The sequence below is a fragment of the Pseudomonas iranensis genome, assembly GCF_014268585.2.
Classification (GTDB): domain Bacteria; phylum Pseudomonadota; class Gammaproteobacteria; order Pseudomonadales; family Pseudomonadaceae; genus Aquipseudomonas; species Aquipseudomonas iranensis.
The window spans coordinates 1,716,780-1,830,955 of sequence record NZ_CP077092.1; the positions used below are offsets into that span (position 1 = coordinate 1,716,780).

Below are 114,176 nucleotides of genomic sequence, written 5' to 3' on the forward strand. Positions count from 1 at the left end.
CGGTGTTGAACGTCGGTACCGATCTGGACCGCGCCTGGTCGAGCGTCGGCCGTGCGCTGGAACAGGGCGAATGGCGCGTTGAAGACATCAACCGCAGTCTGGGCCTGTACTACATCAACCTGGCCGAAAAAGCCGAGAAGAAAGACGACAAGCCTGGCTTCTTCAGCAGCCTGTTCGGCAGTGCGCCGAGCAAGGAAGAAGTCGAAGCCCGCGCCGAGCGTTATCAGGTTCGCCTGAGCAAGGTGGGCGAGAACATCCAGGTCACCGTCGAAAAGAACATCAACACCGTCGCGCCGGCCGATGTCGCGCGTAAAGTGTTGAGCGTGATTCAGGACAACCTGGGCTGATCCGATATGCGTTTTGCCGTTCTCGGCAGCGGTAGCCAAGGGAACGGCACGCTGATCGCCAGTGCTGATACATATGTGCTGGTGGATTGTGGTTTTTCCCTGCGGGAAACCGAAAGACGTCTTTTGCGCCTGGGTGTGCACCCGGCGCAACTGAGCGCGATACTCGTGACCCACGAACATGCCGACCACGTGCATGGCGTGGGTTTGCTATCTCGGCGCTACAATCTGCCGGTCTACCTCAGTCGCGGCACATTGCGCGGGATGCGCAAACCGCTTGAACCCGCAGGCTTTCTGGCCGGCGGCGAGCAACTGCAGATCGGCGCACTGAACGTCGGGGTCATTGCCGTGGCCCATGACGCGCAGGAGCCGACCCAGTACGTCTTCAGCGATCAGGAACAGCGGCGCTTCGGCCTGCTGACCGACCTGGGGTCGTTCTGCGAGCGGGTGCTGGACGGCTATCGGGATCTCGATGCGTTGATAATCGAGTCCAACCATTGCCGCGACATGCTGGCCCGTGGCCACTACCCGTACTTTCTCAAGCAGCGGGTGGGCGGCGAACGCGGACATCTGAACAACCATCAGGCGGCATTCCTGGTGGCCGAGTTGGGCTGGCAGGGTTTGCAACACCTGGTTCTGGCCCATCTGAGCAGCAAGAACAACCTGCCGCAGCTGGCCCGGCAATGTTTTGTCGACACCCTCGGGTGCGACCCGGACTGGCTGCAACTGGCCGATCAAGATTCAGGGCTCGACTGGCGCCACATCGCCTAGCCCACCTACTTAGCAAGCGGAGCCCATCATGGAAAAACGTGAAGAACTCTACCGCGGCAAAGCCAAATCGGTTTACAAGACCGACGACGCTGACCGCTTGATCCTGCTGTTTCGCAACGACACCTCGGCGTTCGACGGCAAGCGCATCGAACAGCTCGATCGCAAAGGTATGGTGAACAACAAGTTCAACGCTTTCATCATGCAGAAGCTCGAAGCGGCCGGCGTGCCGACCCAGTTCGACAAACTGCTGGGCGACAATGAATGCCTGGTGAAGAAGCTCGACATGATCCCGGTCGAATGCGTCGTGCGTAACTACGCCGCGGGCAGCCTGGTCAAGCGTCTGGGCGTCGAGGAGGGCATGAAGCTCAACCCGTACACCTTCGAACTGTTCTTGAAGGACGACGCCAAGGGCGACCCGTTCATCAACGAATCCCACGTTGTGGCGTTCGGTTGGGGTACCGCCGAGCAACTGGCGCGCATGAAGGAACTGTCGCTCAAGGTCAACGAAGTCCTGAGCAAACTGTTCGACGACGCCGGCCTGCTGCTGGTCGACTTCAAGCTTGAATTCGGCGTGTTCAGCGACGGCTCGATCGTCCTCGGCGACGAGTTCAGCCCGGACGGCTGCCGTCTGTGGGACAAGGACACCAAGAAGAAGATGGATAAGGACCGCTTCCGCCAGGGCCTCGGTGACGTCATCGAAGCCTACGAAGAAGTCGCCGCTCGTCTGGGCGTACCGCTTTAATCGACGCAAGCATCTGATAGCACGGAAAAAATTTCGTTTGGGGGGTTCGCAACCAACGAAAGTGTTGTTATGATGCGCGCCGTTGGAGAGATGCCAGAGTGGCCGAATGGGACGGATTCGAAATCCGTTGTACCTTCACCGGTACCTAGGGTTCGAATCCCTATCTCTCCGCCATTATTGAACAAGACGAAGCCCCCGTAATCATTGCTGATTACGGGGGCTTTTTCGTTTCTGGCGTTTTGTTCGTTACGCTTTTCGGGTACAACCTGCCGACTGCATAAAAGGAACAGCTCGATGAGTGAAGTTCAGCCGTTGGCGGGGGATGACGATGTGAAGCCGCAGGCCGTGAGCCTGCGCGAGGCTTTCTGGTTCTGGTTGAAGCTGGGCTTTATCAGTTTCGGCGGGCCGGCCGGGCAGATTTCGATCATGCACCAGGAGTTGGTCGAGCGGCGGCGCTGGATTTCCGAGCGGCGTTTTCTGCATGCCTTGAACTATTGCATGTTGCTGCCCGGGCCTGAGGCGCAGCAGTTGGCGACTTATATTGGCTGGCTGATGCATCGGAGCTGGGGCGGGATTGTGGCCGGGGCGTTGTTCGTGTTGCCGTCGCTGTTCATCCTGATTTTCCTGTCGTGGCTCTATATCGCCTTCGGTGAAGTGCCGGTGGTGGCGGGGCTGTTTTACGGGATCAAGCCTGCGGTGACGGCCATTGTCGTGCAAGCGGCGCATCGCATCGGTTCGCGGGCGCTGAAGAACAATTGGCTGTGGGCGATTGCGGCGGCGTCGTTTACCGCAATCTTTGCGTTTAATGTGCCGTTCCCGTTGATCGTGCTGGGTGCGGCGGTGATTGGCTATTTCGGCGGTCGACTGGCACCGGAGAAATTCAGGGCCGGCGGGCATAGCGCAGCGAAGAAGTCTTTCGGCGCGGCGTTGATTGACGACGACACGCCAACCCCGGCCCATGCCCGTTTCAGCTGGACGAAACTGGCCACGCTCGCCGTGATCGGTGCCGCGCTTTGGGCGTTGCCGATGGGAGTATTGACCGCGCTATTCGGCTGGCAGGGCACGTTGACGCAAATGAGCTGGTTCTTCACCAAGGCAGCGCTGCTCACCTTCGGTGGAGCTTATGCGGTGCTGCCCTATGTCTATCAAGGTGCGGTCGGTCACTACGGCTGGCTGACCCCGACGCAGATGATCGACGGCCTGGCGCTGGGCGAAACGACGCCGGGGCCGCTGATCATGGTGGTGGCGTTTGTCGGTTTTGTCGGCGCTTATGTGACGCAGGTGTTCGGCGCCGATCAGGTGTTTTTCGCCGGAGCGGTCGCCGCCGCGCTGGTGACGTGGTTCACCTTTCTGCCTTCCTTCCTGTTCATCCTCGCCGGCGGCCCGCTGGTGGAGTCAACGCACGACGAACTCAAATTCACCGCCCCACTGACCGCGATCACCGCTGCGGTGGTTGGGGTGATTCTCAATCTGGCGTGTTTCTTCGGCTACCACGTGCTCTGGCCGCAAGGGTTCAGCGGCAGCCTGGATTGGCCCTCGGCGTTGATCGCCATTGCGGCGGCCATTGCGCTGTTTCGCTTCAAGCGCGGAGTGATTCAGGTGTTGCTGGGCTGTGCGTTGGTTGGGTTGGTGGTGCATTTGCTGCGTTAGTGATCGCGGCGCTGGAAATCGAATCGCGCGCTGGAGACTCGATTCCGGCAATAAGTTCCGGTCATTCCAGTGCGAATATCCCCAGCGGTATAGCCCCGTTTCGCTTGTTGGCGCGGTTCAAACCATTTGTCCTGTCGCCGCAAATTTTTTGAAATTTCCGCAACGACAATGCTTCACAAAAGGGTAGGCAAACTTTTACCCAGAACTTGCCACGCTTACCCGACTGAGGAGATTTGTCATGTTTCTACATAACAAGCGACTTCAATACACCGTTCGTGTCGCCGAGCCCAATCCGGGGCTGGCCAATCTGTTGCTCGAGCAGTTTGGCGGCGCACAAGGTGAACTGGCGGCGGCTTCGCGCTATTTCACTCAAGCCCTGGCCGAGGACGATCCGGGACGCAAGGACTTGCTGATGGATATCGCCACTGAAGAACTCAGCCATTTGGAAATCATTGGCTCGATCATCGTCATGCTCAACAAGGGCGCCAAAGGCCGGATGGCCGAAGGCGTCGAACAGGAGGGCGAGCTGTATCGCTCGCTCAATGGCAACGGCAATGACTCGCACATCACCAGCCTGCTCTACGGTGCCGGTTCGCCGCTGACCAACTCGGCCGGCGTACCCTGGACGGCGGCATACATCGATACGATCGGCGAGCCCACTGCCGACATGCGCTCCAACATCGCTGCAGAAGCGCGGGCCAAGATTGTTTACGAGCGCTTGATGAACGTGACCGATGACCCCGGCGTGAAAGAGGCACTGGGTTTTCTCATGACCCGTGAGATCGCCCACCAGTTGTCGTTCGAAAAAGCCCTGCATTCGATTCAGCCCAACTTCCCGCAAGGCAAGCTGCCCGGCATGCCTGAGTTCACCAACGTCTACTTCAACATGTCGCAAGGAACCGAAAGCATGCGCGGGCCGTGGAATCAGGGCGACGATTGGGAGTTTGTCGAAAGCCCGACGCCGGCGGTCGACGGCGGCGACGGCCTGGCCACCGTGCAACTGGACAGCGCCGACGAAGCGCTGCTGGAAAACATGAAAATGCGCACCATGTCCGACCCCAACAGCGAGCCGGTCACCGGTGCGGATCTGGGCTCCGGCGCGCAGGCCAAGCCTGGTTTGTAAGGCACGTGGGGCGCGCCGGACATCAGGCGGCGCGCCCCGGTTGATCACTGTGAAATCATCAAGAAGAGGACTCGACAATGGCTACTCCACAGGAAAACCTGCTCGACTGGCTGCGTGACGCCCATGCCATGGAGCAACAGGCCGAGCAGATGCTCAAGGCGCAATCCAAGCGTCTGGAACATTACCCGCAGCTCAAGGCGCGCATCGATCAGCACATCGAAGAAACCCTCGGCCAGCAGAAGCTCATCGACGAATGCCTGCAACGATTGGGGGGCGATTCTTCGACGATCAAGGACCTGGGCGGCAAATTGATGGCGTTCGGTCAGGCTGTTGGCGGCTCCTTGATGAGCGATGAAGTCATCAAGGGCGCTATGGCCGGCTACGTTTTCGAGAACATGGAAGTCGCCAGCTACACCGTGCTTATTGCAGCGGCGAAAGCGGCGGGGGACACGCAAACTCAGAAGGCCTGCGAACAGATTCTGCCGCAGGAAGTGGCCATGGCTGAATGGCTGCTCAAGCATTTGCCGCAACTGACCGACGCGTTTCTCGAACGCTCGGCGGATCCGGACAAGGAAGCCAAGAAATAACCGCACCTACCAGCGTCCGCCCACCATCCGGGCGGACGCGGTATCGAATTACGGCGCGACCTGCAGCGGTTTGCGCTCGATTGCCACGGGCTGTAAATGCCCAAAGCGGTCGAGGTGATAACGCTGCAGATCCCGCGCCAGAATCAGTTGGCCGTTATACAGCGCCGCCGCTTCACTGCGCACATCTTCGATCGACGGACTCACCGCCGGGTTGGTCTGATAGCGTGCGCTGAAGTGCGTCAGCACCAGATTGCGCACCCCAGCGGATTCGGCGAAACCGGCGACAGCGGCGGCGCTACTGTGGCCGTAACTGGCACGAGCGCGGTCGATTGCTGCCTGCACGAATGTCGCTTCATGCACCAGCACATCCGCCGATTGCGCCACTTCTGCCAGCAGTGCCGGCCGATCGTTATCGCCGCAGACGATGATGCGCCGATCAGGTCGCGCGCTCAGCAGATAGTCGCGAGCGTGCAGCATCCGCCCGTCAACCTCCACGTCCTGACCATGGGCCAACTGACCCCAGAGCGGGCCGCGTTCGATGCCTTCAGCGTCGAGTCGCTGCACGTCGAGACGCGGTTCCGGATCGGACTCGGTAAATACATAACCGTGACACGGCACACGGTGGGACAACTCGACGGTCTGCACCTGAACGTTGAGGTTGCGCCATTCGGTAAGCGTTTCCACAGCGTGCAGGTTGATCTCGAAGGGCAGATGCGATTGCGTCACCTCCAGGCTCATTCTCAGCCACGGATGCAGCGCCGCCGGCAGAATAATGTCCAGCGGCCGCGTGCGTCCGGACATGCCGGTGCTCGCCAGCAGACCCGGCAAGCCCAGGCAGTGATCGGCGTGCACATGAGTGATGAAAATCGCCCGCAATTCACTCAGTGACAGCGGCGTGCGCAGCACCTGATGCTGGGTGCCTTCACCGCAATCGATCAGGTACCAGCCCTTGCCGGCAGAGGCGATCAATGCTGTTGCGCTGACGTTGCGCTGGCGGGTCGGCACGCCGGCAGACGTGCCCAGAAACAACAAATCCACGGTGGTTCTCCCTGGCGGATCGGATTTCAGATCTTGCGTGCAGTTCTCGGTGAGCTTTCGACAATCAGCGAGGCGATTCGGATCCATCGAAGTACCGGGACAATTCATCGGACACCCGCCGTTGCGGTGTGCGGCCTTGGCACTTCGCTCGCTGATGATGGTCACAGCGAAACGGAGTCACTTAGCGGAGGTCAACTTGCCCAGAAAATCCAGGCCGATCGTCGACCGCGCCGATGCGGCGACCCTTTCGCAAGAACGCAAAGATGTGTTTTTCGCGGCGGTGCAGGTCAGCCGCATGGCCATGATTGTCACCGATCCAGCGCAGCCCGACGATCCCATCATTTTTGCCAACAATGCGTTTCTTGAACTCAGCGGCTACGAGCTGGAAGAAGTGCTCGGGCGCAACTGCAGGTTTCTGCAAGGCGAGCAGACTGATCGTTCCGTCTTGCAACAGGTCAAGCAAGCGCTGAAACATCAACACGAAACCTGCGTGGAGGTACTCAACTATCGCAAGGATGGCTCGTCGTTCTGGAACGAGCTGTTTATCGCGCCACTATTCAACGAGCGCGGGCAACTGGTGTATTTCTTCGCCTCGCAAATGGACGTCAGCCGCCGACGCGACGCCGAGGACGGCCTGCGCTACAGCGAGAACATGGAAGCGCTGGGCCAGTTGACCGGTGGCATCGCCCACGATTTCAACAATCTGCTGCAAGTGATGATCGGCTACATCGAGCTGATCCAGCATACCGCCAAGCGGCCGAGCATCGATCCGCAGCGTATCGTGGTAGGCGCCGGTCACGCCCGTGCGGCGGCGGAAAAAGCGCGCCTGCTGACTCAGCATCTGCTGGCGTTCTCCCGCCGACAACGGCTCGAAGGCCGGGTGATCAATCTCAATGCCTTGCTTGAGCGCTCTGCGCTGCCGTCGCATGAATCCGCCGATCTGGAACCGCGATTCGAACTGGCCGAGGACTTGTGGAACTGCCGGCTCGACCCGGCGCAGGCCGAGATGGCACTGAATCATCTGCTGTCCAATGCCCGCGATGCGTTGGGGCAGCAGCAACAGCCGGTGATCACCGTGCAGACCCGCAACGTCGTTGTCCCGGACGCGACCGATCCGCATCAGAGCGGAGTGGCGGCGGGGCGTTACGTCTGCATCGCGATCGCCGATAACGGCGTGGGCATTGCCGCCGACGATCTCGACAAGGTCATGGAGCCGTTCTACACCACGAAAGAGGAAGGTAGCGGCGCTGGCCTCGGGCTATCGATGGTCTATGGCTTCGTCAAGCAATCCGGCGGTGTGGTCAAAATCGAATCGACGCCGGGGCTCGGCACCACGGTGCGCCTGTTCTTCCCGGCGGATGACAGTCAGCTATCGGCACCTGGCTCCACTGAAACCGCAGAAAACCTCAAGGGCACGGAGCGCATCCTGATCGTCGAGGATCGCGCCGAAGTCGCTGAACTGGCGCGCTTCGTACTGTCCGAACAGGGTTACCGGACCACCATCGCTGCAGACGCGAGCGAGGCGCTGGCGATGTTGCAGAGTAGCGAATTTGAGCTGGTCTTCACCGATCTGGTCATGCCCGGTGAGATGAACGGGCTGGCACTGGCGCGAGAAATCAGCCAGCGCTATCCGGCCATGAAAATCCTGCTGACGACCGGCTACTGCGCGGACAAGTCGACGCCCAATGAGCTGGCTGACAATGAGTTCGAATTGATCGCCAAGCCCTACGCGCCGGTGGATCTGCTGCGCAAGCTGCGCTCGATGCTCGGCTGAAAAAACGAACTGTCAGCGAACGTTCGGCGTCCATCCTTAAGACCACATTGAACAACCAGTGAGGGGACGATCCCCGAGGAGATGTTGGCGATGAGCGATTATCCGATGGACGAAACCGATTCCGATCACCGCAACCGCCAGTTCGGCCAGGCGCTGGGGCTGGATGCTGACGAGGTGGAGTCGTGGGTCAGTGCAATCGAAGATGACGGCAGCGGCATGGGCTATGTCGTGCATTTTTCCAGCGAGACGCCGGTGGACGTACTGGCCAAGGTGCAAGGACTGGGCGAAGACCTGATGATCAATATCGGACCGATTGACTGAGGTCAGGGAGGGCGATCCATGCAGGAGCAACCTTTGGTGGTGATAAGTGGCGCCAGTGCCGGCGTCGGGCGTGCGGTGGCTCACCGGTTTGCCGCTGGCGGCTACCGTATCGGCCTGTTGGCGCGTGATCCGGCGGGACTGGCCGCCACGCAAGAGGAGCTGCAAGCGTATGGCGTTCAGGTTGAAACCGTTAGCGTCGATGTCGCCGATGCGCTCGCCGTGCAGCAGGCCGCCCAGCAACTGGAAACCGCACTTGGGCCGTTGGCGGTCTGGGTCAACGCGGCGATGGTCACGGTGCTTGCGCCGATAGAACAATTGTCCGCCGCCGAGATCGAGCGCGTCACTCAGGTGACCTATCTCGGCACGGTTCATGGCACCTTGGCGGCGCTGTCGTTGATGCGTCCGCGCAACAAGGGCCTGATCATCCAGGTCGGCTCGGCACTGGCCTATCGCGCCATTCCGTTGCAGGCCGCCTATTGCGGGGCGAAGTTCGCTGTGCGCGGTTTTACTGATTCATTGCGCTGTGAGTTGCTGCATGAGCGCAGCCATATTCGCGTGTGCATGGTGCAATTGCCGGCGATCAATACCCCGCAGTTCGATTGGGCCCGCAACAAATTGCCCAAGCGTCCCCAACCGGTGCCACCGATTCACGACCCCGACGTGGCAGCACGGGCAATTTTCAGTGTGGTAAAGCATCCGCCGCGAGAGTTGTGGCTAGGGTGGTCGACGATCAAAGCGATTGTCGGCCAGTCGGTCATGCCGGGTTTGCTCGACCGCCTGATGGCGCGCGCCGCCTGGTCCGGTCAGCAGACCAATGAGCCTGAAGACAACGAGCACCCGGACAACCTGTTCGAAGCGCAGCCGGATCGGCATCAGATTCGCGGCCGCTTCGTCGGCCGTTCCAGGGATGCGGCGCTGGCCTTGACCTCGACGCAAGTGCTTGCGGTGTCTGCGCTGATCGCCGGCCTCGTGGCCGTGGTGCTTCTACAGCTCTGACGGTTGCCGGCGAAACCAGCGATAGCCGAAGCCGGCCAGGGTCAGACTCTCGTGCTCGGCGGCGGCATGATTGCGGTCTGCGAGTATCGGTTCATAGCCTTTCAACGTGGCATTGAGCTCGTCGCCGAGGCGCACCGGTTTACCGCTGAGATTGCAGATCATGACCGAGGACGATTGCGCGCGGTGCACGATTGCGAATACTGCCGGATGACCGCTGTCGAGAATTTGCCATTGGCCTTCGCCGACTTCAGCAAGGTTCGCGCGCGCTTGCAGAATGCGCCGGCAGCGACTCAGCAGCGATAGATCATCCGCTTGCTGCGCGACGACGTTGAGTTGCGCAAAAGCGAACGGCCCTTGGTCGATTATCGGTGCGGCCAGCCTGGCTGACGCGGCGGTTGAAAACCCGGCGTTGCGCTCGGCTGACCACTGCATCGGCGTACGCACCGAGAGTCTTTCCGGGCGTCGCAAGTCATCGCCCATGCCGATTTCTTCGCCGTAACGCAGAATCGGCGTGCCGGGCAGCGACGCCAGCAATGCCTGGGCCAGGGCCTGATGAGCAACGTCGCCGCGCAGCATCGGCGCCAGGCGACGCCGGATCCCGCGACCGTAAGCGCGCATGTGCGGATCCGGTGCGAACACTTCCATGACTTCCTTGCGCTCGCGCTCGGTCAAACGTTCCAGATCCAGCTCATCATGGTTGCGCAGCCACACGGCATAACTGGCGCCATCGGGCGGTGTCGGGCGCCGGTGCAGGGCACGGATCAGCGGTTCGGCCTGACCGCGAGCCAAGGCCAGGAACAGGTGATTATTGACCCAGAAATCCAGCGCCAAAGCCAGGCGGTTGCCGTCACCGAAGTAATGGACGAAGCGCTCCGGCTCGACATCGACTTCGCCCATCAGCACGCATTCGGGATTGATCCGCCGCGCCAGCGTCGACAAGCGCTCCAGCAGCCAGACACCTTGTTCCTCGTCGCCACCACCAGCCTGTTCCACCGCATGGGACGCTGCGTCCAGGCGAAAACCTGCCACACCCAGGTCGAGCCAATAGCCCATGATCTGCTCGATTTCCGCGACCACCGCCGGATTGGCCAGATTCAAGTCAGGTTCATGGCGATAGAACAAATGGCGGTAAAACTGCCCGGCCTGTTCATCCCACTGCCAGATGCTGTCCTCCACCGACGGGAAAATAGGCTGGTTACCATCGTCCACTGGCTGATCCGACCAGATGTAGTAATCACGATAGCGACTATGCCGATCACGCCGTGCTTGAACAAACCACGGGTGCTGATTGCTGGTGTTTTGCAAAACCAGTTCCAGCACTATACGTATGCCGCGCTTGCCCGCCTCCCTGAGCAACAGGCGCCAATCCTCTTCGCTGCCGAAGCGCGGCTCGAGCTGTCGATGATCACTGATGTCATACCCGGCATCGCGAAATGGCGAAGCGAAAATCGGTAACAGCCACAGCGTGCCGACGCCCATTGTCTGCAGGTAGTCGAGTCGGTCGATGACTCCGCGCAAGTCACCGCAGCCGTCGCCGTTGCTGTCGAGGAACAGTGATGGATCAATCTGATAGATCAGGGTTCTGCGATACCAGTCGGCGCTCATGTTGAGCCCTCGGCCGGGCGCAGGATCAGCGCTTGTTCCGGTGCCAGCATTCCGTTGAAGGGCTGGTCTGCGGCAACGGTGTCACTGGCGACGTCGACCCGCCAACGACCGGACATTGGAAAGCTGTGTTCGCGCTGGTCGAAATTGATGCAGACAATCCGTTCGTCTCCCGTGCAGTGACGCCGATACGCCAGCACTTGCGGGTGTGACGGCAATTCCTGCCAGTCGCCCAGACGCAACGCTTCACTCTTGCGGCGGCAATCGAGCAATTGGCGATACAGCGTGAGCGTTGATTTGGTTGAGCCTTGTTGCACCTGCACCGCCAGATCGGCGGCGTCCGGCGGGAAGGGCAGCCACGGCGCGGACCCGCTCCAGCCGTGTGGCGGATCGGCAGCCCAGGGAATCGGCCCGCGACTGCCATCGCGGCCGCCGGGGTCCACGCGAGTTTGCGCTTCGACCACGGTGTCCTCCAAGGCCAGCTCGTCGCCCTGAAAAATGAACGGCGTGCCACGCAGGGTCAGCAGCATCACCGCGGCCGCCCGCGCCCTGCGCAGAGAGCCACCGTAACGACTGCGGATGCGTCGGTTGTCATGGTTGGACAAGGCCCACGTCGGCCACGCTGACTGCGCCCCAAGAAGGTTTTCCACGTCGCGAATGCACAGGCGAAACACCACTGGATCCCAAGGTGCATCCAGGGGCGGAAAATTGAACGACATATGCAGTTCATCGCTGGCGCCGTAGTACGCGGCCACCCGAGCGGTGGAACGGATGTTCACTTCGCCGATCAGCACGCGGTCGCCGGGGTAGCCGTCGACCAGACGGCGCAACCCACGCAGCACTTCATGGCTGTACGGCTGATCATTGATCTGCACCATGGTTTCGCCGGCCAGGCAGCGCGGATCATCGGCGAACGTCGGATCCTTGCCGACGCAATGCACCACATCGATCCGGAAGCCATCGACGCCGCGATCCAGCCAGAACCGCAGCACCTCGTGCATGGCCTGCACGACTTCGGGGTTATGCCAGTTGAGATCCGGCTGTTGCGGCAAAAAGAAGTGCAAATAGTATTGCTGGCTGCCTTCGTCCCAGCTCCAGGCACTGCCGCCATCGATCGAGGCGCGCCAGTTGTTCGGTTGATCTCGCCAGATGTACCAGTCGCGCTTGCGACTGTCGCGGCTGGCGCGGGATTCGATGAACCACGGATGCTGATCGGAAGTGTGATTGGGCACGAAATCCATCAGCACCTTGATGCCACGGTTGTGCGCTTGTGAAATCAGGTTGTCGAGATCGGCGAGATGGCCGAACAGCGGATCGATGTCGGTGTAATCGCTAATGTCATAGCCGGCATCGACCATCGGCGATCGGTACACCGGCGACAGCCACAATGCGTCGATGCCCAGCGCCTTGAGGTAATCGAGCCGAGCGATCAGGCCGGGCAGATCACCAATGCCGTCACCGTTGGCGTCGGCGAAGGAGCGCGGGTAAACCTGATAGATGACTGCGTGTTTCCACCAGGGCGATGTCGACATGGTTTCTCCTTGAACCGTGCTGTGCGGACTCGATCTAGGGCTTGGGCGGCGTCAGTGCACCGGCGGAGGGTTTGAGCTTTTCCTGTAGACCGCGGGCGGTTTTCGCCTGTTCTTCAATGCTTGGCAAAGCGGATTGAGCGAAGGCTTTGAGCTGCGGATTTTGCGATGACATGGCTTCTTTCTTGAACAGCATCAGCTTTTGCTCGAGGGTTTCGGCCTGGCTGTCGATGTAGATGCGGTCGAAGGCGTCGTCCCTTGATTCAAGGCGTAGCTGCTTGGCTTTGGATGCCATCGAGGGCTCGGCGGGAACCGCCATATGCTGGCTTTGCCCCAGTTGCCGGATTTGCTTATCGAAACGCTCGTTGTCGGCGATCATTTGGCTGGCGAACGCTTTGACCTCGGGCAGGCTGGCCTTTTCCAGCGCGATGCGCGAACTGTTGCTCTGGAACAGGCTTTGCTGCGCCGCCTCTTCGATGAAGGCATCAATAGTGTCCGCATGGCCAGGCTGAATACTCATAGCCAGCATCGCCAAGCAGATCGCGACGAATGATTTCATGGTGCATAACCTCCGCAGCCTCTAAGAAATAGTGGCGGGCCCGGCACGGCTCATGGCTGCTGATAGTGGCCAGGGACATTGTCGCCTTCATCGGGCCTGGTGCGTTTCTGTACCTGCACGTCGCTCAGTGAAGCGGTTTTCAATTCAGGGAAAGCGGTCTTGACCAGGGTTTCCGCGAGACCGGGATCAAGGGTGTCGCCATCGTGGATCAGCGTGCGGCTTTGCGGCTGGTTGTCGACGATGAAACTGATGAGGTAGCGGTGCTCATGGGACATGGCTGAAATCCTTGGGTGCATGGCAGCAAAAATTGCAGTACATGCACCTTTGATGAACACCGCTGACAAGCATTCAAATAAACGCTTTGAAGAGCGACAGACGGTGCCGCGTCGCCGATGAAAAGGGTCTCGCTCAAATTTCCTTGATTGGCGTCTCGCCCTGTACGGCTTTGATCACGTTGATCACGTGCAGGCAATCGGCCTTGTTCACATACGACTCGCCGCTGGCCACCGTCTCGTGGTTGCGCGCGCGCAGACGCCAGCGCCATTGACCTTTGCCAGAGCTCGGGGTGCCGCGGGTTTGTCGGTAGATTTCGAAATACATGGGTTCGCTCCCTGCGATTGATAGGCGCGCCAACCTCTGTGGCGCATCGACGCAAGCCTAGCGCAGCGGTTTTTTTTGGCTATCGCGGATTTGTTTCCAATCGTTCGCGGATGTTTCTGCAAAAGCCGCCGCATAAACGTTTATGGACGGCATCCCCAAGGCCTTTCTACACTGCCGCTATTCCGGGAGCAGGGGCAATGGATGAACCGCAATGAACTACGCAAGGCCGACATCAACCTGATGGTGGTGTTCGAGACCCTGATGCTGGAACGCAATGTGACCCGCGCAGCGGAGAAGCTGTTTCTTGGCCAGCCGACCATCAGTTCGGCACTCAACCGTTTGCGCACGATGCTCAATGATCCGCTGTTCATCCGCGTCGGCCATCGCATGGAACCGACGGCCCGCGCCGAAGACATTTACCGCCATCTCAAACCGGCACTGGATTCACTGTCGGCGGCGCTGAGCCTGACCCGCGATTTCGATCCCGCCACCAGCACCATGACCTTTCGCATCGGCCTGTCCGATGACGTCGAATTCGGCCTGCTGCCGCCGCTGTTGCGCGCATTGCGTCAAGAGGCGCCGAACGTGGTGTTCGTGGTGCAGCATGTCGATTACTGGCGCATTCCCGACCTGCTCGCTGCCGGCGATATCACCGTCGGCATCAGCCAGACCCGGGGCCTGCCGGCCAACGCCAAACGCAAACTGCTGCGGCACATCCAGCCGAGCATCCTGCGCGCCGATGCCTCTGCTACACCACTGACCCTCGACGAATATTGCGCTCGTCCGCATGTGCTGGTGTCGCACACCGCCAATGTCAGTGGCTACGCCGATGAGTGGCTGGCGGAGCTGGGCCGCACGCGGCAGGTGGTGTTGTCGGTGCCGCAATACAGCGCACTGCCGGCGTTGCTGGCCGGCACCGACCTGATCGCCAGCCTGCCGGATTACACCGCAGCGGCGATGGCGGCGTCCGGGGCGCTGTTCCAGGAACCGTTTCCGTTCAAGACGCCGACACTGGACCTGTCGATGGTCTGGCTCAGCCACGTCGACAGCGACCCGGCCGAACGCTGGCTGCGCTCGCGGCTCGAAGCGTTCATGAGTGAACGGCCGCTGATTCCGTCCTGACAAGCACCACGCAACCCTGTGGGAGCGAGCCTGCTCGCGAAGCGGTTCGGCAGGCGCAGATGTGCAACCTGAAAGGACGCTTTCGCGAGCAGGCTCGCTCCCACAAATGACGCTGTGTGATTGTGGTATATGTACGCCCCCCGCACCCACCGACTGGAGATCCGCAATGCCACACCTGCACATGGAATACACCGCCAACCTGACGCAGTTGAACGCTGACATCGCCCTGATTCGGCTCAACAACACGCTGGTCGGTTCCGGTCAGTTCGGCGCAGAGTTCGATATCAAGAGCCGCGCGATCAAGATCGACAACTTCAAGGTCGGCACGGCGCAAGGCGAGCGTGCCTTCGTCCATGTGAAGCTGGCCTTGCTCAGCGGGCGCTCGGCGGAGATCAAGAAGCAGCTCTCGCAAAGTCTGCTGGCAGTGTTGCAGGAACTCTGCGAATGGCCGGCCGGGCTCGAAGTGCAACTGTGTGTCGAACTGCTCGACATCGATCGCGAGTCCTACAGCAAAGCTGCGATCGGCGTCTGACGCTCAGGCGTTTTCCAGCTCGCTGCACACTTGAATCACCTGTTCGCGCAGCCAGACGTTGGCGCTGTCCTGATCGGCGTTCTGGCTCCACTGCATGTCGAGGGTGAAACCCGGCAAGCCATTGGGCGCCTCGCAGTGGTTGAACACCGCGTCGTTGGTCAGCAAACGCTGGATACGCCGGGGCAGGGTGAGGATGAAATCGGTGCCGGTGATCATCTTCAACGCGGCGCTGTAGCTGTTCGAGCGCGCGACGATCTGGCGTTTCTGCGCCTGCCGCGCCAGCCAGCCGTCGACCATGTTGGTGCTTGAAGTCCACGGCGTCGGGAACACATGCCGACGTTCGGTGAATGCTTGCAGGCTCAACCGCGGTTCGAGTGGCGTGGCGCGTTTGTCGAAGACGCAGACCAGGTCATCTTCAAGCAACATCCGTGATTTCAGATCCGCATGCTGGCGGTGAAAGTGCGGGCCGAAACTGATCACCAGATCGAGGCTGCCGTCGCGCAACTCTTCGGCCGGAACGTCGGTTTCAAACTTGTGCATGTTGACCATCACCGGCAAATCGTCGAAGTCGAAGCGCTTCAACAGTCGCGGCAGAATCAGTTGTTCGAAGTATTCCGGTGCGCAAATGTTGAAAGTCACCGCCTGCCGGCTCGGGTCGAAGGCCGGGGCACCGGCGTGGCAGAGATTGATGCTTTCGATGATCTTCTGCACGTGGCCGTACATGCTGCAAGCCTTGTAGGTCGGGCGCATGCCGGTGCGGGTGTTGATGAACAGTTCGTCTTCGAAACTGGTGCGCAGTTTCTTCAGGCAATAACTGACGGTGGACTGGCTGACGAACAGGGTTTCCGAGACATCGGTGACACTGCTCTGCTCGTACACGGCGACGAATACCATCAAGTCCTGCATGTCGAGCTTGCGAAGCAAATTACTGTTCAGCATGAGTTCCGTCTCGCTGTGCCCCCTTGCGCAGAATTCGCGCAAACGTGTGCGTACGATCCTAACGGAACGATGGTGCCAGGAGAAACCCTTGTAGGACATTTCACGGACACATGTGGGACAGAAACTTTTAGCAACACGACGTTGCCAATCTCGTGCGCAAAAGATGGCCAGAGGCCTCTAGCCCGGGCGAGGCAAGTGGCGCGCGTAGTGGCGAGGGTCGAAGCGCATCACCATCAGCAGCATGATCACCATCATCGCCGTCAACGCCCACCACGCGCCTTCGAAATTGCCCAGCCGATCGCGAATCATCCCTGCCAACAGCGGCGAGAGGCCGGCGATCAGATAACCGATCCCCTGTACAAACGCGGTCAGGCCACCGGCACGCTGCGGCTCTTCGTAATGATCCAGCGCGACGATCAGGCTCATCGGAAACAGACCGCCAATCCCCAGGCCCAACAGACAGGGCCACAGCAGGGCCAAATATTGCGGGACGAGTATCAGCCCGCAGAAACCGCCGATGATCAGCGACAGCAGAACCGCCAATATCCCGCGTCGATCACGGCTGCGATTGGCGATCGCCGGCACTGCCAGGCCGGAAATGACCTCCATCGCTGTAAGAAAACCCAACAGCAGCCCGGCGTTCTGTTCACTCCAGCCTTTTTCCACGTAATACGGGGCAAGCCAGGCGAGGACGCAGGTGTAGGACGCCGTACCGAGGCCAAAGAACATCGCCAGCAACCAGGCGCGCGGGCGGGTGATGAAGGACTCCCGCCGGGTCCCCCTTGATATGGCTTGCGCGGGCTGCAAACACCAGACCAGCAACGCGACCAATGCCAACACCGCCCAGATGGCCAGCCCCACGCGCCAGCTGCCGGCCTGCACCATCACCAGTGGCGCGAACGAGGCGGCAATCGCCGCGCCGCCCATGATTGACGTGACGTAGACGCCCATGCATAACGCCACGTTGTCAGCAAAGCGCGATTTGATCAGCGCCGGCATCAATGCCTGAATCAGGGCTATGCCAATGCCGGCCAGCATCGCGCTGAAGATCAGCTCGATCGCCGAATCGATAAACAGCCGTGACACGCTCGCCAGCCCGATGATCAACAGCGACAGCAGCACCGTGCGTCGGTCGCCCAGGCGCTGGCCGATGCTCAGGCCGAAAAACATCGCCAGTCCCATGGCCATCACCGGCAGCATCGTCAGCAGAGAGGCAAGCGTGAAGCTCAACGGTATATCGCCACGGATCGCCGACAGCAGCGGCCCGATGGCTGCCATTGAGGGGCGCAGATTAAGTGCGACAAGGATGATCGCGAGCATCAGCCAAGCGGCGGGGCGGGTGTGATTCATCAGCAGGCCTTTGAGTCGGGAGGCTGATGATTAGGCGTCGCGTCGCGCGCATCGGCAAATCAGAAAACCCCGGGCCAGACCTAAAAACTCGATAACACCCCTGTCCCGATGTAGGAGTGAGCCTGCTCGCGAATGCGTTCCTCCAGACAAACATTCATTTGCTGACATTGCGCTTTCGCGAGCAGGCTCGCTCCCACAGAGGACATTGCGAAGTGCCTGAAACTGAATAAAACCTGAACCATTCTCAAATACTCGCAAACTTTCACGTTCGTACTCCGAGGCAACTAATCATTAGCATCTTTTTCACGAAAAATTGATCCATGGCTGCCTAAAGTTTGGCATGCCTCGGTGAATGAAATTTTCACACTTGACGAGGCTCTTCTTTCAGGAACAGTCACTCATCATGTTGAAGTTAAAAGCCGTGCGCCCGGAATGGGTGACGTTGTTTGCCAGCGCCTTTTTATTGCTCGGTTTCAATCTGGTGCTTTGGCAACATCTGTTCGAGATCACCGCCGCCGATGGCAAGGGCATCGCCATGCGCGTGGCGTTTGGCGTGATGATCTTTGCCGCGTTCAATATCGTGCTGACGTTATTCGCTTTCCGGCCACTGCTTAAACCACTGTTGACCCTGTTGTTTTTAGTCAGCGCCGGCGTGGCTTACTTCATGAGCCAATATGGCGTGATGATCGATGCCGGCATGTTGCGCAACTTTGCCGAGACCAACGTGACGGAAGTGCGTGATCTGCTCTCATTGAAGTTGTTTGCTTATATTCTTTTGCTGGGTGTCCTGCCTTGTTTGTTGTTGTGGAAAGTTCCGGTCAGTTATCGGCGCTGGCATCGCGAGTTGTTCAGCAAAGTTGTTGTCAATGTTGCCTCGGCGGCGGTGATCGGTATTGTCGCATTGGCCAACTATCAAGGCTTGTCGTCGCTGTTTCGCAATCACCACGAAATTCGCCTGATGCTGGTGCCGAGCAATTACATCGGCGCATCCATTGGTTATCTGCAAGAGCAAGTGGTCTCGGCACAGCAGCCGTTCATCAAGATCGGCGAAGATGCCCAGCGCAATCCCGACCTGCAGCTACAGCCACGCAAATCCCTCACGGTGCTGGTGGTGGGGGAGAGTGCGCGGGCGCAGAACTTCGGCATTCTCGGTTATGACCGCGACACCACCCCGCAACTGGACAAAGAGGCTGGCCTGATCGCTTTTACTGACGTGCATTCCTGCGGCACGGAAACCGCAGTTTCGGTACCGTGCATGTTCTCCAATATGGGTCGCAAGGATTACAACGCCAGCAAGGCCAAGAATGAAGAAGGCTTGCTCGATGTGCTCAAGCGTGCCGGCATCGATGTGATCTGGCGCGATAACCAGTCCGGCTGCAAAGGCACTTGCGACCGCGTCACGGTGCAGGATGTCAGCAAGTTGCAGGACCCTGCGTTATGCGCCAACAGCGAATGTCGCGATGAAATTCTCCTGCAAGGCCTGCAAAGTTTCATCGATCATCTGGACAAGGACACCGTGCTGGTTCTGCACCAGATGGGCAGTCATGGCCCGGACTACTTCAAGCGTTATCCCAAGGAGTACGAACACTTCACTCCGGTCTGTGAAAGTAACGCGCTGAACAATTGCAGCCGCGAAAGTATCGTCAACGGTTACGACAACACCTTGGTCTACACCGACCATGTGCTGGCGAGCCTGATCGATGTGCTGCGCAGCAATCAGGACAAAGTCGACACCGCCATGCTCTATCTGTCGGACCACGGCGAATCGCTGGGCGAGTACAACCTGTTTCTGCACGGCACGCCTTATATGCTGGCGCCCGAGCAACAGAAGCATGTAGCGATGCTGGCGTGGTTCTCTGACAGCTATCAGAAAGCCTACTCGGTCGACACCCATTGCCTGCAACTGAGCCGGGACAAACCGCTGAGCCAGGACAATCTGTTTCACTCGATGCTCGGCCTGCTGGAAGTGCGCAGCAGCGTGTATCAGCCGGCGCTGGACATGTTTGCCGGTTGTCGCGGCGCGGTGATCGACGGCGTGTTGGCCAAGCAGTGAAGTGTTTCCTGCCCGTCGCGCCAATGCGACGGGCCTTTCTGTTTCTGCTGTCAGACTATTCTTGCTGACAGGCAAGACATTTCCTTACAGCTCTTGCCCTTCAAAGGCGCGTAAATCGTCGGTGGCGATATATACTGCGCGCCATTCTTCAAGGGAGAGCCGTGTGGCTATCGATATTCACTGGATTCGCGACAACGAAAGCCTCGCGCAGTTTTGCGCCGAGTGGCAGCAGCTGCCGTTCGTTGCCCTCGACACCGAATTCATGCGGGTCGACACCTTCTACCCGATTGCCGGCCTGTTGCAGATCGGCGACGGCAAACGCGCCTACCTGATCGACCCGCTTACCATCAACGCCTGGCAACCGCTGGCCGCGTTGCTGGAGAACCCGGCGGTGCTGAAAGTCCTGCACGCCTGCAGCGAAGACCTCGAAGTGCTGTTGCGCCTGACCGGCAGCCTGCCGGCGCCGTTGTTCGACACGCAACTGGCCGCCGCTTACCTGAACCTCGGCTTCTCGATGGGCTATTCGCGTCTGGTGCAGGAAGTGCTCGGCATCGACCTGCCCAAGGGCGAAACCCGCTCCGACTGGTTGCAGCGCCCGCTGTCCGATACCCAGATCAGCTATGCCGCCGAAGACGCCGTGCATCTGGCTGAGGTGTTCGTCGAGTTGCGGCCCAAGCTGTCCGCCGACAAGTTCGCCTGGGTGCTGGAGGATGGCGCCGAACTGGTTGCCAACCTGCGCCGCGAGACCGATCCGTACGAGGTCTATCGCGAGGCGAAACTGGCGTGGAAGCTGTCCCGAGCGCAACTCGCCGTGCTGCGTGAACTGTGCGCCTGGCGCGAAAAAGAAGCCCGCGCCCGCGACCTGCCGCGCAACCGCATCGTCCGGGAACACTCGCTGTGGCCCCTGGCCCGCACGCAGCCGGATAACCTCGCGGCGCTGGGCAAGATCGAAGACATGCACCCGCGTACCGTACGTCAGGACGGGCAGTTTCTGCTTGATCTGATCAAGCGCTCTGGCAGTGTGGGGCCGGATCAATGGCCGCCGGCAGTGCCCGAGCCGTTGCCGATCGAAGCCGCTGCGTTGATCAAACAACTGCGCGCGCTGGGTCAGGCCGAGGCCGAACGCCTGGGTATTGCCCCGGAACTGATGCTGCGCAAGAAAACCCTCGAAGCCCTGGTCAAAAGCGGCTTCCCCGAGGGTCCTTACCAATTGCCCGATTCGCTGCGTGGCTGGCGCCGCGAATTGCTCGGCCAGAAGCTGCTCGACAGCCTGGCCACCGCCGGAGAACAGCCTTGAAACGTATTTGCTCCATCTACCAAAGCTCCAAGCGCAGCGGCATGTATCTCTACGTGCTCAAGAGCGATGCGCTCGAGCGCGTGCCGGATGCGCTGATGACGGCTTTCGGCAAAGCGAAGCATTCCTTCGATCTGGTGCTGTCGCCCGAGCGCAAGCTGGCCAGCGAAGACATCACCGTGGTTCTGGAAAACCTCGACAAGCAGGGCTATCACCTGCAGATGCCACCGGCCGAGGACGAGTACATCGAGCACTTGCCCGAAGAGTTGCTGCGACGCAACGACCCGGTCTGACCCGCGAGGCCCTGTCCTGGGCCTCGGTTAACCCTGGAACTGTTTTTACCGCGATGGCCGGCCCCAACCCGGCGGCTGTCTGCACGGTTTGCGAAAGGTTTGAAGATGCGCGTTCTGATTGCTGAACACGACCACGCGATATACGCCCGCCTGCTGCGTCAGGCACTGCCCGAGCTTGAAATCCTGACCAGCGGCGACTCCGCTGAACTGGCGCGGCAGGCCGCCGATTGCCCGGTGTGGCTGGGCCAGCCGGATCTGCTCGCGACCCTGCTGCGCCAGGGCCATCAACCGCAATGGCTGCAATCGACCTGGGCCGGCATCACGCCGCTGCTCGCCGACGGCCTGCGCCGCGATTATCGCCTGACCCGCGCCGTGGGGATTTTCGGTCAGGTCATGGCCGAATACGTGCTGACCTACATCCTCGGCCATGAACGCGAAGTGCTGGCGCGGCTGGTCAGCCAGGTCGAGCGCAAATGGGACAACCGCAGCGGCCAGAGTCTGGTCGGGCGCAAGGTGCTGATCGTCGGCACCGGTGACATCGGCCAGAGTGTCGCGCAATTTCTGCGGCCGTTCGGCGTCGAGCTGTACGGCATCGCCAGCAGCGCTCGCGCACAGGCGCCGTTTGTCGAAGTCGGCGCGCTGGCGGATCTGCCGCGACTGGTGGGCGAGGTGGACTACGTGGTCAATCTGCTGCCGAACACCGAACACACCCACGATATCTACGACGCGGCGCTGTTCAAGCAATTCAAACCGACCGGACTGTTCATCAACGCTGGACGCGGTGTGGCAGTGGTCGATGCTGATCTGGTTGAAGCTTTGAAGGAAGGGCATCTGGCCGGCGCGGTGATCGACGTCTGCCGTCAGGAACCATTGCCGCAACGCCATCCATTCTGGACCGCGTGGGGCTTGCTTCTGACCGGGCACAGCTCGGCACCGACCTCGCCGGCGCTGATGGTGGATTTGTTTGTGCAGAACCTGAAGGCGTATGAGGCGGGTGAAGCGTTGCGTGGCGAGGTAGATTTCACCCGCGGATATTGATCCAGCGCCGATCATCGTGGAGCGAGCCCGCTCGCGAAGAGGGCGTGTCAGTGGACAACAGCGTGTCTGACACAGCGCTTTCGCGAGCAGGCTCGCTCCCACACTGGTTTCAAAGGGTAGCCACCAGTTTGCTCAGTGGGCGGCGCTGGCGCTGACAAGCGGATTTACCGACAGTCGCCAGCGCTTGGCCCTTGCGTCCGCTGGCACTAGACTGGCGGCCTTTTCACAACCTTGATGTTGATGCTTGAGCCATGGCCGCCATAGTCGAACCGTTCTGGAAACGCAAAACCCTCGATCAGCTCGATCACGAGGAGTGGGAATCGCTGTGTGACGGCTGCGGTCTGTGCTGCCTGCAAAAGCTCGAGGATGAAGAAGACAACAGCGTCTATTACACGCGCATCGCCTGCAAACTGCTGGATCTGAAAACCTGTCAGTGCAGCGATTATCCGAACCGGATCAAGTTTGTCCCTGACTGCATCCAGCTCACGCCGGGTCAGGCGGAAGAGTTCAAATGGCTACCGCCGACCTGCGGTTATCGTCTGGTCAGCGAAGGCAAGGATCTGCCGTTATGGCATCACCTGGTGTGTGGCGACCGCGACGCGGTGCACCATGAGCGGATTTCCCAGTCCGGGCGCATGCTCGCCGAAGGCAGCGTGCCGGAGGATGACTGGGAAGATCATCTGATCTTTCGCGCGGGCTGAGGTGGTGGGTTGTTGAACCCGTAAAGATCAAAAGATCGCAGCCTTCGGCAGCTCCTACAATGGAAAACGTGATTCCGTGTAGGAGCTGCCGAAGGCTGCGATCTTTTGCTTTAAAGCCTCAGACGCCGGCTTTCGGCGAGGTCAGCGAATCGTTGCCGGTAACGGTTGCCGTTTCGGTGGCCACTTCGGCATTGGTCTTCAGCTTGCTCAGTTCTTCCCCGGCGCGTTCGATCTTCGCCCGCACGTTGCTCATGTCCTGACGGCCTTTTTCCAGCAGACTTTTCGCCGAGCAGTGCCCGGTAATGCCACGGGCCACGGCCATGCCGCCGAGCGCCACTTGAATCAGGCCGAACACGCCGCCACGGCGCAGGCCCTTGCCGACCATCAGCACGCCGCCGGTCAACGAGCCGACGCGCTCCCAGCCATGCACATTCTTGTGCGAAGGCGACTGGAACGGGGTGGATTCGATGCGTTCTACGCGTTTGAGCTCGCTCATGGTCTATCTCCAGGCAGGGTGCGATTGATAGATAAGCTGACTGCCATGGCGGTCAGCTTGTTCCATCGAATGTGCGACGCTTCAGCGGAATTTCGGCCCGGAGCGGGTGTTCAGGCCTTTGGCCATGCGGTCGTAGAGCACGACGTTGACCGTGGCGGCGAGGTTCATGCAGCCGGTGGTCGGGATGTACACGACGTCTTCGCACCAGTCGCGAATCTCCTTATCCAGCGAACCGTCTTCCGGGCCGAAGATGTACAGGGCGCGGTCGGGGTGGGTGTATTCCGGTAGCGGCCGGGCGCCATCGACCAGTTCCACCGCCACGGGTACGCAGTTGAGCGGAAGGATTTTTTTCAGGTCGTCGATGCCGATCAGCGGGATGTCGTAGTGCACGCGTTTGGTGTCGGTGACGAAGTCGGCGGCGCGTTCATAACGCTTGCCGGTGTAGAACACCGACGCCACGCCGTAACAGCCTGCGGCGCGCATCACCGAACCGACGTTCTCCGGTGATTTGGGGTTATACAAACCAATGCAGCTGTACCGTTTGTCTGCCACGAGCGGGGTGCCTTCGGGAAAAAGAGGGCGATTATACGGGGATTGGGGGAGGGCGGGCAGATTCAAGACTTGTGGTGTCTGGCCGGCCGCTTTCGCGAGCAGGCTCGCTCCCACAGGGGAACGCGTTTCAACTGTGGGAGCGAGCCTGCTCGCGAAAGGGCCAGCTCAGGCGATGAAGATCTTCAATCTTCTTTTTTCATCAGGCCAGCCAGGGCCGCAAACGGGTTATGCGTGGCCTTGGCGATTTTTGGTGTGCTCAGCGAGCCGTCGCCGAAATACTGCTGATCGGTGTAACGCGAATGTTCGTTGTCGTGGCAATACAGGCACAACAGCTCCCAGTTGGAGCCGTCCTGCGGGTTGTTGTCGTGGTTGTGGTCGCGGTGGTGCACGGTCAGTTCGCTCAGGCGCTTGCCGGAAAACTCGCGGGCGCAGCGGCCGCAGACGTGCGGGTACATTTTCAGGGCCTTGTCGCGGTAGCCCATTTCCTTGTCGCGCTGGTTGTCGGCGAGGATGCGGTCCAGCTTCGACGTGTTGGTGGGGGTGGACGAACTCATGGGTTCACCTTTGCAGAAAGACTGATGACGGTTATGCGCAGAGTTTAGCTCAGCCCTTGAGCTTCTCGGCAATCCAGATCGTGTGGCGGGTGCCCTTGTTGCCGTGGGCGAAGACCTGGACTTCTTCGGCCTTGAAGCCGGCCTTCTTCAATTTGTCGGAAAACTGCCGGTCGGCGCTGGCCGACCACACCGCGAGCACGCCTTTGGGGCGCAGGGCCTTGGCGCAGGCATTCAGACCAGCGGCGGAGTACAGCCAGCTGTTGGCCTTCTGAGTCAGGCCTTCGGGGCCGTTGTCGACGTCGAGCATGATCGCGTCGAAACCGTTCGGCTCGCTTTGCAGCACCTTGGCCACGTCTTCCATGCGGATCACCGTGCGCGGATCGAGCAATGGCCGACCGGACTTCTCCCCGAGCGGGCCGCGATTCCACTCGACTACGCCGGGCACCAGCTCAGCGACCACCACTTCGGCGGATTTGCCCAAGTGCTTGAGTGCCGAGGCGAGGGTGAAACCCATGCCCAGGCCGCCAATCAACACCCGCGAATTCGGCCGGCCGGCGACCTTGCGGCAGGGGATCTCGGCCAGTGCGTCCTCGGAACCGTGCATGCGCGTGTTCATCAACTGCCCGCCGTCGCCGCCCTGGATCTTGATGACGAAGTCCTCGCCATACTCGAACAGGCACAAGGCACCGCCGTTTTCAGGGATCGGGGTGGTGTCGAGCAGAACGAAACGTTTCATGGAAATCTCTACAAGGGGGAAGGCAAGCAGGCGCGTTGGGAGTAGCCTGAGCACAGACTAGAGGCCAAACGGAGCCCTTGATGAAGCGCACCATTCTAACGGTCATTACACTGGCCGCGCTCGCGATTACTGCAGTGCAGGCCCAGCAGAGCGTTCCGGTCAGCCCGACGCCGCAACCCGGTTCGCCTGGCACCGCGACGCCGACACCGTATCCGCAGATCACGCCGATCACCCTGCCCAAGTCGGGCGCCGGCAGCGGCAGCCCGCCGCTGGTGCCGATCGAAATGCCCAGCCCGCCGAGCAAGGATCAACCGGTGCCGGGCATCGAGCCGAACGGCAACAAGGTCAAGTCCCCCGGTGGTTAAACCTGTTGTGCGGCGAGTTGGCCGTCGGCCATGCGCAGGCGTTTGGACAGCGAGACGGCGAGGGCGCGGATGATTTTTGCGGCGATTTTCGGTGCGTCGTTGAGCATTTTCTCCAGCGAGTCCTTGCCCAGGTTGAGCAACTGACAATTGCTCGCCGCGATGCATGTGGCCGAACGGCGTTCGCCATCAAGCACGGCCATTTCACCGAAGGCCCGGCCGCTGCGCAGGGTGGCCATGGTGATCACCTGGCCGTCAGCGCCGGTTTTCTGCACAGCGACCTGGCCGGTGTGGATGATGCACATGAAACTGCCGGCATCACCCTCGCGAAAAATCGCCTCGCCCTCAGCTACGGTGCTGATGCTGAAGTAACCGGAAGCGGCCGCAAAGTCGGCCAGTTGCAATTGATCGAACAGGCCACAGTCCATCAGCCAGTCGCGGATTTCGTTGTTCAGAAAGGTCGGTTCGGACATGTCGATGCGGTCTTTTTGTTATCACATTTCAAGGCTATACACGGATCCCGTAGGAATGGGCTTTTGTGGCGAGGGGATTTATCCCCGCTCGGCTGCGCAGCAGTCGCAAATCCTGCCAACTCGGTGCTTCAGGAATACTGAGTTTGCAGGTTTTGGGGCCGCTTCGCAGCCCAACGGGGATAAATCCCCTCGCCACAAGGGTCTGCAGTTAAGACCCAAGCCACCCACAGAGTTCCTCAGGCAATCTGCAAAACCTTGAACACAAATGCATATTCGAGCGCTACGTCACGTAATCCCTGATAGCGCCCGCTCATGCCGCCATGCCCGGCGCCCAGTTCGGTCTTGAGCAGCAGCACGTTGTCGTCGGTCTTGGTTGCGCGCAATTTCGCCACCCACTTGGCCGCTTCCCAATACTGCACACGGCTGTCGTTGTAACCGGCAATCACCAGCAGTGGCGGATAAGCCTGCGCGGTGACGTTTTCGTACGGCGCGTAAGCCTTGATCCGATCATAGACGTCCGGTTCTTCCGGGTTGCCCCATTCGTCGTATTCGGTGACGGTCAGGGGCAGCTCGGGGTCGAGCATGGTGTTGAGTACGTCGACGAACGGCACTTCGGCAATCGCCACGCCGAACAGGTCCGGGCGCTGGTTGAGCACCGCGCCGATCAGCAAACCACCGGCGCTGCCGCCACTGATCGCCAGTTTCTCCGCCGTGGTGATGCCGTTGAGGATCAGAAACTCGGCGCAGGCGATAAAGTCGCTGAAGGTGTTGTGTTTGTGTTCCTGCTTGCCGGCGCGATACCAGGCTTCGCCCAATTCACCACCACCGCGTACGTGAGCGATGGCGAATGCCATGCCGCGATCGAGCAGGCTCAGTCGTGCGTGGGAAAACCATGGATCGAGGCTGGAACCGTAGGCGCCGTAACCGTACAGATACAGCGGCACCGGTTTACCGACCATCTCGCGCTTCATCACCAGACTGATCGGCACCTGCGTGCCGTCGGGGGCGGTGGCCCATAGACGCTGGCTGACATAGGCGTCGGCATCAAATTGGCCGAGTACCGGAGTTTCCTTGAGCACCGTTTGCTCGCCGCTGGCGAGGATCAACTGGCGCACCTGGGCCGGGCGATTCAACGCTTCGTAGCGCAAGCGAATGCGATCGCTCTCGAATTCCAGGCTGTTTTGCACATGCAGACTGTAGGCCGCATCGGGCAACTGCACGCGATACGACGCCTGGCCCTGCGGGTGAACCTCGATGATCGGCAGGCCACCTTCGCGCAGGCTCAAGGTCATCGCCTCTTCGTTGAGGCTGACGCCGTCGAGCATCACTTCTTCGTTGTGCGGGATAAGGTTCTGCCAGTCGGCTTCGCTCGGCGGCACGCCAGTGTCCGGGGCCTGATACAGGGCGAAGTTGATGCCGTCGCGGTTGGTGCGGATAAACCAGGTCCAGACGCCATCGAGCAGGCCGTGGTCGACGTCGTATTCGTGATCTTCGACCCGTGGCGCCAGGCAGCTGAATGGCAGATGTGGCTGATTGGCGTCCAGCGCCCAGACTTCACTGGTGGTCTTGCTGCCCAGCGACAGCAGCAATTGCTGTTCGGAGCTGGCGCGGTAGCAATGGAGGAAGAACCGCCCGTCCGGCTCGTGAAAAACCTCTTCGGCGGCAGTGCCATCGAGGCGATAGCGGAACAGTTTATGCGGGCGATGGGTGTCGTCGAGTACACCGAAAAACAGGGTCAGGCTGTCGTTGGCCCAGGTCATGCTGCCGTCGCAGTCCTCGAATTCCAGTTCGCTGACCCTGTCGTTGGACAGCTCCTTGACGAACAGCGTGTAGACCTCGTCGCCGGAAGCATCGACGCTGTAGGCCAGGCGCTGGTGATCGGGGCTGATGCTGAAAGCACCGAGCGAGAAGAAGCCGCCATTGGCCAGCGCATTCGGATCGAGCAGCAATTGTTCGCGGCTTTCGTCGAGGGTCAGGCTGTCGTCGGCAGAACGCGGGCAGCGGTAGTGCCGGGCGTATTCGTCACCGGCGGTGGTGCGCGTGTAATACAGATACGGGCCCCAAGGCGAGGGCAGGGACAGATCAGTCTCGAGAATCCGCCCCTTGATCTCATTGAACAGGCTTTCGCGCAGTTCGGCCTGATCGGCGGTTTGCGCTTCCTGATAAGCGTTTTCAGCCTTGAGGTAGTCGAGCACCGCTTCGGTGTCGCGCTCCTGCAGCCAGGCATACGGGTCGGCGCCGGGCGCCCGGTGGGCAATCGGGGCAGTCATGACATTGGCGGATTCGGGCATGGAAGGCTCTCGGACAATATTCGGAATTGGGTTGTTCGCAGGTCTTGAAAGCGCCGCAGCCCTTGTGGGAGCGAGCCTGCTCGCGAAAGCGGTGTGTCAGGCAACGCTGTTGCAACTGACAGTCCGTATTCGCGAGCAGGCTCGCTCCCACAGGGGCGGCTGCTGGCCGTCTGGTATTGGGACAAGCCGCATGGGCGAAAAGTCGTTACTATAAGCGCCTATTTGCCTGCCTTGCCATGGACACCATGACCGAGAACGACTATCTGATCGCCTGGGGCCTTTACGCCTTTGCCGCCGTGGGCTGCCTGCTGGTATGGATGCGCCTGACCACCTGGATGTGGCGCTGGCTGCGCGAGCCGCTGCGTGTGCTGATGGCGGTGTTGCTGTTCAGCCCGACCATCGTCGATCCGGTGAAAGCCAAAGTTGCACCGGCCATCGCCATCACCGCCCTGGACATGCTGTTCAAGGTCGGCAACAACGCCTGGCGCGCGGTTTCCGATCTGTTCATGTACGGCATGATCGCCTTCGGGGTGTATCTGGTTTTTGTCTTGATCCGCCTGCCGATCGAGCGTGCCTCGACAGCGCGGCGTGAACGCGCCGAGGCCGCCAAGGCCGCGGCCCGTGCCGAAGAGCGCGACGATGATCAACCGTTCGGTGGCGCCGGTGACGACCGCTACGGCCGCCCGCCAGTACCGAACAATCCGCAGCGCATGCGGGTCGAGCCGCGTCTGTAACCCGAGAGTCCGCACATGTGTGAATTACTGGGCATGAGTGCCAACGTGCCGACCGACATCGTGTTCAGCTTCACCGGCCTGATGCAGCGCGGCGGCCGCACCGGCCCGCACCGCGACGGCTGGGGCATCGCCTTCTACGAGGGGCGCGGCTTGCGTCTGTTTCAGGACCCGGCGGCGAGCAGCGAGTCGGAAGTGGCCAACCTGGTGCAGCGCTATCCGATCAAGAGCGAAGTGGTCATCGGCCACATCCGCCAGGCCAACGTCGGCAAGGTCTGCCTGTCCAACACCCACCCGTTCGTCCGCGAATTGTGGGGGCGCAACTGGTGCTTCGCGCACAACGGCCAGCTCGCCGATTTCACTGCGATCAAGAGTTTCTACCGCCCGGTCGGCGATACCGACAGCGAAGCGGCATTCTGCGACCTGCTCAACCGGGTACGCGCAGCCTTCCCCGAGCCGGTCGATATCGAAGTGCTGCTGCCGGATCTGGTCGCCGCGTGCGCTGAATATCGCAGTAAGGGCGTGTTCAATTGCCTGCTCAGCGACGGCGACTGGCTGTTCTGTTACTGCTCGACCAAACTGGCTCAGATCACCCGCCGCGCACCGTTCGGCCCGGCGCGGCTCAAGGATGTCGATGTGATTGTCGACTTCCAGGCCGAAACCACGCCCAACGATGTGGTCACGGTGATTGCCACCGAGCCTCTGACCGAAAACGAAACCTGGACCCGCTACGAACCGGGCCAATGGAGCCTGTGGCGACGCGGCGAATGCGTCAGCCAGGGCAAGACCGAATAAGGATTTGCATCCATGTTGCTCAGTTATCTACGGCTGGTGTTGTTTGCGGCGGGTCTGTTGATCGGTGTCCAGGTGCCGGGGTTCATCAACGATTACGCCCAGCGTGTCGAAGCGCATCTGATCGAAGCGCAGACCGGCCTGCGTGGCTTTCAGGGTACGGCTGATCAGTTTTTCAAAGGCGACATGCAGGCGCTGGTCGCGCATTACCGGGCCAGCGAAGACCCGATTTTTCGCAGCGATGCCGACAGCCTGAACACCTTGCTCACCCGCCAGGTCGCGCTGGACAAGCAATTCCAGGCGATGCAAGGGCCGTGGTATGTGCGCTTCCTGCAAGTGGTCCTGGCCGCCGATCCGGATATTCGCAAGGAAACCTGGAACGGTTACAGCTATCAGATCCTGCTGACGCCCGAGGCGATGATCTGGGGCATGAGCGGCGCATTGCTGCTGTCGTTCGGCATCGAATGCCTGTTCCGCCTGATCGACTGGGTCGTTCTCGGCGGCCGCCGCCTGCGCCAGAGCCGACCGATCGAAGATCGCGACGTGCGCGGTTTGTAAGACCTGCTCAATCCGCTGGCAAGAGAGGCTTTATGGCATGGGGATTCTTTGGTGAGTGGGTCCTGTGGTGAATGGGCTATGGGGGGAGTGGGTTCTGTGGCGAATGAGTTCCGTGGCGAGGGGATTCTGTGGCGAGGGGATTTATCCCCGTTGGGCTGCGCAGCAGCCCCAAAACCTGCACTGAAAGACCGCGTTGGCCGCAATCACGACTGCTGCGCAGCCCGACGGGGATAAATCCCCTCGCCACTAATCATTCAGTGAGGGTGATGCAGTCCTTGCCCACCTTTTGCGCATATCCCGCCAAGACCTGCTGACACAACGTCACAATCTCCTCGACCCACTCAACCCCGACCCGCCACGACACCACCACCGGCAAATCCCCTGGTCGCTGCTCGATGTCGAGCAAGATCAATTCGCCGCGCGCCAGTTCTTCGGCCACCAGCACCGGCGGCAGCGCGCCGATACCAAAGCCGTCACGCAACAAACGGGTAATCGCCGACACCGAATTCACGCAATTCAACCGTGGCGCCAGCACGCCGTTGGCCTGCATCAGGGCGACGATATCCTGATGCGGTCGCGAGTTTTTCGAGTAAGTGATGATCCGCTCCTGCGCCAGTTCGGCGAGGTCGGCGTAGTTGCGGTTGTAGATCGAATTGCTGGCGACGATCCAGCCCAGCGGATGACTGGCCAACTCCAGGCTGCGCACGCTTTCGTGGCGGATCAGATCGGTTTGCAACACCAGATCGAGAAAACCTTTTTGCAGCTGATCGCAGAGGTTCAGCGCGGTATCTGCGACCAACTCGATCTCCACCCGTGGATACAGATCGGTCATCTGTGCCACCAGCGGGCTCAGCCACGTATGAATCACCGTGTCCATCACGCCGATCCGCACCCGCCCGACCTTGCTCGAACGGGTCTCGATCGATTGTTTCAGCGCCGCCATGGTGTCGAGCATCTGCTCGGCATAGTCGAGTACTTTCAAGCCTTCCGGGGTCAGGCTGACGCCGCGTGAATCGCGCAGAAACAGCTTCACGCCCAGTTCGCCTTCGAGCACAGCAATGCGGCTGGAAATGGACGCCTGGGTGGTGAACAGCTTGTCAGCGGTCAGGCGAAAACTCTTCAGGCGCGCGACCCAGACAAAGGTCTCGAGAAACTTCAGATTCATGGACAAGGCTCGGCTGACAAATTTTTCTTATGCCTAAGGCGGGTTTTTATTCGTTGGACGGCGCAGGGCAGGGCGACGAAAAATCGGCGCATCCGGTTCCCACGATAGGCGTCGTCGGAGCTTCGAACAAGACCAATAAAAGCCCTGCGGAGATTTGCCATGAGTGCTCCCGACACCCTCCCGTTATCCAAGCCTGCGGCGCGCCCCGGGCCGTTCGACTGGTACCGCAACATCAACCAGCAGGAGCGCCGCACGTTCTGGAGCTGCAAGATCGGTTACGGTCTGGACGGCATGGACACGCAGATGCTCAGCTTCGTTGTGCCGACGCTGATTGCGATGTGGGGCATCACCACTGGCGAAGCGGGGCTGATTCACACCAGCACCCTCATTGCCTCGGCCATCGGCGGTTGGGTCGCCGGGATTCTCTCCGACCGCATCGGCCGCGTGCGCACCCTGCAACTGACGGTGCTGTGGTTTGCCTTCTTCACCTTCCTCTGCGGCTTCGCGCAAAACTACGAACAATTACTGATCGCGCGCACCCTGATGGGCTTCGGTTTCGGCGGTGAATGGACCGCCGGCGCGGTGCTGATCGGTGAAGTGATCCGCGCCAAGGACCGCGGCAAAGCGGTGGGCATGGTGCAATCCGGCTGGGCGCTGGGCTGGGGCCTGACGGCGATTCTGTACGCGTTGCTGTTCTCCGTGTTGCCAGCGGAAGATGCCTGGCGCGCGCTGTTCATCCTTGGCATCGTGCCGGCGATATTCGTGATTTTCGTCCGTCGCCTCGTGAAAGATCCTGAGATCTATCGCGAAGCCAAAGCCGCGCAAACCCCGCAGAACCCGGCGAAGTTCTACGAGATCTTTGCCCCTGGCATGCTCTTCACCACGTTTCGCGCGTCGTTGCTGACCACCGGTGCGCTGGGCGGTTATTACGCGATCACCTCCTGGCTGCCGACCTTCCTCAAGAATGAACGCGGGTTGAGCGTGCTCGGCACCGGTGGTTATCTTGCGATGGTAATCGTCGGTTCCTACGTCGGCTATGTGATCAGCGCTTATCTGACCGACCTGCTCGGACGGAAAAAGAATTTCATCTTGTTCGCGGTCGGCTCATTCACCATCGTTCTGCTCTACACGCAGATGCCGGTCAGTAACGGCGTGATGCTGTGGCTGGGCTTTCCGCTGGGCTTCTTCGCCTCGGGGATTTTCAGCGGCATGGGCGCGTTTCTCACCGAATTGTTCCCCACACGGATTCGCGGCTCGGGCCAGGGTTTCTGCTACAACATCGGCCGCGCACTGGCGGCGTTGTTCCCGCTGTTGATCGGCCTGCTCAGCCAGAAAGTGCCGCTGAGCATGGGCATCGGCGCCTTCGCGGCGGTTTCTTACGGCGTGGTGATTCTCGCGGCGCTGAGCCTGCCGGAAACCCGTGGCAAGCAACTCGACGCGCAGTAACTGATACCCTGCGCAGAAGTCTCCTACAGATAAAAAGACCAGCAGCTACAGGAGTGTTCACCGTGAGCCGCCTGCTATTGAATTGCGACATTGGCGAGAGCTTCGGCAGCTGGACCATGGGTCTGGACGCCGAAGTCATGCCCTTCATCGATTGCGCCAACGTTGCCTGTGGTTTCCATGCCGGCGACCCGAGCATCATGCGCAAAACCGTGGCGCTGGCCCTCGAACACGGCGTGCAGATTGGCGCGCACCCGGCCTATCAGGATCTGGTCGGATTCGGCCGGCGCTCCATGGCGTATTCCGCGCAAGAGCTGCAGGACATCCTGCATTACCAGATCGGCGCCCTCGACGGCATCTGCAAGGCGCAAGGCGGGCGGGTCAGCTACGTCAAACCCCACGGTGCGATGTACAACGACATGATGGCCAACCCGGCGCAGTTGCGCGCAGTGGTGCAGGCCGTCGCCGCGTATGACCGCAGCCTGCCGCTGATGCTGATGGCGACCCGAGACAACGCTGGCGCGCAGCAGATCGGCGATGAATACGGCGTATCCCTGTGGTTCGAAGCTTTTGCCGACCGCGCCTATGACAGTGGCGGCCGGCTGGTCTCACGGCAACTGCCGGGCGCCGTGCATCACGATGCCGAAAAAATCGTCGGGCAAGCACTGACCATCGCCCGTGGCCGGGAACTCACCGCCAGCGACGGCAGCGCCTTGATCCTGCGCGCCAATACCTTGTGCGTCCACGGCGACAACGCCAGTTCCGTCGCCGCCGTGCAGCGCATTCGCCAGGCCTTGCAGCAGTCGAGTGCGTCATGAATCCACGGGTTGAAGTGGTGGCGCTGGATTGCCTGATGCTGCGTCTGTTCGATGAAATTGCCGAAGCCAACATGCCGTGGATGCTCGCCGCCAGCGAGCGCTTGCGCGCGGCATTCGGCGCGCAGCTGATCGATCTGGTGCCGTCCTATACGACGCTGATGGTGCATTACGATCTGACGCTGTTGAGTCCGGCGCAGGCGCGCGAATTGATCGCCGAGGCGTTGGTCGACCTGTCGCCAAATGCGCGAAGCGCTGGGCAGTGTCATGTCTTGCCGGTCTGGTATGACTTGAGTGTCGGCCCGGAACTGAGCCTGTTGGCCGAACGCAGCGGGCTGGCGGTGAAGGAGGTGATTCGTCGCCACAGCGCACGGGAATATCAGGTGTTCGCCCTTGGCTTTGCGCCGGGTTTTGCCTTCATGGGCCTGGTCGAAGAAATGCTCGCCGCGCCACGCTTGAGCACACCGCGCAAGAAAGTCGCCGCCGGCAGCGTCGGTATCGCCGAGCGGCAGACCGCAGCGTATCCGGTGGTCTCACCCGGTGGCTGGAACCTGATCGGGCGCACCCCGGCAAAACTCTTCGATCGCCATCGCGACGGCTACAGCCTGATGCAACCCGGCGACACGGTGCGCTTCGAAGCGGTCGACCACGCCGAATTCATTCGTCTGGGCGGCGATGACACACCACTGGAGGCGCCGGCATGAGTCGATTGATGATCGAAGCCAGCACGCCGCTGTGCCTGTTGCAGGACGCCGGGCGGTTTGGCGTGCGACATCTGGGCGTGACCCAGGGCGGCGCGGCGGACTGGTGTTCGATGAGCTGGGCCAATTGGCTGTTGGGTAATGAACTGGATGCGGCGGTGGTTGAAATCACCCTCGGCGGTTTTGCTGTGGTGGCTGAAGAGGATTGCCTGCTGGCGCTGGCGGGAGCGGACCTCGGCGCGCAGATCGACGGCCAACCGCTGGCGCCGTGGCGCAGCTTCCGGTTGGCGAAAGGGCAGACATTGCGCTTCACCCAGCCGTTGCTCGGCGCCCGGGCTTATTTGGCCGCACCCGGTGGTTTCACTGCGCCGAAGGTATTGGGCAGCAGTGCCACGGTGCTGCGCGAAGAATTGGGCGGGCTTGATGGCATGGGCTTTCCGCTCGCCAAAGGGGCGGTGCTCGGTTACAGCGGCGAAGCGTTGGCAGTACGGGAAATGCCTTCGGCGCTGCGGCCGGATTTCAAAACGCATGCGCCTTTGGACTTGGTGCTCGGCGCACAGATCGGCCAGTTCAGCGGGCAGAGCCTGTTCGATGTCTTCAACAGCGCCTGGACCATCGACAGTCGCGCCGACCGCATGGGCATCCGCCTGCTCGGCGCGGCGTTGCAATATCAGGGCGCGCCGATGATCTCCGAGGGCATTCCCTTGGGCGCTGTGCAGGTACCGCCGGACGGACAGCCGATTGTGTTGCTCAACGATCGCCAGACCATTGGCGGCTATCCGCGCCTGGGTGCGTTCACACCGCTGGCGCTGGCGCGATTGGCGCAGTGCCTGCCGGGAGCGAAGGTGAGGTTAAGGCCGGTGGTGCAGGACGTCGCGCACCGCGAGCATGTCGAGTATTTGCAGCGCTTTGAAGATCGCTAAAAGCTTCGCGAGCAGGCTCGCTCCCACAACTAAAAGCATTCCAAGGTGGGAGCGAGCCTGCTCGCGAAGGCGTTCGTCGGGTTAACGATTATTTGGAAAGAAACCGCATCCCTTCTTCAAGCCCGCGCAGCGTTAGCGGATACATCTGATCCTCGATCAGATCGCGGACGATGTTGGTCGACGAGGTATAGCCCCACGTGTCCTTCGGATACGGATTGATCCAGATGAGCTTCTTGTATTTCTCCATGAAGCGCTGCATCCACACGTAACCCGGCTCTTCGTTCCAGTGCTCGACACTGCCGCCAGCCTGGGTGATTTCGTAGGGCGCCATGGCGGCGTCGCCGATGAAGATCACTTTGTAGTCGGCGCCGTACTTGTGCAGCAGATCCTGGGTCGAAGTGCGTTCGGAAGTGCGGCGCATGTTGTTCTTCCACACTGATTCATAAATGAAGTTGTGAAAGTAGAAGTACTCCAAGTGCTTGAACTCGGTCTTGCAGGCCGAGAACAATTCCTCACAGATCTTCACGTGCGCGTCCATCGAGCCGCCGATGTCGAACAACAGCAACAGCTTCACCGTGTTGCGCCGTTCCGGGCGCATCTGGATATTCAGCAGGCCGGCGTCCTTGGCGGTGTGGTCGATGGTGCCGTCGATGTCGAGTTCTTCTGCGGCACCTTGGCGGGCGAACTTGCGCAAACGACGCAGGGCGACCTTGATGTTGCGCGTGCCCAGTTCCACCGAATCGTCGAGGTTCTTGTACTCGCGCTGATCCCAGACCTTGACCGCTTTGCCCTGACGCTTGCCGGCGTCGCCAACCCGGATGCCTTCAGGGTTGAAACCGCCGGAGCCGAACGGGCTGGTGCCGCCGGTGCCAATCCACTTGTTGCCGCCGGCGTGGCGTTCTTTCTGTTCTTCCAGACGCTTCTTGAATTCCTCGATGAGTTTGTCCAGCCCGCCAAGGGACTGGATCTGCGCGCGTTCTTCGTCGCTCAGCGAGCGCTCGAATTCCTTGCGTAGCCAGTCCTCGGGAATCAGCGCCTGCAAGTGGTCGTCGAGTTTCTCCAGGCCATTGAAGTAGGCGCCAAACGCGCGGTCGAACTTGTCGAAATGGCGTTCGTCCTTCACCAGAATCGCCCGCGACAAGTAATAGAACTCGTCCATGTCGGCGAAGGTCACGCGCTGTTTCAGCGCGTTGATCAGGTCGAGCAGCTCGCGCACCGATACCGGTACCTTGGCTGCACGCATTTCGTTGAACAGGTTGAGCAACATGGCAGCGGCCTCTTAGCGGGTGCCGCGCCGGCTCATGAACGCCAGGCGCTCAAGCAGTTGCACGTCCTGTTCGTTCTTCACCAGTGCACCTGCCAGTGGCGGGATGGCTTTGGTCGGATCGCGCTCGCGCAGCACCGCTTCGCCGATGTTGTCGGCCATCAGCAGTTTCAGCCAGTCGACCAGTTCCGAGGTTGAAGGCTTTTTCTTCAGGCCCGGTACCTTGCGCACGTCGAAGAACACGTCGAGCGCTTCGCTGACCAAGTCCTTCTTGATGTCCGGGTAATGCACATCGACGATTTTCTGCAGGGTAGTGCGGTCGGGGAAAGCGATGTAGTGGAAGAAGCAGCGGCGCAGGAAGGCGTCCGGCAGCTCTTTCTCGTTGTTGGAAGTAATGATGATGATCGGGCGTTTCTTGGCCTTGATGGTCTCGTCGATCTCGTAAACGTAGAACTCCATCTTGTCGAGTTCTTGCAACAGGTCGTTGGGGAATTCGATGTCGGCCTTGTCGATTTCGTCGATCAGCAGAATCACCCGCTCCTCGGACTCGAAGGCTTCCCAGAGCTTGCCTTTCTTCAAGTAGTTACGCACGTCGTGGACTTTTTCATTGCCCAGCTGCGAGTCGCGCAAACGGCTGACCGCGTCGTACTCGTACAGACCCTGATGGGCCTTGGTGGTGGATTTGATGTGCCAGGTGATCAGCTTGGCACCGAACGACTCGGCCAGTTGCTCGGCGAGCATGGTCTTGCCGGTGCCCGGCTCACCCTTGACCAGCAGCGGCCGTTCCAGAGTGATGGCGGCATTGACCGCCAGCTTCAGGTCATCGGTGGCGACGTAGGCCTGGGTGCCTTCGAACTTCATCTGCAAATCCTCGAACGGTAACGCTGACCTTACGGGCAGGGCGGGGCGAAATAATCGGATACCCGACTATAACGCGCACGCCGGTCGACTGTGAACGCAGACGGCTTATTCAGTCTCTGAATGGAGCGTCACATGTTGACTCAGTCTCGGCGGATGGCCAGTATTCCGGTATCGCCGATTTGGCGATAGCTTTCGATCCATGTCTACTAAATACCGATTTCGCGATAAATACCGCATACAGCTGCGTGAGAAAGATCACCCACCGCCCCATGTCCACCTGACCGGTGGCGGCGTTGACGTGATGCTCAGCCTGGAAACGATTGAAGTCTTGATGGGCAAGGCACCGCCGCTGATCGTTAAAGAAGCGTTGGCTTGGGTGGGTGCACATCATGCGCAACTACTGGAGGACTGGAAACGATGTTACCCATGAAACGGCCGCGTCTGCGATCTGCGCACGTTCTGTCGGATTTCAGGTTGGCACTGACATTTATCAATGGTCAGGAACTGACAGTTGATTTGGGGATGGATATTCATACTTATCCAGGTCTGCGGACACTGCTTGATCGCGAAGTCTTTGCGACTGCCGCAGTCGGAGACGAGGGTTGGATCGTTGAATGGATTGAACCCGACGTACAGATCGGTGCAGACACCTTGTATATGGATGCGCTAGCGCAAAATGCCCAGGATGAGAACACGCGCATTTTTATCGATTGGCGCGCCCGTACCGGACTTTCTCTCAATGATGCGGCCGAAGCGCTCGGTGTGAGCGCTCGCAGCATCAGCCGTTACAGCAATGGGCGTGAAGCAGTGCCACGTTCTTTGGCGTTGGCCTGTCTGGGCTGGGATTCGCTGCAACAGCGTTCATCGATAGCGGCCGAAGACACAGGTCGATATGTCGTCAACCGCAAAACTTAATCCTCATCCGGCTTCGGCCGTTCGTACCGCGCATTGAATGCCTGGATGAAGCCATTGCGCAAAATCTGCAAAAACGCTTCGAAGGCGTTGACGTTCTGCTGGTGAACATTGCCGCTGAGTTCAACACGGGTGGCGAACTGGTTTTTGTTCTGGTTCTTCAGCACGGTCTCGGTGCCGCCGACCAGTGCTTCCCAGATTGAGCGGAACAGGCCTTTGTTCTTGTTTTCGACGTCTTGCTGCCAGTTGAATACGTCGACGTCGCGCAGCAGGGGTTTGATGTAGCCGGTGAGTCGGGCTTTCTCTGCCTTGGCTTCGATAACCACATCGCCGTGGCCGGCGTTGAAGTCGAATTTGCCGTAGGCGGCGGCGAAGTCGTTCATGCGTTTGAGCTCGATGTCACGGGCGCGCAGGCGGAATTCGAAGTCTTCGAAGTTGCTCAATGGATCGAAGGTGGCGGTGGTTTCCAATGGCGCGTGGCCCAGCAGCAACGCCTTGCCTTCAAAGCGCGCGTCGCGCTTGCCTTCCTTGTCGACCACATTGGTCAGGTTATAGATGCTGGCGTTGACGTTGCTGGCGTTCATGTTCACCGGCGGCTTGGAATTGAAGTTGCGGAACGTGATACGGCCATCGTTGATCTGCACTTCATCGAGGGTGATCGGCAGCAGCTTGCCCAACTGCTCACGCCAGTCGGTGCCCTGACCGGTCTGCGAGTTCTGCTTGTTGGGGCCACCGTCGACGAAGTTGATTTCGGGATTGAGGAATTGCACCTGCGCGACCACGGCATGGTCGTACCACAGCGAATGCCAGCTTACCGACAGGTCGATCAACGGCGCATCGACGAACGGCACCGGTACTTTGCCGTCGACCTTGACGATCTTCAGGCCGTTGATTTTATAGGCGCCACGCCACAGCGCGAGATCAACATCGGTGATCTGGCCACGGTAATCACCCATGTCCGCGAGTTTGTCATTGAGGTAGTCGCGTACCAGATAGGGCAGGGCGAAATGCAGGGCGACCAGCAGCACCACGACACCCGTCAGGGTCCAGAGCGGCCAGCTGTAACGACGTTTCATGCCATTGTTCCTTCAAGAGTGTGGCTTGACGATTCAAAGCGATTGACTCCGCGCGTTTGCAGACGTTCGACCCGACTGGACTGTGATCGGCAACGGGCTTACCTTGGAAGGCTGAATTCAACGCTGCATAAGGACCCAGCCATGAGCCGTATTTACGCTGACAACGCCCATTCCATCGGTAATACGCCGCTGGTCCAGATCAACCGCATCGCGCCGCGCGGGGTCACGATCCTGGCCAAGATCGAGGGGCGCAACCCCGGTTACTCGGTCAAATGCCGAATCGGCGCCAACATGATCTGGGACGCCGAAAGCAGCGGCAGACTCAAGCCGGGCATGACCATTGTCGAGCCGACTTCCGGTAATACCGGTATCGGTCTGGCCTTCGTTGCCGCTGCGCGTGGCTATAAGTTGATGCTGACCATGCCGGCGTCGATGAGCATCGAGCGCCGCAAGGTTCTGAAAGCCTTGGGCGCGGAACTGGTGTTGACCGAGCCGGCCAAGGGCATGAAGGGCGCCATCGAGAAAGCTGCGGAAATCGTCGCCAGCGATGCCGACAAATACTTCATGCCGGCGCAGTTCGATAACCCGGCCAACCCGGCAATTCATGAGAAGACCACCGGCCCGGAAATCTGGAACGACACCGACGGCGCCGTGGATGTGCTGGTGGCTGGCGTAGGTACCGGTGGAACCATTACCGGTGTCTCGCGGTATATCAAGAACACCGCCGGGAAACCGATTCTGTCGGTGGCCGTCGAGCCGGCGTCTTCGCCAGTGATTACGCAAGCGTTGGCCGGTGCCGAGATCAAGCCGAGCCCGCACAAGATTCAGGGCATTGGCGCCGGTTTTGTGCCGAAGAATCTTGATCTGTCGATGGTCGATCGCGTCGAACAGGTGACCGATGAAGAATCCAAGGCCATGGCTTTGCGCCTGATGCAGGAAGAGGGGATTTTGTGCGGGATTTCCTGCGGTGCTGCCATGGCGGTGGCGGTGCGTCTGGCGGAGAAACCAGAGATGCAGGGCAAAACCATCGTCGTGGTGCTGCCGGATTCGGGCGAGCGTTATCTGTCGAGCATGTTGTTCAGTGACCTGTTCACGGAGCAGGAGAACCAGCAGTAAGCCTGTTGATTCATGTCAGCCAAGGTTCAGGCGCCGCATGTTAATAAAGGCTTTGTTGCGTAATGCTTAACACTGAATCTTGTGGCAGGCGGGTTTTTCCCGGAGCCGGTAGTGTTTATCATGGCCGGCTGCCATGCCGGGAAAAGGGCATTGCGCAGCGTTGTCTTTATTCAAGGAGTTGTTGATGACCGTTTCGTTTGCCGCCAAGGCGTTTGTGCTGTTGCTGTTCCTGGGCAGCACGCTCTATGTGCATTTGCGCGGCAAGGCGCGTTTGCCGGTACTGCGTCAGTTCGTCAACCATTCGGCGCTGTTCGCCCCATATAACGCTTTGATGTACCTGTTCTCCGCAGTGCCTTCCAGACCGTATCTGGATCGCAGCAAGTTTCCGGAACTGGATGTGCTGCGCGACAACTGGGAGACCATCCGCGACGAAGCCATGCATCTGTTTGACGAGGGCTACATTCGCGCCGCCGAGAAGAACAACGACGCCGGTTTCGGTTCCTTTTTCAAGAAAGGCTGGAAGCGTTTCTATCTGAAGTGGTACGACAAACCGCTGCCATCGGCCGAAGCGCTGTGCCCGAAAACCGTGGCTCTGGTCAGTGCCATACCTAACGTCAAGGGTGCGATGTTTGCACTGCTGCCGGGCGGCAGTCATCTCAACCCGCACCGTGACCCGTTCGCCGGCTCCCTGCGTTATCACCTCGGCCTGTCGACACCCAACTCCGACGATTGCCGGATCTTCGTCGACGGCCAGATTTACGCCTGGCGCGACGGCGATGATGTGATGTTCGACGAGACCTATGTGCACTGGGTCAAGAATGAAACTGATCAGACTCGCGTCATTCTGTTCTGCGATGTCGAGCGTCCGCTGAGCAACCGCGTGATGACCCGCATCAATCGCTTCATTAGTGGCTGGCTCGGCCGCGCCACCGCGCCGCAGAATCTCGACGACGAACGCGTTGGCGGCATCAACCAGGCTTATGCCTGGAGCAAGAACTTCAGCGACCGTTTCAGCGGCGTGGTCAAGCAGTGGAAGCGCCGGCATCCCAAGGCCTACCGCGTAATGCGCCCGGTGCTGGCGGTGCTGGTGCTCACCTTGCTGGGGTATTGGTTGTTTGGTTGAGGCTGGCTCAGAAATAAAAAACCGCTCCTCAGGAGCGGTTTTTTCACAATCGGCCAGCGGCCAGCACCGAGGGCTCATCTTCGATACCGGTGATCAGCAGTTGCAACAGACGCCGTTGATTAGCGGTCAATTCATGATCAGCCAGTCTTTTGGTTTTCAGCGATCTGACCAATGCTTCGGGAGGTCTATGCTTCGCTTTTTTCATGTTGCCCCCCGGTTTGATCAGTAATTGATTGGCTTTCACAGTACTGGATTCTCCAAGGTTTTGACAAGGCGGCCTTCGATGTCGTAGCTGAAACCCAGCTTCTGATAAACGGGTATCGCACCGTCCAGCGGCTCTTGTATTTCGATAACATCGCAGCCAACGAAGTCCGCGTATTGCTCAATTACCATGATCGCTAGTAGTCCTATCCGATTTTTCAAAGGATGTGTTCCGCCAGGGCGCCCTTCCAATCTCACAACTCGTAATCTGCGTCGACTATTGTTCGGGTTTGCAAAACACAGGCCGCAGAGCTGCCCGTCGAACCAGATAGAGATGTCCAATGCGCGTGGTTCACGTGATTTCCAGGCGATGACTTCATGCCAGAAAAAGCAGGGTTCTTCCCATGTTTCAAAAGCATTCAGCGCATGCCTGTTTATCGGTTCGAACCGAATGAGAGATAAATCCATAATCGAAGCGTCGGCCGCCTTAAGTTGGCCCTGTAAGCCGGCAATCTGCGAAGCGGCCCGCTTCCTCGCCTCTGACCGATAAACCTGATACCGCAAATACGTCCGTTCCCTTGGCATATGATCTCTTGCATTCCATGTCTCCTGACAATCCATTGCCGCCGCCAATCACCCTAATCATCCCGCCCCAAGCTGTCGCTACCGGCCCTTTGCCCAAGTCATTGCAATCTGTGTCCCGGGCTGGTTATAGTCAGCCCGCCCGAGCCGCTGTGCTCGCGCTTTCATTTCTCCAATAAAGATCAGCATCCATGCCTGCATCCCTCATCAACGCGGTAGTCGATTCAGCGGTCAACGCTGGCGTCGTGCCGTGCGGGAATCAGCAGCCTGTGCAGATCAGTCATTACCCTCCACCTGTCAGTAGCACGCCGGTGTGCGCAGTCGTATCGCCGCCGGGCGTTGGCGTTCGGGGCTGATCGGCAGTTTCTGCTGCCCCCGCGCCCGCCAGAACAACCTACTGAATTTCAGCTTCGGCTGAGTTGGCTTCTTGCCTGACTACAGGTGGTATTCATGTTTGTCCTTTCGAAACAATCCGCGCTCGCGGCGGCGTCCACGAGCCTGTTCGTTCTGCTATGGAGCAGCGGGGCGATTTTCTCCAAGTGGGGCCTCGCCCATGCTTCGCCCTTTGCCTTTCTGCTGATTCGCTTCGCCATCGCCCTGTGCGGGCTGGTCTTGCTGGCGCCGCTGCTGAGATTGAAGCTGCCCAAGGGTGGCAAGCCGATGCTGTTCGCGATCGCCACGGGACTGGTGTTGCTCGGGGCCTATCAGATCTTTTATCTGCTGGCGCTGGATTGCAAAGTCACGCCGGGGGTAATGGCGACGATCATGGGCGTTCAGCCGATCCTTACCGTGGTCTTGATGGAACGGCAGCGTTCGACGAGCCGCCTGTTCGGCCTGGCGCTGGGTCTGGCCGGGCTGATCATGGTGGTTTACCAGGGCATCGGTCTGGCCGGAATGTCCTGGGCCGGCATGCTGTTCGGTTTGCTGGCGCTGGCGAGCATGACGCTCGGCTCGATCATGCAAAAACGCATCACCGACAATCCGCTCGGCACGCTGCCAGTGCAGTACCTGGCCGGCCTGTTGCTGTGCGCGGTGTTCGTACCGTTTCAGCCGTTTCACTTCGAGCACAGCGCGGGCTTCATCGTCCCGGTGTTATGGATGGGCCTGGTGGTTTCAGTGCTGGCGACGCTGTTGCTGTATCGACTGATCGCGCGGGGCAATCTGGTGAATGTCACCAGCCTGTTCTATCTGGTGACGGCGGTGACGGCGGTGACGGCGGTGATGGATTACCTGATTTTCGGTAATCGTCTGGCGGCGTTGAGCGTGTTGGGAATGCTGCTGATTATTGTCGGGTTGGTGTTTGTGTTCCGAAAAAGCAGTTAGCAGAAAACAGGCGGTGGTTGATCCATCGCCTTCGCGAGCAGGCTCGCTCCCACATTGGAATGTATTCTTCTGTGGGAGCGAGCCTGCTCGCGAAATATCTGCGGCAGAAAATCTAACGGACTGACACCTTTGCAGGCTTCACCACCGCCGGCTTCAACACCAGCCACAACGCCGCCGCAATCAGCACCCCGCCATAAATGTGCGCCATCGACAACGGCTCATCCAGCAACAACGCCCCCCACAACACGCCGAACGGCGGGATCATGAAGGTCACGGTCATCGATTTCACCGGGCCGATCGAGCTGAGCAGGCGGAAATAGATGATGTAGGCAAACGCCGTGCAACCCAGACCCAGGCCGAGCAGCGACAGCCAGACCTGCCAGCCGCCCCAACTCACCGGCGGCGCAGTGAAGGCGCTGTAGGCGAACAACGGCAGCAAAAACAACGTCGCCCCGAGCATGCTGCCCAGTGCCGACAAACGGCTGTCCAGCCCACCGGCCTGATCCAGCCAGCGCCGTGCAAGGAATCCGGCAAAGCCGTAACAAGTGGTCGCCAGCAGGCAGGCGACCGCGCCCATCAGCAGTTGCAGATCGAAGGCCACGGGACCGGCGCGCGTCAGCACACCGACGCCGAACAGACCGAGGAACACGCCGCTGAGCTTGGCCGCCGTGAGCTTTTCGCTGAAGAACAAACCGCCAATCAACACGCCCATCAGCGGCGTCGTGGCGTTGAAGATCGCCGAATAGCCGGCCGGCAATACCTGGGCGGCAACCGAATACAGTGTCGCCGGAATCCCCGAGTTGATTACGCCCAGCAGCATCACGGTCTTCAGCTTGCCCTTGAAATCCCAGCTGATGCGCATCAGCCCAAGGATCACCAGCAGCCCGGCAGCCGCGATCGACACCCGAAAGAAGCCGGTCGGGATCGTGCCGATCACCGGGGCAATGATGCGCATGAACAGAAAACTCGCGCCCCAGATAGCGGCCAGCGACAACATGCGGAAAATATCGACAGGGCTCACGGCGGGCTCCTTCCTTGATCGGGACGAGAGTGTTGCCGAGCGTCCGGATCATGGCAACCGCTATTCGGGCTTTTAATTCTGCTTGCCATGCATCGGCACGAGAAACCTCGTCAACGGTCGCCCCGGTATCGGTTTTGGCAGAAATTGCGCTTTTCCTGCGGACGGTTCCGTGACTAAGCTCAAACGAATCGATTTCCCGCCGAGGTTTCATTTATGTCGCAGCAATGGCCAGCCACCGAGATCGCCCGGATGATCCTCGCCGGCTTCGACGATTACCGCGAACATTTTCGCCGCATCACCGATGGTGCGCGGGAGCGCTTCGAACAGGCGCGCTGGCAAGAAGCCCAGGCCGCCTCGGCGGCGCGGATCAGTTTGTACGAAGAAAAGGTTGGCGAAACCGTCGCTCGCCTGCGCGAGTATTTCGACGAAGAGACCCTGATGAACGTCAGCTGCTGGCCGCTGGTGAAAAGCGCCTATATCAGTGTGATCGACCTGCGCTTCGACGATGAGCTGTCCGAAACCTGGTACAACTCGATTTTCTGCGGGCTGTTCAGCCACGACCTGATCAGCGACGGCTGCATGTTCATCCACACCACGCGCCCGAGCCTGCGCCGTGCCCGCGCCGCGCAAACCCGCACGTACAAGCCGCAGGGCCAGTTGTCCGCGATGCTCGCCAGTATCTTTTCCGACTACCGCTTCAGCGAGGATTACGCCGATTTGCCTGGCGACCTGCTGCGGCTCGAAGCGCAATTGCGCGAGAACCTGCCGAACTGGGTGTGCAAGGACCCGGAGCTAAGCGTCGAGCTGTTTTCCTCGGTGCTTTACCGCAACAAGGGCGCGTATCTGGTCGGACGCATTTACACCCGCGACGAGCAATGGCCGCTGGTGATTCCGCTGTTGCACCGCGAAGGTCGGGGCATTCAGATCGATGCGTTGATCACCGACGAAGCCGATGTGTCGATCATCTTCTCGTTTACTCGCTCGTATTTCATGGTCGATGTACCGGTGCCGGCGGAGTTCATCGGTTTTCTGCGACGCATTCTGCCGGGCAAGCACATCGCCGAGCTGTACACCTCGATCGGCTTCTACAAGCACGGCAAGTCGGAGTTTTACCGCGCGCTGATCAATCACCTGGCCAACACTGACGACCAGTTCATCATGGCCCCGGGCGTGCGCGGCATGGTCATGAGCGTGTTCACCCTGCCGGGTTTCAACACCGTATTCAAAATCATCAAGGACCGTTTCTCACCGTCGAAAAACGTCGATCGCGCCACGGTGATCGAAAAGTATCGTCTGGTGAAAAGCGTCGATCGGGTCGGGCGTATGGCCGATACCCAGGAATTTGCCGACTTTCGTTTTCCGCTGAGCAAGTTCGATCCGGCGTGCCTCGAAGAACTGCTAGAGGTCGCGCCATCCACGGTTTCGGTCGAAGGCGAAACCGTGCTGATCCGCCACTGCTGGACCGAGCGGCGGATGACTCCGCTCAACCTGTATCTGGAAAACGCCAACGACGCGCAAGTGCGCGAAGCGCTGGAAGATTACGGTCTGGCGATCAAGCAATTGGCGGCGGCGAATATTTTTCCCGGCGACATGCTGCTGAAAAACTTCGGCGTCACCCGTCACGGGCGCGTGGTGTTTTACGATTACGACGAAATCTGCTTCCTGACCGAAGCCAACTTCCGCCAAATCCCGCAACCGCGCACGCCGGAGGATGAAATGGCCTCCGAGCCGTGGTACTCGATCGGACCGCTGGACGTGTTTCCCGAGGAGTTTCCGCCGTTCCTGTTTGCCGATTCGGGCCAGCGGAAATTGTTCGATCAATTGCACGGCGAGTTGTACAACGCCGATTACTGGAAGGGCTTGCAGGAGGCGATTCGGGCGGGGAAGGTTATCGACGTCTTCCCATACCGGCGCAAAGGCCTCGACAACGAGTAGCTCTTTCAAAAGCCCCTCACCCCAGCCCTCTCCCAGAGGGAGAGGGAGCTGACCGAGGTGTCTTGGGTCAAACGCCGACCTGAAAGAGCTCGGCGATTATGGATTCGGCAAAGCTCTTTCAGGTCGATGTACCTTTGAAGCATCCCCCAATCGATCCCCTCTCCCTTTGGGAGAGGGCTAGGGTGAGGGTCGTAATCCCCCTGACACGCCACAACCCCCCCAAATCTGCGACAATCCGCCCCCTGCATAAATAGACGACCGAATTGCCTACCCGATGACCGACGAATCGCCCTCCATCGACAAACTGCTGAAAAACCTCGATCACGCCATGCTCGCCGACCGTCACCGGCTGCGGCGGCAGTTGCTTGAGCTGCGCAAGAAACCCGACGAAGCCAAACTGGCCCAGTGGGTGGCGCGGATGCAGGCGTCCTGTGATCAGGTACTGGCGCGTCGCGCGAGCCTGCCGGTGATTCGTTACGACGACAGTTTGCCGATCGCGGCCAAGCGCGACGAGATCAAAAAGGCCCTGGAGCAACATCAGGTGCTGATCATCGCCGGCGAAACCGGTTCGGGCAAAACCACCCAGTTGCCGAAGATCTGTCTGGAAATCGGGCGCGGCCAGCACGGTCTGATCGGCCATACCCAGCCGCGTCGGATCGCCGCGCGCAGTGTCGCCAGCCGTGTCGCCGAAGAGCTCGGCACGCCGCTCGGTGCGCTGGTCGGCTATCAGGTGCGCTTCGAGGATCAGAGCGATGCCAACACCCTGATCAAGCTGATGACCGACGGCATTCTGCTGGCGGAAACCCAGAACGATCGTTATCTGGAACGCTATGACACGATCATCGTCGACGAAGCACACGAACGCAGCCTCAACATCGATTTCCTCCTCGGCTACCTGAAAACCCTGCTGCCACGCCGTCCCGACCTCAAGGTCATCATCACGTCGGCGACCATCGATCTGGAGCGCTTCTCCAAGCACTTCGATGACGCGCCGATCGTCGAAGTGTCGGGTCGTACTTTCCCGGTGGAAACTTGGTACCGGCCGCTGACCCTGGAGCAGGACGAAGAGGGCAACCGGGTCGAGGACGACCTGACCGTCGATCAGGCGATTCTCGCCACTCTCGACGAAATCGCCGCCTACGAGCGCAGCGAACGACGCAGCCCCGGCGATGTGCTGGTGTTCCTGCCCGGCGAGCGCGAGATTCGCGACGCCGCCGACATGTTGCGCAAGGCCCAGCTCAAACACACCGAAATCCTGCCGCTGTACGCGCGCCTGTCGCCGGCTGAACAGCAGCGGATTTTCCAGTCGCATCCGGGCCGCCGCGTGGTGCTGGCGACCAACGTCGCCGAGACCTCGCTGACCGTGCCGGGCATTCGCTATGTGATTGACAGCGGCACCGCGCGCATCAGTCGTTACAGCTACCGCGCCAAGGTCCAGCGCTTGCCGATCGAAGCGATTTCCCAGGCCAGCGCCAATCAGCGTAAAGGTCGTTGCGGCCGGGTCGAGCCGGGTATCTGCGTGCGTTTGTACAGCGAAGAGGACTTCCTTGGGCGGCCGGAATTTACCGATCCGGAAATTCTGCGCACCAACCTCGCCGCCGTGATCCTGCAGATGCTCCATCTGCGCCTCGGCGAAATCACCGCGTTCCCGTTTATCGAGCCGCCGGACGGCAAGGCGATCAGCGACGGTTTCAACCTGCTGCAAGAGCTGTCGGCGGTGGATCGCAACAGTCAGCTGACACCGCTCGGTCGCCAGTTGGCGCGCTTGCCGGTCGACCCGCGCATGGGCCGCATGCTGCTGGAAGCGGCCAAGCTCGGCAGTCTGCAGGAAGTGCTGATCGTCGCCAGTGCGATGTCGATTCAGGACCCGCGCGAACGTCCACCGGAGCGTCAGCAAGCGGCGGATCAGGCCCATGCGCAATGGAAGGATCCGGATTCGGACTTCGCCGGGCTGGTCAATCTGTGGCGTGGTTTTGAAGAACAGCGCCAGGCGCTCACGGCCAATCCGCTGCGCAATTGGTGCCGGAAGAATTTCCTCAATTACCTGCGCCTGCGCGAGTGGCGTGATTCTCATCGTCAGTTGAGCCTGATCTGCCGCGACATGCAGTTGAGCCTGAACAAGGAGCCGGCGGATTATCCGAAGCTGCACAAAGCGGTGCTGGTCGGCTTGCTCAGCCAGATTGGCCAAAAAACCGAAGACGGCGATTACCTCGGCGCGCGGCAGCGGCGCTTCTGGATTCACCCGTCGTCGGGCATCGGCAAGAAGCGCCCGCAGTGGCTGATGACCGCCGAACTGGTGGAAACCACCAAGCTTTACGCGCGCATGGTCGCCAAGATCGATGCCGACTGGATCGAGCCGCTGGCCGGGCACCTGATCAAGAAGAATCACTTCGAGCCGCATTGGGAGAAGAAGCGCGGCCAGGTCGTAGCCTATGAGCAGATCACCCTGTTCGGCCTGATCGTCGTCGGTCGTCGCCCGGTGCATTACGGCCCGGTCGATCCGGTGGTATCTCGTGAGCTGTTTATCCGCGAAGGTCTGGTGCGCGGTGAGATTCAGTCGCGGGCCAAATGCCTGAGCGCCAATCAGAAACTGCTCGAGCAGCTCGACGAACTGGAGGCCAAGGCGCGCCGGCGCGACATTCTCGCCGACGAAGAAACCCTCTACGCCTTCTACGATGCGCGTCTGCCGGCGGAGATCCATCAGACCGCGACCTTCGACAGTTGGTACAAGGTCAACAGCCAGAAAGATCCGCAGTTGCTGATCATGCGCGAAGAAGACGTATTGGCCCGCGAGGCCAGCGAAGTCACCGCCCGTGATTACCCGGATACGTTGCACATTGGCGATCTGGAGCTGGCGCTGACTTATCATTTCGAACCCAATCACCCGCGCGACGGCGTGACCTTGCGCGTGCCGGCGCCGCTGCTGCCGATGTTGCCGCCGGAGCGTCTGGAATGGCTGGTGCCGGGCTTGATCGAGGCCAAGTGCATAGCCCTGGTGCGCAACCTGCCGAAAGCCCTGCGCAAGAACTTCGTGCCGGTGCCGGACTTCATCAAGGCCGCGTTGCAGCGCATGACTTTCGCCGAAGGTTCGCTGCCGCAAGCGCTCGGTCGCGAGCTGCTGCGCATGACCGGCGCGCGGGTCAGCGATGACGCGTGGGCGGAAGCGGCGCAGCAGGTTGAAAGCCATCTGCGCATGAACCTGGAAATCGTCGACGGCGAGGGCAAGTTTCTTGGCGAAGGCCGCGATCTGGCTGAGTTGACTGCACGTTTCGCCGAAGCCAGCCAGGCCGCGCTGGCGGTGCCGCAGAGTGCGAAAAGTCAGCAGCCGGTCGAGGCAAAAGTTTTCGCGCCGGTGGCGGAAAAGACCCAGCAGAAGATCGCCGGGTTGTCGATGACGGTGTACCCGGCGCTGGTGGAAGAGGGCGGCACGGTCAAGGAAGGGCGCTTCTCGACCCCGGCCGAAGCCGAGTTCCAGCACCGGCGCGCCTTGCAGCGTTTGCTCATGCAGCAATTGGCCGAGCCGGCGAAATTCCTCCGGGGCAAGTTGCCCGGGCAGACTGAACTGGGTCTGCTGTATCGCGAACTGGGCCGGGTCGATGCGCTGGTTGAAGACATTCTGTTGGCCAGCCTCGACAGCTGCATTCTCGAAGGCGAAGACCCGTTGCCCCGTGATGGCGCCGGATTGGCGGCACTGGCCGAGCGCAAGCGCGGCAACTGGACCGAGCACGCCGAGCGCGTCGCGCGGCTGACGCTGGAAATCCTCAAGATCTGGCACGGTCTGCAAAAACGCTTCAAGGGCAAGATCGATCTGGCGCAAGCGGTGGCACTCAACGACATCAAGCAGCAGATCGGCAATCTGGTCTATCCGGGTTTCGTCCGCGAAACGCCGATGCAGTGGCTCAAGGAGTTGCCGCGTTACCTGAAAGCGGTCGAGCAACGTTTCGAGAAACTCGGTGCGCAGGTGCAGAAGGATCGGGTCTGGAGCGGCGAACTCGCTGGCCTGTGGGCGCAATACCAGACCCGCGCGGCCAAGCATGCGCAGGAAGGCAAGCGTGATCCGCAGCTGGAGTTGTACCGCTGGTGGCTGGAGGAATACCGCGTGTCGTTGTTCGCGCAACAGTTGGGCACCAAAGTGCCGATCTCCGACAAGCGCCTGAGCAAACAGTGGAGCCAGGTCGAGCCCTGACCTGCAGCCATACACAATCCCCCTGTGGAAGCGGTCTTTGTGGCGAGGGGATTTATCCCCGTTGGGTGGCGAAGCCGCCCCAAAACCTGCGACCTCGGTTCATCAAATACCGAGCGTGGTGGGCTGGCGCCTGCTTCGCAGTCGAACGGGGATAAATTCCCTCGCCACGGAGTTGAGTTCATGTGGTGAACGGCAGTTGTGCTTGAGAACGGCGCCAAAACCTCGGGTTTATGGCAAACTTCGCCACCATAACCCGCCGTTTCGCGACCCAGAGCCTTCGGCCGTGTCGCGCTGCGGAATAAAACGATGCCAGGTTTGCGTCCCCCGGATGGGAATAGACCCTTTGCGTGTTGGTACGACGGTTCCAGCACTTTCTGCCTGAACAGATTAGAGAAACGACCATGCATAACGTCGTCATCAGCGGCACCGGCCTGTACACACCGGCCAACAGCATCTCCAACGAAGAGCTGGTGCAGTCTTTCAATACTTACGTCGCCCAGTTCAACGCCGATAACGCCGAGGCCATTGCCAGCGGTGAAGTCCAGGCCCTGACCGAATCCAGCGCCGCGTTCATCGAAAAGGCCTCGGGCATCAAGAGCCGCTTTGTCATGGACAAGGACGGCATCCTCGATCCGCAACGCATGGCCCCGCGCCTGCCCGAGCGTTCCAACGATGAATGGTCGGTGCTCTGCCAGATGGCCGTTGGCGCTGCCGAACAAGCCCTGCAACGAGCCGGCAAAACCGCCGCCGACATCGACGGCGTGATCGTCGCCTGCTCCAACCTGCAACGCGCTTACCCGGCCATCGCCATCGAAGTCCAGGAAGCGCTGGGCATTGAAGGTTTCGGTTTCGACATGAACGTGGCGTGTTCTTCCGCCACCTTCGGCATCCAGGCCGCCGCCAACAGCGTGCAACTGGGCCAGGCGCGGGCGATCCTGATGGTCAACCCGGAGGTCTGCACCGGGCACCTGAACTTCCGTGATCGCGACAGCCATTTCATCTTCGGCGATGCCGCGACTGCGGTGATCATCGAACGCGCGGATCTGGCGACCTCCGCGTACCAGTTCGACGTGGTCAGCACCAAATTGCTGACCAAGTTCTCCAACAACATCCGCAACAACTTCGGTTTCCTCAACCGTGCGGCAGAAGAGGGCATTGGTGCCCGCGACAAGCTGTTCGTCCAGGAAGGCCGCAAGGTGTTCAAGGATGTCTGCCCGATGGTCGCCGAACTGATTGGCGAGCACCTGGAAGAGAACCAGCTCAACGTTGGCGACGTGAAGCGTTTCTGGCTGCACCAGGCCAATCTGAGCATGAACCACCTGATCGTGCGCAAGCTGCTCGGCCGCGAAGCTACCGAAGAAGAAGCCCCGGTGATTCTCGACAGCTACGCCAACACCAGCTCGGCCGGTTCGGTCATTGCCTTCCACAAATATCAGGATGATCTGGCCTCGGGTTCGCTGGCGGTGCTCAGCTCCTTCGGTGCCGGTTACTCGATTGGTAGCGTGTTGCTGCGCAAGCGCTGAAACAGGTTAATTTCCCCTTAATCGCGTCGATCTTTCCTACATCCGAAGCGATTGAAACGCTGTAATTTTTCGGACGTCGCGGCAGGTCAACACCTGCCGCGTTCATTTTCGAAGTCCGGACAAGGGGATTGATGGATGGCGGCTGACGACACCCAACTGCTCACGCGCCTGCTGGCGGGGGAGCAAAACGCTTTCAAGGAACTGGTCACCACCTATCAGAGCGCCATGCGCGCGGTGGCTTACGCGATTGTCGGCCAGCGTCATGTCGAGGAAGTGGTGCAGGATGCCTGGCTGTCGGTGGTGCGCCATCTGGCCAGCTTCGAAGGCCGTTCCAGCCTCAAGACCTGGTTGCTGACCATCACCGCCAATTCGGCGAAGAATCGCTACAAGCACAATCGCCGGGAAGTCCTGCTCGATGACCTGCCATCGCCCCACGGCACCATCGGTGACGATCGATTTTCCTCGAGCGACGGTCATTGGCTGGTCGCGCCGTTTGCCTGGCATCAGGACACCCCAGAGGCGCTGCTCACCGAAAACGAACTGCGCGAATGCCTCGAACACACGTTGCTGAGTCTGTCCGAGTTGCAGAGCAGTGTCCTGCTGTTGCGCGAACGCCAGGGTCTGGAGCTGGAAGAGATCTGTAATCTTCTGGAGATCTCGCTCTCCAATGTCCGCGTGCTGCTGCACCGGGCGCGCTTGAAGGTCTTCGCGACCGTGGAACATTTTGAGGAGACAGGAGAATGTTGACCTGCAAGGAGCAAGTGGCACGATCCAGCGATTATCTCGATGGCCAACTGAGCTTTCGCGAGACGCTGATGGTGCGTCATCACCTGTTGTTCTGCCCCAACTGCCGGCGCTTCATGCGGCAGATGCGTGTGATGCAGGCAACCCTGAAGGCGCTGCCGGAAAAACCGGAAGAGAACGTCGATGCTTTGGCTGAACGTCTGGCCGAGCAACGACGAAAAGACAACCCCCTGTAGGAGCTGTCGAGTGAAACGAGGCTGCGATCTTTTGATCTTGTTTTCAGGATCAAGATCAAAAGATCGCAGCCTTCGGCAGCTCCTACAGGGGGTTTTTGCATCCTGCAGAAATAACCCGGTGCGGGTGAAACGAACGGATGATGGGGATCGTCCCGCCCGCACCGGGCTATTACTTTCTTAGAACTTCGCTTCAGCATCCAGCTGCAGGGTGTTGGCATCTGCATCGCGCTGGCTGCGACTGGCGAAGTCGGCCTTGGTCAGGAAGTACGTGGCGCCGACGGCGAAGTTCTTGTCGATGTCGTAACCGACCTTGAACTTGTGCCCGCGCGAACCGGTGGTGCCGTTGGCAAAGTCGGAGTCGGTGAAGGCGCCGACCACGGCGTTGCGCTGCACGTCGCGATAGTTGTAGTCGAGGTTGAAGCCGAAGACTTTCGACTTGGCGCCGAGCAACCATGCGGTGTCCTGATCGGTCACGGCATCGTTGTTCTTCACGTACTGGCCGTAGAACGACAGCGGCATTGGCAGGCCGCCGATGTCGATCTGGCTGAACCCTTCATACAGACGGAATTCGTTGTTCGCCGAGTTGCCGTTGACTGCCAGCGCGCACGGCGTCGAGGTGCCGGTGCAGCGGCTGTCATCGTCATTCTGGTAAGCGTAAACGCTGCCGCCGACGGTCATCTTCAGGTTGTCAGTGATGTTGAAGCGGCTGCCCAACTGGCCAGCGGTCAGGCGCAGGTCGTGGCGGAATTGCACGCCGTCGCCGTCAACGTTGTCCTTGAGGTTGTAGTTACCCAGGCTGCCGAACAGTTCGGCGCTGCCGCCCAGTGGGTATTTGTAGGTAACGGCCAGACCTTCCGGGTTGATGTCGCTGTCCCAGATCACGTCGCCCATGCTTACCCATGGTTGCAGCATCTTGCCGCCGATCACGTGCAGGTTCTTGATCTGATCCGGGTGATAGTCGATGTAGCCGAGGTCGAGCCAGATCTGCTTCTTGTCGAAGTAGTTGTCCTGATCCTGGTTGGTCGAGCGCGCGTCGTCACCGCCGCCGGTGGCGATACGGATGCCGGTGTCGACTTGCGGGTTGATCTCGGTATAGGCGCCCAGACGCGCACGGATGCGCTGGCGGTCCTTGTCGCGGCCGCCGTTGTTCGGCTCGCCGTCGATCTTGATGGTTTCCTGGCGGATACGTACGTCGCCCTTGAACTGGGTCTTCGCCGCCCACGCCAGTTTCTGGTCAAACAGGCTCTGTTCGTTGGTCTTCTTCGCGACCGCCGCCACTTGTTCGTTGGTTTCCTGCTGCGCCTGTTGGGCGATTTGCTGAGCCTTCTGATCCTTGGCCAGTTCTGTTTGCAGCTCGATGTACTGCGCCTGGGAAATCGACCCGTTGGCCTTGAGCATGTCGAGCAGTTTGGCGTCGACTGCAGCACTGGCCGGAACGCTCATGGCCAGCAACAAGCCGCCGCACAGGGCCGCTGCAGTTTTCGTGGAAGCAAGACGCATAGCAATCTCCGAAGATGAAGGGGATGGCTGAACCATCCTGGGCACAACCGGCCTGAAGGCCGGAAAACTGTGTCCGGGTTAGAACCCGGCGCTCTAAAAACAGGCGCCAGTATCGCGATGGTTTATGACAGGGCGGTGGCACAGTGATGGCAGGTTGATGACGATGCGGATCAGCCGTGAACTATCGAGTTAGAGCGCTGTCGGCCGATTGAGCGTGTGCAACCGGGTCGCGATCAGCGATACTCGCCGGGCTTTGTCGCCAAGCTGTGGAGTGCCAGTGAATGCCGTTGCAACGCCTGCAAGACCTGTCAGAAATCGCCCCGGCAAGCTGGGATGCGCTGGTGCCGGACAACCAGCCGTTCCTGCGCCACGCATTCCTCAGTGCGCTGGAAGACAGCGGCAGTGTCGGCCCGCACTCGGGCTGGCAGCCCGAACATTTACTGCACATCGAAGATGATCGACTGATCGCCGCACTGCCCAGTTATCGCAAGTGGCATTCGTACGGCGAGTACGTCTTCGATCACGGCTGGGCCGACGCCTGCGCCCGCGCCGGCATCGATTACTACCCCAAACTCCTGACCGCCGTGCCGTTCAGTCCGGTCAGCGGCCCGCGCTTGCTGGCGGCAACAGTGGAGGACGGTTTCGAACTGCTGAAAAGCCTGCCGGGCTATTTGCAGATCGAAGAACTGTCCAGCGCGCATATCAACTTCACCGATCCGTTTACCGATGCGGCGATGGCCGAGCAACCGGGCTGGCTGCAGCGCATCGGCTGTCAATATCACTGGCAGAACCGTGAATACCGCGACTTTCAGGACTTCCTCGACGCCCTCAGCTCACGCAAGCGCAAGCAGATGCGCAAGGAGCGCGAGCAGGTGGCGGGGCAGGGCTTCGAGTTTGAATGGCTGGAGGGGCGTGAGCTGGACGAGGCACAGTGGGATTTTGTTTACGCCTGCTATGCCAACACCTACGCGGTGCGGCGTCAGGCGCCGTACCTGACGCGCGAGTTCTTCAGCCTGCTGGCCGAACGCATGCCCGAAGCGATTCGCGTGGTCCTGGCCAAACAGGGCTCACGGCCCGTGGCGATGGCGTTCAGTCTGGTTGGTGGCGACAGTTTCTACGGGCGGTATTGGGGTTGCCTGGCCGAGTTTGATCGGCTGCATTTCGAGACGTGTTTTTATCAGGGCATGGATTACGCGATTGCCCAAGGCATCCAGCGTTTCGATGCCGGGGCACAGGGCGAGCATAAGTTGATTCGCGGCTTTGAACCGGTGATCACCCATTCCTGGCACTACCTGCGCCATCCAGGTTTGAAAGCGGCGGTGAGGGATTTCCTCAAGCAGGAGCGCGCCGGGGTTCTGGCCTATGCCGAAGAGGCCCGGACAGCGTTGCCTTATCGCCAGACCTGACCATGATCGTTCCCACGCTCTGCGTGGGAATGCAGGCCGTGACGCTCCGCGTCACTGGACGCGGAGCGTCCCTTGAGGCATTCCCACGCGGAGCGTGGGAACGATCATATCGCGCGATCAGTCGATGCCGACAAAGCCTCCGGTCTGGTGCGCCCACAACCGTGCATACAAACCACGATGGGCGAGCAGTTCGGCGTGGGTGCCGCTCTCGGCGATCTTGCCGTTTTCCAGCACCACCAGACGGTCCATGCGCGCGATGGTCGAGAGACGGTGGGCGATGGCGATCACGGTTTTGCCCTGCATCAAGGTCTCGAGGCTTTCCTGAATCGCCGCTTCGACTTCCGAATCCAGTGCCGAGGTGGCTTCGTCCATGATCAGGATCGGCGCGTCCTTGAGCAGCACCCGCGCAATCGCGATGCGCTGGCGCTGACCGCCCGAGAGTTTCACCCCGCGCTCGCCGACATGCGCGTCGAAACCGCTGCGGCCTTCAGCGTCGGACAGCAGTGGAATGAACTCATCGGCGCGAGCCTTGTGCACCGCCTCCCACAGTTCGGCGTCGGTGGCGTCGGGTTTGCCGTAGAGCAAGTTGTCGCGGATCGAGCGGTGCAACAGGGAGGTGTCCTGAGTGATCATGCCGATCCGCGCGCGCAGGCTTTCCTGGCCGACTTCGGCGATGTTCTGCCCGTCGATCAGGATGCGCCCGCCCTCGACGTCGTACAGGCGCAGCAACAGGTTGACCAAGGTTGATTTGCCGGCGCCGGATGGGCCGATCAAGCCGATTTTCTCCCCCGGTTTTATCGTCAGATTGAGGTCGCCGATGATGCCTCTCTTCTTGCCGTAGTGAAAATCCACGTGCTCGAAACGCACTTCGCCCGAGGCCACGGCCAGCGGTTTGGCCTGCTCGCGGTCGGTGACGCTGACCGGTTGCGAGATGGTGCGCAGACCGTCCTGGACCATGCCGATGTTTTCGAAAATGCCGGTGACTACCCACATGATCCAGCCGGACATGTTGACGATACGAATCACCAGGCCGGTGGCCAGGGCAATCGCGCCGACGGTGATAAGCGACTGCGTCCACAGCCACAATGCCAGCGCCGTGGTGCCGACGATCAGCAGGCCGTTCATGGTAGTAATCGCCACGTCCATGCTGGTCACCACGCGACCGGCCATTTGTGCTTTGACGGTCTGTTCTTCGATGGCTTCCTTGGCGTAGTGCTGTTCGAAGTTGGTGTGGGCGAACAGTTTCAGCGTGGCGATGTTGGTGTAGCCATCGACGATGCGCCCCATCAGTTTCGAGCGCGCGTCAGAGGCTTCCACGGAGCGCTCCTTCACCCGTGGCACGAAGTAATACAGCGCGCCGATGTAAGCGACGATCCAGGTCAGCAAAGGGATCATCAGGCGCCAGTCGGCCTCGGCGAACAGCACCAGCGAGCTGATCGCATAGATCACCACGTGCCACAGCGCGTCGACCGCTTGCACGGCAGAATCGCGCAGCGAGTTGCCGGTCTGCATGATGCGCTGGGCGATGCGCCCGGCGAAGTCGTTCTGGAAGAAATTCAGGCTCTGCTTGAGCACGTAACTGTGGTTCTGCCAGCGGATCATGCTGGTCATGCCGGGGCTCAGGGTCTGATGCACCAGCAGGTCGTGCAGGGCAAAGAAGATCGGTCGCAGCACCAGAGCGACCACCAGCATCCAGGTCAATTCGAGGGCGTGGTCGCTGAAGAAATTCGGGTTGGGCGTGCCTTGCGCCAGATCGATGATGCGGCTCAGGTAGCTGAACAACGCTACTTCGATCAACGAGGCAAACAGGCCGATGACGAGCAGGGCAGCGAAACTTGGCCAGACCTGCTTCAGGTAATAGACGTAGAAGGGCCAGACGCGGTCCGGCGGGGACGCCGTCGGGGCGTCGCGGAAGATATCGATCAGTTGTTCGAAACGGCGATAGAGCATCAGATAACCGCCCGGAATCCGGGCTCTCCTTTTATCAGTGCGAGCGGCGCAGGCTCAGCCCCACGCCGCTCGATATGCCCGGCGAAACTCAGTCGATGCGCTTGGCTGACTTGATGATCACAGGGTCGACAGGCACGTTCTGCATGCCTTGTTTGGTGGTGGTCTGCGAGTTGACGATGATGTCCACGACATCCATCCCCTTGACCACTTTGGCAAACACCGCGTAACCGGCGTCGCGACCCGGGTCGAGGAATGCGTTGTCGGCAACGTTGATGAAGAACTGGCTGGTCGCCGAATCAGGGTTGGAAGTACGCGCCATCGACAGGGTGCCACGAACGTTGTGCAGGCCATTGCTGGCCTCGTTCTTGATCGGCGCCTTGGTTTCTTTCTGTTGCATCTGCTGGGTGAAGCCGCCGCCCTGAGCCATGAAGCCCGGGATCACGCGGTGGAAAATGGTGTTGTTGTAGAAACCGCTGTCGACGTATTCAAGGAAGTTCTTCGTGCTGATCGGTGCCTTGACCGGGTCCAGTTCGATTTCGATCTGGCCGTTGGTGGTGTCCAGCAGCACGTGGGGCGCCTTGGCCGGGGTAGCAGCCATCAGGTTGGCGGCAAACAGTACGGAGCCGGCGGCGAGGGCGAGTTTTTTCAGCATGGGTCAGTGATCCTGAGAGTGAAGGTCGGCTGTGGCGAGAAAATCCAGCAGCGTGTGATTGAAGCGTTCGGGTTGATCGAGCGGGGTGGCATGGCGCGAGTCGTCAATGACCACCAGCCGCGCATCCGGCAGCAGTTTTACATAGGTTTCCTTTAACGCCACCGGCGTGTAATCACGGTCGGCGCTGATGACGAGCGTTGGACAGGACACCCGGGAAAGTCGTTCCTGAACGCCCCAGCCCACGATCGCATCGAAGCTGGCGAGATAAGCACGTTTGTCGTTTTTTGCCCAGCGTTCGGCCATTTTCCGTCGCAGATCGGCCTGTTCCGGCTTGGGGAAAAGTTTGCTGCCGAGGGCTTTGCCGATGGTTTCCAGGCTGAGCAGGCGCATCAGGCTCCAGCGTTTGAACCACTGCCAATAATCATCGCGGCTGCGCAATTTGACTTGTGGCGCGCTGTTGACGATGGTCAGGCTCTTGAGTGCTTGCGGCTGATCGACGGCCAGCTGAAAGCCGATCATTGCGCCCATCGACAGCCCGACGTAGTGCACCGGGCCGAGGCGCAGGTGTTCGATCAAGACCAGCAGGTCGGCGCTGAACCCGGCGATGCTGTAGCGCTCGCGGGGTTTGTCCGAGCGCCCGTGGCCGCGAATGTCCGGGACGATTACCCGGTAGTGCGCGGCCAGCGCGGGGATCTGCATTTCCCAGTCCAGTGTGCTCGAGCCGAGCCCGTGAACCAGCAGCAACGGCGCACCGTGGCCATATTCCTCGTAGTGCAGGTTGCAACCTTCGTGCTCGAAATACGCCATCGGTGAACTCCGTGTCAGGCTTGTTCGGGGGCGGCGAACGGTGCGTCCAGCGGCAAGGTGTCGAAGGTGCGCAGCAGTTCGATGAGGATTTGCGTGGCCGGGCCCAAGGGTTTGTCCTTGTTCGAATACAGATAGAAACTCGAATTGCGGCTGCCGCCTCGATCCAACGGTAGCAGCTTGAGCGAACCATCCTTGAGTTCGCGGTCGATCATGTGCCGCGGTAGCCAGGCAAAGCCCAGGCCGCTGCTGACAAAGGTCGCGGCGGTGGCGAGGCTGCCGACGGTCCAGCGCTGTTCGGCGCCGAGCCAGCCGACATCGCGCGGCTGCTGGCGGCCGGAGTCACGGATCACCACTTGCATCTGGGTTTCCAGATCCTGAAAGCTCAGTTCGCGGTTGAGCCGATGCAGTGGGTGGTCAGGGTGGGCGACGGCAACGAATTCGACATCACTCAATTCCGCACCGAGGTAACCGGGAATGCTCAGGCCGGTGATGGCCAGATCCGCCACGCCTTCGAGCAGCACTTCCTCGACCCCCGACAACACTTCCTCGCGCAGACGCACGCGGCAGCCGCGACTCTGCGGCATGAACGCGGTCAGGGCGCGAACGATCCGCGCGCTCGGGTAGGCCGCATCGACCACCAGCCGCACTTCCGCTTCCCAGCCTTGCTCCATGTGATGGGCGAGGTCTTCGAGTTGGCTGGCCTGTTTGACCAATTGCCGCGAACGGCGCAGCAATACGCCGCCGGCCTCGGTGAGCACGGCTTTGCGCCCGTCGATGCGCAGCAATGGCACGCCAAGCTGATCCTGCATGCGGGCGACGGTGTAGCTCACCGACGATTGCGAGCGGTGCAGGGCCTCGGCGGCCTGGGCGAATCCGCCGTGGTCGACCACGGCCTGCAACGTTCGCCATTGATCAAGGGTCACGCGGGGCGCTTTCATCAATAGCTCCTCTTGTCCTAAGCTGGCCGTCCCTCATGGAGACTGCCGAATGAAAAAATTCTGTTGTGTGGTGCTGGCGCTACTGCCGTTGACCGCGTTTGCCTATCCGATCGATGTGCAAAAGGATCTCAACGGCATGAAGATCGACTACGAGACGTACGACACGGACAACGACATCGGCTCGATCCGCGTGGCCAATTACGGTGATGTCGACGCGACCTGCCGTGCGGTGTTCAGCAACGGCCCGGAAGCACCGCGCACCCGCAGCATCGATGTCCCGGCCGGCAAGCATAAAAACGCCACGGCCAAGTTCACCCGCGAGATCATCAAGCTGCGCATCAAACTGACCTGCACCCCGAAATAAGCTCGGTACTCTGAACACCTTGGGTTCCATTGTGGGAGCGAGCCTGCTCGCGAAGACGGAGTGTCATCCAGAGATGATGTGACTGACATTCCGCTTTCGAGAGCAGACTCGCTCCCACAGGGGATATGGGTTTAGCTTATAAACGAATTTATCGATGGATTACAGCGGATATTTGCGCTTTTTCATCGATTCGACTCTGTTTAACCTTCACTCCATCGACTTACAACATATTCGGATGGAGGCTACACACCATGTCCCGCGTTCTGATCATCGAAAGCAGTGCCCGCCAGCAAGACTCGGTTTCCCGTCAACTGACCCAGACCTTCATCGCTCAGTGGAAAGCCGCGCACCCTGCCGATCAGATCACCGTGCGTGACCTCGCCGCGAACCCGGTGCCGCATCTGGACGCCAACTTGCTGGGTGGCTGGATGAAGCCCGCCGAACAGCGCAACGACAGCGAACAGGCGTCCCTGGACCGCTCCAACCAATTGACTGATGAGCTGCTCGCCGCCGACGTGCTGGTGCTGGCGGCACCGATGTACAACTTTGCCATCCCGAGCACGCTCAAGGCCTGGCTTGACCATGTGCTGCGCGCCGGGGTGACCTTCAAGTACACCGAAACCGGTCCGCAAGGTCTGCTCAACGGCAAGCGCGCCTTTGTCCTGACTGCTCGCGGTGGTGTGTATGCCGGTGGCCCGGCGGATCATCAGGAACCGTACCTGCGTCAGGTGATGGGTTTCATCGGCATCAACGACGTGACCTTTATCCATGCTGAGGGCATGAACCTGGGCGGTGACTTCCAGGAGAAGGGCCTGAATCAGGCCAACGCCAAACTGTCTCAGGTCGCTTGATCGGTTAATCGCCAGATAATCGCCGATTGTTTAAGTGACCTGGCGCAACCCCTTCAAGGTTCCACGCGCATCGAACCTCCCTTTGCACTTTTGCTCCTGAGTGCTGTAGCCCGATTGAACGCTTTAGCGAGATCGGGCTTTTTTTTGTCTGCGATTTGACGAACAACACATGACTCCTTGTGGGAGCGAGCCTGCTCGCGAAAGCGGTGTCTCAGAAAAGTATCTGCCGTCTGACACGCTGCCTTCGCGAGCAGGCTCGCTCCCACCGGTTATTTGTGTTTCCGGCTATTCGCAGTGAGCGGCAAAACCCGCTATCGTCGCCGCCATTCGATTTCGAGGCGAGCATGGGCTATCTACTTTTTGTGACGCTGATCCAGGCGTTTTCCTTCAGTCTGATCGGCGAATACCTGGCCGGGCATGTCGACAGTTACTTCGCGGTGCTGGTGCGTGTGGTGCTGGCCGGGCTGGTGTTTATTCCGCTGACGCGCTGGCGTTCGGTGGAGCCGGCGTTCATGCGTGGCATGTTGCTGATCGGCGCGTTGCAGTTCGGTGTGACTTACGTCTGCCTGTACCTGAGCTTCCGCGTGCTGACGGTGCCGGAGGTTTTGCTGTTCACCATTCTTACGCCGCTGCATGTGACGTTGATCGAAGACGCGCTGAACCGTCGCTTTAATCCGTGGGCATTGATTGCTGCGCTGGTGGCAGTAGGCGGTGCGGCGGTGATTCGCTTCGACAGCATCAGTCCCGACTTTTTCATGGGCTTTCTGCTGCTGCAACTGGCCAACTTCACCTACGCCGCCGGGCAAGTGATGTACAAGCATCTGGTGGCCAAGCATCCGAGCGATCTGCCGCATTACCGCCGCTTCGGTTATTTCTACCTCGGTGCATTGGCGGTTGTGCTGCCAGCGTTCCTGTTATTCGGCAAGTCGAACTTCCTGCCGGAAGCGCCGCTGCAATGGGCGGTGTTGCTGTTTCTCGGACTGGTGTCGACGGCGCTGGGTCTGTACTGGTGGAACAAGGGCGCGTGCATGGTCAACGGCGGTACCCTGGCGGTGATGAACAACCTGCATGTGCCGGTGGGGCTGCTGTTGAATCTGCTGATCTGGAATCAGCATGAGGAACTGGGGAGATTGTTCCTTGGCGGGGGTGTGATTCTGGCAGCGGTGTGGATCAGCCGGTTGGGTATCCGCAAATCCGCGGTCGCCGCATAACCCTTGTGGGAGCGAGCCTGCTCGCGAAGGCGCTGGCTCAGATAAGTATGGGGCGACTGACACATTGCATTCGCGAGCAGGCTCGCTCCCACATTGGATCTTGGGTTACATCAGGTGTTTTTCCGGCTCCGCGATACTCGCCGAGCCCAACACCGCCGGCAGCAACCCGGCGCGCAAATCTCCGCCACTCGGCTGCTGATACAGGCTCAGCCCGAACTCCGGCAGCACCGCCAGCAGGTAATCGAAAATATCGCCCTGAATCCGCTCGTAATCGGCCCACACCGTGGTGCGGGTGAAGCAGTAGATTTCCAGCGGAATGCCCTGCGCGGTGGTCTGCATCTGCCGGACCATGCAGGTCATGTTCGGCTGAATCTCCGGGTGACTCTTCAAATACGCCAGTGCGTACGCGCGAAAGGTGCCGATGTTGGTCATGCGGCGGCGGTTGGCCGACATTGCCGCGACATTGCCCTGGGCCTCATTCCAGGCCTTGAGCTCGGCTTTCTTGCGGCCCATGTAGTCGGTCAGCAGGTGCACCTGGGAAAGCTTTTCTTCCTCGTCGTCGCGGATGAAGCGCACGCCGCTGGCATCGATGAACAGGCTGCGTTTGATCCGCCGACCGCCGGACTGCTGCATGCCGCGCCAGTTCTTGAACGACTCGGACATCAGCCGCCAGGTCGGGATCGAGACGATCGTCTTGTCGAAGTTCTGCACCTTGACCGTGTGCAGCGTGATGTCGACCACGTCGCCATCGGCGCCGACTTGCGGCATCTCGATCCAGTCGCCGACGCGCAACATGTCGTTGCTGGTCAGTTGCACGCTGGCGACGAACGACAGCAGGGTGTCCTTGTAGACCAACAGAATCACCGCCGACATCGCACCCAGACCCGACAGCAGCAACAGCGGCGAGCGGTCGATCAGGGTGGCGACGATGATGATCGCGCCGAACACGTACAAAACCATTTTCGCCAGCTGCACGTAGCCTTTGATCGAGCGGGTGCGGGCGTGCTCGGTGCGGGCGTAAATGTCGAGCAAGGCGTTGAGCAGGGCACTGACCGCCAGCAGCAGGAACAGGATGGTGAAGGCCAGCGCGACGTTGCCGAGAAAATTCATCGCGGTTTTGCTCAGCTCCGGCACCAGGTGCAGGCCGAACTGGATCACCAGCGATGGCGTCATCTGCGCCAGACGCTGAAACACCTTGTTGTGCCGGAAATCATTGATCCAGTGCAGCGCCGGTTGGCGGCCGAGCATGCGGCTGGCGTGCAGGATCAGGTAACGCGCCACCCGTCCGAGCACCAGCGCAATGACCAGCAGCACCAGCAGCGCCAGTCCCGATTGCAGAAGTGGGTGCTCTTCGAGCGTGCCCCAGAGGTCCTGGGCTTTGAGCCAGAGCTGTTTGATATCCATGAGCGAAACGTTTCTTCTGTAAGACGCGAGAGCCGATTAGAGCATTTAAGACGCTGTGTATTGCAGCGAGTGACAAATCGGGCAACAAAAAAACCACTGATTGTCGCCGTTTGCACAAAGAAACTCGGCCTGAGCGCTCGAAACCGGTAACCTATGCAGCTGTTTTTTTGCATATCTTCGAGGTAGCACCCGTGTTTTCCCAATTCGCCCTGCACGAACGCCTGCTCAAAGCCGTGGCCGAGCTGAAATTTGTCGAGCCAACGCCAGTGCAAGCCGCGGCCATCCCGCTGGCGCTCCAGGGGCGTGATCTGCGGGTGACGGCGCAAACCGGTAGCGGCAAAACCGCCGCTTTCGTCCTGCCGATCCTCAATCGCCTGATCGGCCCGGCGAAGATCCGCGTCAGCATCAAGACGCTGATCCTGCTGCCGACCCGTGAACTGGCCCAGCAGACCTTGAAGGAAGTCGAACGCTTCTCGCAGTTCACCTTCATCAAGTCCGGCCTGATCACTGGCGGCGAAGACTTCAAGGTGCAGGCGGCCATGCTGCGCAAAGTGCCGGACATCCTCATCGGCACCCCGGGGCGGATGATCGAGCAGCTCAATGCCGGCAACCTCGACCTGAAAGAAGTCGAAGTGCTGGTCCTCGACGAAGCCGACCGCATGCTCGACATGGGTTTCGCCGAAGACGTGCAGCGTCTGGTCGATGAATGCCCGAACCGTCAGCAGACCATGCTGTTCTCCGCCACCACCGGCGGTTCCGGCCTGCGCGAGATGATCGCCAAGGTCCTGAACAACCCGGAGCACCTGCAGCTCAACGCCGTCAGCCAGCTCAACTCGACGACTCGTCAGCAAATCATCACCGCCGACCACAATCAGCACAAAGAGCAGATTGTGAACTGGCTGCTGGCCAACGAGACCTACCAGAAGGCCATTGTCTTCACCAACACCCGCGCCATGGCCGACCGTATCTACGGCCGCCTCGTGGCTCAGGAATACAAAGCGTTCGTGCTGCACGGCGAGAAAGACCAGAAGGATCGCAAACTGGCGATCGATCGTCTGAAGCAGGGCGGTGTGAAGATCCTCGTCGCGACCGACGTTGCGGCCCGTGGTCTGGACGTCGACGGTCTGGATCTGGTGATCAACTTCGACATGCCACGCAGCGGCGACGAATACGTGCACCGCATCGGTCGTACCGGCCGCGCCGGCAACGACGGTCTGGCGATCTCGCTGATCTGCCACGGCGACTGGAACCTGATGTCGAGCATCGAGCGCTACCTGAAGCAGAGCTTCGAGCGCCGCACGATCAAGGAAGTCAAAGGCACCTACGGCGGACCAAAAAAGGTCAAGGCTTCGGGCAAAGCCGTCGGCGTGAAGAAGAAAAAGACCGACGCCAAGGGCGACAAAAAGAAAACCGCCGCCAAGACGCCGACCAAGCGCAAGAGCGTGAACCGGCCGAAGCCGGATTCCCTGGTCAGCAGCGACGGCATGGCCCCGCTCAAGCGCCGCAAGCCAGCCGAGCCTGCGGCTGAGTAAGCTTTAGCAGCGCATATAAAAAAACCGGACATTGTCCGGTTTTTTTTCGCCTCAACTGTCGGCTTTTTTCTCTGCCGACCCCAGTTCCTTCAGACGCTGATCGATCAACTGGCATTTGTCTGGGAGATCCGCACTGGCCGTGCCCAGATCCATTTTCTGCAGCTCGGCGTTAATCTCCTTGGCTTTTTCCGGATTCTGCTCGGTGAGCTTGGAGACTTCCTTGGCCAGTTGTTCGCGTTTGATCGTCGCCTCTTCCGGCGTGCAAGCCCAGACGGGCAGGGCGCAGGCAAGGGTGGCGGCGAGAGACAGCTTGATCAGGGTTTTCATGGGCAGGCCTCAGTTCCGGTTAAGGCGGGTTGAACGGTTGAGGGCTGAAGCCTGGTAAAAGTTCAGAAACGGTGGGGCCAGGATTGTCCTCAATCGGCATGGCAGCAACCCGACTTCGGCGCACCGTCATACCGATCATGATGCCGAACCCATTCCATGATCTCGTCTTCATTCCTGCCCTTGGGCGTCAGATCCAGATAGTGGTAAGCACCAACCAGCATGTCCAGACCGCGCGCGTATGTGGAATAGGTGTGAAAAATCTCGCCTTCGTCATTGCGATAAAACACGCTCAGCCCCGGCATTTCTTCCTCGGCGCTGTCGGTCTTTTCGTAGTTGTAGGTAGCCTTGCCCTCGGCGACGTCTTCAGCCCGGGCGCAGACGCCGAAGTCGTAATTGAAATCGCAACCTTCTGACGAGACCCAGTCGAACTTCCAGCCCATGCGTTGTTTGAATGCCTGAAACTCGTCGAACGGCGCGTGGGAAACTGCGACAACTGCAACGTCGTGATGGGCCAGGTGCTGGTTGGCGCCGTCAATGTGGTCGCTGAGGAACGAGCAGCCCTGACAGCCTTGCTCCCAACCTTTGGCGAACATGAAGTGGTAGATGATCAACTGGCTGTTTTGGCCGAACAGATCATTGAGCCTCAGCTCGCCGTTCGGGCCTTGAAAATGATAGTCCTTGTCGACTTTCAACCACGGCAGGGCGCGGCGCTCGGCGCTGAGGCGATCGCGGTCTCGGGTGAAGGCTTTTTCGCGGGCCAGATGCTGCTGACGGGCGGCGAGCCATTCTTCGCGTGATACCACCGGATGGTTTGTAACGTTCATGACGATGTCTCCTGCGGGTGAACCGGCTGTTTCAGCCTAGTCGTTCATCGTGCGAGGGAATCGACAGCCGCCGGTCGGTCGGGTCCGGAAATACTGCTGAACGGCTGCGCAGCGCTTCGGTCACAACCTTGAACGCGGCACAAAATCACCCGCACCGGAGGTTGGATCAGGATGACGACTTATAACTGGGATTTGATTGAACGTTTGCTGCATGAAGTGCAGAACAGCGCTGGCCAAAGCTTCGCTCCCCGCGCTTATGCCGAAGACCATGCGGCCGAGAAAGCCAGCGCCGGCGAGCCGATCGACAATCTCGATCACTTGAAAACCCTGGCCTGTGATTATGAAAAGCTCTTGCTGGAGCGCGGATTCATCGAGCCGCGGCCGGATCACGAGGGCAGTACTGGCAACAACTTCATTCTGACCCCGCGCGGCTCCAGCCTGTTGAGCCTGATCGACAGCAGCATCCCCGGCAACGACCACCCGCGTCAGGTGCTGGATGAGCAGGAGGATGCGCTGGATGAGGTGACGTTTGATGAAGTCGCCTCAAAGGCTCAAATCGCCTGAGCCAGTGAAATCCGCCCTGTGGGAGCGAGCCTGCTCGCGAAAACGGTCTGTCAGTGGCATTTGAACTGTCTGACACTCCGCCTTCGCGAGCAGGCTCGCTCCCACAATGGGCCATTGGTTTATTCAAGGTTTCTGCGCGGCCTTCAGGCACTTCAGGTCATTGAAGTCTTTGCGTACTCCCTCAATCTTCTTGAGCAAGCGCTCACGCTGTTGCGGCGTGCTTTCAGCCATCAGGTCGACAAATAGCGATCGTGCCTGCGCTTCAGTATTGGCGTAGGCCTTGCGGTAATCCGCTGTCCATAAGCGCTCGCGGTTGACCAGAAGTGTCTCGATGCGTTGTGGGAATTCGGGGCTTTGGCGTTGCGCGACGGCGGCGCTGAACTGTTGCTGCCAGTGCGCGCGATTGGCGATCCATTGGGTGTTCTGGTCGCCCAAGGCATTGGTCCAAGCCACGACGCGTTGTTTCTGTGTATCACTGAGCGGGCCTAGCCAATCGTTCAGGCGTTTTTCCATGCGCTCGCCGCGTTCCTTGATCTGCTGGGCCAGCGGCGGTTTCACGTATTCCTGCTGACGTTTGCGCAAATCCTTGGCAAACGCGTCGTTCATTTCTGCCACCTGTTTATCGTCCAGGCCTTGCAGCAGCTCGATGGCCGAAGGGGTGATTTCCCGGGCGGTTTCGGCGATGGCCTGCTTGGCTTCGGCGGTGCGCTCCTGTAGCGCGGCGTCGCTGACCTGATTGCTCTCGACCATGGCCTGCAAACGGTCCAGCCAGTCGAGGTAACCGGGTAACTGCGTGGTGCAGTGCCAGCTCAGGTGTTCCTTGAGCCGTTCGCTGAACCAGTCTTTCTGCTCGCCGTTCATGTCCACGTAATCGCTGAGCGACCACGGGATAATCACGTCGAGGTTGCGGTAGGCCAGGCCCACGCGGCTGCAAGCGCCGAGGGCGAGGGTGAAGATCAGCAGGGCGGCAATCTGTTTGAACCAGCGAGACATGGGCAAATCCTTGCGAGAGCCTGGCGTCGAAAATCTGATTCTTATGTGATGCAGGATGCGCGCGGCAGTTCAGCCGATCAATAGAACGTGCGTACAGCCTTGAGGGTGACGAGGCCGTCGCACTCGCTGTTGTGCCCGGAATAGGCCGAGCAATCACTGCCGCTGAGGCTGGAGTCGCTGTAGATCAGATCAAGATCGACGCCCATGAACGGCCGCGACAGTTTCACCGACCAATCAGTGAAACTGCTGATATAGCCACCGTCCACCGCCGCCGGTGTATTCAACTGGTGCGTGGTGTATTTCATGCTCACGCCGATGCCGAACGGCTGATTGCCAGTGAGGTCGGCAAACAAGGTGTTGTTCTGTTTATCCGGGTCGTTGCTCAATGCGATGCCGAAGCGACTGCCGAGCAAGGTCAGACCGCCGAACAGCTCCTGGCTGTCGAGGGTGTCCACGCGGGGATAGCTGTAATGGATCATCCCGACTTCATAGCCGAGCACCTGATCGAAAGGTTGCTTGAAGCCGACGTAGGAATCGATCTCGAGGTTCTTGCCCGGGCTGATGCCCATGCTCGGCGCGTACTGGCCGAAATACACGCCGCTGTCGTGGCTCAGATCAAGGCCACCGTGGAACGAGCCGACCGCCGCCGGTTTCACCAGACCCTGGGCCATGCTGCGGCTGGGCGTGGTGCCCAGCTTGAGATCGAAGTCACCCAGTTCACCCTGAAAAACCTGCGCGTGCGCGGTCGCGCCTGACAGCAGGCTGACGAACAATAAACAGGGAAATGGGCGCATGCGTCACTCCATGAACCGCGAGCGCAGGGCGAAGGCCTGCTGAAACGCTTGATCTAGACGCGTGCAAGGATACCGGCGAATGCCTGGCATTGATGGCCGTTCGTCGTTTTTCGGGAATTTTTGTTTAGAGGGAAGGGGTATTGCGCGGTGCCAGTCCAGGCGCTTCGAAGCTCAAAGCGCCTCTGGACGGGGTGAAACCGGTGTTACTTCTTGCCCAGGCTGATTTGCTTGGACGGGCCGAATGTCTGGCCACTGACGCCTTTGGCAATTTGCTGGATCTCGCCGCCGGACTTGAGGAATGCTGCGATCTGATCGTTGATCGATTCGCTGGTTTCAACGGCTGGAGCTGGCTTTGCTTTGCTGGTGGATGCTTTTACACGCATGGCGGCCATTAACCTTTAGAAAAGTAACTCGGCCAGGCATCGTACAGGAATAACTTGACAATAGCTTGGTAAATATCCCCCGGATTAACCAACCGTAACGCTGCATTATTACCGGCCGCCCACTCGTAATAAGCAGCTAACCTGCTGTTTTAAATAAGAACATTTAATCGAGGTGAGGCAAATCAGCACGGCTGTGAAGCGTCGGGCCGGACTGACGAGCGGCACCCCGCAGGCCAGTGATCAAGCAGAATCAACAGGTTGACGCAGATTTGCCGGTGCGAGGATCTGTCGCCCGACGTCTGCGGCAAAAACGGGTAGAATGCCGCCCACGTATTGAGGGTTTCGGAAATGGCTTTAGTCGGGCGTTACAACAGTTTGCAAGTGGTTAAACACACTAACTTCGGTTTATATCTGGACGGCGGTGCCGACGGCGAAATTCTTTTGCCCAACCGTTATATCCCCAAAGATATTCCCAGCGAAGATGAAGACTGGCTCAACGTATTCATCTATCTGGACAGCGAAGACAAACTTCTCGCCACCACGGAAAAACCCAAAGTTCAGGTCGGCGAATTTGCCAGCCTGAAAGTGGTTGAAGTCAACAGCATCGGCGTGTTCCTCGACTGGGGCCTGCCGAAAGATCTGTTGCTGCCGTACTCGGAAGAAAAGCGCCAGATGACTGCTGGCGAATACTGCGTGGTGCACGTCTACCTCGACAAACACACGCGCCGCATCACCGCCACCGCACGCCTTGATCGTTACCTGGACAAGACCCCGGCCACCTACAGCCCGGGCCAGGAAGTTGATCTGCTGGTAGCCGAAGCCACCGACATGGGCTTCAAGGCGATCATCAACAACAAGCACTGGGGCCTGATCCACAAGAACGAGATCTTCAAGTTCATGCGTTCGGGCATGCGCGAGAAAGGCTTCATCAAGGAAGTGCGCGCCGACGGCAAGATCAGCCTGAGCCTGCAACCGGTCGGCCAGGAAGCGGCGAGCAGCCTGAGTTCGAAGATCCTCGGCAAGTTGCGCGAGAACGACGGCACCCTGGCGGTCAGTGACAAGAGTGATCCGGCACTGATCAGCAGCCTGTTCGGCGTCAGCAAGGGCAACTTCAAGAAAGCCATCGGCTCGCTGTACAAGGAAGGCAAGATCGTCATCCACGCCGATCGCATTGAACTAACCTGAGCCTTGAGTGGCCCATGTTGCAGGCCACACAAGAGGTTGGATCGATGAAAAAGGCGCTGATCGCTTACGTCGCAACGCTGCTGACGTTTCTGCTGCTCGATGGCATCTGGCTCGGGCTGCTGATGGCGCCGACCTATCGCGAACTGCTCGGTTCGCTGATGCTGGAAAAACCGCTGCTGTTGCCCGCAGCGGTTTTTTATTGCCTGTACGTTATTGGCTGCGTGGTGTTTGTCGTGTTGCCGGCGCTGAGCTGGCAGAGGGCGGCGAAGCTGGGTGCGCTGTTGGGGCTGGTGGCCTACGGCACCTATGACCTGACCAATTGGGCGACCTTGCGCGACTGGTCGGTGCAGGTGAGTTTGATGGATTGGGCATGGGGGACAGTGGCGACGGCGGTTGCTTGCACGGTGGGTTATTTGATGGCGAAGCGATTCGCGTGAGCTGATCTTTCAGTTGCGTTGGCAATGCTGGCCTCTTCGCGAGCAGGCTCGCTCCGACATGTTCACCGAACACTTTGTGGGAGCGGGCTTGCCCGCGAATGACGGCGCAGCCGGCAGCCATTCAGCGCTGGCGCCACTGACCAAATAAAGGTCTTTTCCAGACGGCTTTTTCCGCGCATCTGATTGATAATCCCCGACACTGTTTTCTGACCATTGGATGGCCTGCCATGTTGTGTGTGTTCGAGGTGTTGCGGTGAGTGCCGAGCGGCGCAATGCCGACGGTTTTGCCCTGCAAGTGATGATCGGCCTGTGCCTGATCTGGGGTGTGCAGCAAGTTCTGATCAAGTGGGCGGCAACGGACATCGCGCCGGTGATGCAAGCGGCGGGGCGCTCGGGGATTTCTGCGTTACTGGTCGGTTTACTGATCTGCTGGAAGGGCGGTTGGGATCAGGTCGGCAGCACCTGGCGCGGCGGCTTGCTGGCCGGTGCGCTGTTTGGTCTGGAGTTCCTGTTCATCGCCGAAGGCCTGCAACTGACTACCGCCGCGCATATGTCGGTGTTCTTGTATACCGCGCCGATCTTCACCGCACTCGGCGTGCATTTCCTGCTCGCCAGCGAGCGGTTGCGCCCGTTGCAATGGCTGGGGATTCTCCTGGCTTTCATCGGCATTGCGATTGCCTTCGCTGGCGGTGTGTCGTGGGACAACCTTGATCGGCGCATGCTGCTGGGCGATGCCTTCGGCGTATTGGCCGGCGCCTGTTGGGGCGCGACCACCGTGGTGGTGCGCGCCTCGCGATTGTCGGAAGCGCCGGTGACGCTGACCCTGTTCTATCAGTTGCTGGTCGGTTTCATCGGCCTGCTGTTGATCGCGCTGTTCAGCGGCCAGATCACCCACGTCAGCCTGACTACCGTGGCGGTGGCCAGTGTGCTGTTCCAAGGGCTGGTGGTGTCGTTCTTCAGCTACCTGGTGTGGTTCTGGCTGCTGCGCCGTTATCTGGCGGCCAACCTTGCGGTGTTCTCGTTCATGACGCCGTTGTTCGGCGTGACCTTCGGCGTGCTGCTGCTCGGCGAACAGTTGAGCCTGAACTTTGTCATCGGCGCCGTGCTGGTGCTGCTCGGCATCACTTTCGTCAGTGCCGAACAGTGGCTGCGTCGGCGTTTGCGCAAGGCGCTGGGCCAGTAGCCCTGGCCTGCATCGCCAGCGCGCCGGCCAGCAACAGGCCGGCACCGGCAATCAGCAGCGCTGGCTGCAAACCGCCGCTGAAATGGCTGCTCAGCGCCGCCAGCAGCGGGCCGCTCAGTTGGCCGACGGCGAAGCACGCCGTGAGCATCCCGGCGTTGCGCTGAGTGGCGTGGGGCGCCAGCTCTCGCGAACGCTGCATGACCAGTTGCATGCAGGCCAGAAACGGCGTGCCGCAGAGGATCACCCCCAACGCCAGACCGAGGCCGCTGCCCAGCAGACAGGCGAACACTCCGGCCGCTTGCAGCCACAACGTCGCCATCAGCCAGTGCCGCGTGGTCTCGGGATCATGCCGGCGCAGACTCACCAACCACACACCGATCGCCGCGCCGAGGCCAAAACACGGCCAGAACAGATCCGCCTGCCACTGGCCATGAAACTGCGCATTGGCCATCTGCGACAGGAACGTTGCCGGAATGATGTAGCCGATGCCGTACAACGCATACACCAGCGCCAGCCTGCCAATGCCTCGGTTCGCTGATGTCGCCGGGACGACCGCCGACTTCGTTACCTCTGCGGGCTGCGGCAACAACCGCCAGACGCCGAGCATCATCAGCAACGCGGCGGCCGCGTAGATCAGCCACAGGGTTGCCGATGTCAGCTGCAAGCGGTGTGAGACCAGCGCCAGCAAGCCTGTGAGAAAAATCCCCAGACCCGGCCCGGCGAAAACCAGAGCACCCCAGCGCGGGCGACCCGCTGCCGCCGCCAGCGGCTGACTGAGTGAAGTAATCATCACCAGCACCCAGGCACTCGCCACCCCGGTACCAAAACGCAGCAGCAAGTGCGACCAGAAACCGTTGGCCCAGAACGACGCCAGGGTCAGCAGCACGCACAGCCACAGCCCGCCATGCAATCGTCGCTGCACCTGCTGCGGCCGCTGGGCGAACATCGCATCCACGGCACCGAGCAGATAGCCGAAGTAGTTGGCCGCCGCGATCAGCCCGGCAGCGGTGAGGTCGATCTGCCCTTCGCTGAGCAGGTGCGGCATCTGAGGGGTCAGGGCGAAACGGCCAATGCCCATGGCCATCATCAGGGAAACGAAACAGGCGGATAAACGTATCAGCGGCGACATGGTCGGGCTTCCTTGAAAGCAGCAATGACCGTCAGGCTAGGATCGATTGACTTTCTTTAAAATTGAATAATAGTGAGTAACTTGTTCTGTTCAGGAGAAAGTGGGTGGAATTCAGCCAACTGCGGATATTTCAGGCGGTCGCCGAGGAAGGCTCGATCACCCGCGCCGCCGAGCGTTTGCATCGTGTGCCGTCGAATCTGTCGACGCGGCTGAAACAGCTCGAAGAGCAGTTGGGTGTCGAACTGTTCGTCCGCGAACGGCAGCGCTTGCAACTGTCGCCGGCGGGCAAGGTTTTGCTCGATTACACCGGCAAACTTTTCGCTCTGCGCGATCAGGCCAGTGCGGCGGTGATGGGCGGGCAACCGGCCGGCGACTTCGTGCTGGGCACCATGTACAGCACGGCGGCGATCCATCTGCCGGCGTTGCTGGCGCGTTATCACAAGCAATACCCGATGGTGAATTTGCAGGTGCAATCGGCACCGACCGGGGAATTGCTCGAAGGGTTGCTCACCGGTCGCCTCGACGCGGCGTTGGTCGACGGCCCTCTGGAACTGGCCGGGCTCGATGGCGTGCCGTTGTGCGAGGAGCGGCTGGTGCTGATAACCGAAATCGACCATCCACCGGTGCACAGCGCGCGGGATGTCGAGGGACGCTCGGTATTCACCTTCCGTCAGGGCTGTTCATATCGCATGCGTCTGGAAGCGTGGTTCTCTCACTACCACGCGGCGATGGGCCGGCCGATGGAGATCGAGTCGTATCAGGGCATGCTCGCCTGTGTGATTGCCGGCAGCGGTGTGGCGTTGATGGCCGAGTCGATGTTGGCCAGCTTGCCAGGTCGCGAAAGCGTCGCCGTGCATCCGTTGGCCGAGCCGTTCGCGGGTGCGACAACATGGCTCATGTGGCGCAAGGGTATGGCCGGGGCCAACCTGAATGCCTGGATCGACGTGCAGCAAGCGGTCTATCCCGTGGCTTTGCATGAAGTCCGTGAAACAGCGTGAACCAATCGCAACAGATTCTGTTCAATTCAGTAACAGATCATTGCGGATTTGGCCGAGCATTGCGTAGGACTTCGGACTATTATCAGTGCGAAGCGGCCTCAGAATTCCGGCCGCTCAGCACCACCCTGAAGGGGGCATGACGATGAAAGAGAAAATCCAGAACTGGCTGCACGATTTGGGAGTTGCCCTCGGTTTGATCGAACCGCCTCTGCAACCGGTACCGATTCGCACGGACGACGAACAGCGCCGACGCCAGCCACGTCGCCGTTAATACCTGCGATCAGAGATTTCAAGATCGCAGCCGTCGGCAGTTTCTACAAAGTGTAGGAGCCGCCGAAGGCTGCGATCTTTTGCTTTTCGCCAAGCGAAAAAACGGGTGTGGCCACCGACGCCACACCCGCTGAAGAAAGCATCAAGTCGTTACAGCCGATTCACACCGCGGTTGCCACGGTCGCCGGGCGCGGCGAGAACAGGCTGACCAGTACAAAGCTCACCAGGCTGACACCCAGGCTGTAATAGATCGGCGTGTTCGCGTCCATACCGTCCTTGACCATGAACAACAGCGCCGTGATAAAGCCCAGCGTCATCGCGCTGATCGCCCCGGCAGTGGTCGCACGCTTCCAGAAAATCGCGCCCATCAGCGGAATCAGCATGCCGCCGACCAAGAGGTTGTAAGCCAGGGTCAGCGCGCTGATCACGTCATTGACGACCAGAGCAATGCCCAGCACCGCGATCCCTGTCAGCAGCGTAAACAGGCGGCTGACCGCGACGTTGGACTGTTTGCCGCCGCGCAGTTTCGGCAGCAGGTCTTCGGTCAGGGTGGTGGACGCGGCGAGCAGGCCGGCGCTGGCGGTGGACATCATCGCCGCCAGTGCGGCAGCGATCACCAGGCCACGGATGCCGTCAGGCAGCGAGACTTTGACGATGGCGGCAAAAGCGTTGTTGACGTTGTCCAGATCCGGAATCAGTACATGCGCAGCCATGCCGATCAAGGCGCAGACCAGGCCGTAAATGATGCAGTAGATCCCCGCGGAAGTGCCGGCGTATTTGGCGACTTTTTCGCTTTTGGCGGTGAACACCCGCTGCCAGATGTCCTGGCCGATCAGGATGCCGAAGAAGTAGATCATGAAGTAGGTAATGATCGTGTCCCAGCCGATGCTGGTGAAGTTGAAGCTGGCCGCCGGCAGTTGCGCGACCAATTGATCCCAGCCGCCTACGCGGTAAAGGCAGATCGGCAACAACACGAACATCAGGCCAACCGTCTGGATGCCGAACTGGACGATGTCCGTCAGGGTCAGCGACCACATGCCGCCGATCGTTGAATAAATCACCACGATACCGCCGCCCAGCAGTACGGAAATCCAGAAGGGCAGACCGAACAACACTTGCAGCACGGTGCCGATCGCCAGAATCGAGGTCACGCCGATCATCAGGGCGTAAGCGAGCATGATCGTCGCACTGGCGGTGCGCGCCATCGGGTTGTAGCGCTTCTCCAGGACCTGGGTGACGGTGAATACCTTGAGTTTCAGCAAGGGCTTGGCGAGGAACAGGTTCAGCGCGACGATGCCGCAGCCCAGTGCCGCGCACAGCCAGAATCCGGAGATGCCATGCACGTAACCCAGACGCACGGTGCCGACGGTGGAGGCGCCGCCGAGAACGGTCGCCGCCATGGTGCCCATGTACAGCGACGGCCCCAGGTTACGCCCGGCAACCAGATAGTCTTCGTGGGTCTTGGCCTTGCGCATGCCGTAGTAGCCGAGAATCAGCATCGCAGCGGCATAAATGAGTACGACGAATAAATCCAAAGCCATGATGGCGTGTCTCCGATTGTCTTTTTTATGGTCAAGCAAATGGGGTCTGCAAGGCTTCCTGTGGGAGCGAGCCTGCTCGCGAAGGCGGTCTGTCAGTCACACCAATGTTGGATGTGCTGAAGTCTTCGCGAGCAGGCTCGCTCCCACAGGGTTTTGCGTTTATTCAGGCGGCCTGACGTAGTTCGGGTTTTATGGCGGCTTCACTGCGCACATCCGTTGGCCCAAACACCTCCCGAGGTTCGGGGAACAGGCGCAGCAGCGTCAGATACACCACCGACGCCAGGCCCAATGTCACCGGCAAACTGATGTCGATGCCACCGGCCAGTTCGCCCAGCGGGCCGACGAACTGCCCCGGCAGGTTGACGAAGCACAGGCCGACCAGCGCACTCGGAATCCATGCACCGAGACCGCGCCAGTTCCAGCCGTGGTTGAACCAGTAGCGTCCGCCCTGTTCACCGCGAGTGAACACTTGCAGGTCATCCGGGCAGTAGAAGCCGCGCCGCACCAGCAGGCCGATGATCATGATCACCATCCACGGGGTGGTGCAGGTGATGATCAGCACGGCGAAGGTCGACACGCTTTGCACCAGGTTCGCCGCAAAACGGCCGATAAAGATGAAGGCGATCGACAGCACGCCGATCAGCAAGGTCGCCTTGACCCGGGAGAGCACGCGCGGGAACACGCTGGACATGTCCAGCCCGGTGCCATACAGCGACGTGGTGCCGGTGGACATGCCACCGATCACCGCAATCAGGCACACCGGCAGGAAGAACCAGTTCGGCGACACAGCCAGCAAGCCGCCGACATAGTTGTTCGCGGCGATGTAGTCCGGCGCCTTGATCGCGACGATGGTGGCGGTGGCGAGGCCGAACAGGAATGGGATCAACGTTGCCAGTTGTGCGGCGATCACCGCCAGCATGATCCGGCCCTTCGGCGTCTCACGCGGGATGTAGCGCGACCAGTCGCCGAGGAACGCACCGAAGGAAATCGGGTTGCTCATCGCCACCAGCGCCGCGCCGATGAATGCCGCCCAGAACCCGGCCTGACCCAGCGCCACGCTGCCGGCGTACTGGCTGTCGAAAGCAGGGGCGAAGGCGAAGATGCCGAGCAGGAACAACAGGCTCGCGGCCCACACCGCGATGCGGTTGACCCACAGCATGATGCGGAAACCGTAGATGCACACGGTCAGCACCAGCAGCGCGAACAGACCGTAGGCCAGGCCCAGGGTCAGGTCGGTTTCCGGCAGATCAACGAGGCGTTTGGCGCCGCCGACCAGCGCATCACCCGAGCTCCACACTGAAAGCGAGAAGAAGGCGATTGCCGTCAGCAACGACAGGAACGACCCGACAATCCGCCCGTGCACGCCGAAGTGCGCACCGGAAGACACGGCGTTGTTGGTGCCGTTGAGTGGGCCGAACAGGCCCATCGGCGCAAGGATCAGCGCACCGACCACCACACCCAGCACAATCGCCCAGACACCCGCCTGAAACGACAGGCCGAACAGCACCGGGAAACTGCCGAGCACAGCGGTGGCAAACGTATTGGCGCCGCCGAAGATCAAGCGAAACAAGTCGCTGGGTCGGGCGTCGCGCTCATGATCCGGGATCTGTTCGACCCCGTTTGTTTCGATGCTGCTAAGGCTTTTTTCGTTGTTGTTGTTATTCATGATCTGCTCCGATCATCAGGCGCGCTCATCGTGCGTGAGCGTCACCATTGGCTAAGGGGGTGGCAGCCCTTCCGGCATTGCGGACAAATGTTCGTGACAGGCCAGCCATAGGCCTTGTTGTTCTAGGCTCGACGCTTGTCTTCTGAAAACAATCGTCTCGCGCTCCTGGCTGAAGTGTTGCTCCCCTTGCATGCGCAGCTCGGTGGCCACGTCATGGATGAAAATCGCCACGTCACCCTGCAGGCTGACAAAGGCGTTGCTCGAGGTGCACGACAGCACCTCGAAGCCATCCTCGGCACGCCAGCGGTCCCACAACGCCTGATAGGCATCGCGCGACAGCAATGGCTGGTCGAGGGTGTAGAAAACGAAGCTGGCATCGGCGCTGAACGCACCGAAGTAGGCTTCGCGATCGTTACGCGCAAACGCGGCGACCAACTCGGCGGCCGCGTGCAAAACCTGATCACGTGCGTGCATGACCCGATCCTCAGCGATGAACCACGCCAGGCAGTACGCAGAGCATTTCGTACAGCAGGTTGGCGGCCAGCAGCGAGGTGTTGCCGGTGGTGTCGTAAGCGGGCGAGACTTCTACCAGATCGCAACCGATCAGGTCGAGGCCCTGGCAGCCACGGATGATTTCGATCGCCTGAATGGTGGTCAGGCCGCCGATTTCCGGGGTGCCGGTGCCGGGCGCCCAGGCCGGGTCGATGCCGTCGATGTCGAAGCTCAGATACACCGGACCGCCACCGACCTTCTCGCGCACTTCCGCCATCAGCGGCGCCAGCGACTTGTGCCAACACTCTTCGGCCTGCACCACGCGGAAACCCTGGTCGCGGCTCCAGTTGAAGTCGTCGGCGGTGTAACCCTGGGCACGCAAACCGATCTGCACCACGCGGTCGCAATCGAGCAGACCTTCTTCGACGGCACGGCGGAACGTGGTGCCGTGGGCGATCTTCTCGCCGAACATGTGATCGTTGACGTCAGCGTGGGCATCGATGTGCACCAGGCCAACCTTGCCGTGCTTTTTATGAATCGCACGCAGGATCGGCAGGGTGATGGTGTGGTCGCCGCCCAGGGTCATCGGGATGACGTTGTGCTCGAGGATGTTGTCGTAGGCTTCTTCGATGATGCGCACGGCGTCGAGCAGGTTGAAGGTGTTGATCGCCACGTCACCGATGTCGGCCACCGACAGCGAGTCGAACGGCGCGGCGCCGGTGGCCATGTTGTACGGGCGGATCATCACCGATTCGGTGCGGATGTCGCGCGGCCCGAAGCGGGTGCCGGGGCGCAGCGAAGTGCCGATGTCCAGCGGCACGCCCACAAAGGCAGCGTCGAGGCCGGCAGCGGTCGGTACATGGGGAAGTCGGAGCATGGTGGCGATGCCGCCGAAACGCGGCATTTCATTGCCGCCCAGTGGTTGGTGAAGAATCTTGTCCACGGGTAGGGCCTCATCGTCTTTGTTTTATTTATGCCGGCGCGCCGTTGAGCACAGGTTCGGACGCCGCTGTGGGGCCGATCATGCGAAATGTAGTGACGGGGAAGAATCGCTACGGGCAAAAACTTAGTTCAGATTTTTCTAAACTAATGCCAGACTTCCACACCTGATCGTTCCCATGCTCTGCGTGGGAATGCATCCACGGACGCTCCGCGTCCAGCCGTACTCGCAAGTGACGCAGAGCGTCACGGGCTGCATTCCCACGCAGAGCGTGGGAACGATCCTTGGGAGCAGAAATGGCCAACGCTTTACCCGACCTGAAACTCCTGCGCATCTTCGTCAGCGTCGTGCGTCATCAGGGTTTTGCCAATGCGCAGCAGGAACTCAACCTGTCGACCTCGGCGATCAGCACCTACATGAGCCAGCTCGAAGCCGCGCTTGGTCTGGTGCTGTGCCATCGTGGGCGCGGTGGCTTCAGCCTGACCAGCAAGGGCGAGCTGTTCCATCAGGAAACCCTGCGCCTGCTCGCCGAGCTTGAAGGCTTCGAGCAATACGCCGCCGCGCTCAAGGGCGAACTGCGCGGCACGCTCAATCTCGGGGTGATCGACTCCACGGTCAGCGACAAGGCGCTGCCATTTGCCGAAGCCATCGGCGCCTACAGTCAGGAACACCCGGCGGTGCATTTGCACCTGTCAGTGATGAGCCCTTATGAATTGCAGCTCGGCGTGCAGGACAATCGCCTCGATCTGGCGATCGGTGCGTTTTCCACGCGCATGAGCGGTCTGGTCTACATGCCGCTGTACCGCGAGCAGCACTGGCTGTATTGCAGCAGTCGCCATCCACTGTTCAACGAACGGCGCATCCCCGAGCAGGTCATCACCCAGCAACGGATGGTCGGGCGCGGTTACTGGAGTCAGGCGGAACTGGCCCGGCACGGTTTCAAACACAGTGCCGCGACCGTGGAAAGTATGGAAGCGCAGCTGATTCTGGTGCTCTCCGGCGCCTACATTGGTTATCTGCCGGAGCACTACGCGCAGGCCTGGGCCGACAAGGGTGATCTGCGCGTTCTGCTGCCGGCGACCTTCGGTTATCAGGCACCGTTTTCGATGATCATGCGCAGGGGCCGCAGCCGCGAGCCGCTGATCCAGACCTTCCGCGATTTGCTCAAAGCGCAATTGAATCAGGCGTAACCCACCATGTCCCGAGCCCAATGCCCGCGCTGCCTGCGCCCCCAAACCCACTGCCTGTGCCCGTTGATTCCGCACCTCGACAGCCGCACGCGCGTGTTAGTGCTGCAGCATCCGAGCGAGGTCAGCCACGCGCTCAATACCGCGCGGCTGGCGGCGCTGGGGCTGAGCAATGCCGAGCTGATTGTTGGCGAGGTATTCGAGGATTTGCCGAAACTGTTGAACCGGCCGGGCTATCAGGCGCGCTTGCTGTTCCCGGCTGAGGATGCGCAGCCGTTGCAGGTTTACGTGCCAAATGATCAGCCAATGTTGCTGGTCGTCCCGGACGGCACCTGGCGCAAAGCGCGCAAGATGCTGCACCTCAATCCGCTGCTGGCGGCGCTGCCACGGGTGACTCTGACCGAGGGCGGCGTGTCGCGCTATCGCTTGCGCAAGGCACCGGGGCCGGGGGCGCTATCGACGATCGAGGCGATCGTCCAGGCGCTGGAAACCCTCGAAGCGCCGACGACGTTTGCGCCGTTGCTCAAGCCGTTTGAAGCGCTGATCGAAGGGCAGATTGCGGCGATGGGGGAGGAGACCTTTCAGCGTAACCATGGCGACAGATGATCATTGTCTGTGCGGGCCTCTTCGCGAGCAGGCTCGCTCCCACAGGGAAACGCATTCCAATTGTGGGAGCGAGCCTGCTCGCGAAGCGCCAGATCAATCACCGCAATTCAAAGATCACTAGCGCTCGCGCATCGCCTCGGTCCGCGCTTTCAACACCGGTTTGAGCAGGTAATCCAAAACGCTTTTCTCCCCGGTAATAATGTCCACCGTCGCCACCATCCCCGGGATGATCAGCAGCGGTTTCACATCGCCGCCCAAGTGATTCTTGTCGGTGCGCACCTGAATCAGATAGAAACTGTTGCCCTTGTCGTCGGTGATCGTATCGGCGCCGATCAGCTCCAGTTTGGCGCTCAGCCCGCCGTAAATCGTGTAGTCGTAGGCACTGAACTTGACCATGGCTTTCTGGCCCGGATGCAGGAACGCGACGTCTTGCGGGCGGACCTTGGCTTCGATCAGCAGGTTGTCTTCCAGCGGTACGATTTCGACCATGTCGCTGCCCGGCTGAACCACGCCGCCGATGGTGTTGACCTTCATCTGCTTGATCACCCCGCGCACCGGCGAAGTCACCGTGGTACGGCTGACGCGGTCGTCGATGGCGATGCTCGAAGCGGTGATTTTCGACAGGTCAGTGCGTTTCTCATTCAGCTCTTTGGCGGCCTCGGAACGGAAGGTCTGCTCGGATTCGTCGATCTTGCTGCGAATCTCGGCAATCGCTGATTCGGCGCGGGGAATCGCCAGCGTGGTGGCGTTCAGCGAACCGCGAATTTCCACGGCACTGCGTCTGAGGCGGAGAATTTCCACCGGTGACACAGCGCCGGTTTTGACCAGCGGTTCCGACATGTTCATCTCTTGCTGCAACAACGCGAGGCTGGAGCTGAACTGGCCTTGCTTGGAACGAAACTCCGCCAGTTCCTGGGTTTTCTGCCGCAATTGTTCGCTGAGGGTGCGCTGTTCGCTGGCCAGGCGCCGTTGGCGTTGCTCGTACAGTGAGCGTTCATCCTCGGCGACTTGCGGCGCCTTGGCGATCACTTCGGCGGAGAGCTTGAAAGGGCGCCCCTCGGCCTCCGCTGACAAGCGTTCAACCTGTGCGGTCAGCGCGTAACGGTCGGCCTCGCTCTCGCCCTTGTTCGAGCGAAAGCGCGTGTCATCCAGACGCAGCAGGGTGTCGCCCTTGCCGACCATCTGGCCTTCGCGAACGAAAATCTCGGTGACGATGCCGCCCTCAAGGTTCTGGATCACCTGAACCTTGCTTGACGGAATCGCCTTGCCTTCGCCCATGGTGACTTCCTCAAGCACGGCAAATTTGGCCCAGACCAGAGCGGCGATCAGCAGCGCTGCCGCCAGCCACACGGTGATCCGCGATTTGCGCGGCGAATCCTGCAATGCTGCGCCGGCGGTTTCCGGCATGAACTCGGCTTCGGCGCTTTTGCCGAAACTGTCGAAGTAACCGCGCTTGTTGCTATCAGAGGAAGCAGGCATGGCGTAACTCCTAGACCGCCGCCGAGCCGACACGGCCCTTGCGCAGTGCATCGATGACCGCTTCTTTCGGGCCGTCAGCGACGACCCGGCCGTTGTCCAGCACCAGCAACCGGTCCACCAGGCTCAGCATCGAGGTGCGGTGGGTGACCAGCAGCAGGGTTTTGCCTTGCACCCAGCCATGCAGTTTCTGCCGCAGCGCGTCTTCGCTGCTGTTGTCCATGGCGCTGGTGGGTTCGTCGAGCAGCATGATCGGCGGATCGAGCAGTAACGCCCGCGCCAGCAACACTGCTTGGCGTTGGCCACCGGATAGCAGCTGTCCGCGTTCGCCCACCGGTCGGTCGAAGCCTTGCGGGTGTTGTCGGGCCAGCTCGGTGACGCCAGTCAGTTCGGCGACTTCGAGCATGCGTGAATCGCTGATGTAACGCGCGCCTAGGGTCAGGTTGTCGCGCAGGCTGCCGGCCAGCAGCGGCAAGTCGTGGGCGACATAACCGATCTGCTGGCGCAGGTCAGCCACGTCCAGTTGGCGCAGGTCGAGGCCGTCGAGCAGCAGCTGGCCTTGTTCCGCTTCGTAGAAACCCATGACCAGCCGCGCCAACGTGCTTTTGCCGGAGCCGCTGCGGCCGATGATGCCGACCCGCTCGCCGGCTTTCAGGCTGAAGCTGACCTCGCTCAGCGCCGGTGCGTTCTGGCCGTTGTAGTGGAACGTCACGCCGCTGACGTCGAGGGCACCTTGCAGCTGCGTACGTTCCAGTGGCCGTTGTTTGCCGTCGCGTTCCTGCGGCAGCGCCATCAGTGCGTCGGTGCTTTTCATGGTCAGTTGCGCTTGCTGGTAGCGGGTGATCAGCCCGGCGATCTGCCCGAGCGGGGCGAGCACACGACTGCCGAGCATGTAGGTGGCGACCAGCGCGCCGACACTGAGATTGCCGGCGATGATGCTGTAGACCCCGGCGACAATCGTCGCCATCCCGGAAAACTGCTGGATGAACAGGGTGCCGTTGGTGGCCAGGGCCGACAGGTTGCGCGCGTGGCTGTCGAGGCGGGTGAGGGCGCCGTGGGTGCTTTCCCATTTGTGCTGGCGCTCGCTTTCGGCGCCGCACGCCTTGAGGGTTTCCAGACCGCCGAGGGTTTCGATCAGCACCGCCTGACGCTCGGCGCCGAGGCTCAGGCTTTTCTGCACGGTGTCACGCAGGCGCACCTGAATCGCCATGGCGAAGATGATGGTGATCGGAAACGCCAGCAGTGGAATCACCACCAGCCAACCGCCAAGCAGGCCGATCACTACCAGCATCAACACCACGAAGGGCAAGTCGATCAGGCTGGTCAGGGTCACGGCGGTGAGAAATTCACGCAGGCCCTGGAAGTCGTGAATGCTCTGGGCAAAGCCGCCGATGGTCGCCGGCCGCGCCTTCATCGACATGCCGGTGATGCGCTCGAACAACGTTGCCGAGAGGATCACATCGGTTTTCTTGCCGGCGGTGTCGAGCAGATGCGCACGCACCACGCGCAGCACCAGTTCAAAACCGGTGCCGATCAGCAAACCGATCGACAGCACCCACAGCGTCGAGGTCGCCTGATTGGGCACCACGCGATCGTAGGTCTGCATGACGAACAGCGGCACCATCAGGCCGAGCAGGTTGATCAGAAAACTGGCGAGAATCGCATCGCTGTACAGCCATTTCGACAGTTTGAGAGTGTCGCGAAACCACGCGTTTACCCGTGGCACCAGCGGCGCGCGCAGGTCTTCGAGTTCGTGGCGCGGACGGGCGAACAAGGCCTGGCCGCTGTAGTGTTCGCTGAGTTCTTCGCGGCTGACCCATTGCTCGCCGCCGTCGGCTTCGCTGGGCAGCAGCAGGGCTTTGCCATCCTCGCCGAAGCGCCGCAGCACGGCAGTGCGGCCGTCGTTGAGCAGCAGCAGGATCGGCAGGTTCAGCGGTGAAATGTCTTTCAGGTCACGGCGCAACAACCGCGCCTGTAATCCGGCCCGCGCTGCTGCACGGGGCAGCAGATCGAGGCTCAGGCGTTGTTTGTTCAGGGGCAGCCCGGCACTCAGGCTGGCACGACTGACCGTGGCTCCATGCAGTTTGCAGAGGATCAGCAGGCCGTCGAGTAACGGATCGTCGAAGCTCAGGCGCGGATCGACCCCGGTGGCGCCGGGTTCCATGCTGGTCATAGTGATTGCCTCTGTTGAACGGGCTCGGTTATCGGATCGTTCCCACGCTCTGCGTGGGAATGCAGCCCGTGACGCTCCGCGTCACTGGACGCGGAGCGTCCCTTGAGGCATTCCTTTGCTGCGCGTGGGAACGATCAGGGCAAAGTCAGTTCCTGCACCGTTTATTTCAGTTCCGGCAGGCGCGCCTGGTTTTTCACTTCGGTCGTGGCAATCGCATCAGCCGGCAGCACCACGCGTTGCTTGCTCAGCAACTGGCCCATGTTCGCCAGCACGCGGTACATCGAGTATTCCTCGGTGTAGCGGATTTCGGTGTAGCGACGGTTGGCGTTGTACAGCTCGTTTTCGCTGTCGAGCAGGTCGAGCAGGGTGCGTTGGCCGAGGCCGAACTGGTCCTGATAAGCGGCGCGCACGCGTTTGGTGGTTTCGGCATATTCGCGGGCGGTCGGCGTCTGCTTCTTGGCGTTCTCCATGGCGTTCCAGGCCAGACGAATGTTCTCGTTGAGCTGACGCAGGGCGTTGTTGCGGATGTCCATCGCCTGGTTGATGTCGTGGGCATTCGCGGCCAGACGTGCCTTGTCGCTGCCGCCACGGAACAGGTTGTAGTTCATCACCACACCGACACGCCATTCGTTGTCGTGGCCTTCATCACCCTGCACGTTGTTGTTTGCGCCGACTGCTGCTTCGGCATCGAAGCGCGGGTAGAACGGCGACTTGGCCACTTCGTACTGGCTCTCGGCGGACTGCACGTCAGCCTGGGCCGATTTCAGGTACGGGTTGTTGTCGACCATGCTCTGCTGCGCTTCACGCAGGTCCGGCGGCAGTTCACCGCGAGTCGAGGCCGGGGTTTCCAGCTCATCGGGCATGCGTCCGACCACGCTGTAGAAATTCGATTCGGCGTCGGCCAGATCGACTTCGGCGGTGTCGAGGTTGTTCTGCGCCAGTGCACGACGGGCAACCGATTGATCGGAGTCGGCGGTGCTGCCGATGCCGCGCTCGGTGCGCAGGCCGATCTGATCGTTGACGCGCAAGTGCGCCTGCAGGTTGTTCTTGGCCAGCGTCACCAGTTCACGCCGCTTGAGCACTTCGAGGTAGACCTCGATGGTGCGCAGGGCCAGATCCTGTGCGGTGCCTTGCGCGTAGTAGGCGCGCGAATTGGACACGCCCTTGGTGCGCTCGACCTCGTTGGCGGTGTTGAAGCCGTCGAAGATCATCTGCCGCAAGCGCAGCTCGGACTGGGTGTAATTGAGAATTTCGGTGTTGTGATTACCGAAGGCGCGGGTGTTGGTGTTGTCGCTGTAGCCGCGCCCGTAGGCAGCGTTCAGATCGACCGACGGATAAAACCCGCCCTTGGCCACTTTCACCTGCTCATCCGCAGACAGGCGGGCGTCCACGCGCGAAGCCAGCTCCGGGTGGGTGGCGATGGTGCTTTGAATCGCCTCAGTGAGGTTCATCGCCTGGGCTTGGGAAGTGCAAGCCATGGCCAGCAAAACCGCGCTGCAGAGGGGGGTTAAAACGCGCATGGGTGCATCTCCCTGGATCTCAATGTTGTGTTACCGTCGCCAAATATTTGACGTAAATTTAGGGTGTAAGCGTTTCACTCTTGTAACAACAGAGCTAAGAACATCCTAGAGCGTAGCTAAGAAAAAATTTTCATAAGGTTTATTCCAAAAAAAACTTATGCGGTTTTTCAAAAGCAGCACATTGTTCAGCTCGAAAGCCTTTGTTTTATGCGCTTTAGGGAGCTCGAAAAGGCTTGAGGAAAGTTCCATTCACTTTGCGAGACACTGCGAAGTACTGCTGAAGGGGAGGGACGCGTAACGGCGAATGAGCGACAGATTTTTGTCACTCGGGTGATTCACCACCGTTACGTAGCGCTAGTGGGTCGATGGATTGAACAGGGTTGGCAAGTGCTTGATAGCGCTGACAATTCACTTCAAACCGGGCCTGCGAAACGAACTGTCGAGGGTGCGAGCGTCGCCCCCGGCAACCCGATTGAGCCATGGGCTGCTTCGCAAACCTGTGCCGACGGTGGTCGGCAGCGGAGGATTTCACATGGCAACGCTCATCGGTACGGTCACAAAAGTCATTGGTCAGGTGTTCGCTCAGGCGAGCGACGGCGTCAAGCGTCCGCTGTTCGAAGGCGATCGTTTGTACGCTGGCGATCAACTGATCACCGGCGCGGAAGGCGCGGTGGCAGTGAAACTGCAAAACGGCGGGGAATTGACCCTCGGCCGGGGCAGCAGCATCACCATGACCGGGCAATTGCTGGCCGACCAGGCTGTCCCGGTGAACGTCGACGAAGCGCAGACCCCAAGCCAGGCGCAACTGACCGATGTCGAGCAGATCCAGCAAGCCATCGCCGCCGGGGAAGACCCGAGCAAAACCGCCGAAGCCACCGCGGCCGGCCCCAACGCGCCCACCGGCAATACCGGTGAACTGGGCGGCGGGCACAGCTTCGTTCTGCTCACCGAAGTCGGCGGCCGAGTCGATCCGATCATTGGTTTCCCTACCGCCGGCTTCAACGGTATTCCCGAATTTCCCGAGTATCGTCGCGACGCGGACATCGACAATGGCGACGACACGCCAGCGTCGGTAGTGGTGCCACCGCCACCGGTGAACAACCCGGTCATCCTCAACGGCCTCGACGCGGCGGATGGCGAGCTGAACCTCAATGAAGCCAATCTGCCTGACGGTACAGCGGCCAATCCAGGCGCGCTGACGCAAAGTGGCAGCTTCACGGTCTCGGCAGCGGATGGTTTGAACAGCCTGAGCATCGGCGGCATCAACGTGATTGTTGGCGGCGTGCCGATCGGCTTTCCCCAGTCGATCACCACGCAACTGGGCAACACCCTGACCATCACCGGTTACAACGCGGCGACCGGCACGGTCAGCTACAGCTACACCCTCAACGGCAACGAGACCCACGCGGCCGGCGACGGCGTGAACAACCTCAGCGAACAGTTCACCGTGATCGCCACCGACAGCAATGGCGACAGCGCCACTGGCACCCTCGACGTGAATATCACCGACGACGTGCCCAAAGCGTTTGATGACGCCAACGGCATTGCCTCGGAAACCTTGCTGACCCTGACCGGAAACGTCCTCACCAACGACATCCAAGGCGCTGACCGCGTACCCACCGGACCGGTCACGCCGGGTACTTTCACCGGTACTTACGGCACCTTGGTTCTGAACGCCGACGGCACTTACACCTACACCCTGAACACCAGCGATGCCGATTTCAAAGCCTTGACCGGCGGCGGTAACGGCACTGAAACCTTCGCCTACACCATCACCGATGCCGACGGCGATAGCAGCAGCGCCAATCTGGTTCTGCAGATCCACAACAACGACGATCCAGTCATCATCGACGGCCTGAACGTCGCCGGTGGCGAGCTGACGATCTACGAGAAAAATCTCAGTGACGGCAGCGTCCCGGACGCCACCGCGCTGACACAAAACGGCACCTTCACCATCACTGCACTGGACGGCGTCACCACGCTGACTGTCGGTGGTATCGCCGTGGTGACCAACGGTGTGGCCGCAGGCTTTCCGCAGTCGATCACCACGCCGCTGGGCAGCACGCTGACCATCACCGGTTTCAACGCGGCGACCGGGGTGATCAGTTACAGCTACACCCTGGCCGACAACGAAGCGCATCCGAACGCCGACGGCGCGAACAATCTGCCTGAGCAGTTTGCCGTGACCGTGGTCGACGATAACGGCACAACCGCCACCGGCACGCTGGATGTAAACATCGTCGACGACCTGCCGAAAGCCAACGATGACAGCAACGGCACCGCCTCAGAAAGCCAACTGACCCTGACCGGCAATGTCCTCACCAATGACATACAAGGCGCCGACCGCGTACCCACCGGTCCAGTCACGCCCGGTACATTCACCGGTACTTACGGCACCTTGGTTCTGAACGCCGACGGCACCTACACCTACACGCTCAATACCAGCGATGCCGATTTCAAAGCCTTGACCGGCGGCGGTAACGGCACCGAGACCTTCGCCTACACCATCACTGACGCCGACGGCGATACCAGCACCGCCAATCTGGTTCTGCAGATCCACAACAACGACGATCCGGTGCTGCTCAATGGCCTCGACGTCAACGGCGGCGAACTCACCGTCTACGAAAAAAATCTCAGCGACGGCACCAGCCCCGACACGCCCGCGCTGACCCAGAACGGCACTTTCACCGTCAGCGCTCTCGATGGTCTGCAGACCCTCACAGTCGGTGGCATTGCCGTGATCACCAATGGCGTGGCCGCAGGCTTCCCGCAATCAATCGTCACACCGCTGGGCAGCACCTTGACCATCAGCGGTTATGACCCGGCAACCGGCGTGGTCAGCTACAGCTACACCCTGGCCGACAACGAAGCTCATCCAACCGCCAACGGCGCCAACAGCCTCACCGAGAACTTCGACGTCGTCGCGACGGACACCGATGGCAGTACCGCCAGCGGCCAGATCAACGTCAACATCGTCGACGATTTACCGACCGCGCATGCGGACGCGGCTTCGGTGGCGGAGGGCGGTACTGTCAGCGGTAACGTACTCAACAACGATATCGGTGGCGCGGATGGCCCGGCGGTTACCGGCGCAGTGGTCGGCGTGCGCTTCGGTGCCGACACTTCGACGTCGGCCATCGGCGGGCTCAATTCGCAGATCAACGGCACCTACGGCTACCTCACGCTTGATGCCAACGGTAACGCCGTTTATCACAGCAATCCGAACACGGTGAACGGCCCGGGCGCGGTGGATGTGTTCACCTACACCGTGCGCGATGCCGACGGTGACGAAAGCACCACGACCATCACCATTGACGTCTACAACAGCTGCCTGAAAGCGGTCAGCGACACTGACGTCACCGTTTACGAAAAAGCCCTCGACCTGAATAAGGACGGCCAGGATCTGGCAGCGGGCAGCGTGGTCGGCAGCGATCCGAACAGCACTGGCGAAACCGCCTCCGGCACCCTGGTCGGCTCGGTCACCGGTGCGGTCGGCGCGATCAGTTATGCGCTGGTTGGCAGTGCTACCGGCAACTACGGGCAGATCGTTCTCAATGCCAATGGCACTTACACCTACACGCTCACTTCGCCAGCGACCACTACGCCGCACGCCGACGACGGCGCCAACAGCCTGAGCGAAACCTTCACCTATCAGGCCACCGATTCGCTGGGCAATGTCGTCACCAGCACGATCGTTGTGAGCATCGTCGATGACGTGCCGAAGGCGCTGAATGACAGCAATGCCGACAGCGCAACAGAAGCCCAGGTGACCCTGACCGGCAACGTCCTCGACAACGACGTGCAGGGCGCCGACCGCGTCGCCAGCGGCCCGGTAACCGCCGGTACTTTCACTGGCACTTACGGCACGCTGGTGCTCAACGCCAACGGCACTTACACCTACACGCTGGACGCCAACGACGACGACTTCAAAAACCTCCAGGGCGGCGGCAACGGCACGGAAACCTTCGCCTACACCATCACCGACGCGGACGGCGACACCAGCACCGCCAACCTGGTGCTGAACATCCATAACAACGACGATCCGGTGTGCCTCGACGGCCTCGACGTGAAGGGCGGCGAAATCACCGTCTACGAGAAAAACCTCGGCGACGGCAGCAGCCCCAATACGTCGGCGCTGACCCAGAGCGGCAGCTTCACCGTGACCGCCCTCGATGGCTTGCAAACCCTGACTGTCGGCGGCATCGCGGTGATTAGCAACGGCGTCGCCACCGGTTTGCCGCAATCCGTGGTCTCGCCGCTGGGCAGCACGTTCACCATTACTGGTTACGACCCTGCCACTGGCGTGGTCAGCTACAGCTACACCCTGGTGGATAACGAAGGCCATCCGAGCGCCAACGGTGCCAACAGCGTCACGGAGAACTTCACCGTGGTGGCCATTGACACCGATGGCAGCACCGCCAGCGGGCAGATCAACGTCAACATCGTCGATGATTTGCCGACTGCGCATGCGGACGCGGCTTCGGTGGCGGAGGGCGGCAGCGTCAGCGGCAACGTACTCAACAACGATATCGGCGGCGCGGATGGCCCCGCGGTTAGCGGCGCAGTGGTCGGCGTGCGCGCCGGTGCCGACACTTCGACATCGGCCATTGGGGGGTTGAATTCGCAGATCAACGGCAGCTACGGTTACCTCACCCTCGACGCCAACGGCAATGCCGTTTATCACAGCAATCCCAACGCGGTGAACGGCCCGGGCGCGGTGGATGTTTTCACCTACACCGTGCGCGATTCCGACGGTGACGAAAGCACCACCACCATCACCATCGATGTGCACAACAGCTGCCTGATCGCCGTCAGCGACACTGACGTCACCGTCTACGAAAATGCTCTGGATCTCACCAAAGATGGCCAGGATCTCGCCCCCGGCACAGTCACCGGCAGCGAACCGGGCAACACCGGCGAAACCGCCAGCGGCACGCTGGTCGGTTCGGTCAGTGGCGGCAGCGGCGCGATCACGTACACCCTGGTCGGCAACGCCACCGGCAGCTACGGGCAACTGCAGCTCAACGCCGACGGCACCTACACCTACACGCTGACCTCGGCACCGAAAACCGCGCCGAGCGCCAACGACGGGCCGAACACCCTCAGCGAAACGTTCACCTACAAAGCCACCGATGCGCTGGGCAACAGCACCACCAGCACCCTCGTGGTCAACATCGTCGACGACATACCGAAAGCCGTTGCCTCGGATCGCTCGGTAACCGCAGTGGAGATAGATTCGAACATTCTCATCGTCCTCGACATCTCCGGCAGCATGGCCGATCCCTCTGGCGTGCCGGGCCTGTCGCGGCTGGCGCTGGCCAAGCAGGCCATTGGCGCCTTGCTCGACAAGTACGATGATCTGGGCGATGTGAAAGTGCAGTTGGTGACGTTCAGCAGCAATGCCGCCGACCGCACCACGGTGTGGGTCGATGTCGCCACCGCCAAGACGCTGCTTGCCGGTCTGAATGCCGGCGGCGGTACCAACTACGATGCCGCCGTGGCGGTGATGCAGACCGCGTTCAACACCTCGGGCAAGCTCACCGGGGCGCAGAACGTCGGCTACTTCTTCTCCGACGGCAAGCCCAACGAGGGCGACATCGGCACGGCTGACGAGGCCGCGCTGAAAAACTTCCTCGATGCCAACAACATCAAGAACTACGCCATCGGCCTGGGTGACGGCGTAAGCAACGCCTACCTCGATCCGCTGGCCTACGATGGCATCAGCCACACCAACACCAACGCCGTGGTGGTCACCGATCTCAACCAGCTCAACTCGGTGCTGTCCGGCACTGTTCAAGGCGCGCCGGTCACCGGTTCGCTGCTGGGTGACGGTGGTTCGTTCGGCGCCGATGGCGGTTTCATCAAGTCGATCGTAGTCGACGGCACCACCTACACCTACGACCCGAAAGCCCTCAGCGGCCAGGGTTCGTTGACCGCGAGCGGCGGCGCCAATCACGGCACTTTCAATACCGCCAACAACACCGTCAGTATCGCCACCAACAACAGCGGCACGCTGGTGGTCAACCTCGATACCGGCGAATACAGCTACACCTCGCAGAAAACCACCGCCGTGGTCATCACCGAAAACATCGGTTTCACCGTCAGCGACAACGACGGCGATCTGGCCAGCTCCACCCTGACGGTAAAAGTGATTCCCAACGCGCCACCGGTGGCGATGGACGATCACGTCATCACCAACGTGCTGTCGGGCAACATCGTGGTGCCGGGTGAGTTGCTGCTGGCCAATGACAGCGATCCGAACGGCGACACCCTCAACGCTACGCCAACCAGTTTCAACACCGGTTGGGTCTCGAAAGCGGCGGACTTCACCGGTACCGGCCTGATCGGTTTCACTGGGCAGAACAATAATGCGGCCAACCAGAACCTGGCCAATGTGCGCAGCGCCTTCAGCGCCAATGCCGCGACCATGACCGCCGTGCTGGTGGTCAGCGGTTATCTCGGCATGGTGAGCAACAGCAATGCCAACGACGAGGACCGCATCACCGTCCACCTGCGCCAGGGCGAAACCCTCAATCTGGATCACAATCTGGGGGCCGGTAAGATCAGCATGGAGTATTCGCTCAATGGCGGTGCCTGGATGGCGCTGGCGGACGGCCAGACCCTCAGCGCCTCGGCGGATGGCGTCTACCAGATCCACATCACCAATATTGGTAACAGCGGCGGCAACCCCAACGCCGCGGAAAACTACCAACTGACCATGACCCTCAACTATGCGGGGGCCCACGACATCACGCCGGACTACCACGGCACCTACACCGCCAACGACAACCACGGCGGCAGCGACACGGCCAACATCAGCATCAGCTATCAGGACGGCCACACCCTGACCGGCACTGCTGGCGACGATGTGTTGGTAGCGGGCAGCGGCAACAATGTGATCAACGCCGGCGAAGGCAACGACGTGCTCAGCGCAGGCTCCGGCAACAACGAAATGCACGGCGACGGCGGTAACGACTTGCTCTACAGCGGCGCCGGCAACGATCTGCTCGACGGCGGCACTGGCAGCGACACCGCCAGCTACGCCCACGCCACGGCCGCTGTCACCGTCAATCTCGGCCTGCTCGGTGCGCAGAACACCCTCGGCGCCGGCACCGACACATTGACCGGCATCGAAAACCTACTCGGCTCGAACTTCAATGACAGCCTCACCGGCGACGGCAACAACAACGTGATCAACGGCGGCCTCGGCAACGACTTTCTCAACGGTGGCGCTGGCGATGATCTGCTGATCGGTGGCATGGGCAACAATACGCTGACGGGCGGGGCAGGGGCCGACACCTTCCAGTGGCTCAAGGGCAACAGTGGCCACGACCTGATCACCGACTTCACCCCCGGCACCGACAAGCTCGACCTGTCACAACTGCTGCAAGGCGAAAACGCCAGCACCGCGTCGCTCGATGACTACCTGCACTTCACCGTCAGCGGCAGCGGCGCCTCGGTGATGACCAGCATCGACGTCAGCGCCATGGCCGGCGCCACGCCGAACCAGACCATCGACCTTGCCGGCGTCAACCTTGCCAGCCACTACGGTGTGACACCGGGGGCGGGCGGCATGGTGGCTGGAGGGCATGACACGGCGACGATCATCAGCGGGATGCTTAATGATCATTCGTTGAAGGTGGATACGGTGTAAGCGCCGTCTGAAACAAAAAAACCGCCGTCCAGCTCATAGGGACGGCGGTTTTTTTCTGCCTGATGGTACTGCGTTACTCACACGTCAGTCTTCGCGAGCAGGCTCGCTCCCACAGTGGAAGGAGTTGCAATGTGGGAGATCATCGACAGGTGAATACCTGCTCACTGCTAACGGCATGTGTCAGGATTTGCGCAACGTCTTCTGCCGCACAATATAAACCGTCACCAGCACCGCACTGGTCAGCATGAACCCCCGCGCCCAAACCAGCGGCACCAGATAACACGAGAACAGAATGCTCACCCACATCAGTCCGATCGCGTAGACCTTGCCTTTGAGCGGGATGCCGTTGCCTTCGAGGTAGTCGCGGATCCATGGCCCGAGGCGTGGGTGTTCGACCAGCCAGCGATAGAAGCGAGGAGAACTGCGCGCGAAGCAGGCCGCGGCGAGCAGGAGGAAGGGGGTGGTGGGCAGGATCGGCAGGAAGATGCCGATCACCCCCAATGCCACGCTGAGCCAGCCGATGGCCAGCAGGACGTAGCGCAACATCAGGGGGCGGTTGCCTATGGGGTTGTCCATAGGCCGGTTCTTAGTGATGGCGTGGCTTGAGGATCGCCGGTTTTTCGTCGGGTGCCTGGCACAGCAGGTACAGCGCGGTCAGGGCTTCCGGGATCTGCACGATCATGTCGTCCATCAGGTTGGCGTCCTTGGCGATGTCTTCGAACTCTGGCTGCTCGTCGAACAGGCCGGAACCGACCATGATCGGCAGGAGCATTTCGCTGACTTCTTCTTCGGCGGTTTCGAACCAGGCCGCTTCGCGCAGGAACACGCCTTCCATGAAACCGATGCACCAGCCACGCAGTTCGGAGTCGTCCGGCTCTTCGCCCAGATCCAGTTCGCACGGCAATTCGAATTCTTCATCCGAGGCCAGTTGGCGAGCGATGTGCGCTTTGAGGCCGATCAGCGTGGCTTCGATTTCGGCGCGCTGGGCTTCGTCGGCGTAATGCGGCTCTTCGGCGAACAGCGCGTCGATCCACTCGCGCTCCGGAACGTCTTCGGAGCAGATCGACAGCGCGGTCAGGTAACCGTGGGCGGCGACGTAATCCAGCGCCTCGTCGTGCAGCTCGTCGGCGTCGAGGAAGACTTGCAGGCGGGTCAGTTGCTCAGCGAAGGACATTACGGGGCTACCTTGGGGAATAAACAATGCGGGAATTCTAGGCCTTCTTGCGCGCTCTAGCCAGCCGCTTGGCAGATTTGCCCGAATTACCGGCCTTACTGGGAAGATGAATAACCCTGTGGGAGCGAGCCTGCTCGCGAAGGCGGTGTATCAGGCACTTTTGCATCGACTGACAGGTCGCTTTCGCGAGCAGGCTCGCTCCCACAGGGTTTTGTGTGTGGCAGGTTTACCAGTGTCTTCTCAGCGGCACCCTCTGCGGCGAAGGCCTCGGGTATACTGCCGCGTTTTGCGATCCCTGCTGGCGCTGCGCTGGTCATGCAATGTGTTCTTACGTTTTGTTTAAGCAGCCGAAGCTGCTCTGAACCAGCCTGAGCAGGGATGTATCGGTAGATTTTTGGAGTTTTTATGCTCGAACAGGCTCAACGCGTCCTCAAGGACATCTTCGGCTACGACAGTTTCCGTGGCCGTCAGGGTGCGATCATTGAGCGCGTGGCCAGCGGCGGTGATGCGCTGGTGCTGATGCCTACCGGTGGCGGCAAGTCGTTGTGCTTCCAGGTGCCAGCGCTGTTGCGTGAAGGTCTGGCGGTAGTGGTATCACCGCTGATCGCACTGATGGACGATCAGGTCGCCACCCTTGAAGAACTGGGCGTCGCCGCCGCTGCGCTGAACTCCACGCTGAGTGCCGAGCAGCAGCGCGATCTCGCTCTGCGGATCAAGCGCGGCGAAGTGAAGATGCTCTATCTCGCACCGGAGCGTCTGGTGCAGCCGCGCATGCTGGCATTCCTGCAAAGCCTGGAAATCGCCCTGTTCGCCATCGACGAAGCGCATTGCGTGTCGCAATGGGGCCACGACTTCCGCCGCGAATACCTGCAACTGGGTCAATTGGCAGAGCTGTTCCCCAACGTTCCGCGCATTGCCCTCACCGCGACCGCCGACAAGCGCACCCGCGAAGAAATCGTCGATCGCCTGCACCTGCAGAACGCCGAGCGCTTCCTGTCGAGCTTCGACCGCCCAAACATCTTCTATCGCATCGTGCCCAAGGAGCAGCCGCGCAAACAGTTGCTGGCGTTCCTGGCCGAGCGGCGCAGCGATGCCGGCATCGTGTATTGCCTGTCGCGCAAGAAGGTCGAAGAGGTTGCGGCGTTCCTCAGCGAGCAGGGCTTCCCGGCGCTGCCGTATCACGCCGGTCTGCCCAATGATCTGCGCGCCTATCACCAGAAGCGCTTCCTCAACGAGGAAGGCCTGATCATGGTTGCCACGGTGGCATTCGGCATGGGCATCGACAAGCCCAACGTACGCTTCGTCGCGCACCTTGATCTGCCTAAATCCCTCGAAGCGTATTACCAGGAAACCGGGCGCGGCGGGCGTGACGGTCTGCCGGCGGATGCGTGGATGGCTTACGGTCTGCAAGACGTGGTGATGCTCAAGCAGATGCTGCAGAACTCCGAAGGCGACGAGCGGCACAAGCGTCTGGAGCAGCACAAGCTCGACGCGATGCTGTCGCTGTGCGAAGAGACCCGCTGCCGCCGGCAGGCGTTGCTGGCCTATTTCGACGAAGACATGCCCGAACCGTGCGGGCATTGCGACAACTGTGTCGACGGCGTGCAGACCTGGGACGCCACCGAGCCTGCACGTCAGGCGTTGTCGGCGATTTTCCGCACCGGCCAGCGCTATGGCGTCGGTCATCTGGTCGACGTGTTGCTGGGCAAGGACAACGAAAAGGTGCGCAGCTTTGGCCACCAGCATTTGTCGGTGTTTGGTGTGGGCAAGGCGTTGAGCGAGAGCGAGTGGCGCTCGCTGTTCCGCCAGTTGGTGGCGCGTGGGTTGGCCGATGTCGATCACGAGGGTTATGGCGGTCTGCGTCTTAACGACAGTTGCCGGCCTTTGCTCAAAGGCGAAGTGAAACTGGAACTGCGCCGCGACCTGAAACCGCAAGTCACTGCCAAAACCGGCAGCAAGAGCCAGGCCAGCCAACTGGTGCGCGGCGAGGAACGCGAACAGTGGGAAGCCTTGCGCGCACTGCGGCGCAAATTGGCCGAAGAACACGGCGTGCCGCCGTACGTCATCTTCCCCGACTCGACGTTGTTGGAAATGCTCCGCAGCCAGCCGACGTCTCTGGCGGAAATGGCCCGGGTCAGCGGCGTCGGCGCGCGCAAGCTGGAACGCTATGGCGAAGCCTTCCTCGAAGTGCTCGGCGGCGAGGCGGAGGCGCCGAAGGTGGTCGCCGATGTCCGTCACGAGCTGATCACCCTGGCCCGCGCCGGCATGACGCCGCTGCAGATCGCCGGGCAGTTGCAGTGCTCGGAGAAAAACGTCTACGCCATGCTCGCCGAAGCCATCGGCAAGCAGCAATTGTCGCTGGAGCAGGCGCTGGACTTGCCTGAGGAGTTGATGGGCGAAGTGCAGGACGCATTCCTCGATGGTGAGGGCGAGTTGCCGTCGGTCGCTGAAGTGGCTGAGTTGTTTGCCGGGCGAGTACCGGAAGGCGTGCTGTATTGCGTGCGGGCGGCGTTGCAGTCTGAATTCGAGATGTAATCTGGCCCTTTCCCTCACCCCAGCCCTCTCCCAGAGGGAGAGGGGGCCAACCGCGGTGTCTTGCGTCAGACATCGACCTGCAAGACCGAGTCGATTGTGGATTCACAGCGGATCGTTCAGCTCAGTGTATTTCTGCAGCGTCCCCAATCAGTTCCCTCTCCCTCTGGGAGAGGGCTAGGGTAGGGGCTTTCGCAACGTACATCGACCAGGCAGGTCAAGCCGATTATGGATTCAACGAAGCGCTGTCAGGTCGGCGAATTTTCAAAACATCCCCCAATCGGTTCCCTCTCCCTCTGGGAGAGGGCTAGGGTGAGGGGCTTTTGATCTTTGCGCAGTTGTAACGATTCAGTACAGAGCGACTCTTGCCTATAACTGCCGCCCATGCTTAGCTGACTAATAATTAGATTTTCCGTATTTTCAGTCTAACCGTGAGTGTTTTATGCCGTTAACCGATCAACATCGCTTTGGTATGCAACTGGCCCAGATGTCTCGTGGCTGGCGTGCCGAACTGGATCGTCGTCTCGCCGGGCTGGGCCTGTCGCAGGCGCGCTGGCTGGTGCTGCTGCATCTGGCGCGTTTTGAAGAGGCACCGACCCAACGCGAACTGGCGCAGAGTGTCGGCGTCGAAGGCCCGACCCTGGCGCGCTTGCTTGATAGTCTGGAAAACCAGGGACTGGTGCAACGCCAGTCAGTGATGGAAGACCGCCGGGCGAAAAAAATCGTGCTCTGCGCACCTGCGCTGCCCCTGATCGAACAGATCGAAACCATTGCCACACAGTTGCGCCACGAATTGTTCGAGGGCGTCGACGAGGCGGATTTGAAGGTGTGCATGCGCGTCCACGGTCACATTCTGGCCAACCTGGAAAAATCTTGAGGCACATCCCGCCAGTGATTTTTTGAGAGATCGCGCTGAGCCGACTATAAGAACTACTGGGCAATATCGTGTTCGTACCGGATGTGCGAACGCATAGAAACCGGTTTTGCTTATTTAAGGGATGCTCATGCTCGCAAGTCGGCACGTGCTGCGCGAGGGCGCCAAATGGCTGCTGCTCGCTGGCGTATTCAGCTATTCGACCTGGTCGATGGCGTTGGGGTTGGGCGAAATTACTGTTCACTCAGCCCTCAATCAGCCGTTCAAGGCCGACATCGCGCTGGTCGATGTCGGCACGTTGACGCAAAACGATCTCTCGGCCAGCCTGGCTTCGGCGGATGAATTCGGCCGGGCCGGCGTCGAGCGGGTGTTCTTTCTCAATGACCTCAAGTTCACCCCGATCCTGCGCGGCAGCCGCCAGATGATTCGGGTGACGTCCGGCAAACCGGTCAACGAACCTTTCCTGAATTTCCTCGTGCAACTCGATCAGCCCAACGGCCGTCTGCTGCGCGAGTACACGGTGCTGATCGACCCGCCGGGTTCGCCGGGCATCGTGCCCGCCACCGACGAGCCGGATCCGCGCCCGCAATCCTCTGAATTTCCAACCGTCGAACCGGTTACCGCACCGCCCCAGGCTGCCCAGGGCAAACGCACTGCCGCGCCTGTGCCGCCAACGCCAACGGCACGTGCCAACGATACGCAGGCCGAGCAGCTGGCCGCCAGTGTGCTGCTCACCCAGCAACTGCAAAAGACCCTCGACGAACAGAACCTCAGGCTGCAAGAGCAGCAAGTGCAAATAGCCGACGGCAAGAAGCAGATCGAGGAGTTGCAAACCCGTCTGGCCGAAGTGCAGAAGCCACCGCCACCACCCGTGGTCGCGCCGGCTCCGGCCGCGGCTTCAGCCCCGGTAGAGGCGGCAGACGATGGCGTGAACTGGCCGCTGCTCGGCGGACTGATATTGCTGCTGGGCGTGCTGGCTGCGTTGCTCATACGTCGCCGTCAGCAACGTTCGACAGCCGATGGCACGCCGACGCCGCTATTGCCTGTGAACGCCGAAGAAGACGTCGACGAGCCCGAGCTTCAACAATCTGTCGGTGCGCACGCGGCCGCCGATCATCGCGACGAGCCCGGTGCCGGCGACGTGCTTGAGGCCGTGGGCATCTATCTGGCCTACGGCCGACTCAGCGAAGCGGCCGGGCTGCTGCGCGATGCCTTGCACAAGGAGCCTGAACGCATCGATCTCGGTCTGCAGTTGCTGGAGGTTCTTGGGCGCCAAGGTGACAGTGGCGCTTTTGAACAGCAGGAAAACCGCCTGCGTGGCCTTGACGTCGATGACCGTGAACTGATTGAAATCCGCGCTCGCCATCCAAAACTGGCAGGCGCCGCACCGGCGGCATTTGCAGCAACGCCTACCGCACCCGAACTGCCCGTGGCCACGGCAGCGACCGCAGTCGCGCCGCTTGCAGCGTCGCCCAGCGCTCTCGAGGATGATTTCGAATTGAATCTGGGCGAGCTGTCGATGGATGCAAATTGGGATCTGAACGACAGCCGCGCTGATGCCGCCTCACCGCCGGTCGATGATCCGGCGCTGGGCACCAGCCTGTCGATGCTACCTGTCGATTTCGAACTGCCACAGGCTCAATCTGGCGAAGAAGCCGAGCTTGAATGGATCCCCGAACCCGACGCCCAGCCGCTCGACGACGACTTCCTCAATGAGTTCGGCGATCCCGAGCCGTCGCTGGTGCTGGAACCTCTGGATCTGCAATTACCCGATTCCACCGAAACCGACACCGAAGCCGCCGGCAAGCTCGAACAGGCGCAAACCTGTATCGACGACGGCGACATCGACAGTGCGATCGCGCTGCTCAATGAATTGCTCAAGGAAGGGGACGAGCCGTTGAAGCAAACCGCGAGGACGTTGTTGGCGGGGATTCGCTGAGCGCCAATGGATTTCGTGTTCATCCGAGACCGCTTTCGCGAGCAGGCTCGCTCCCACAATGGAATGTGCTTTCCCTGTGGGAGCGGGCCTGCTCGCGAAGGCGTCAGAACGTCTGCCCCAGATTCAGGTAAACCGCCTGCTCATCCGCATCATTCAACCCATAAGTGAAATTCAACGGCCCCAGCGGCGTGTCGAAGCCGATAAACACACTCGCGGCATTGATGTAGCCGCTGTCGAATTCATTGTCGTTGTTCCACGCCCGACCGCGTTCCAGCGAGGCGCCGGCGTACAGCGGGAAGTCCAGCGGCAGGTACGAGCGCGGCGTCAGGCGGCGGTAGTACACCGCGCGCATCAGGCTGACGTTCTGCCCGGACAGCGCATCCTCACGGAACCCCGACAACTGCCGCGCGCCGCCGAGCAGGAAGCTCGAAGTCACCACGTTGGCATCGTCCAGCGTCCGACCGTAGCGCCCGCCGAGTATCAGCGTATCCGGCCCGTGGCTCATGGCCTTGTCGAAATTCACTTCCCATTGACGATAGCGCGTGTCCGAGCTCAGTCCCGGTTCGAATTGCGTAAAGGTCAGGCTGACGTCCTTGCCCTCGTGTGGAAAGTAGACGTTGTCCAGAGAGTCGTAGGAATACTTCACGGTGTAGAAGCCTTCGTTGAAACTTTCGCTCGGCAGATCCTGATCACCGATGCGCACGTCAGCCTTGCCCCAGGCCTGCCCAACGCCGAGTCGCACTTCACCGTTGTTACCGATCTGCCGGCCGAGGTTGAGACCGAAGCCGTAGCGCTCGACGCGATACTGGGCGATCGGATCGTTATCCAGCACCGAGTCAACGTTCTGCGCCTCGAACGACCCATAGGGCGCGACGAAGTAGCGAGAGCCGACGTCCAGCGGCTGATAAAACTCGCTGTACAGCTCCTGCTTGTCGCCGATCTGCGCGCGGGTCAGCCATTCCGCGCCGAGGCGGTTGATGCCATTGACGCGATAACTGGCGCCAAGATTGAAAGCACTGTCGCCGCGCATGTCGTCCGATAGATTCAAACCGACCCGCAAGTAATCGGTACCGCTGCGCTTGCCGCTGGCGCTGATGACCAGGGTGTGATCCTGGCCTTTATGCACCACGCGGTAACGCACTTGATCGAAGTAATCGAGGCCGTACAACGTGCCCATGTCCGAATGCAGGCGGCCCAGGTCCAGCGGCGCGCCGATCGGCTGGCGGATGTAATAGCGGATCACGTCATCGTCGACCTTCGAGTCATTTTCGACCCGGATCGCGGTGATGATCGGCGTGCGCTGACCAGGCTGGCGGGCGGCGTTCAATTCCGCGTCCTGGGTTTGAGTCGGCTTCAGCTGCGCCAGCCGCGCATCGAGGACCCGTGTGGCGCGGTAACCGGCGTCGATCATCTCTTGAGCCTTGCCGAAGTCGGTCACGCCGAACGCGGCCAGCGCAGGCTGGATCAACACGTCATTGGCATGCAGAGTCGCCAGTTGTTCTTCGGAGTTGCGCCGGGTCATCAGGGTGATCGACTGATTGAGCACATCGACCACCGTGGTCAGTTGCTTGCGGTTGCGCAGCGGCGTGCCGATATCGACGACGATGGCGATGTCGACGCCCATCTCCCGCGCGACATCCAGCGGGATGTTGTCGGTCATGCCGCCGTCCACCAGCAGGCGCCCGTCGAGCTCGACCGGGGCGAACACTGCGGGGATCGACATGCTCGCGCGGATCACTTGCGGCAGGTGGCCTTTGCGAAACACCACTTTTTCGCCATTGGCGATGTCGGTGGTTACGGCGCGAAACGGGATCGGCAGTTTGTCGAAGTCGCGGGTGTCGCTGGTGTGCGCCAACAGGCTTTCCAGCAACAGTGCGAGGTTCTGGCCCTGAATCACCCCCAATGGCAGGCCGAGACTGCCGTCGTCGCGGAAGCTCAGTTTCTGTTTCACCAGAAAGTCGCGGTCGTCCTGCTTGCGTCGAAATGGCACGTCCTCACGCGGCGGGGCGTCGGACAGCGCCGCTTGCCAGTCGATGCTCAGGGCTAGTTTTTCCAGTTCATCGATCTTGTAGCCCGAGGCGTACAGCCCACCGACCACCGCGCCCATGCTGGTACCGGCAATCGCATCGATCCTGATGCCTTGTTCTTCCAGCGCCTTGAGCACGCCGATGTGCGCCAGCCCACGCGCAGCACCGCCGGACAGCACCAGGCCGACTTTCGGTCGTGGCGCTTCACTGGCGTGAACCAGCAGGGGAAGGAAACCAAGCAGCAGGCAAAACAGCAAACGGCGCATTGTGAGTCTCGGGGCAAGCGGTAAAGCCGGCTATTATAGCGGCGCCCTCTGTCTCAGGAGTTTCAGCGATCATGACCGTCGCCAAAGCCGAAGTTGTCATCACTTATTGCACTCAATGCCAGTGGCTGCTACGCGCGGCGTGGCTGGCCCAGGAGCTGCTCAGCACCTTCGCTGACGATCTGGGCAAAGTGTCATTGGTGCCGGGCACCGGCGGGGTGTTTCACATCACCTGCGCGGGCGTGCAGATCTGGGAGCGCAAGGCCGACGATGGTTTCCCCGAGGCCAAGGTATTGAAGCAGCGAGTGCGCGATCAGATCGATCCTGACCGCGACCTCGGCCACAACGACCGCACTCAGTGAGAAGCGGCCTCGGCGGCGACGGTTTTCTTGTCGGCCGAGCCTGACATCCGCGCCGACACTACGATAGCGATGATGATCAACGCGCCACCGATGAGCATGCGCAGTGTCGGGGTTTCACTGAACAGCAGCCAGGCGAGGGTGATGCCGTAAACCGGCTCCATGGCGAACACCACCGCCGCGGTGCGCGCCTTGATTACCGCCAGACTGGCGACGAACAGGCTGTGCGCCACGCCCGTGCAAAACACCCCGAGCAGGGCGATCCACAACCAGTCCAGCGCTCGAACCTGACTCAACTGCGGTGCCGCGACCGGCAACAGACACAGCGCCACGACGACGTTCTGGCACAACGCCGCCTGCACCGCCGGGATGCGTCCGGAACTGGCGCGGTTGGTCAGCGACAGCAGGGAAAACAACAGGCCGGACAACACCGCCCAAAGGAGGCCGACGGTCGCGCCGCTGCCCAGATCAAATGCGGGCGTCACCAGCACCAGACCGATGCTGACCAATACCACCAGAACGATTTCATTGGGGCGGATGCGTTCGCGGAAGATCAGTCCTTCGAGAATCACCGTGAACGCCGGGAAACTGGCAAAGCCCAAGGTGGCGATGGCCACCCCGGCGATCTTCACCGATACGAAAAAACTCACCCAGTGCCCAGCCAGCAACACGCCGCTCAGCGCCAACCGTCGCCAGTCCAGCGCCTGTAGTTTTTGCCAGCCGCTCTGACTGGCAAATCGAGCGAAGAAGGCCAGCGCGAGCACGGCGAAGGCGGCGCGGCCGAACACGATGATCGCCGGCGATGCGGCAGCGAGTTTGCCGAACACACCGGTCAGGCCGAACATCAAAGCGCCAATATGCAGGGCGCCGAGGGCAGTACGCGGAGTCATTGCAATCCTTCTATATCAAACGCGATGATCGTTCCCACGCAGGAGCGTGGGAACGATGATCAAAAGAGCGCCAGTCTAAATCGCTGTCGCCGTCGCGTCTGTCATCCGATTCCTCAATTTTGAACGATGTGCGCTGTCACACGACTGACGCACGCCTGTCACGGTCGATTAACCGGGCGCGCGCAAGCTGGCGAAAACATCGCAGAGGGTTGCCCATGACCAGCGCCGAGCTCGCCCGACCCAGCCGCAAACAACGGGTGCGAACCCTGTGGATCTCCGATGTGCACCTGGGCACGCGGGATTGCCAGGCCGAGCACTTGTCGCAATTTCTCAAGGGCTACCACGCCGACAAGGTTTATCTGGTCGGTGACATCATCGATGGCTGGAAACTGCGCAGCGGCATGTACTGGCCGCAAGCCCACACCAACGTCATCCGCCGTCTGCTGACCATGAGCAAGCGCGGCACCGAGGTGATCTACGTCACCGGCAACCATGACGAATTCCTGCGGCGCTATTCGAAGCTGATTCTGGGCAATATCCAGTTGGTCGACGAAGCGGTGCATGTCACCGCCGATGGCCGGCATTTGCTGGTGATTCACGGCGATCAGTTCGATGTGATCACCCGTTATCACCGCTGGCTGGCGTTTCTCGGCGACTCGGCTTATGAATTCACCCTGACGCTCAACCGCTGGCTCAATCACTGGCGCGCGCGTTATGGCTATGGTTACTGGTCCCTGTCGGCCTATCTGAAACATAAAGTGAAGACTGCGGTGAGTTTCATCAGCGACTTTGAAGAAGCCATCGCCCACGAATGTGTGAAGCGCGGACTGCATGGCGTAGTCTGCGGGCATATTCACCATGCCGAGATTCGCAAGGTGGGCGAGGTGGACTACCTCAATTGCGGCGACTGGGTCGAATCGTGCACAGCGCTGATCGAGCATTGGGATGGCACGATCGAGCTGTATCGACTGGCGGATGCGCAGGCGCGGGAGGCGGAATTGAAAGCCGCCAAAGTTGCCGAAATCGCCTGAGCGAAAAAGTACCCTGTGGGAGCGAGCCTGCTCGCGAAGGCGTAGCGTCAGACGAAACTTCTGTGCCTGATACAGCGCTTTCGCGAGCAGGCTCGCTCCCACATTTGTTCTCAGGCCGGGCTGTGTTCTTGCATCGCAGCCTTGTAGATCGAGTTCTTCGGCTGCGCAAACAGCCTTTCCATCATTGGCTCGAAGAAACTCAGCGGCAGCGTGTCATACGCCGGATCAAACGCCGCCGCGTCGTACTTGGCGCAAAATTCGGCAGTGGCCTGGAACTGCGGATGATCCTTGAATTGCTCGCGCAAATGCCGGTCCATGCCCAGGTGATGAAAGAAGTAATAGCCCTGAAAGATGCCGTGCTTCTCCACCATCCACAGATTTTCCGCACTCACGAACGGCTTGAGAATCGCTGCGGCGATGTCCGGATGATTGTAGGAACCGAGGGTGTCGCCAATGTCGTGCAACAGCGCGCAGACCACGTATTCCTCGTCACGCCCGTCGCGAAAGGCGCGGGTCGCGGTTTGCAACGAGTGGGTCAGGCGATCCACCGGGAACCCGCCGAAGTCGCCCTCAAGCAGCTTCAGATGCGCGAGGATCCGCGACGGCAGCTGTCTGGCATAGGCACTGAAATCAGCGGCGATGATCGCCCAGTCTTCCTCGGTGCCGTCCTTCATATGGGTGAAGCGAGCATGGGCATTCATGGGCAGACCCTCATTCAGAACGCCACGCGACCGAGAATCATGTCGCGGTACATGACGAAATCGCCGAGCAGGCTGTACAGCGGATGCTGAAACGTCGCCGGGCGGTTTTTCTCGAAAAAGAAATGGCCGATCCAGGCAAAGCTGTAACCGGCCAGAGGTAGCGCGAGCAACAGCAGCCAGGCGCCTTTGGCGATGCTCAGGGCGAGAATGAAGATGACCAGAGAAGTGCCGATGAAATGCAGACGACGGCAGGTGCTGTTGCTGTGTTCGGCGAGGTAATACGGATAGAACTCGGCGAAGCTGTTGAACCGCTTGATGTTTTCCACGACCGCGCTCTCTGTGGTGATTGTTCTGGCTACAAGTTGTTCGGCGGGGAGCTTATTTGAGTCTAGAGTGATCATTGGCGTGGGCCAGTGACAATCGGCGCCACTTTAGTATCCTTCGCAAATAGGGCGGTTATCTGCAGCCCGTCATGTAAAAGAATAACAACCATGAGCGAACGAACGACTTCTGCAAGCTGGGCGATGGGGATTGTCAAAGCACTGGAGATGGACGGCCTGGATTGCCGGGTTCTGTTCAAGCAACTGGGGCTGGATTTCAGTGCCCTGGAAGATCCGGATGCGCGTTTCCCGCAGGACTCCATGACCCGGCTCTGGCAGCGCGCGGTCGAGGTGTCCGGCAACCCGGCGATCGGCCTGAACATGGGCAAAGTGGTGCGCCCGGCCTCGTTTCATGTCGCCGGCTACGCGCTGATGTCGAGCAATACCCTGGCTGAAGGCTTCCAGCGTCTGGTGCGCTATCAACGCATCATTGCCGAAAGCGCTGACCTGAGCTTTCGCCTGCTCGATGAAGGTTACGCGCTGATTCTCACCGTGCACGGCGATCATCTGCCGCCGACCCGGCAGAGCGCCGAAGCGTCACTGGCCTGCGCGTTGGCGCTGTGCGGCTGGCTGACGGGGCGTCCGCTGCACCCGGTCAAAGTGTTGGTTCAGGGCGATCAGCCGACAAATCTGCAACCTTATAAAGAAGCCTTTCACGCACCGCTGGTGTTCAACGCGCCATACGACGCGTTGATCTTCGAACGGGCCGACATGGAGGCGCCGCTGCCGACCGCCAATGAAGCCATGGCCCTGTTGCATGATCGCTTTGCCGGGGAATATCTGGCGCGGTTCTCCGAGAGTCGCGTGACGCACCGGGCACGCCAGGTGCTGTGTCGTTTGTTGCCCCAGGGCGAGCCCAAGCGTGACACCGTGGCGCAGACGCTGCACCTGTCGCAGCGCACTTTGCAGCGGCGCTTGCAGGAGGAGGGCACCAGTTTCCAGCAATTGCTCGACGACACCCGGCGTGAATTGGCCGAACAATATCTGGCGCAACCGAGCATGACCTTGCTGGAAATCGCCTACCTGCTGGGCTTTGCCGACCCGAGCAACTTCTTCCGCGCGTTCCGCCGCTGGTTCGACACCACGCCCGGCGAGTACCGCTTGCGCCTGACGCAGGTGCCGGACGCGGTCAATGACGCCAGAACGCCGGAATACACAGCACAAACACCGTAATGATCTCCAGTCGGCCGAGCAGCATGCCGAACGACAGAATCCACTTCGCCGCATCCGGCAGGGTCGCGAAGTTGCCGGCCGGGCCGATGGTTTCGCCCAGACCCGGGCCGACGCCCGACACGGTGCTGGCGGCGCCGGTCAGCGCGGTCATCCAGTCGACCCCGAGCAGCGACAGCAGCAGGGCGATCACGCAGATGGTGATGGCGAAGAAAAACGAGAAGGTCAGGATCGAACGGACAATTTCTTCGTCGAGGCGGTGACCGTTGTACTTCTGCTTGATCACCGCGCGCGGGTGGATCAGTTGATTGAGGTTGGCCTTGAGCAGGATGTAGGCGACCTGGAAACGGAAAATCTTGATCCCGCCCGCCGTCGAACCTGAGCAGCCGCCGACGAAACCCAGATAGAAAAACAGCATCAGCGAGAAGTTGCCCCACAGGCTGTAGTCACCGAGGGCAAAACCGGTGGTGGTGACCACCGAGGTCACGTTCAGCGCCACATGCCGCAGCGCTTCCAGCCAATGCAGCTTGGTGGTCCACCAATACCAGGTGCCGAGCACCAGCCAGGTCACCAGCAGCATCGCCAGCAAACCCTGCACCTGTTGATCCCTGATCAACGCCCGGCGGTTGCCACGCAACGTCGCCACGTACAGGGTGAACGGCAGGCTGCCGAGGATCATGATGACGATCGCCACCCAGTGCACCGCCGGTTGTGTCCACTTCGCCAGCGACTGGTCGGAGGTCGAGAAACCACCGGTGGAAATAGCCGACATCGCGTGGTTGATCGCATCGAACGGGCTCATCCCGGCCCACCAGAACGCCAGGCTGCCGACAATGGTGATGCCGACGTAGGCCGCCACAATCAACCGCGCCACCATGTGCGAACGCGGCATGACCTTTTCCGAGCGGTCCGAGGATTCGGTCTGGAACAGGCGCATGCCACCGATGCGCAGCAGCGGCAGAATCGCCACCGCCATGCCGATGAAGCCGATGCCGCCGATCCAGTGCAGCAGCGACCGCCACATCAGAATCCCCGGCGACATGTTGTCCAGGCCGTTGAGCACGGTGGAACCGGTGGCGGTGATGCCGGACATGCTTTCGAAGAACGAGTCGGTGTAGCTGATGTGCTGGGTCAGCAGAAACGGCAGCGCGGCGAAAATGCACACCACCAGCCAGCTGCTGACCGTCAGCAGGTACATGTCGCGCGGGCGCAGGTGAATGTGTTCGGGTCTGCCGGGTATCACCAGAGCGAGGCCGGCGACAAAGGTGATCATGCTCGCCCAGAGGAACGACGGCAGGTCGCTGGTGCGCTCGAAAATCACCAGCGTGGCCATCGGCACGACCATGGCCACAGCCAGGGTGATCAGGAAGATGCCGATGATAAAACCAATGATCCGTAAGGTCGGCAACGCCATGAAATCCGCTCGGGCTGATGGGAGAAGGGCGCCATTCTACCTGTGGGGCAAGGCATGTAAACCGGCAGGCGCTGCGCAGATGAAGCTAGAATAGCCGCACATTTTTCAAAGGAGGTGGCCGATGCAGGCTCTCGACGCGTTGCTCAACCGTGTTTCCGTTCCCCGACTGGTCGAACCGGCCCCCACTGCCGAGCAGCGCGAAGCCCTGTTCGGCGCGGCCTTGCGTGCCCCGGATCACGGGCACTTGCAGCCGTACCGCTTTTTGACCGTCGAAGGTGCAGCGCGTGAGCAAATGGGCGAGTTGCTGGCCGAGGCGGCCCGCCAGCAGAGCGGCGAAGTCACCGAAGCGATGATCGACAAGGCCCGCAACGGCCCACTGCGCGCGCCGCTGGTGGTTGTGGTCATCGCGAAATTGCAGGAACACGTGAAATATCCGAAGGCCGAGCAACTGCTCACGGCCGGCTGTGCGGCCCACGGTATCTTGCTCGCGGCGTATGCGCAGGGGATTGGCGCGGTGTGGCGCACCGGGGATCTCGCGTACTCGAAGCATGTGGCCGAAGGTTTGGGACTGGTGGAAGGCGAGGAAGTGATCGCTTTTCTCTATCTCGGCACGCCGCAGAAAGAGCCGCGGGTGGCGGAGAAGGTTGATCTGGCTGAGTTCGTCAGCGCCTGGCCAGGTAAGGCCTGAAGATCAAAAGCCCCTCACCCTGGCCCTCTCCCGGAGGGAGAGGGGACTGATTGGGGGATGCTTTGGAATTACACTGACCTGAGCGTCCTTCGCTGAATCCAGCGTCGGGATACCGGACGTCTGGTTTCTGCGAATCCATAAGGTCGATGCACAACGGCAGACACCTCGGTCGGCCCCCTCTCCCTCCGGGAGTGTATGTACCGGACACATGGTGGACAGGTGTTCGGAGACATGGTGGACACTTTTTAATAGGCACATTGCTCATCATCAAGGAGATGACCTGTGTCCTGGCAAGAGGCATCCACCATGCAACTTCGTACAGAGTTTGTGCGTTTAGCTCGGCAAGAAGGGTCGAATGTTCGGCAGCTTTGCCGTCGATTCAATATCAGCCCAAGTACTGCCTACAAATGGCTCAACAGGTTTGAAACCTCGGGTGCAGAGAGCTTGCACGATCAGTCCCGGCGACCGAAAACATCACCCAAACGTTGTGCTGAAGAGGTTGAGCAGCAAATTTTGACCATGAGTCAGCAATACGAGGCTTGGGGTGCCCGCAAGCTCAAGCGCGTGCTGGAAGACGAAGGCGCTGTGATGCCCTCTGTCAGCACGGTGCATGCGGTTTTACAGCGTCATTCGCGTGTTGATCCAAAGGCTGCCGAGATCAAACCATTTATCCGATTTGAGCACGAAGCGCCTAACGATCTATGGCAGATCGACTTCAAGGGACACTTCGGCCTGAGCCAAGGACGCTGTCATCCATTCACGATACTGGACGATCACTCACGCTTTTCGTTGTGTATTGCCGCATGTGCCAATGAGCAGCGCCAAACCGTTCAGGACCATCTAATGCGGGCGTTTCGACGTTACGGCTTGCCGTTACGCATGACGATGGACAACGGCTCGCCATGGGGCGATCAGACTGGCGTTTACACCGCGCTGGAAGTCTGGCTGATGAGCCAGGGCATCAAGGTTGGCCACTCCCGGCCTTATCACCCGCAAACTCAGGGAAAACTGGAACGCTTCCATCGCAGCCTGAAAAGTGAAGTCCTGCAAGGCCGGTATTTCACCGATCTCGACGACGCACAACGGGCGTTTGATACCTGGCGCGACATCTACAACCAGAAGCGCCCTCATCAGGCGCTGGGCATGGCGGTGCCGGCGACTCGTTACAGTGGCAGCCCTCGGGAATATCAGGAGCAACCGGCGGAGCCGGATTACAACGACGCAGATGTGGTCAGGAAGGTACAGGTGGGAGGTGAAATCTTCTGGAAAAACCGGGAATACAAGATCGGAAAGGCTTTTTACGGCAGGTGCATAGCGATCAGGGAGACGACGGAAGACGGCATCCACGATGTCTACTGGAGTAGACATCGTGTCGCTCGAATCGACTTGAACTTGCAGATCGTGACGGCAGGTAAGAAGATCTAAAACCGTCCACCATGTCTCCGAAAATGTGTCCACCATGTCTCCGGTACATACAGGGAGAGGGTTGGGGTGAGGGGCTTTTCAGGGCTGGACCACGACTCCCGGTACCAACGGCAATTCCAGACTCGCCACAAAGCCGCCCTGCGGATGATTGGCCAGCGTCAGCGTGCCGCCATGCCGTTCTGCCGCCCGTTTGGCGATCGCCAGCCCCAGGCCATGCCCGGCAGCGGTCTGCCCCGGCGCCCGGTAGAACGGCTCGCCCAACTGACTCAGATGTTCGGTCTGCACCCCCGGCCCGTGGTCGCGCACGCTGATGACAATCCGCTCTCCCTGCCGCGCAGCCTGCAATTCGATCGGCTGATCGCTCGGGTTGAAGCGCTGGGCGTTGCGCAGCAGATTGTCCACGGCGCGCTCGATCATCGTTGGCCAGCCTTTGAGATTCAACTGCGGCTCGGCTTGCAGGCGCACGGTCTGCTCGGGGGAGCTGAGCTGCGCATCCTTTTGCAGCGTGGCGAGCAACGTATTCAGGTCCACTTCTTCAGCGCTGGCGTTGTCGGCATCGACTCGCGCCAGCACCAGAATTTCACTGATCAACGCCTCCAGCCGGTCGCATTCGCGGGTCAGGCGTGGCCACAGTTTCTCGCGCTCTTGCGGGTTGGCACGCTCGGCCAAAGCCAACGCGATGCGCAGGCGCGCCAGGGGTGAGCGCAGTTCATGGGAGACATCGCGCAGCAGCTGGCGCTGACTGCCGATCAGACTTTGCAGGCGCGCGCCCATGCGGTTGAAGTCGGTAGCCAGCACGCCGAATTCGTCACGGCGGTTGGCCAGTTTCGCCAAGCTGTTCTGCTGATATGTGGTCTGCCCCAGATCATGCACCGCGCCGCGCAAGCGACTCAGTGGGCGGGTGATGGAGAAAGTCACGAGCAAACTGAACAGGGTCAGCACCACCAGCGCGATGCCCAGCGCACTCAGCGGCCAGAGCAGACTTTCGCGGTGCCAGGCGTCGAGTTCGGGGTGCGGGATGCGGTAGATGAACAGGTAGGTATCACCGGTTTTTTCACTGGTGATCTCGTCGGTCAGACGCCGCCACGGCAGGCGGCGGTCATCGTTGTTCTGCCGCGCTTCGAATGCTGCGGCGCGGCGCGGGAAGGTACCACGCACCACCGGATCGCCGGTTTCGTTGAGCACCTGAACGTCGATGTGATACTGGCGTTTACGTTGTTCGAGAATGTCCTGCGCGGCTTCTTCGCCTTGGGTTTCGTAGGTCTGCGTCCATTCTGCCGCCAGCGTGTTGAGGCCGGGATGGCGGCTGAGAATCCACGCGTCCTGATTGAGCATGTGCCCGAGCAGAATCGACAGCCCGGCTACCAGAGCGATGGCCAGCCAGAAGCTCGCAAGAATCCGCCAGAACAGTGAACGCACAGAAACTCCTCGAAAATCACACCGTTCAAATGTGGGAGCGAGCCTGCTCGCGAAGACGTAGTGTCAGTCAAACCATCGCTGGCTGATACACCGCCTTCGCGAGCAGGCTCGCTCCCACATTCGATTTGAATGGAACAGGCCCGACGAGGTGAGTCGTCGGGCCCAGGGTCAAGCCATTATTGCGCCTTTTGTGCCTGCTGCGCTTTCCAGGCCTTGAACTCGGCCCATTCGGCACGGCGTTCGGCGCGTTTCTTCTGGATCTCGTCGAATTGCTTCTGTTGCTCAGGTTTCAGCAATGCACGGACATCGGATTCGGCTTTCTTGTGGTTGGCCGCGATCTCGTCCTTCATGGCTTTCTGGTCGGCCGGCGAGAGTTTTTCCAGGTACTTGTCGACCACCTGCTTACGCTCGTGCATCTGCTCGCCCATGATCTTGCGAATCTGCTCGCGCTGTTCGCGGGTCAGGTCGAGCTGGCTGTACGGGCCTTTGCCGTGCATGCCGCCGTGCATCTGACCGCCGTGGCGCGGGCCATCCAGCGGACCACCGAGCGGACCGCCATCCTGCGGCATGGCCATGGCCACGGTTGGCAGAGCGGCAGCGAACATCAGAGCGATAAGAGTCTTGCGCATGGTGTATCTCCTTGTCTCGTTCCCGGTACGTTCCGGATGAGTGCAGATTACGCAGATCAAGGTCAGCGGCGGTCAGCGCAGCGTAAAGCTTCGGTAAAGACGTTTCGTGCCCGGCCTTACACAAATTCTGTGTAAAAGCTGCCGAAGGCTGCGATCTGATCGTTCCCATGCTCTGCGTGGGAATGCAGCCGAGGACGCTCTGCGTCCTGCAGCCTGAAGATCGCCGCCTTGGGCAGCTCGTACACGAAACTGGATGGTTTTACAGGCTGTAGTAGTAACCCCGGCTACGCAACGCAACGATGCGCGGGCGGCCGTCGGGGTGGGGGCCGATTTTTTTGCGCAGGTTGCTGACGTGCATGTCGAGGCTGCGGTCGTACAGAGTCAGCTTGCGGCCGAGGGCCAGTTGCGCCAGTTCCTGTTTGTCCAGCGGCTCGCCGGGCTGCTTGAGCAGGGCTTCGAGCAGGCGGCTTTCGGAGACGGTCAGGGTCAGTTCTTTTTCGTCGATGCTGACTACGCCGCGCACCGGGCTGAAACTCAGATCACCCAGCTCAAGTTGCGTCGATACGGCGGCGGGATGGCTGCGCCGCAACACGGCGCGCAGGCGCGCGGTCAGTTCGCGGGGGTCGCAGGGTTTGGCCAGGTAATCGTCGG

Annotated in this window: 105 protein-coding genes, 1 tRNA gene and 1 pseudogene (2 of these 107 cut by a window edge); 57 read left to right on the plus strand and 50 right to left on the minus strand. The window is 60.5% G+C overall.

Annotated features, from left to right (window positions below; translation table 11 throughout):
- The 7 genes from bamC to HU724_RS07590 all read left to right on the plus strand — a co-directional run.
- Positions 1-347: the end of an NlpB/DapX family lipoprotein gene (bamC, locus tag HU724_RS07560; RefSeq protein WP_186568329.1), read on the plus strand. The gene continues 769 nt to the left of window position 1, outside the view; only the last 347 of its 1,116 coding nucleotides appear in the window; its start codon lies beyond the left edge, outside the window; the stop codon is at positions 345-347.
- A gap of 6 nt (positions 348-353) precedes the next feature.
- Positions 354-1,115 carry an MBL fold metallo-hydrolase gene (locus tag HU724_RS07565; RefSeq protein ID WP_186568331.1) on the plus strand — a complete coding sequence of 254 codons (762 nt, stop codon included), beginning with the start codon at positions 354-356 and terminating at the stop codon, positions 1,113-1,115.
- 28 nt (positions 1,116-1,143) lie between these two features.
- A complete protein-coding gene (purC, locus tag HU724_RS07570; RefSeq protein WP_016771262.1) occupies positions 1,144-1,857 on the plus strand; it encodes a phosphoribosylaminoimidazolesuccinocarboxamide synthase in 714 nt (237 codons plus the stop codon).
- Between the two features lie 84 nt (positions 1,858-1,941).
- A tRNA-Ser gene (locus tag HU724_RS07575) sits at positions 1,942-2,031 on the plus strand.
- A 120-nt stretch (positions 2,032-2,151) separates the two neighbouring features.
- Positions 2,152-3,507 carry a chromate efflux transporter gene (chrA, locus tag HU724_RS07580; RefSeq protein WP_186568333.1) on the plus strand — a complete coding sequence of 452 codons (1,356 nt, stop codon included), beginning with the start codon at positions 2,152-2,154 and terminating at the stop codon, positions 3,505-3,507.
- A gap of 238 nt (positions 3,508-3,745) precedes the next feature.
- Positions 3,746-4,630: a manganese catalase family protein gene (locus HU724_RS07585; protein WP_186568335.1), complete on the plus strand. Its 885-nt coding sequence runs from the start codon at positions 3,746-3,748 to the stop codon at positions 4,628-4,630.
- 77 nt (positions 4,631-4,707) lie between these two features.
- Complete coding sequence (locus HU724_RS07590) at positions 4,708-5,217, plus strand: ferritin-like domain-containing protein (protein WP_039760925.1); 510 nt, start codon at positions 4,708-4,710, stop codon at positions 5,215-5,217.
- Positions 5,218-5,265: 48 nt separating this feature from the next.
- Here HU724_RS07590 and HU724_RS07595 read toward each other — a convergent pair whose 3' ends face one another.
- Positions 5,266-6,255 (minus strand): ribonuclease Z, encoded by a 990-nt coding sequence (locus tag HU724_RS07595; protein WP_186568337.1) that lies wholly within the window; start codon positions 6,253-6,255, stop codon positions 5,266-5,268.
- A 196-nt stretch (positions 6,256-6,451) separates the two neighbouring features.
- On the opposite strand from HU724_RS07595, the gene HU724_RS07600 reads away from it, so the two are divergent.
- The 3 genes from HU724_RS07600 to HU724_RS07610 all read left to right on the plus strand — a co-directional run bounded on the left by HU724_RS07600 (position 6,452) and on the right by HU724_RS07610 (position 9,346).
- Positions 6,452-8,029: a histidine kinase famiy protein gene (locus tag HU724_RS07600; protein ID WP_225927672.1), complete on the plus strand. Its 1,578-nt coding sequence runs from the start codon at positions 6,452-6,454 to the stop codon at positions 8,027-8,029.
- 90 nt (positions 8,030-8,119) lie between these two features.
- Positions 8,120-8,350, plus strand: coding sequence for a hypothetical protein (locus HU724_RS07605; RefSeq protein ID WP_186568339.1), 231 nt, complete (start codon positions 8,120-8,122; stop codon positions 8,348-8,350).
- A gap of 18 nt (positions 8,351-8,368) precedes the next feature.
- On the plus strand, positions 8,369-9,346 hold the full coding sequence (locus tag HU724_RS07610; protein ID WP_186568341.1) for an SDR family oxidoreductase: 978 nt from the start codon (positions 8,369-8,371) through the stop codon (positions 9,344-9,346).
- Here the strand turns inward: HU724_RS07610 and HU724_RS07615 are convergent.
- The 5 genes from HU724_RS07615 to HU724_RS07635 all read right to left on the minus strand — a co-directional run bounded on the left by HU724_RS07615 (position 9,335) and on the right by HU724_RS07635 (position 13,636).
- Positions 9,335-10,951: an alpha-amylase family protein gene (locus HU724_RS07615; protein ID WP_186568343.1), complete on the minus strand. Its 1,617-nt coding sequence runs from the start codon at positions 10,949-10,951 to the stop codon at positions 9,335-9,337. The genes HU724_RS07610 and HU724_RS07615 overlap by 12 nt on opposite strands.
- Positions 10,948-12,480 carry an alpha-amylase family glycosyl hydrolase gene (locus HU724_RS07620; RefSeq protein ID WP_186568345.1) on the minus strand — a complete coding sequence of 511 codons (1,533 nt, stop codon included), beginning with the start codon at positions 12,478-12,480 and terminating at the stop codon, positions 10,948-10,950. Before HU724_RS07620 ends, HU724_RS07615 begins: the two co-directional genes overlap by 4 nt.
- A gap of 34 nt (positions 12,481-12,514) precedes the next feature.
- Positions 12,515-13,036, minus strand: a complete 522-nt coding sequence (locus tag HU724_RS07625) for a DUF4142 domain-containing protein (RefSeq protein WP_186568346.1) — start codon at positions 13,034-13,036, stop codon at positions 12,515-12,517.
- A gap of 50 nt (positions 13,037-13,086) precedes the next feature.
- Positions 13,087-13,311 carry a hypothetical protein gene (locus HU724_RS07630; protein WP_186568348.1) on the minus strand — a complete coding sequence of 75 codons (225 nt, stop codon included), beginning with the start codon at positions 13,309-13,311 and terminating at the stop codon, positions 13,087-13,089.
- Between the two features lie 133 nt (positions 13,312-13,444).
- The gene (locus HU724_RS07635; protein WP_186568350.1) at positions 13,445-13,636 is read right to left on the minus strand and encodes a YegP family protein; all 192 of its coding nucleotides are present in this window, start codon (positions 13,634-13,636) and stop codon (positions 13,445-13,447) included.
- A 201-nt stretch (positions 13,637-13,837) separates the two neighbouring features.
- Between HU724_RS07635 and HU724_RS07640 the strand changes: the two genes are divergently transcribed.
- The gene (locus HU724_RS07640; RefSeq protein WP_133335260.1) at positions 13,838-14,758 is read left to right on the plus strand and encodes a LysR substrate-binding domain-containing protein; all 921 of its coding nucleotides are present in this window, start codon (positions 13,838-13,840) and stop codon (positions 14,756-14,758) included.
- Between the two features lie 166 nt (positions 14,759-14,924).
- On the plus strand, positions 14,925-15,290 hold the full coding sequence (locus HU724_RS07645) for a 5-carboxymethyl-2-hydroxymuconate Delta-isomerase (RefSeq protein ID WP_016771238.1): 366 nt from the start codon (positions 14,925-14,927) through the stop codon (positions 15,288-15,290).
- A 3-nt stretch (positions 15,291-15,293) separates the two neighbouring features.
- Here HU724_RS07645 and HU724_RS07650 read toward each other — a convergent pair whose 3' ends face one another.
- Both HU724_RS07650 and HU724_RS07655 read right to left on the minus strand, forming a co-directional pair.
- Entirely contained in the window at positions 15,294-16,229 is a 936-nt protein-coding gene (locus HU724_RS07650; protein ID WP_073472928.1) for a LysR family transcriptional regulator, read from the minus strand.
- A 177-nt stretch (positions 16,230-16,406) separates the two neighbouring features.
- Positions 16,407-17,579 (minus strand): cyanate transporter, encoded by a 1,173-nt coding sequence (locus HU724_RS07655; protein WP_186568352.1) that lies wholly within the window; start codon positions 17,577-17,579, stop codon positions 16,407-16,409.
- A gap of 403 nt (positions 17,580-17,982) precedes the next feature.
- Here HU724_RS07655 and HU724_RS07660 point away from each other — a divergent pair, with 403 nt between their 5' ends.
- From HU724_RS07660 to HU724_RS07680, 5 genes are all read left to right on the plus strand, one after another.
- A complete protein-coding gene (locus HU724_RS07660; protein WP_186568354.1) occupies positions 17,983-19,632 on the plus strand; it encodes a phosphoethanolamine transferase in 1,650 nt (549 codons plus the stop codon).
- 163 nt (positions 19,633-19,795) lie between these two features.
- Entirely contained in the window at positions 19,796-20,929 is a 1,134-nt protein-coding gene (gene rnd, locus HU724_RS07665) for a ribonuclease D (protein WP_130902066.1), read from the plus strand.
- The gene (locus HU724_RS07670; RefSeq protein WP_016771234.1) at positions 20,926-21,219 is read left to right on the plus strand and encodes a YcgL domain-containing protein; all 294 of its coding nucleotides are present in this window, start codon (positions 20,926-20,928) and stop codon (positions 21,217-21,219) included. The genes rnd and HU724_RS07670 overlap by 4 nt, the downstream gene beginning before the upstream one ends.
- A gap of 105 nt (positions 21,220-21,324) precedes the next feature.
- A complete protein-coding gene (locus tag HU724_RS07675) occupies positions 21,325-22,257 on the plus strand; it encodes a D-2-hydroxyacid dehydrogenase (protein ID WP_186568356.1) in 933 nt (310 codons plus the stop codon).
- Between the two features lie 251 nt (positions 22,258-22,508).
- A complete protein-coding gene (locus HU724_RS07680; protein WP_016771232.1) occupies positions 22,509-22,958 on the plus strand; it encodes a YcgN family cysteine cluster protein in 450 nt (149 codons plus the stop codon).
- Between the two features lie 118 nt (positions 22,959-23,076).
- On the opposite strand, the gene HU724_RS07685 is transcribed toward HU724_RS07680, so the two are convergent.
- From HU724_RS07685 to HU724_RS07700, 4 genes are all read right to left on the minus strand, one after another.
- Positions 23,077-23,454, minus strand: a complete 378-nt coding sequence (locus tag HU724_RS07685; RefSeq protein WP_110645006.1) for a YgaP family membrane protein — start codon at positions 23,452-23,454, stop codon at positions 23,077-23,079.
- Positions 23,455-23,535: 81 nt separating this feature from the next.
- Positions 23,536-24,006 carry an RNA methyltransferase gene (locus HU724_RS07690; protein WP_046816778.1) on the minus strand — a complete coding sequence of 157 codons (471 nt, stop codon included), beginning with the start codon at positions 24,004-24,006 and terminating at the stop codon, positions 23,536-23,538.
- Between the two features lie 182 nt (positions 24,007-24,188).
- On the minus strand, positions 24,189-24,560 hold the full coding sequence (locus tag HU724_RS07695) for a YajD family HNH nuclease (RefSeq protein WP_003222612.1): 372 nt from the start codon (positions 24,558-24,560) through the stop codon (positions 24,189-24,191).
- 49 nt (positions 24,561-24,609) lie between these two features.
- Positions 24,610-25,296 (minus strand): spermidine synthase, encoded by a 687-nt coding sequence (locus HU724_RS07700; protein ID WP_024012020.1) that lies wholly within the window; start codon positions 25,294-25,296, stop codon positions 24,610-24,612.
- An 80-nt stretch (positions 25,297-25,376) separates the two neighbouring features.
- Here HU724_RS07700 and HU724_RS07705 point away from each other — a divergent pair, with 80 nt between their 5' ends.
- A complete protein-coding gene (locus tag HU724_RS07705; protein ID WP_016771228.1) occupies positions 25,377-25,661 on the plus strand; it encodes a hypothetical protein in 285 nt (94 codons plus the stop codon).
- Here the strand turns inward: HU724_RS07705 and HU724_RS07710 are convergent.
- Together HU724_RS07710 and HU724_RS07715 are read right to left on the minus strand one after the other, a co-directional pair.
- Positions 25,658-26,131 (minus strand): cyclic nucleotide-binding domain-containing protein, encoded by a 474-nt coding sequence (locus tag HU724_RS07710; protein ID WP_016771227.1) that lies wholly within the window; start codon positions 26,129-26,131, stop codon positions 25,658-25,660. The two genes, HU724_RS07705 and HU724_RS07710, sit on opposite strands and share 4 nt — an antisense overlap.
- A 236-nt stretch (positions 26,132-26,367) precedes the next feature.
- Positions 26,368-28,422, minus strand: a complete 2,055-nt coding sequence (locus HU724_RS07715) for a S9 family peptidase (RefSeq protein WP_186568359.1) — start codon at positions 28,420-28,422, stop codon at positions 26,368-26,370.
- 236 nt (positions 28,423-28,658) lie between these two features.
- Here HU724_RS07715 and HU724_RS07720 point away from each other — a divergent pair, with 236 nt between their 5' ends.
- Genes HU724_RS07720 through HU724_RS07730 form a run of 3 tightly spaced genes read left to right on the plus strand, consistent with a single transcriptional unit; the run spans position 28,659 to position 30,503 of the window.
- On the plus strand, positions 28,659-29,156 hold the full coding sequence (locus HU724_RS07720; protein ID WP_016771225.1) for a hypothetical protein: 498 nt from the start codon (positions 28,659-28,661) through the stop codon (positions 29,154-29,156).
- Positions 29,157-29,171: 15 nt separating this feature from the next.
- Positions 29,172-29,948 (plus strand): class II glutamine amidotransferase, encoded by a 777-nt coding sequence (locus HU724_RS07725; RefSeq protein WP_041478844.1) that lies wholly within the window; start codon positions 29,172-29,174, stop codon positions 29,946-29,948.
- A gap of 12 nt (positions 29,949-29,960) precedes the next feature.
- On the plus strand, positions 29,961-30,503 hold the full coding sequence (locus tag HU724_RS07730) for a DUF2937 family protein (protein WP_016771223.1): 543 nt from the start codon (positions 29,961-29,963) through the stop codon (positions 30,501-30,503).
- A gap of 250 nt (positions 30,504-30,753) precedes the next feature.
- Here HU724_RS07730 and HU724_RS07735 read toward each other — a convergent pair whose 3' ends face one another.
- Positions 30,754-31,668 (minus strand): LysR family transcriptional regulator, encoded by a 915-nt coding sequence (locus HU724_RS07735; RefSeq protein ID WP_186568361.1) that lies wholly within the window; start codon positions 31,666-31,668, stop codon positions 30,754-30,756.
- A 159-nt stretch (positions 31,669-31,827) separates the two neighbouring features.
- Between HU724_RS07735 and HU724_RS07740 the strand changes: the two genes are divergently transcribed.
- The 4 genes from HU724_RS07740 (at position 31,828) to HU724_RS07755 (ending at position 35,550) form a co-directional block, all read left to right on the plus strand.
- Positions 31,828-33,114 (plus strand): MFS transporter, encoded by a 1,287-nt coding sequence (locus HU724_RS07740; protein ID WP_186568363.1) that lies wholly within the window; start codon positions 31,828-31,830, stop codon positions 33,112-33,114.
- A gap of 62 nt (positions 33,115-33,176) precedes the next feature.
- A complete protein-coding gene (locus HU724_RS07745) occupies positions 33,177-33,929 on the plus strand; it encodes a 5-oxoprolinase subunit PxpA (protein WP_186568365.1) in 753 nt (250 codons plus the stop codon).
- On the plus strand, positions 33,926-34,630 hold the full coding sequence (gene pxpB, locus HU724_RS07750; RefSeq protein WP_186568367.1) for a 5-oxoprolinase subunit PxpB: 705 nt from the start codon (positions 33,926-33,928) through the stop codon (positions 34,628-34,630). The genes HU724_RS07745 and pxpB overlap by 4 nt, the downstream gene beginning before the upstream one ends.
- Positions 34,627-35,550, plus strand: coding sequence for a 5-oxoprolinase subunit C family protein (locus HU724_RS07755; RefSeq protein ID WP_186568369.1), 924 nt, complete (start codon positions 34,627-34,629; stop codon positions 35,548-35,550). The genes pxpB and HU724_RS07755 overlap by 4 nt, the downstream gene beginning before the upstream one ends.
- A gap of 88 nt (positions 35,551-35,638) precedes the next feature.
- Here HU724_RS07755 and HU724_RS07760 read toward each other — a convergent pair whose 3' ends face one another.
- Together HU724_RS07760 and HU724_RS07765 are read right to left on the minus strand one after the other, a co-directional pair.
- Complete coding sequence (locus tag HU724_RS07760; protein WP_016771218.1) at positions 35,639-36,817, minus strand: vWA domain-containing protein; 1,179 nt, start codon at positions 36,815-36,817, stop codon at positions 35,639-35,641.
- Positions 36,818-36,829: 12 nt separating this feature from the next.
- On the minus strand, positions 36,830-37,675 hold the full coding sequence (locus HU724_RS07765) for an AAA family ATPase (protein ID WP_007911294.1): 846 nt from the start codon (positions 37,673-37,675) through the stop codon (positions 36,830-36,832).
- Between the two features lie 199 nt (positions 37,676-37,874).
- Here HU724_RS07765 and HU724_RS07770 point away from each other — a divergent pair, with 199 nt between their 5' ends.
- Both HU724_RS07770 and HU724_RS07775 read left to right on the plus strand, forming a co-directional pair.
- Positions 37,875-38,105, plus strand: a complete 231-nt coding sequence (locus HU724_RS07770) for a DUF4160 domain-containing protein (protein ID WP_186568371.1) — start codon at positions 37,875-37,877, stop codon at positions 38,103-38,105.
- A complete protein-coding gene (locus HU724_RS07775) occupies positions 38,093-38,590 on the plus strand; it encodes a helix-turn-helix domain-containing protein (RefSeq protein WP_186568373.1) in 498 nt (165 codons plus the stop codon). The genes HU724_RS07770 and HU724_RS07775 overlap by 13 nt, the downstream gene beginning before the upstream one ends.
- Here the strand turns inward: HU724_RS07775 and HU724_RS07780 are convergent.
- Positions 38,587-39,663: a DUF748 domain-containing protein gene (locus tag HU724_RS07780; RefSeq protein ID WP_071174698.1), complete on the minus strand. Its 1,077-nt coding sequence runs from the start codon at positions 39,661-39,663 to the stop codon at positions 38,587-38,589. The genes HU724_RS07775 and HU724_RS07780 overlap by 4 nt on opposite strands.
- 141 nt (positions 39,664-39,804) lie before the next feature.
- Between HU724_RS07780 and cysK the strand changes: the two genes are divergently transcribed.
- Positions 39,805-40,779 (plus strand): cysteine synthase A, encoded by a 975-nt coding sequence (gene cysK, locus HU724_RS07785; RefSeq protein ID WP_016771214.1) that lies wholly within the window; start codon positions 39,805-39,807, stop codon positions 40,777-40,779.
- 184 nt (positions 40,780-40,963) lie between these two features.
- The gene (locus HU724_RS07790; protein WP_186568375.1) at positions 40,964-41,902 is read left to right on the plus strand and encodes an aspartyl/asparaginyl beta-hydroxylase domain-containing protein; all 939 of its coding nucleotides are present in this window, start codon (positions 40,964-40,966) and stop codon (positions 41,900-41,902) included.
- A gap of 43 nt (positions 41,903-41,945) precedes the next feature.
- On the opposite strand, the gene HU724_RS07795 is transcribed toward HU724_RS07790, so the two are convergent.
- Positions 41,946-42,146: a hypothetical protein gene (locus tag HU724_RS07795; protein ID WP_076566462.1), complete on the minus strand. Its 201-nt coding sequence runs from the start codon at positions 42,144-42,146 to the stop codon at positions 41,946-41,948.
- Positions 42,143-42,688 carry a hypothetical protein gene (locus HU724_RS07800; RefSeq protein ID WP_186568377.1) on the minus strand — a complete coding sequence of 182 codons (546 nt, stop codon included), beginning with the start codon at positions 42,686-42,688 and terminating at the stop codon, positions 42,143-42,145. The genes HU724_RS07795 and HU724_RS07800 overlap by 4 nt, the downstream gene beginning before the upstream one ends.
- Positions 42,689-43,135: 447 nt before the next feature.
- Here HU724_RS07800 and HU724_RS07805 point away from each other — a divergent pair, with 447 nt between their 5' ends.
- A complete protein-coding gene (locus HU724_RS07805) occupies positions 43,136-44,008 on the plus strand; it encodes a DMT family transporter (protein ID WP_186568379.1) in 873 nt (290 codons plus the stop codon).
- A gap of 112 nt (positions 44,009-44,120) precedes the next feature.
- Here HU724_RS07805 and HU724_RS07810 read toward each other — a convergent pair whose 3' ends face one another.
- Positions 44,121-45,029: a DMT family transporter gene (locus HU724_RS07810; RefSeq protein WP_186568381.1), complete on the minus strand. Its 909-nt coding sequence runs from the start codon at positions 45,027-45,029 to the stop codon at positions 44,121-44,123.
- Between the two features lie 213 nt (positions 45,030-45,242).
- Between HU724_RS07810 and aceK the strand changes: the two genes are divergently transcribed.
- The 5 genes from aceK to HU724_RS07835 all read left to right on the plus strand — a co-directional run bounded on the left by aceK (position 45,243) and on the right by HU724_RS07835 (position 53,653).
- Positions 45,243-46,964, plus strand: coding sequence for a bifunctional isocitrate dehydrogenase kinase/phosphatase (gene aceK, locus HU724_RS07815; protein ID WP_186568383.1), 1,722 nt, complete (start codon positions 45,243-45,245; stop codon positions 46,962-46,964).
- A 274-nt stretch (positions 46,965-47,238) separates the two neighbouring features.
- Positions 47,239-51,150 (plus strand): ATP-dependent RNA helicase HrpA, encoded by a 3,912-nt coding sequence (hrpA, locus tag HU724_RS07820; RefSeq protein ID WP_186568385.1) that lies wholly within the window; start codon positions 47,239-47,241, stop codon positions 51,148-51,150.
- 401 nt (positions 51,151-51,551) lie between these two features.
- A complete protein-coding gene (locus HU724_RS07825; RefSeq protein WP_056783622.1) occupies positions 51,552-52,673 on the plus strand; it encodes a beta-ketoacyl-ACP synthase III in 1,122 nt (373 codons plus the stop codon).
- 135 nt (positions 52,674-52,808) lie between these two features.
- On the plus strand, positions 52,809-53,420 hold the full coding sequence (locus HU724_RS07830) for an RNA polymerase sigma factor (RefSeq protein WP_186568386.1): 612 nt from the start codon (positions 52,809-52,811) through the stop codon (positions 53,418-53,420).
- A complete protein-coding gene (locus HU724_RS07835; RefSeq protein WP_186568388.1) occupies positions 53,414-53,653 on the plus strand; it encodes an anti-sigma factor family protein in 240 nt (79 codons plus the stop codon). Before HU724_RS07830 ends, HU724_RS07835 begins: the two co-directional genes overlap by 7 nt.
- 177 nt (positions 53,654-53,830) lie before the next feature.
- Here HU724_RS07835 and HU724_RS07840 read toward each other — a convergent pair whose 3' ends face one another.
- On the minus strand, positions 53,831-55,153 hold the full coding sequence (locus tag HU724_RS07840; protein WP_073472890.1) for a putative porin: 1,323 nt from the start codon (positions 55,151-55,153) through the stop codon (positions 53,831-53,833).
- Between the two features lie 281 nt (positions 55,154-55,434).
- Here HU724_RS07840 and HU724_RS07845 point away from each other — a divergent pair, with 281 nt between their 5' ends.
- Positions 55,435-56,559, plus strand: coding sequence for a GNAT family N-acetyltransferase (locus tag HU724_RS07845; protein ID WP_186568390.1), 1,125 nt, complete (start codon positions 55,435-55,437; stop codon positions 56,557-56,559).
- A gap of 117 nt (positions 56,560-56,676) precedes the next feature.
- Here HU724_RS07845 and HU724_RS07850 read toward each other — a convergent pair whose 3' ends face one another.
- From HU724_RS07850 to HU724_RS07865, 4 genes are all read right to left on the minus strand, one after another.
- Positions 56,677-58,509, minus strand: coding sequence for an ABC transporter ATP-binding protein (locus tag HU724_RS07850; RefSeq protein ID WP_071174707.1), 1,833 nt, complete (start codon positions 58,507-58,509; stop codon positions 56,677-56,679).
- A gap of 88 nt (positions 58,510-58,597) precedes the next feature.
- A complete protein-coding gene (locus HU724_RS07855; RefSeq protein ID WP_016771201.1) occupies positions 58,598-59,161 on the minus strand; it encodes a peptidylprolyl isomerase in 564 nt (187 codons plus the stop codon).
- 3 nt (positions 59,162-59,164) lie between these two features.
- Entirely contained in the window at positions 59,165-59,968 is an 804-nt protein-coding gene (locus tag HU724_RS07860) for an alpha/beta fold hydrolase (RefSeq protein ID WP_186568392.1), read from the minus strand.
- Between the two features lie 14 nt (positions 59,969-59,982).
- Complete coding sequence (locus HU724_RS07865; protein ID WP_016771199.1) at positions 59,983-60,906, minus strand: PA3225 family LysR-type transcriptional regulator; 924 nt, start codon at positions 60,904-60,906, stop codon at positions 59,983-59,985.
- Positions 60,907-60,955: 49 nt separating this feature from the next.
- On the opposite strand from HU724_RS07865, the gene HU724_RS07870 reads away from it, so the two are divergent.
- From HU724_RS07870 to HU724_RS07880, 3 genes are all read left to right on the plus strand, one after another.
- Positions 60,956-61,270, plus strand: a complete 315-nt coding sequence (locus HU724_RS07870; RefSeq protein WP_016771198.1) for a hypothetical protein — start codon at positions 60,956-60,958, stop codon at positions 61,268-61,270.
- A gap of 251 nt (positions 61,271-61,521) precedes the next feature.
- Positions 61,522-62,121: an FMN-dependent NADH-azoreductase gene (locus HU724_RS07875; protein ID WP_125917799.1), complete on the plus strand. Its 600-nt coding sequence runs from the start codon at positions 61,522-61,524 to the stop codon at positions 62,119-62,121.
- 344 nt (positions 62,122-62,465) lie between these two features.
- A complete protein-coding gene (locus HU724_RS07880; protein ID WP_186568394.1) occupies positions 62,466-63,332 on the plus strand; it encodes a carboxylate/amino acid/amine transporter in 867 nt (288 codons plus the stop codon).
- A 105-nt stretch (positions 63,333-63,437) separates the two neighbouring features.
- Here the strand turns inward: HU724_RS07880 and HU724_RS07885 are convergent, their stop codons facing one another.
- The gene (locus HU724_RS07885) at positions 63,438-64,736 is read right to left on the minus strand and encodes a mechanosensitive ion channel family protein (RefSeq protein ID WP_186568395.1); all 1,299 of its coding nucleotides are present in this window, start codon (positions 64,734-64,736) and stop codon (positions 63,438-63,440) included.
- Positions 64,737-64,927: 191 nt separating this feature from the next.
- Here HU724_RS07885 and HU724_RS07890 point away from each other — a divergent pair, with 191 nt between their 5' ends.
- A complete protein-coding gene (locus tag HU724_RS07890; RefSeq protein WP_024012040.1) occupies positions 64,928-66,268 on the plus strand; it encodes a DEAD/DEAH box helicase in 1,341 nt (446 codons plus the stop codon).
- A gap of 51 nt (positions 66,269-66,319) precedes the next feature.
- On the opposite strand, the gene HU724_RS07895 is transcribed toward HU724_RS07890, so the two are convergent.
- Both HU724_RS07895 and HU724_RS07900 read right to left on the minus strand, forming a co-directional pair.
- Complete coding sequence (locus HU724_RS07895; protein ID WP_039761007.1) at positions 66,320-66,595, minus strand: hypothetical protein; 276 nt, start codon at positions 66,593-66,595, stop codon at positions 66,320-66,322.
- An 89-nt stretch (positions 66,596-66,684) separates the two neighbouring features.
- On the minus strand, positions 66,685-67,419 hold the full coding sequence (locus HU724_RS07900) for a DUF899 domain-containing protein (protein WP_186568397.1): 735 nt from the start codon (positions 67,417-67,419) through the stop codon (positions 66,685-66,687).
- Positions 67,420-67,590: 171 nt separating this feature from the next.
- On the opposite strand from HU724_RS07900, the gene HU724_RS07905 reads away from it, so the two are divergent.
- The gene (locus tag HU724_RS07905) at positions 67,591-67,983 is read left to right on the plus strand and encodes a transcriptional regulator (RefSeq protein ID WP_186568399.1); all 393 of its coding nucleotides are present in this window, start codon (positions 67,591-67,593) and stop codon (positions 67,981-67,983) included.
- Positions 67,984-68,106: 123 nt separating this feature from the next.
- On the opposite strand, the gene HU724_RS07910 is transcribed toward HU724_RS07905, so the two are convergent.
- From HU724_RS07910 to HU724_RS07920, 3 genes are all read right to left on the minus strand, one after another.
- Entirely contained in the window at positions 68,107-68,976 is an 870-nt protein-coding gene (locus HU724_RS07910; protein WP_186568401.1) for a DUF6279 family lipoprotein, read from the minus strand.
- A 77-nt stretch (positions 68,977-69,053) separates the two neighbouring features.
- On the minus strand, positions 69,054-69,770 hold the full coding sequence (locus HU724_RS07915; RefSeq protein ID WP_016771158.1) for a TorF family putative porin: 717 nt from the start codon (positions 69,768-69,770) through the stop codon (positions 69,054-69,056).
- Positions 69,771-69,973: 203 nt separating this feature from the next.
- Complete coding sequence (locus HU724_RS07920) at positions 69,974-70,162, minus strand: PFL_1563 family small protein (protein ID WP_016985943.1); 189 nt, start codon at positions 70,160-70,162, stop codon at positions 69,974-69,976.
- Positions 70,163-70,501: 339 nt separating this feature from the next.
- On the opposite strand from HU724_RS07920, the gene HU724_RS07925 reads away from it, so the two are divergent.
- The 3 genes from HU724_RS07925 (at position 70,502) to HU724_RS07935 (ending at position 72,958) form a co-directional block, all read left to right on the plus strand.
- Positions 70,502-71,338, plus strand: coding sequence for a CvfB family protein (locus HU724_RS07925; RefSeq protein ID WP_016771157.1), 837 nt, complete (start codon positions 70,502-70,504; stop codon positions 71,336-71,338).
- 44 nt (positions 71,339-71,382) lie between these two features.
- On the plus strand, positions 71,383-71,775 hold the full coding sequence (locus HU724_RS07930; RefSeq protein WP_016771156.1) for a DUF2177 family protein: 393 nt from the start codon (positions 71,383-71,385) through the stop codon (positions 71,773-71,775).
- A 253-nt stretch (positions 71,776-72,028) separates the two neighbouring features.
- The gene (locus tag HU724_RS07935; RefSeq protein ID WP_041478962.1) at positions 72,029-72,958 is read left to right on the plus strand and encodes a DMT family transporter; all 930 of its coding nucleotides are present in this window, start codon (positions 72,029-72,031) and stop codon (positions 72,956-72,958) included.
- Here the strand turns inward: HU724_RS07935 and HU724_RS07940 are convergent.
- Positions 72,906-74,087 (minus strand): MFS transporter, encoded by a 1,182-nt coding sequence (locus HU724_RS07940; protein ID WP_186568403.1) that lies wholly within the window; start codon positions 74,085-74,087, stop codon positions 72,906-72,908. The two genes, HU724_RS07935 and HU724_RS07940, sit on opposite strands and share 53 nt — an antisense overlap.
- 104 nt (positions 74,088-74,191) lie before the next feature.
- Here HU724_RS07940 and ptrR point away from each other — a divergent pair, with 104 nt between their 5' ends.
- A complete protein-coding gene (gene ptrR, locus HU724_RS07945; RefSeq protein WP_076566500.1) occupies positions 74,192-75,085 on the plus strand; it encodes a putrescine utilization regulator PtrR in 894 nt (297 codons plus the stop codon).
- Positions 75,086-75,227: 142 nt separating this feature from the next.
- A complete protein-coding gene (locus HU724_RS27725) occupies positions 75,228-75,356 on the plus strand; it encodes a PA1414 family protein (protein WP_003184145.1) in 129 nt (42 codons plus the stop codon).
- A 160-nt stretch (positions 75,357-75,516) separates the two neighbouring features.
- Here HU724_RS27725 and HU724_RS07950 read toward each other — a convergent pair whose 3' ends face one another.
- The 4 genes from HU724_RS07950 to speB form a co-directional block, all read right to left on the minus strand.
- A complete protein-coding gene (locus HU724_RS07950) occupies positions 75,517-76,896 on the minus strand; it encodes a sodium:solute symporter family protein (protein WP_186568405.1) in 1,380 nt (459 codons plus the stop codon).
- A 163-nt stretch (positions 76,897-77,059) separates the two neighbouring features.
- Positions 77,060-78,562: a purine-cytosine permease family protein gene (locus HU724_RS07955; protein ID WP_186568407.1), complete on the minus strand. Its 1,503-nt coding sequence runs from the start codon at positions 78,560-78,562 to the stop codon at positions 77,060-77,062.
- Positions 78,563-78,613: 51 nt separating this feature from the next.
- Complete coding sequence (locus tag HU724_RS07960) at positions 78,614-79,036, minus strand: YybH family protein (RefSeq protein WP_122505894.1); 423 nt, start codon at positions 79,034-79,036, stop codon at positions 78,614-78,616.
- A 10-nt stretch (positions 79,037-79,046) separates the two neighbouring features.
- Positions 79,047-79,997 carry an agmatinase gene (speB, locus tag HU724_RS07965; RefSeq protein ID WP_039761035.1) on the minus strand — a complete coding sequence of 317 codons (951 nt, stop codon included), beginning with the start codon at positions 79,995-79,997 and terminating at the stop codon, positions 79,047-79,049.
- A 293-nt stretch (positions 79,998-80,290) separates the two neighbouring features.
- Between speB and HU724_RS07970 the strand changes: the two genes are divergently transcribed.
- Together HU724_RS07970 and HU724_RS07975 are read left to right on the plus strand one after the other, a co-directional pair.
- Entirely contained in the window at positions 80,291-81,184 is an 894-nt protein-coding gene (locus HU724_RS07970; RefSeq protein ID WP_007956593.1) for a LysR family transcriptional regulator, read from the plus strand.
- 6 nt (positions 81,185-81,190) lie between these two features.
- Positions 81,191-81,787: a tRNA-uridine aminocarboxypropyltransferase gene (locus HU724_RS07975; protein WP_186568409.1), complete on the plus strand. Its 597-nt coding sequence runs from the start codon at positions 81,191-81,193 to the stop codon at positions 81,785-81,787.
- A 117-nt stretch (positions 81,788-81,904) separates the two neighbouring features.
- Here HU724_RS07975 and HU724_RS07980 read toward each other — a convergent pair whose 3' ends face one another.
- The 3 genes from HU724_RS07980 to HU724_RS07990 form a co-directional block, all read right to left on the minus strand.
- Positions 81,905-83,266: an HlyD family type I secretion periplasmic adaptor subunit gene (locus HU724_RS07980; protein WP_039761043.1), complete on the minus strand. Its 1,362-nt coding sequence runs from the start codon at positions 83,264-83,266 to the stop codon at positions 81,905-81,907.
- Positions 83,267-83,276: 10 nt separating this feature from the next.
- Entirely contained in the window at positions 83,277-85,436 is a 2,160-nt protein-coding gene (locus tag HU724_RS07985; protein WP_110601996.1) for a type I secretion system permease/ATPase, read from the minus strand.
- Positions 85,437-85,597: 161 nt separating this feature from the next.
- A complete protein-coding gene (locus HU724_RS07990) occupies positions 85,598-86,956 on the minus strand; it encodes a TolC family outer membrane protein (protein WP_039761048.1) in 1,359 nt (452 codons plus the stop codon).
- A 532-nt stretch (positions 86,957-87,488) separates the two neighbouring features.
- On the opposite strand from HU724_RS07990, the gene HU724_RS07995 reads away from it, so the two are divergent.
- Positions 87,489-94,610, plus strand: a complete 7,122-nt coding sequence (locus tag HU724_RS07995) for a retention module-containing protein (protein ID WP_186568411.1) — start codon at positions 87,489-87,491, stop codon at positions 94,608-94,610.
- 180 nt (positions 94,611-94,790) lie between these two features.
- Here HU724_RS07995 and HU724_RS08000 read toward each other — a convergent pair whose 3' ends face one another.
- Complete coding sequence (locus HU724_RS08000) at positions 94,791-95,186, minus strand: YbaN family protein (RefSeq protein WP_186568413.1); 396 nt, start codon at positions 95,184-95,186, stop codon at positions 94,791-94,793.
- A 10-nt stretch (positions 95,187-95,196) separates the two neighbouring features.
- Positions 95,197-95,784 carry a UPF0149 family protein gene (locus tag HU724_RS08005; protein ID WP_101158594.1) on the minus strand — a complete coding sequence of 196 codons (588 nt, stop codon included), beginning with the start codon at positions 95,782-95,784 and terminating at the stop codon, positions 95,197-95,199.
- A gap of 405 nt (positions 95,785-96,189) precedes the next feature.
- On the opposite strand from HU724_RS08005, the gene recQ reads away from it, so the two are divergent.
- From recQ to HU724_RS08020, 3 genes are all read left to right on the plus strand, one after another.
- Positions 96,190-98,319, plus strand: coding sequence for a DNA helicase RecQ (recQ, locus tag HU724_RS08010; RefSeq protein WP_024012058.1), 2,130 nt, complete (start codon positions 96,190-96,192; stop codon positions 98,317-98,319).
- A 439-nt stretch (positions 98,320-98,758) separates the two neighbouring features.
- On the plus strand, positions 98,759-99,193 hold the full coding sequence (locus tag HU724_RS08015; protein ID WP_016771142.1) for a MarR family transcriptional regulator: 435 nt from the start codon (positions 98,759-98,761) through the stop codon (positions 99,191-99,193).
- A 127-nt stretch (positions 99,194-99,320) separates the two neighbouring features.
- Positions 99,321-101,129 carry a motility hub landmark protein FimV gene (locus HU724_RS08020; protein ID WP_186568415.1) on the plus strand — a complete coding sequence of 603 codons (1,809 nt, stop codon included), beginning with the start codon at positions 99,321-99,323 and terminating at the stop codon, positions 101,127-101,129.
- A gap of 103 nt (positions 101,130-101,232) precedes the next feature.
- On the opposite strand, the gene HU724_RS08025 is transcribed toward HU724_RS08020, so the two are convergent.
- On the minus strand, positions 101,233-103,422 hold the full coding sequence (locus tag HU724_RS08025) for a patatin-like phospholipase family protein (protein WP_186568417.1): 2,190 nt from the start codon (positions 103,420-103,422) through the stop codon (positions 101,233-101,235).
- A 71-nt stretch (positions 103,423-103,493) separates the two neighbouring features.
- On the opposite strand from HU724_RS08025, the gene HU724_RS08030 reads away from it, so the two are divergent.
- Positions 103,494-103,781, plus strand: coding sequence for an Rdx family protein (locus HU724_RS08030; RefSeq protein ID WP_186568419.1), 288 nt, complete (start codon positions 103,494-103,496; stop codon positions 103,779-103,781).
- Here the strand turns inward: HU724_RS08030 and HU724_RS08035 are convergent.
- Positions 103,775-104,668 (minus strand): DMT family transporter, encoded by an 894-nt coding sequence (locus HU724_RS08035; protein WP_186568421.1) that lies wholly within the window; start codon positions 104,666-104,668, stop codon positions 103,775-103,777. The two genes, HU724_RS08030 and HU724_RS08035, sit on opposite strands and share 7 nt — an antisense overlap.
- 215 nt (positions 104,669-104,883) lie before the next feature.
- On the opposite strand from HU724_RS08035, the gene HU724_RS08040 reads away from it, so the two are divergent.
- Positions 104,884-105,699: a UDP-2,3-diacylglucosamine diphosphatase gene (locus HU724_RS08040; RefSeq protein WP_186568422.1), complete on the plus strand. Its 816-nt coding sequence runs from the start codon at positions 104,884-104,886 to the stop codon at positions 105,697-105,699.
- A 110-nt stretch (positions 105,700-105,809) separates the two neighbouring features.
- Here HU724_RS08040 and HU724_RS08045 read toward each other — a convergent pair whose 3' ends face one another.
- Both HU724_RS08045 and HU724_RS08050 read right to left on the minus strand, forming a co-directional pair.
- Positions 105,810-106,400, minus strand: coding sequence for an HD domain-containing protein (locus HU724_RS08045; protein ID WP_016771136.1), 591 nt, complete (start codon positions 106,398-106,400; stop codon positions 105,810-105,812).
- Positions 106,401-106,414: 14 nt separating this feature from the next.
- Positions 106,415-106,726: an Mpo1-like protein gene (locus HU724_RS08050; protein WP_042607489.1), complete on the minus strand. Its 312-nt coding sequence runs from the start codon at positions 106,724-106,726 to the stop codon at positions 106,415-106,417.
- Positions 106,727-106,891: 165 nt separating this feature from the next.
- On the opposite strand from HU724_RS08050, the gene HU724_RS08055 reads away from it, so the two are divergent.
- A complete protein-coding gene (locus HU724_RS08055; protein WP_202883387.1) occupies positions 106,892-107,953 on the plus strand; it encodes an AraC family transcriptional regulator in 1,062 nt (353 codons plus the stop codon).
- Here HU724_RS08055 and HU724_RS08060 read toward each other — a convergent pair.
- Positions 107,910-109,364: a TrkH family potassium uptake protein gene (locus HU724_RS08060; protein WP_186568424.1), complete on the minus strand. Its 1,455-nt coding sequence runs from the start codon at positions 109,362-109,364 to the stop codon at positions 107,910-107,912. The two genes, HU724_RS08055 and HU724_RS08060, sit on opposite strands and share 44 nt — an antisense overlap.
- Positions 109,365-109,485: 121 nt before the next feature.
- Between HU724_RS08060 and HU724_RS08065 the strand changes: the two genes are divergently transcribed.
- Together HU724_RS08065 and HU724_RS08070 are read left to right on the plus strand one after the other, a co-directional pair.
- Entirely contained in the window at positions 109,486-110,052 is a 567-nt protein-coding gene (locus tag HU724_RS08065) for a nitroreductase family protein (protein ID WP_122752062.1), read from the plus strand.
- Positions 110,053-110,334: 282 nt separating this feature from the next.
- Positions 110,335-111,441: pseudogene (locus HU724_RS08070) on the plus strand (IS481 family transposase); the annotation flags it as partial.
- A 114-nt stretch (positions 111,442-111,555) separates the two neighbouring features.
- Here HU724_RS08070 and HU724_RS08075 read toward each other — a convergent pair.
- The 3 genes from HU724_RS08075 to HU724_RS08085 all read right to left on the minus strand — a co-directional run.
- Complete coding sequence (locus HU724_RS08075; RefSeq protein WP_186566045.1) at positions 111,556-112,896, minus strand: sensor histidine kinase; 1,341 nt, start codon at positions 112,894-112,896, stop codon at positions 111,556-111,558.
- 176 nt (positions 112,897-113,072) lie between these two features.
- The gene (locus HU724_RS08080) at positions 113,073-113,525 is read right to left on the minus strand and encodes a Spy/CpxP family protein refolding chaperone (RefSeq protein ID WP_042607494.1); all 453 of its coding nucleotides are present in this window, start codon (positions 113,523-113,525) and stop codon (positions 113,073-113,075) included.
- A 259-nt stretch (positions 113,526-113,784) separates the two neighbouring features.
- Positions 113,785-114,176, minus strand: the 3' portion of a protein-coding gene (locus tag HU724_RS08085) for a response regulator transcription factor (protein ID WP_016771129.1). The gene runs 286 nt beyond the window's last position; the window shows 392 of its 678 coding nt (coding positions 287-678); its start codon lies off the right edge, out of view; its stop codon occupies positions 113,785-113,787.

Coding starts and splice junctions, on each gene's coding strand:
- HU724_RS07565 (WP_186568331.1), top strand. CDS start 354: ATGCGTTTTGCCGTTCTCGGCAGCGGTAGCCAAGGGAACGGCACGCTG.
- purC (WP_016771262.1), top strand. CDS start 1,144: ATGGAAAAACGTGAAGAACTCTACCGCGGCAAAGCCAAATCGGTTTAC.
- chrA (WP_186568333.1), top strand. CDS start 2,152: ATGAGTGAAGTTCAGCCGTTGGCGGGGGATGACGATGTGAAGCCGCAG.
- HU724_RS07585 (WP_186568335.1), top strand. CDS start 3,746: ATGTTTCTACATAACAAGCGACTTCAATACACCGTTCGTGTCGCCGAG.
- HU724_RS07590 (WP_039760925.1), top strand. CDS start 4,708: ATGGCTACTCCACAGGAAAACCTGCTCGACTGGCTGCGTGACGCCCAT.
- HU724_RS07605 (WP_186568339.1), top strand. CDS start 8,120: ATGAGCGATTATCCGATGGACGAAACCGATTCCGATCACCGCAACCGC.
- HU724_RS07610 (WP_186568341.1), top strand. CDS start 8,369: ATGCAGGAGCAACCTTTGGTGGTGATAAGTGGCGCCAGTGCCGGCGTC.
- HU724_RS07615 (WP_186568343.1), bottom strand. CDS start 10,951: ATGAGCGCCGACTGGTATCGCAGAACCCTGATCTATCAGATTGATCCA.
- HU724_RS07620 (WP_186568345.1), bottom strand. CDS start 12,480: ATGTCGACATCGCCCTGGTGGAAACACGCAGTCATCTATCAGGTTTAC.
- HU724_RS07625 (WP_186568346.1), bottom strand. CDS start 13,036: ATGAAATCATTCGTCGCGATCTGCTTGGCGATGCTGGCTATGAGTATT.
- HU724_RS07630 (WP_186568348.1), bottom strand. CDS start 13,311: ATGTCCCATGAGCACCGCTACCTCATCAGTTTCATCGTCGACAACCAG.
- HU724_RS07635 (WP_186568350.1), bottom strand. CDS start 13,636: ATGTATTTCGAAATCTACCGACAAACCCGCGGCACCCCGAGCTCTGGC.
- HU724_RS07640 (WP_133335260.1), top strand. CDS start 13,838: ATGAACCGCAATGAACTACGCAAGGCCGACATCAACCTGATGGTGGTG.
- HU724_RS07645 (WP_016771238.1), top strand. CDS start 14,925: ATGCCACACCTGCACATGGAATACACCGCCAACCTGACGCAGTTGAAC.
- HU724_RS07650 (WP_073472928.1), bottom strand. CDS start 16,229: ATGCTGAACAGTAATTTGCTTCGCAAGCTCGACATGCAGGACTTGATG.
- HU724_RS07655 (WP_186568352.1), bottom strand. CDS start 17,579: ATGAATCACACCCGCCCCGCCGCTTGGCTGATGCTCGCGATCATCCTT.
- HU724_RS07660 (WP_186568354.1), top strand. CDS start 17,983: ATGTTGAAGTTAAAAGCCGTGCGCCCGGAATGGGTGACGTTGTTTGCC.
- HU724_RS07675 (WP_186568356.1), top strand. CDS start 21,325: ATGCGCGTTCTGATTGCTGAACACGACCACGCGATATACGCCCGCCTG.
- HU724_RS07680 (WP_016771232.1), top strand. CDS start 22,509: ATGGCCGCCATAGTCGAACCGTTCTGGAAACGCAAAACCCTCGATCAG.
- HU724_RS07685 (WP_110645006.1), bottom strand. CDS start 23,454: ATGAGCGAGCTCAAACGCGTAGAACGCATCGAATCCACCCCGTTCCAG.
- HU724_RS07695 (WP_003222612.1), bottom strand. CDS start 24,560: ATGAGTTCGTCCACCCCCACCAACACGTCGAAGCTGGACCGCATCCTC.
- HU724_RS07700 (WP_024012020.1), bottom strand. CDS start 25,296: ATGAAACGTTTCGTTCTGCTCGACACCACCCCGATCCCTGAAAACGGC.
- HU724_RS07705 (WP_016771228.1), top strand. CDS start 25,377: ATGAAGCGCACCATTCTAACGGTCATTACACTGGCCGCGCTCGCGATT.
- HU724_RS07710 (WP_016771227.1), bottom strand. CDS start 26,131: ATGTCCGAACCGACCTTTCTGAACAACGAAATCCGCGACTGGCTGATG.
- HU724_RS07715 (WP_186568359.1), bottom strand. CDS start 28,422: ATGCCCGAATCCGCCAATGTCATGACTGCCCCGATTGCCCACCGGGCG.
- HU724_RS07720 (WP_016771225.1), top strand. CDS start 28,659: ATGGACACCATGACCGAGAACGACTATCTGATCGCCTGGGGCCTTTAC.
- HU724_RS07725 (WP_041478844.1), top strand. CDS start 29,172: ATGTGTGAATTACTGGGCATGAGTGCCAACGTGCCGACCGACATCGTG.
- HU724_RS07730 (WP_016771223.1), top strand. CDS start 29,961: ATGTTGCTCAGTTATCTACGGCTGGTGTTGTTTGCGGCGGGTCTGTTG.
- HU724_RS07735 (WP_186568361.1), bottom strand. CDS start 31,668: ATGAATCTGAAGTTTCTCGAGACCTTTGTCTGGGTCGCGCGCCTGAAG.
- HU724_RS07740 (WP_186568363.1), top strand. CDS start 31,828: ATGAGTGCTCCCGACACCCTCCCGTTATCCAAGCCTGCGGCGCGCCCC.
- pxpB (WP_186568367.1), top strand. CDS start 33,926: ATGAATCCACGGGTTGAAGTGGTGGCGCTGGATTGCCTGATGCTGCGT.
- HU724_RS07755 (WP_186568369.1), top strand. CDS start 34,627: ATGAGTCGATTGATGATCGAAGCCAGCACGCCGCTGTGCCTGTTGCAG.
- HU724_RS07760 (WP_016771218.1), bottom strand. CDS start 36,817: ATGTTGCTCAACCTGTTCAACGAAATGCGTGCAGCCAAGGTACCGGTA.
- HU724_RS07765 (WP_007911294.1), bottom strand. CDS start 37,675: ATGAAGTTCGAAGGCACCCAGGCCTACGTCGCCACCGATGACCTGAAG.
- HU724_RS07770 (WP_186568371.1), top strand. CDS start 37,875: ATGTCTACTAAATACCGATTTCGCGATAAATACCGCATACAGCTGCGT.
- HU724_RS07775 (WP_186568373.1), top strand. CDS start 38,093: ATGTTACCCATGAAACGGCCGCGTCTGCGATCTGCGCACGTTCTGTCG.
- HU724_RS07780 (WP_071174698.1), bottom strand. CDS start 39,663: ATGAAACGTCGTTACAGCTGGCCGCTCTGGACCCTGACGGGTGTCGTG.
- cysK (WP_016771214.1), top strand. CDS start 39,805: ATGAGCCGTATTTACGCTGACAACGCCCATTCCATCGGTAATACGCCG.
- HU724_RS07790 (WP_186568375.1), top strand. CDS start 40,964: ATGACCGTTTCGTTTGCCGCCAAGGCGTTTGTGCTGTTGCTGTTCCTG.
- HU724_RS07800 (WP_186568377.1), bottom strand. CDS start 42,688: ATGCCAAGGGAACGGACGTATTTGCGGTATCAGGTTTATCGGTCAGAG.
- HU724_RS07805 (WP_186568379.1), top strand. CDS start 43,136: ATGTTTGTCCTTTCGAAACAATCCGCGCTCGCGGCGGCGTCCACGAGC.
- aceK (WP_186568383.1), top strand. CDS start 45,243: ATGTCGCAGCAATGGCCAGCCACCGAGATCGCCCGGATGATCCTCGCC.
- hrpA (WP_186568385.1), top strand. CDS start 47,239: ATGACCGACGAATCGCCCTCCATCGACAAACTGCTGAAAAACCTCGAT.
- HU724_RS07825 (WP_056783622.1), top strand. CDS start 51,552: ATGCATAACGTCGTCATCAGCGGCACCGGCCTGTACACACCGGCCAAC.
- HU724_RS07830 (WP_186568386.1), top strand. CDS start 52,809: ATGGCGGCTGACGACACCCAACTGCTCACGCGCCTGCTGGCGGGGGAG.
- HU724_RS07835 (WP_186568388.1), top strand. CDS start 53,414: ATGTTGACCTGCAAGGAGCAAGTGGCACGATCCAGCGATTATCTCGAT.
- HU724_RS07840 (WP_073472890.1), bottom strand. CDS start 55,153: ATGCGTCTTGCTTCCACGAAAACTGCAGCGGCCCTGTGCGGCGGCTTG.
- HU724_RS07845 (WP_186568390.1), top strand. CDS start 55,435: ATGCCGTTGCAACGCCTGCAAGACCTGTCAGAAATCGCCCCGGCAAGC.
- HU724_RS07850 (WP_071174707.1), bottom strand. CDS start 58,509: ATGCTCTATCGCCGTTTCGAACAACTGATCGATATCTTCCGCGACGCC.
- HU724_RS07855 (WP_016771201.1), bottom strand. CDS start 59,161: ATGCTGAAAAAACTCGCCCTCGCCGCCGGCTCCGTACTGTTTGCCGCC.
- HU724_RS07860 (WP_186568392.1), bottom strand. CDS start 59,968: ATGGCGTATTTCGAGCACGAAGGTTGCAACCTGCACTACGAGGAATAT.
- HU724_RS07865 (WP_016771199.1), bottom strand. CDS start 60,906: ATGAAAGCGCCCCGCGTGACCCTTGATCAATGGCGAACGTTGCAGGCC.
- HU724_RS07870 (WP_016771198.1), top strand. CDS start 60,956: ATGAAAAAATTCTGTTGTGTGGTGCTGGCGCTACTGCCGTTGACCGCG.
- HU724_RS07875 (WP_125917799.1), top strand. CDS start 61,522: ATGTCCCGCGTTCTGATCATCGAAAGCAGTGCCCGCCAGCAAGACTCG.
- HU724_RS07880 (WP_186568394.1), top strand. CDS start 62,466: ATGGGCTATCTACTTTTTGTGACGCTGATCCAGGCGTTTTCCTTCAGT.
- HU724_RS07885 (WP_186568395.1), bottom strand. CDS start 64,736: ATGGATATCAAACAGCTCTGGCTCAAAGCCCAGGACCTCTGGGGCACG.
- HU724_RS07895 (WP_039761007.1), bottom strand. CDS start 66,595: ATGAAAACCCTGATCAAGCTGTCTCTCGCCGCCACCCTTGCCTGCGCC.
- HU724_RS07900 (WP_186568397.1), bottom strand. CDS start 67,419: ATGAACGTTACAAACCATCCGGTGGTATCACGCGAAGAATGGCTCGCC.
- HU724_RS07905 (WP_186568399.1), top strand. CDS start 67,591: ATGACGACTTATAACTGGGATTTGATTGAACGTTTGCTGCATGAAGTG.
- HU724_RS07910 (WP_186568401.1), bottom strand. CDS start 68,976: ATGTCTCGCTGGTTCAAACAGATTGCCGCCCTGCTGATCTTCACCCTC.
- HU724_RS07915 (WP_016771158.1), bottom strand. CDS start 69,770: ATGCGCCCATTTCCCTGTTTATTGTTCGTCAGCCTGCTGTCAGGCGCG.
- HU724_RS07920 (WP_016985943.1), bottom strand. CDS start 70,162: ATGGCCGCCATGCGTGTAAAAGCATCCACCAGCAAAGCAAAGCCAGCT.
- HU724_RS07925 (WP_016771157.1), top strand. CDS start 70,502: ATGGCTTTAGTCGGGCGTTACAACAGTTTGCAAGTGGTTAAACACACT.
- HU724_RS07930 (WP_016771156.1), top strand. CDS start 71,383: ATGAAAAAGGCGCTGATCGCTTACGTCGCAACGCTGCTGACGTTTCTG.
- HU724_RS07940 (WP_186568403.1), bottom strand. CDS start 74,087: ATGTCGCCGCTGATACGTTTATCCGCCTGTTTCGTTTCCCTGATGATG.
- HU724_RS27725 (WP_003184145.1), top strand. CDS start 75,228: ATGAAAGAGAAAATCCAGAACTGGCTGCACGATTTGGGAGTTGCCCTC.
- HU724_RS07950 (WP_186568405.1), bottom strand. CDS start 76,896: ATGGCTTTGGATTTATTCGTCGTACTCATTTATGCCGCTGCGATGCTG.
- HU724_RS07955 (WP_186568407.1), bottom strand. CDS start 78,562: ATGAATAACAACAACAACGAAAAAAGCCTTAGCAGCATCGAAACAAAC.
- HU724_RS07960 (WP_122505894.1), bottom strand. CDS start 79,036: ATGCACGCACGTGATCAGGTTTTGCACGCGGCCGCCGAGTTGGTCGCC.
- HU724_RS07970 (WP_007956593.1), top strand. CDS start 80,291: ATGGCCAACGCTTTACCCGACCTGAAACTCCTGCGCATCTTCGTCAGC.
- HU724_RS07975 (WP_186568409.1), top strand. CDS start 81,191: ATGTCCCGAGCCCAATGCCCGCGCTGCCTGCGCCCCCAAACCCACTGC.
- HU724_RS07980 (WP_039761043.1), bottom strand. CDS start 83,266: ATGCCTGCTTCCTCTGATAGCAACAAGCGCGGTTACTTCGACAGTTTC.
- HU724_RS07985 (WP_110601996.1), bottom strand. CDS start 85,436: ATGACCAGCATGGAACCCGGCGCCACCGGGGTCGATCCGCGCCTGAGC.
- HU724_RS07990 (WP_039761048.1), bottom strand. CDS start 86,956: ATGCGCGTTTTAACCCCCCTCTGCAGCGCGGTTTTGCTGGCCATGGCT.
- HU724_RS07995 (WP_186568411.1), top strand. CDS start 87,489: ATGGCAACGCTCATCGGTACGGTCACAAAAGTCATTGGTCAGGTGTTC.
- HU724_RS08000 (WP_186568413.1), bottom strand. CDS start 95,186: ATGGACAACCCCATAGGCAACCGCCCCCTGATGTTGCGCTACGTCCTG.
- HU724_RS08005 (WP_101158594.1), bottom strand. CDS start 95,784: ATGTCCTTCGCTGAGCAACTGACCCGCCTGCAAGTCTTCCTCGACGCC.
- recQ (WP_024012058.1), top strand. CDS start 96,190: ATGCTCGAACAGGCTCAACGCGTCCTCAAGGACATCTTCGGCTACGAC.
- HU724_RS08015 (WP_016771142.1), top strand. CDS start 98,759: ATGCCGTTAACCGATCAACATCGCTTTGGTATGCAACTGGCCCAGATG.
- HU724_RS08020 (WP_186568415.1), top strand. CDS start 99,321: ATGCTCGCAAGTCGGCACGTGCTGCGCGAGGGCGCCAAATGGCTGCTG.
- HU724_RS08025 (WP_186568417.1), bottom strand. CDS start 103,422: ATGCGCCGTTTGCTGTTTTGCCTGCTGCTTGGTTTCCTTCCCCTGCTG.
- HU724_RS08030 (WP_186568419.1), top strand. CDS start 103,494: ATGACCGTCGCCAAAGCCGAAGTTGTCATCACTTATTGCACTCAATGC.
- HU724_RS08035 (WP_186568421.1), bottom strand. CDS start 104,668: ATGACTCCGCGTACTGCCCTCGGCGCCCTGCATATTGGCGCTTTGATG.
- HU724_RS08040 (WP_186568422.1), top strand. CDS start 104,884: ATGACCAGCGCCGAGCTCGCCCGACCCAGCCGCAAACAACGGGTGCGA.
- HU724_RS08045 (WP_016771136.1), bottom strand. CDS start 106,400: ATGAATGCCCATGCTCGCTTCACCCATATGAAGGACGGCACCGAGGAA.
- HU724_RS08055 (WP_202883387.1), top strand. CDS start 106,892: ATGAGCGAACGAACGACTTCTGCAAGCTGGGCGATGGGGATTGTCAAA.
- HU724_RS08060 (WP_186568424.1), bottom strand. CDS start 109,364: ATGGCGTTGCCGACCTTACGGATCATTGGTTTTATCATCGGCATCTTC.
- HU724_RS08065 (WP_122752062.1), top strand. CDS start 109,486: ATGCAGGCTCTCGACGCGTTGCTCAACCGTGTTTCCGTTCCCCGACTG.
- HU724_RS08080 (WP_042607494.1), bottom strand. CDS start 113,525: ATGCGCAAGACTCTTATCGCTCTGATGTTCGCTGCCGCTCTGCCAACC.